Annotated in this window: 104 protein-coding genes and 5 tRNA genes (1 of these 109 running past the window's edge); 75 read left to right on the forward strand and 34 right to left on the reverse strand. The window is 66.7% G+C overall.

Annotated features, from left to right (window positions below; translation table 11 throughout):
- Window positions 1–27: transfer RNA gene (locus BWR19_03410), tRNA-Asp, on the forward strand; it begins 50 nt to the left of the window's first position.
- 54 nt (window positions 28–81) lie between these two features.
- Here BWR19_03410 and BWR19_03415 read toward each other — a convergent pair.
- Entirely contained in the window at window positions 82–990 is a 909-nt protein-coding gene (locus tag BWR19_03415) for a hypothetical protein (protein APX92064.1), read from the reverse strand.
- A 131-nt stretch (window positions 991–1121) separates the two neighbouring features.
- Between BWR19_03415 and fadH the strand changes: the two genes are divergently transcribed.
- Window positions 1122–3134, forward strand: coding sequence for an NADPH-dependent 2,4-dienoyl-CoA reductase (fadH, locus tag BWR19_03420; protein ID APX92065.1), 2013 nt, complete (start codon window positions 1122–1124; stop codon window positions 3132–3134).
- Here the strand turns inward: fadH and BWR19_03425 are convergent.
- The 3 genes from BWR19_03425 to BWR19_03435 are packed head-to-tail and all read right to left on the reverse strand — an operon-like array spanning window position 3131 to window position 6476.
- Entirely contained in the window at window positions 3131–4210 is a 1080-nt protein-coding gene (locus BWR19_03425; protein APX92066.1) for a two-component system response regulator, read from the reverse strand. The two genes, fadH and BWR19_03425, sit on opposite strands and share 4 nt — an antisense overlap.
- A complete protein-coding gene (locus tag BWR19_03430) occupies window positions 4207–5937 on the reverse strand; it encodes a two-component sensor histidine kinase (protein ID APX94882.1) in 1731 nt (576 codons plus the stop codon). Before BWR19_03430 ends, BWR19_03425 begins: the two co-directional genes overlap by 4 nt.
- 44 nt (window positions 5938–5981) lie before the next feature.
- The gene (locus BWR19_03435; protein ID APX94883.1) at window positions 5982–6476 is read right to left on the reverse strand and encodes a hypothetical protein; all 495 of its coding nucleotides are present in this window, start codon (window positions 6474–6476) and stop codon (window positions 5982–5984) included.
- A gap of 208 nt (window positions 6477–6684) precedes the next feature.
- Between BWR19_03435 and BWR19_03440 the strand changes: the two genes are divergently transcribed.
- The 9 genes from BWR19_03440 (at window position 6685) to BWR19_03480 (ending at window position 23864) form a co-directional block, all read left to right on the forward strand.
- Window positions 6685–12066, forward strand: coding sequence for a hypothetical protein (locus BWR19_03440; GenBank protein ID APX92067.1), 5382 nt, complete (start codon window positions 6685–6687; stop codon window positions 12064–12066).
- The gene (locus tag BWR19_03445; protein APX92068.1) at window positions 12059–14473 is read left to right on the forward strand and encodes a hypothetical protein; all 2415 of its coding nucleotides are present in this window, start codon (window positions 12059–12061) and stop codon (window positions 14471–14473) included. Before BWR19_03440 ends, BWR19_03445 begins: the two co-directional genes overlap by 8 nt.
- Before the next feature lie 10 nt (window positions 14474–14483).
- Window positions 14484–15902 (forward strand): hypothetical protein, encoded by a 1419-nt coding sequence (locus BWR19_03450; protein APX92069.1) that lies wholly within the window; start codon window positions 14484–14486, stop codon window positions 15900–15902.
- 129 nt (window positions 15903–16031) lie between these two features.
- Entirely contained in the window at window positions 16032–17021 is a 990-nt protein-coding gene (locus BWR19_03455) for a hypothetical protein (protein APX92070.1), read from the forward strand.
- 61 nt (window positions 17022–17082) lie between these two features.
- Window positions 17083–18072, forward strand: a complete 990-nt coding sequence (locus BWR19_03460; protein ID APX92071.1) for a hypothetical protein — start codon at window positions 17083–17085, stop codon at window positions 18070–18072.
- Window positions 18073–18127: 55 nt separating this feature from the next.
- The gene (locus BWR19_03465) at window positions 18128–18757 is read left to right on the forward strand and encodes a hypothetical protein (GenBank protein ID APX94884.1); all 630 of its coding nucleotides are present in this window, start codon (window positions 18128–18130) and stop codon (window positions 18755–18757) included.
- A 308-nt stretch (window positions 18758–19065) separates the two neighbouring features.
- Window positions 19066–20988, forward strand: coding sequence for a PrkA family serine protein kinase (locus BWR19_03470; GenBank protein APX92072.1), 1923 nt, complete (start codon window positions 19066–19068; stop codon window positions 20986–20988).
- A 15-nt stretch (window positions 20989–21003) separates the two neighbouring features.
- The gene (locus BWR19_03475) at window positions 21004–22284 is read left to right on the forward strand and encodes a hypothetical protein (protein APX92073.1); all 1281 of its coding nucleotides are present in this window, start codon (window positions 21004–21006) and stop codon (window positions 22282–22284) included.
- Window positions 22285–22307: 23 nt separating this feature from the next.
- Window positions 22308–23864 (forward strand): SpoVR family protein, encoded by a 1557-nt coding sequence (locus tag BWR19_03480; GenBank protein ID APX92074.1) that lies wholly within the window; start codon window positions 22308–22310, stop codon window positions 23862–23864.
- Between the two features lie 80 nt (window positions 23865–23944).
- Here BWR19_03480 and BWR19_03485 read toward each other — a convergent pair whose 3' ends face one another.
- On the reverse strand, window positions 23945–24259 hold the full coding sequence (locus tag BWR19_03485; protein ID APX92075.1) for a high potential iron-sulfur protein: 315 nt from the start codon (window positions 24257–24259) through the stop codon (window positions 23945–23947).
- Window positions 24260–24601: 342 nt separating this feature from the next.
- Between BWR19_03485 and BWR19_03490 the strand changes: the two genes are divergently transcribed.
- Complete coding sequence (locus BWR19_03490) at window positions 24602–25072, forward strand: hypothetical protein (GenBank protein ID APX92076.1); 471 nt, start codon at window positions 24602–24604, stop codon at window positions 25070–25072.
- An 85-nt stretch (window positions 25073–25157) separates the two neighbouring features.
- Window positions 25158–25577, forward strand: a complete 420-nt coding sequence (locus BWR19_03495; protein ID APX92077.1) for a hypothetical protein — start codon at window positions 25158–25160, stop codon at window positions 25575–25577.
- A gap of 55 nt (window positions 25578–25632) precedes the next feature.
- Here the strand turns inward: BWR19_03495 and BWR19_03500 are convergent, their stop codons facing one another.
- Window positions 25633–26109 carry a hypothetical protein gene (locus BWR19_03500; GenBank protein APX92078.1) on the reverse strand — a complete coding sequence of 159 codons (477 nt, stop codon included), beginning with the start codon at window positions 26107–26109 and terminating at the stop codon, window positions 25633–25635.
- A gap of 105 nt (window positions 26110–26214) precedes the next feature.
- Here BWR19_03500 and BWR19_03505 point away from each other — a divergent pair, with 105 nt between their 5' ends.
- The 5 genes from BWR19_03505 (at window position 26215) to BWR19_03525 (ending at window position 31503) form a co-directional block, all read left to right on the forward strand.
- Window positions 26215–27177, forward strand: a complete 963-nt coding sequence (locus BWR19_03505; GenBank protein APX94885.1) for a cytochrome c oxidase subunit II — start codon at window positions 26215–26217, stop codon at window positions 27175–27177.
- A complete protein-coding gene (locus BWR19_03510; protein ID APX92079.1) occupies window positions 27174–29705 on the forward strand; it encodes a cytochrome c oxidase subunit I in 2532 nt (843 codons plus the stop codon). Before BWR19_03505 ends, BWR19_03510 begins: the two co-directional genes overlap by 4 nt.
- On the forward strand, window positions 29702–30046 hold the full coding sequence (locus tag BWR19_03515; protein ID APX92080.1) for a hypothetical protein: 345 nt from the start codon (window positions 29702–29704) through the stop codon (window positions 30044–30046). Before BWR19_03510 ends, BWR19_03515 begins: the two co-directional genes overlap by 4 nt.
- Before the next feature lie 236 nt (window positions 30047–30282).
- On the forward strand, window positions 30283–30558 hold the full coding sequence (locus tag BWR19_03520; GenBank protein ID APX92081.1) for an AsnC family transcriptional regulator: 276 nt from the start codon (window positions 30283–30285) through the stop codon (window positions 30556–30558).
- Window positions 30559–30645: 87 nt separating this feature from the next.
- Window positions 30646–31503, forward strand: a complete 858-nt coding sequence (locus BWR19_03525; protein APX92082.1) for an endonuclease — start codon at window positions 30646–30648, stop codon at window positions 31501–31503.
- Between the two features lie 95 nt (window positions 31504–31598).
- Here the strand turns inward: BWR19_03525 and BWR19_03530 are convergent.
- The 4 genes from BWR19_03530 to BWR19_03545 all read right to left on the reverse strand — a co-directional run bounded on the left by BWR19_03530 (window position 31599) and on the right by BWR19_03545 (window position 32074).
- A tRNA-Leu gene (locus tag BWR19_03530) sits at window positions 31599–31685 on the reverse strand.
- Window positions 31686–31725: 40 nt separating this feature from the next.
- A tRNA-Leu gene (locus BWR19_03535) sits at window positions 31726–31812 on the reverse strand.
- A 22-nt stretch (window positions 31813–31834) separates the two neighbouring features.
- Window positions 31835–31921: transfer RNA gene (locus tag BWR19_03540), tRNA-Leu, on the reverse strand.
- A 66-nt stretch (window positions 31922–31987) separates the two neighbouring features.
- Window positions 31988–32074: transfer RNA gene (locus BWR19_03545), tRNA-Leu, on the reverse strand.
- Window positions 32075–32299: 225 nt separating this feature from the next.
- On the opposite strand from BWR19_03545, the gene BWR19_03550 reads away from it, so the two are divergent.
- From BWR19_03550 to BWR19_03610, 13 genes are all read left to right on the forward strand, one after another.
- Window positions 32300–34702 carry a ribonuclease R gene (locus BWR19_03550; GenBank protein APX92083.1) on the forward strand — a complete coding sequence of 801 codons (2403 nt, stop codon included), beginning with the start codon at window positions 32300–32302 and terminating at the stop codon, window positions 34700–34702.
- A complete protein-coding gene (locus BWR19_03555) occupies window positions 34702–35520 on the forward strand; it encodes a 23S rRNA (guanosine(2251)-2'-O)-methyltransferase RlmB (protein APX92084.1) in 819 nt (272 codons plus the stop codon). The genes BWR19_03550 and BWR19_03555 overlap by 1 nt, the downstream gene beginning before the upstream one ends.
- Window positions 35521–35949: 429 nt before the next feature.
- On the forward strand, window positions 35950–36345 hold the full coding sequence (locus tag BWR19_03560; protein APX92085.1) for a 30S ribosomal protein S6: 396 nt from the start codon (window positions 35950–35952) through the stop codon (window positions 36343–36345).
- Window positions 36346–36372: 27 nt separating this feature from the next.
- On the forward strand, window positions 36373–36600 hold the full coding sequence (locus BWR19_03565) for a 30S ribosomal protein S18 (GenBank protein ID APX92086.1): 228 nt from the start codon (window positions 36373–36375) through the stop codon (window positions 36598–36600).
- Between the two features lie 12 nt (window positions 36601–36612).
- Window positions 36613–37464, forward strand: coding sequence for a hypothetical protein (locus BWR19_03570; GenBank protein ID APX92087.1), 852 nt, complete (start codon window positions 36613–36615; stop codon window positions 37462–37464).
- 15 nt (window positions 37465–37479) lie between these two features.
- Entirely contained in the window at window positions 37480–37926 is a 447-nt protein-coding gene (locus BWR19_03575) for a 50S ribosomal protein L9 (protein APX92088.1), read from the forward strand.
- Between the two features lie 167 nt (window positions 37927–38093).
- Complete coding sequence (locus BWR19_03580) at window positions 38094–38825, forward strand: GntR family transcriptional regulator (GenBank protein APX92089.1); 732 nt, start codon at window positions 38094–38096, stop codon at window positions 38823–38825.
- Between the two features lie 20 nt (window positions 38826–38845).
- Entirely contained in the window at window positions 38846–39994 is a 1149-nt protein-coding gene (locus BWR19_03585) for a galactonate dehydratase (GenBank protein APX92090.1), read from the forward strand.
- 8 nt (window positions 39995–40002) lie between these two features.
- Complete coding sequence (locus tag BWR19_03590; GenBank protein APX94886.1) at window positions 40003–40956, forward strand: 2-keto-3-deoxy-galactonokinase; 954 nt, start codon at window positions 40003–40005, stop codon at window positions 40954–40956.
- A gap of 25 nt (window positions 40957–40981) precedes the next feature.
- On the forward strand, window positions 40982–41593 hold the full coding sequence (locus BWR19_03595) for a 2-dehydro-3-deoxy-6-phosphogalactonate aldolase (protein ID APX92091.1): 612 nt from the start codon (window positions 40982–40984) through the stop codon (window positions 41591–41593).
- 187 nt (window positions 41594–41780) lie between these two features.
- Window positions 41781–43169 carry a replicative DNA helicase gene (locus BWR19_03600; GenBank protein APX92092.1) on the forward strand — a complete coding sequence of 463 codons (1389 nt, stop codon included), beginning with the start codon at window positions 41781–41783 and terminating at the stop codon, window positions 43167–43169.
- Window positions 43170–43241: 72 nt separating this feature from the next.
- A complete protein-coding gene (locus BWR19_03605) occupies window positions 43242–43535 on the forward strand; it encodes a hypothetical protein (protein ID APX92093.1) in 294 nt (97 codons plus the stop codon).
- A gap of 138 nt (window positions 43536–43673) precedes the next feature.
- Window positions 43674–43976, forward strand: a complete 303-nt coding sequence (locus BWR19_03610; GenBank protein APX92094.1) for a hypothetical protein — start codon at window positions 43674–43676, stop codon at window positions 43974–43976.
- Window positions 43977–43989: 13 nt separating this feature from the next.
- Here the strand turns inward: BWR19_03610 and BWR19_03615 are convergent, their stop codons facing one another.
- Together BWR19_03615 and BWR19_03620 are read right to left on the reverse strand one after the other, a co-directional pair.
- The gene (locus BWR19_03615) at window positions 43990–44391 is read right to left on the reverse strand and encodes a thiol-disulfide oxidoreductase (protein APX92095.1); all 402 of its coding nucleotides are present in this window, start codon (window positions 44389–44391) and stop codon (window positions 43990–43992) included.
- Window positions 44391–45980, reverse strand: a complete 1590-nt coding sequence (locus BWR19_03620; protein ID APX92096.1) for a cryptochrome/photolyase family protein — start codon at window positions 45978–45980, stop codon at window positions 44391–44393. The genes BWR19_03615 and BWR19_03620 overlap by 1 nt, the downstream gene beginning before the upstream one ends.
- Window positions 45981–46160: 180 nt before the next feature.
- On the opposite strand from BWR19_03620, the gene BWR19_03625 reads away from it, so the two are divergent.
- On the forward strand, window positions 46161–47234 hold the full coding sequence (locus tag BWR19_03625) for a ferrochelatase (GenBank protein APX92097.1): 1074 nt from the start codon (window positions 46161–46163) through the stop codon (window positions 47232–47234).
- 7 nt (window positions 47235–47241) lie between these two features.
- On the opposite strand, the gene BWR19_03630 is transcribed toward BWR19_03625, so the two are convergent.
- The 6 genes from BWR19_03630 to BWR19_03655 are packed head-to-tail and all read right to left on the reverse strand — an operon-like array spanning window position 47242 to window position 53095.
- Entirely contained in the window at window positions 47242–47676 is a 435-nt protein-coding gene (locus tag BWR19_03630) for a Na+/H+ antiporter subunit G (GenBank protein APX92098.1), read from the reverse strand.
- A gap of 11 nt (window positions 47677–47687) precedes the next feature.
- Complete coding sequence (locus BWR19_03635) at window positions 47688–47957, reverse strand: K+/H+ antiporter subunit F (GenBank protein APX92099.1); 270 nt, start codon at window positions 47955–47957, stop codon at window positions 47688–47690.
- Window positions 47951–48448: a Na+/H+ antiporter subunit E gene (locus BWR19_03640; protein ID APX92100.1), complete on the reverse strand. Its 498-nt coding sequence runs from the start codon at window positions 48446–48448 to the stop codon at window positions 47951–47953. Before BWR19_03640 ends, BWR19_03635 begins: the two co-directional genes overlap by 7 nt.
- A complete protein-coding gene (locus BWR19_03645; protein ID APX94887.1) occupies window positions 48445–49962 on the reverse strand; it encodes a monovalent cation/H+ antiporter subunit D in 1518 nt (505 codons plus the stop codon). Before BWR19_03645 ends, BWR19_03640 begins: the two co-directional genes overlap by 4 nt.
- Window positions 49962–50303, reverse strand: coding sequence for a Na+/H+ antiporter subunit C (locus BWR19_03650; GenBank protein APX92101.1), 342 nt, complete (start codon window positions 50301–50303; stop codon window positions 49962–49964). The genes BWR19_03645 and BWR19_03650 overlap by 1 nt, the downstream gene beginning before the upstream one ends.
- Window positions 50303–53095: a monovalent cation/H+ antiporter subunit A gene (locus BWR19_03655; protein APX92102.1), complete on the reverse strand. Its 2793-nt coding sequence runs from the start codon at window positions 53093–53095 to the stop codon at window positions 50303–50305. The genes BWR19_03650 and BWR19_03655 overlap by 1 nt, the downstream gene beginning before the upstream one ends.
- A gap of 325 nt (window positions 53096–53420) precedes the next feature.
- Here BWR19_03655 and BWR19_03660 point away from each other — a divergent pair, with 325 nt between their 5' ends.
- The 11 genes from BWR19_03660 to BWR19_03710 all read left to right on the forward strand — a co-directional run bounded on the left by BWR19_03660 (window position 53421) and on the right by BWR19_03710 (window position 62934).
- The gene (locus BWR19_03660) at window positions 53421–55763 is read left to right on the forward strand and encodes a Na(+)/H(+) antiporter subunit A (protein ID APX92103.1); all 2343 of its coding nucleotides are present in this window, start codon (window positions 53421–53423) and stop codon (window positions 55761–55763) included.
- On the forward strand, window positions 55756–56187 hold the full coding sequence (locus BWR19_03665; GenBank protein ID APX92104.1) for a Na(+)/H(+) antiporter subunit B: 432 nt from the start codon (window positions 55756–55758) through the stop codon (window positions 56185–56187). The genes BWR19_03660 and BWR19_03665 overlap by 8 nt, the downstream gene beginning before the upstream one ends.
- Before the next feature lie 54 nt (window positions 56188–56241).
- On the forward strand, window positions 56242–56589 hold the full coding sequence (locus BWR19_03670) for a Na+/H+ antiporter subunit C (GenBank protein ID APX92105.1): 348 nt from the start codon (window positions 56242–56244) through the stop codon (window positions 56587–56589).
- The gene (locus BWR19_03675; protein ID APX92106.1) at window positions 56586–58148 is read left to right on the forward strand and encodes a Na+/H+ antiporter subunit D; all 1563 of its coding nucleotides are present in this window, start codon (window positions 56586–56588) and stop codon (window positions 58146–58148) included. Before BWR19_03670 ends, BWR19_03675 begins: the two co-directional genes overlap by 4 nt.
- Complete coding sequence (locus BWR19_03680) at window positions 58145–58618, forward strand: Na+/H+ antiporter subunit E (protein APX92107.1); 474 nt, start codon at window positions 58145–58147, stop codon at window positions 58616–58618. The genes BWR19_03675 and BWR19_03680 overlap by 4 nt, the downstream gene beginning before the upstream one ends.
- A gap of 27 nt (window positions 58619–58645) precedes the next feature.
- Entirely contained in the window at window positions 58646–58915 is a 270-nt protein-coding gene (locus BWR19_03685; GenBank protein APX92108.1) for a pH regulation protein F, read from the forward strand.
- Window positions 58908–59312, forward strand: coding sequence for a Na+/H+ antiporter subunit G (locus BWR19_03690; protein APX92109.1), 405 nt, complete (start codon window positions 58908–58910; stop codon window positions 59310–59312). The genes BWR19_03685 and BWR19_03690 overlap by 8 nt, the downstream gene beginning before the upstream one ends.
- Window positions 59313–59506: 194 nt before the next feature.
- Entirely contained in the window at window positions 59507–59659 is a 153-nt protein-coding gene (locus BWR19_03695) for a DUF2256 domain-containing protein (protein ID APX92110.1), read from the forward strand.
- Window positions 59656–61080, forward strand: a complete 1425-nt coding sequence (locus BWR19_03700; protein APX92111.1) for a deoxyribodipyrimidine photolyase — start codon at window positions 59656–59658, stop codon at window positions 61078–61080. Before BWR19_03695 ends, BWR19_03700 begins: the two co-directional genes overlap by 4 nt.
- Complete coding sequence (locus BWR19_03705; protein ID APX92112.1) at window positions 61073–61540, forward strand: hypothetical protein; 468 nt, start codon at window positions 61073–61075, stop codon at window positions 61538–61540. The genes BWR19_03700 and BWR19_03705 overlap by 8 nt, the downstream gene beginning before the upstream one ends.
- 92 nt (window positions 61541–61632) lie before the next feature.
- Window positions 61633–62934: a murein transglycosylase gene (locus BWR19_03710; GenBank protein APX92113.1), complete on the forward strand. Its 1302-nt coding sequence runs from the start codon at window positions 61633–61635 to the stop codon at window positions 62932–62934.
- A 28-nt stretch (window positions 62935–62962) separates the two neighbouring features.
- On the opposite strand, the gene BWR19_03715 is transcribed toward BWR19_03710, so the two are convergent.
- Window positions 62963–63676, reverse strand: coding sequence for a 16S rRNA (uracil(1498)-N(3))-methyltransferase (locus tag BWR19_03715; GenBank protein ID APX92114.1), 714 nt, complete (start codon window positions 63674–63676; stop codon window positions 62963–62965).
- Window positions 63677–63797: 121 nt separating this feature from the next.
- Between BWR19_03715 and BWR19_03720 the strand changes: the two genes are divergently transcribed.
- The 5 genes from BWR19_03720 (at window position 63798) to BWR19_03740 (ending at window position 67767) form a co-directional block, all read left to right on the forward strand.
- Window positions 63798–64247: a polyhydroxyalkanoate synthesis repressor PhaR gene (locus BWR19_03720; protein APX92115.1), complete on the forward strand. Its 450-nt coding sequence runs from the start codon at window positions 63798–63800 to the stop codon at window positions 64245–64247.
- A gap of 91 nt (window positions 64248–64338) precedes the next feature.
- On the forward strand, window positions 64339–65625 hold the full coding sequence (locus BWR19_03725; GenBank protein APX92116.1) for a phosphoribosylamine--glycine ligase: 1287 nt from the start codon (window positions 64339–64341) through the stop codon (window positions 65623–65625).
- Window positions 65626–65738: 113 nt separating this feature from the next.
- Window positions 65739–66611 (forward strand): phosphoribulokinase, encoded by an 873-nt coding sequence (locus tag BWR19_03730; GenBank protein ID APX92117.1) that lies wholly within the window; start codon window positions 65739–65741, stop codon window positions 66609–66611.
- Between the two features lie 24 nt (window positions 66612–66635).
- Complete coding sequence (locus BWR19_03735) at window positions 66636–66977, forward strand: histidine triad nucleotide-binding protein (protein APX92118.1); 342 nt, start codon at window positions 66636–66638, stop codon at window positions 66975–66977.
- A 148-nt stretch (window positions 66978–67125) separates the two neighbouring features.
- Window positions 67126–67767: a demethoxyubiquinone hydroxylase family protein gene (locus BWR19_03740; protein ID APX92119.1), complete on the forward strand. Its 642-nt coding sequence runs from the start codon at window positions 67126–67128 to the stop codon at window positions 67765–67767.
- Between the two features lie 9 nt (window positions 67768–67776).
- Here the strand turns inward: BWR19_03740 and BWR19_03745 are convergent, their stop codons facing one another.
- From BWR19_03745 to BWR19_03755, 3 genes are read right to left on the reverse strand one after another with little or no spacing between them, the layout of a single operon-like run.
- Entirely contained in the window at window positions 67777–68196 is a 420-nt protein-coding gene (locus BWR19_03745) for an osmotically inducible protein C (protein APX92120.1), read from the reverse strand.
- A gap of 17 nt (window positions 68197–68213) precedes the next feature.
- Window positions 68214–68891: a mannose-1-phosphate guanylyltransferase gene (locus tag BWR19_03750; GenBank protein APX92121.1), complete on the reverse strand. Its 678-nt coding sequence runs from the start codon at window positions 68889–68891 to the stop codon at window positions 68214–68216.
- Window positions 68888–69901 carry an aminoglycoside phosphotransferase gene (locus BWR19_03755; protein ID APX92122.1) on the reverse strand — a complete coding sequence of 338 codons (1014 nt, stop codon included), beginning with the start codon at window positions 69899–69901 and terminating at the stop codon, window positions 68888–68890. The genes BWR19_03750 and BWR19_03755 overlap by 4 nt, the downstream gene beginning before the upstream one ends.
- A 163-nt stretch (window positions 69902–70064) precedes the next feature.
- Here BWR19_03755 and BWR19_03760 point away from each other — a divergent pair, with 163 nt between their 5' ends.
- The 8 genes from BWR19_03760 (at window position 70065) to BWR19_03795 (ending at window position 78223) form a co-directional block, all read left to right on the forward strand.
- Window positions 70065–72494, forward strand: coding sequence for an LPS biosynthesis protein (locus tag BWR19_03760; GenBank protein ID APX92123.1), 2430 nt, complete (start codon window positions 70065–70067; stop codon window positions 72492–72494).
- 101 nt (window positions 72495–72595) lie between these two features.
- On the forward strand, window positions 72596–73585 hold the full coding sequence (locus tag BWR19_03765) for a peptidylprolyl isomerase (protein ID APX92124.1): 990 nt from the start codon (window positions 72596–72598) through the stop codon (window positions 73583–73585).
- Window positions 73586–73587: 2 nt separating this feature from the next.
- Window positions 73588–74631 carry a 4-hydroxythreonine-4-phosphate dehydrogenase PdxA gene (locus BWR19_03770; GenBank protein ID APX92125.1) on the forward strand — a complete coding sequence of 348 codons (1044 nt, stop codon included), beginning with the start codon at window positions 73588–73590 and terminating at the stop codon, window positions 74629–74631.
- Between the two features lie 33 nt (window positions 74632–74664).
- On the forward strand, window positions 74665–75471 hold the full coding sequence (locus BWR19_03775; protein APX92126.1) for a 16S rRNA (adenine(1518)-N(6)/adenine(1519)-N(6))-dimethyltransferase: 807 nt from the start codon (window positions 74665–74667) through the stop codon (window positions 75469–75471).
- Complete coding sequence (locus BWR19_03780; protein APX92127.1) at window positions 75468–75857, forward strand: Co2+/Mg2+ efflux protein ApaG; 390 nt, start codon at window positions 75468–75470, stop codon at window positions 75855–75857. The genes BWR19_03775 and BWR19_03780 overlap by 4 nt, the downstream gene beginning before the upstream one ends.
- Window positions 75858–75907: 50 nt before the next feature.
- A complete protein-coding gene (locus tag BWR19_03785; GenBank protein APX92128.1) occupies window positions 75908–76717 on the forward strand; it encodes a bis(5'-nucleosyl)-tetraphosphatase (symmetrical) in 810 nt (269 codons plus the stop codon).
- A gap of 31 nt (window positions 76718–76748) precedes the next feature.
- Window positions 76749–77078, forward strand: a complete 330-nt coding sequence (locus BWR19_03790; protein ID APX92129.1) for a thiosulfate sulfurtransferase — start codon at window positions 76749–76751, stop codon at window positions 77076–77078.
- A 2-nt stretch (window positions 77079–77080) separates the two neighbouring features.
- On the forward strand, window positions 77081–78223 hold the full coding sequence (locus BWR19_03795) for a polynucleotide adenylyltransferase (GenBank protein ID APX92130.1): 1143 nt from the start codon (window positions 77081–77083) through the stop codon (window positions 78221–78223).
- Between the two features lie 37 nt (window positions 78224–78260).
- Here BWR19_03795 and BWR19_03800 read toward each other — a convergent pair whose 3' ends face one another.
- Together BWR19_03800 and BWR19_03805 are read right to left on the reverse strand one after the other, a co-directional pair.
- On the reverse strand, window positions 78261–78791 hold the full coding sequence (locus BWR19_03800) for a 2-amino-4-hydroxy-6-hydroxymethyldihydropteridine diphosphokinase (GenBank protein APX92131.1): 531 nt from the start codon (window positions 78789–78791) through the stop codon (window positions 78261–78263).
- Complete coding sequence (locus BWR19_03805; GenBank protein APX92132.1) at window positions 78788–79150, reverse strand: dihydroneopterin aldolase; 363 nt, start codon at window positions 79148–79150, stop codon at window positions 78788–78790. The genes BWR19_03800 and BWR19_03805 overlap by 4 nt, the downstream gene beginning before the upstream one ends.
- A gap of 168 nt (window positions 79151–79318) precedes the next feature.
- On the opposite strand from BWR19_03805, the gene BWR19_03810 reads away from it, so the two are divergent.
- A complete protein-coding gene (locus BWR19_03810; GenBank protein APX94888.1) occupies window positions 79319–79912 on the forward strand; it encodes an acyl-phosphate glycerol 3-phosphate acyltransferase in 594 nt (197 codons plus the stop codon).
- A 93-nt stretch (window positions 79913–80005) separates the two neighbouring features.
- On the opposite strand, the gene BWR19_03815 is transcribed toward BWR19_03810, so the two are convergent.
- Entirely contained in the window at window positions 80006–81052 is a 1047-nt protein-coding gene (locus BWR19_03815) for a tRNA (adenosine(37)-N6)-threonylcarbamoyltransferase complex transferase subunit TsaD (GenBank protein APX92133.1), read from the reverse strand.
- 289 nt (window positions 81053–81341) lie between these two features.
- Between BWR19_03815 and BWR19_03820 the strand changes: the two genes are divergently transcribed.
- The 3 genes from BWR19_03820 (at window position 81342) to BWR19_03830 (ending at window position 85571) form a co-directional block, all read left to right on the forward strand.
- A complete protein-coding gene (locus BWR19_03820; GenBank protein ID APX92134.1) occupies window positions 81342–81557 on the forward strand; it encodes a 30S ribosomal protein S21 in 216 nt (71 codons plus the stop codon).
- Between the two features lie 140 nt (window positions 81558–81697).
- Window positions 81698–83503 (forward strand): DNA primase, encoded by a 1806-nt coding sequence (locus tag BWR19_03825; protein APX92135.1) that lies wholly within the window; start codon window positions 81698–81700, stop codon window positions 83501–83503.
- Between the two features lie 232 nt (window positions 83504–83735).
- Window positions 83736–85571, forward strand: a complete 1836-nt coding sequence (locus BWR19_03830) for an RNA polymerase sigma factor RpoD (GenBank protein ID APX92136.1) — start codon at window positions 83736–83738, stop codon at window positions 85569–85571.
- Window positions 85572–85644: 73 nt separating this feature from the next.
- On the opposite strand, the gene BWR19_03835 is transcribed toward BWR19_03830, so the two are convergent.
- A complete protein-coding gene (locus BWR19_03835) occupies window positions 85645–86574 on the reverse strand; it encodes a LysR family transcriptional regulator (GenBank protein APX92137.1) in 930 nt (309 codons plus the stop codon).
- A 168-nt stretch (window positions 86575–86742) separates the two neighbouring features.
- On the opposite strand from BWR19_03835, the gene BWR19_03840 reads away from it, so the two are divergent.
- Both BWR19_03840 and BWR19_03845 read left to right on the forward strand, forming a co-directional pair.
- Entirely contained in the window at window positions 86743–88122 is a 1380-nt protein-coding gene (locus BWR19_03840) for an L-serine ammonia-lyase (GenBank protein APX92138.1), read from the forward strand.
- Between the two features lie 253 nt (window positions 88123–88375).
- On the forward strand, window positions 88376–89119 hold the full coding sequence (locus BWR19_03845; GenBank protein APX94889.1) for a Crp/Fnr family transcriptional regulator: 744 nt from the start codon (window positions 88376–88378) through the stop codon (window positions 89117–89119).
- Here the strand turns inward: BWR19_03845 and BWR19_03850 are convergent.
- Window positions 89116–90045: a LysR family transcriptional regulator gene (locus tag BWR19_03850; GenBank protein APX92139.1), complete on the reverse strand. Its 930-nt coding sequence runs from the start codon at window positions 90043–90045 to the stop codon at window positions 89116–89118. The two genes, BWR19_03845 and BWR19_03850, sit on opposite strands and share 4 nt — an antisense overlap.
- Window positions 90046–90207: 162 nt before the next feature.
- Between BWR19_03850 and BWR19_03855 the strand changes: the two genes are divergently transcribed.
- The 10 genes from BWR19_03855 to BWR19_03900 all read left to right on the forward strand — a co-directional run bounded on the left by BWR19_03855 (window position 90208) and on the right by BWR19_03900 (window position 103012).
- Entirely contained in the window at window positions 90208–91317 is a 1110-nt protein-coding gene (locus tag BWR19_03855; protein APX92140.1) for an S-(hydroxymethyl)glutathione dehydrogenase/class III alcohol dehydrogenase, read from the forward strand.
- A 135-nt stretch (window positions 91318–91452) separates the two neighbouring features.
- Window positions 91453–92310 (forward strand): S-formylglutathione hydrolase, encoded by an 858-nt coding sequence (locus BWR19_03860; protein APX92141.1) that lies wholly within the window; start codon window positions 91453–91455, stop codon window positions 92308–92310.
- Window positions 92311–92592: 282 nt separating this feature from the next.
- Entirely contained in the window at window positions 92593–93708 is a 1116-nt protein-coding gene (locus tag BWR19_03865; protein APX92142.1) for an AraC family transcriptional regulator, read from the forward strand.
- Between the two features lie 129 nt (window positions 93709–93837).
- Entirely contained in the window at window positions 93838–94557 is a 720-nt protein-coding gene (locus tag BWR19_03870; protein ID APX92143.1) for a monofunctional biosynthetic peptidoglycan transglycosylase, read from the forward strand.
- Between the two features lie 126 nt (window positions 94558–94683).
- Window positions 94684–95661 carry a peptidase M19 gene (locus BWR19_03875; protein ID APX92144.1) on the forward strand — a complete coding sequence of 326 codons (978 nt, stop codon included), beginning with the start codon at window positions 94684–94686 and terminating at the stop codon, window positions 95659–95661.
- Between the two features lie 330 nt (window positions 95662–95991).
- Window positions 95992–96537, forward strand: a complete 546-nt coding sequence (locus BWR19_03880; protein APX92145.1) for a hydrocarbon binding protein — start codon at window positions 95992–95994, stop codon at window positions 96535–96537.
- Between the two features lie 24 nt (window positions 96538–96561).
- Window positions 96562–98637, forward strand: coding sequence for an N-methylproline demethylase (locus BWR19_03885; protein APX92146.1), 2076 nt, complete (start codon window positions 96562–96564; stop codon window positions 98635–98637).
- 289 nt (window positions 98638–98926) lie between these two features.
- Window positions 98927–100930: a (Fe-S)-binding protein gene (locus BWR19_03890; GenBank protein APX92147.1), complete on the forward strand. Its 2004-nt coding sequence runs from the start codon at window positions 98927–98929 to the stop codon at window positions 100928–100930.
- The gene (locus BWR19_03895; protein APX92148.1) at window positions 100930–102216 is read left to right on the forward strand and encodes an electron transfer flavoprotein subunit alpha; all 1287 of its coding nucleotides are present in this window, start codon (window positions 100930–100932) and stop codon (window positions 102214–102216) included. Before BWR19_03890 ends, BWR19_03895 begins: the two co-directional genes overlap by 1 nt.
- Window positions 102206–103012, forward strand: coding sequence for an electron transfer flavoprotein subunit beta (locus tag BWR19_03900; protein APX92149.1), 807 nt, complete (start codon window positions 102206–102208; stop codon window positions 103010–103012). Before BWR19_03895 ends, BWR19_03900 begins: the two co-directional genes overlap by 11 nt.
- Before the next feature lie 177 nt (window positions 103013–103189).
- Here the strand turns inward: BWR19_03900 and BWR19_03905 are convergent, their stop codons facing one another.
- From BWR19_03905 to BWR19_03920, 4 genes are all read right to left on the reverse strand, one after another.
- Window positions 103190–104764: a glycine/betaine ABC transporter gene (locus BWR19_03905; protein ID APX92150.1), complete on the reverse strand. Its 1575-nt coding sequence runs from the start codon at window positions 104762–104764 to the stop codon at window positions 103190–103192.
- A 261-nt stretch (window positions 104765–105025) separates the two neighbouring features.
- Window positions 105026–105979, reverse strand: a complete 954-nt coding sequence (locus BWR19_03910; GenBank protein APX92151.1) for a sensor domain-containing diguanylate cyclase — start codon at window positions 105977–105979, stop codon at window positions 105026–105028.
- Window positions 105972–106778, reverse strand: a complete 807-nt coding sequence (locus BWR19_03915; protein ID APX92152.1) for a diguanylate phosphodiesterase — start codon at window positions 106776–106778, stop codon at window positions 105972–105974. The genes BWR19_03910 and BWR19_03915 overlap by 8 nt, the downstream gene beginning before the upstream one ends.
- 64 nt (window positions 106779–106842) lie before the next feature.
- Window positions 106843–107778, reverse strand: a complete 936-nt coding sequence (locus BWR19_03920; protein ID APX92153.1) for an EamA family transporter — start codon at window positions 107776–107778, stop codon at window positions 106843–106845.
- A 331-nt stretch (window positions 107779–108109) separates the two neighbouring features.
- On the opposite strand from BWR19_03920, the gene BWR19_03925 reads away from it, so the two are divergent.
- The 3 genes from BWR19_03925 (at window position 108110) to BWR19_03935 (ending at window position 111319) form a co-directional block, all read left to right on the forward strand.
- Window positions 108110–108514 carry a hypothetical protein gene (locus BWR19_03925; protein APX92154.1) on the forward strand — a complete coding sequence of 135 codons (405 nt, stop codon included), beginning with the start codon at window positions 108110–108112 and terminating at the stop codon, window positions 108512–108514.
- A gap of 175 nt (window positions 108515–108689) precedes the next feature.
- A complete protein-coding gene (locus BWR19_03930) occupies window positions 108690–110591 on the forward strand; it encodes a cyclic nucleotide-binding protein (protein ID APX92155.1) in 1902 nt (633 codons plus the stop codon).
- A 5-nt stretch (window positions 110592–110596) separates the two neighbouring features.
- A complete protein-coding gene (locus BWR19_03935) occupies window positions 110597–111319 on the forward strand; it encodes a DNA polymerase III subunit epsilon (protein ID APX92156.1) in 723 nt (240 codons plus the stop codon).
- Between the two features lie 62 nt (window positions 111320–111381).
- On the opposite strand, the gene BWR19_03940 is transcribed toward BWR19_03935, so the two are convergent.
- From BWR19_03940 to BWR19_03950, 3 genes are all read right to left on the reverse strand, one after another.
- Window positions 111382–113034, reverse strand: coding sequence for a BCCT transporter (locus BWR19_03940; protein ID APX92157.1), 1653 nt, complete (start codon window positions 113032–113034; stop codon window positions 111382–111384).
- A 247-nt stretch (window positions 113035–113281) separates the two neighbouring features.
- Window positions 113282–113788, reverse strand: coding sequence for a hypothetical protein (locus BWR19_03945; GenBank protein APX92158.1), 507 nt, complete (start codon window positions 113786–113788; stop codon window positions 113282–113284).
- A gap of 49 nt (window positions 113789–113837) precedes the next feature.
- The gene (locus BWR19_03950) at window positions 113838–114035 is read right to left on the reverse strand and encodes a hypothetical protein (GenBank protein APX92159.1); all 198 of its coding nucleotides are present in this window, start codon (window positions 114033–114035) and stop codon (window positions 113838–113840) included.
- Window positions 114036–114155 lie beyond the last annotated feature (120 nt).

Consider the following 114155-nt stretch of genomic DNA (forward strand, 5'->3'; position numbering starts at 1 on the left):
CGGGTTCGAGTCCCGTCCGGTCCGCCATATCGACAATCCCGAATTCTGCAGACCCCGAGCCCCGGCTCGGGGTTTTTGCTGTCAGCCCTCCTCGAACCACTCGACCAGCTGCGGAAACACCTCCTGCATTGCGCTGGGGTGCGTCAGCATGTCGAGATGGCCGTAGTCGCGCTTGAGCCCCTGGTCGCGCCCCAGCGTCAGGTGGCGCTGGCGGTGCGGGCCGCACTCCGCGGCGAAGCGTGCCACGTCGTCCGGGTGGCCCAGGGCGCGATCCGCCGCTCCGGCGATATGCAGTGCCGGCGGCAGGCCGCCGTCGGCCAGCGCCGCGGCGTAGTCGAAGCCGTCGCGACGGTCGACCCATGGCCTGGGGCGCACCCAGTCGGCGCCCTGGCGATGGCTGCCGGCATATTCGTCGTCGCTGCCCCAGCGCAGCGCTCGCGCCGGCAGGTAGCCGCACACTCCACGAGCCAGCGGCGCGAGTCCCTTCCAGATCAGGTCGACGTAGAGCAGCCGCTGCGGGGTCCAGCTTCTCACGCTACGCTTGGTGCCGAAGTAGGCCTGGCGACCGATGCGCTCGCGCAGCGCCGGAAAGCGTGCCAGGCTCGAGGCGAGCAGCACCCCACCCCAGGAGTGAGCGACCAGATGCAGCCGCGCGGCGCCGGACAGCGCCAGGCAGGCCTCGATGGCGGCGGGGATCTCGTCGACGATGACGTCGGTCTGGTCCAGCGCGATGCCGCGTGCCGGCCGCGGCGGTGCCTCGCCGCGGCCGCGCTGGTCGGCGACGAATACCTCATAGCCGTGGCGCGCCAGCCACGGTGCCAGGCCCTTGCCCGAGCGGCTATGGAAGATGCGTCCCGACTCAATGGCGCCGTGCCAGCACAGCACGCAGCCGCGCGGCCTGCCCTCCGGGCGGAAGCGGGTGAGGTGCACGGCGCCCTGTGCGAGGGGCACGGCGTGGCGCTCGACGGGGCTGACGGCAAGGTCGGACATGTGGGCTCCTTGGCGATGATGAAATGCCGCTACGGCCTTGGTCGGGATTGAGTCCCTGGCCGGTTCGTCTACACTCTACCGCAGAACTGTCATACAGTTGTTTGAATTTTGCCGCAAACGAGGCAGCCGCCGTGACCGACTATCCGCATCTGTTCCGTCCCCTGACCCTGGGCAGCGTGACGCTGCCCAACCGCGTGCTGATGGGCTCCATGCACACCAACCTCGAGGAGGCGCCGGACGGCTACTCGCGCCTCGCCGCTTTCTACGCCGAGCGCGCTCGCGCCGGGGTTGGGCTGATCGTTACCGGTGGCATCGCGCCCAACCCCGAGGGCGCGGTGTTCCAGGGCGCCGCCCAGTTGACCTGCAGCGCAGAGGCCGAGCGTCATCGGCCGGTGGTCGAGGCGGTGCACGCCGAGGGCGGGCGACTCTGTCTGCAGATCCTCCACGCCGGGCGCTACGCCTACTCCCCCGAGCTGGTGGCGCCGTCGGCGCTGCAGGCGCCGATCAACCCCTTCATGCCGCGAGCGCTCTCCAGTGACGAGGTCGAGCAGCAGATCGACGACTATGTGCGCTGCGCCAGCCTGGCCCGCGACGCCGGCTATGACGGCGTCGAGGTGATGGGCTCGGAAGGCTACCTGATCAACCAGTTCCTGTGCCTGCGCACCAACCAGCGCGAGGACGCCTGGGGCGGGGCATTCGAGAACCGCATGCGCTTGCCGGTGGAGATCGTGCGGCGCATCCGCGCCGCCGTGGGCGACGACTTCCTGATCATCTTCCGGCTGTCGATGATCGATCTGGTCGAGGAGGGCAGCAGCTGGGACGAGATCGTCACCCTGGGGCGGGCCATCGAGGCCGCCGGCGCCAGCCTGATCAACACCGGCATCGGCTGGCACGAGGCGCGGGTGCCGACCATCGTCACCAGCGTGCCGCGGGCGGCCTTCAGCGAGGTCACGCGGCGCATGAAGGCCGAGCTGTCGATCCCGCTGATCGCTACCAACCGCATCAACATGCCCGAGGTGGCGGAGCAGGTACTGGCCGACGGCCATGCCGACATGGTCTCCATGGCGCGCCCGTTCCTCGCCGACCCCGAGTGGGTGGCCAAGGCCGCCGAGGGGCGCAGCGCCGAGATCAACACCTGCATCGCCTGCAACCAGGCCTGCCTCGATCACACCTTCCAGGGCAAGCTGACCTCCTGCCTGGTCAACCCGCGCGCCTGCCACGAGACCGAGCTTGCCATCGAGCCCGCCGCCGAGCCGCGCGATGTCGCGGTGGTCGGCGGCGGGCCGGCGGGGCTTGCCACGGCGGTGACCGCGGCCGGCCGCGGCCACCGGGTGACGCTGTTCGAGCGTGCCGGCGAGCTCGGCGGCCAGTTCAACTACGCGCGCAAGATTCCCGGCAAGGAGGAGTTCGACGAGACCCTGCGCTACTACAAGGTGATGCTCGACAAGCACCGCGTGCGGGTACGCCTCAACTGCGAGGCCGATGTGCATGCGCTGCGCGACTTCGATGCCGTGGTGCTGGCCAGCGGCGTGCGGCCGCGGCGCCTCGAGCTGCCCGGCAGCGACCATCCCAAGGTGATGAGCTATGCCACGGCGATCACCCACCCCGAGCGGGTCGGACGGCGGGTGGCGATCATCGGCGCCGGCGGCATCGGCTTCGACGTCGCCGAGCTGCTGAGCCATGTCGGCCACCCGGCGCTGGATACCCACGCCTGGTGCGACGAGTGGGGCGTCGATCTGGAAGTGACCGAGCGCGGCGGGCTCAAGCCGCGCCAGCGCCCCGAGGTGCCGCGCCAGGTGTTCCTGCTGCAGCGCAAGGCGTCCAAGCCGGGCAAGGGCCTGGGCAAGACCACCGGTTGGGTGCACCGCGCCGCGCTCAAGCAGCGCGGCGTGGAGACCCTAGCCGGCTGCGAGTACCTGGGCATCGACGATGACGGCCTGCATATTCGCCGCGACGGCGAGCCGCGCCTGCTCGAGGTCGACAGCGTGGTGGTGTGCGCCGGCCAGGAGTCGGTGCGTGAACTGCTGGCGCCGCTGCAGGCGGCGGGGATCGCGGTGGAGATCATCGGCGGCGCCGATGAGGCTGCCGAGCTGGATGCCAAGCGCGCCATCGACCAGGGCACGCGGCTGGCCGCGCGGCTCTAAGCAGTGGCGTAGCAGGTCATCGAGCCGGCCAGCAGCAGGGCGATCAGGTCGGCCTGGCGATGGGTGTCGGTCTTCTGGAACAGGTTGCGCAAATGGAATGCCACGGTGGTGGTGGCAATCGCCAGCCGCTCGGCGATCTCGTCGGTGCGCCAACCCTCGGCCAGGGCCACGGCGATGCGTGCCTCACCGGGCGTCAGGCCGAACAGGCTGGCCAGCATTTGCTGGGAGAGCTGACCGCGATGTTCGGGGTCGGCCAGCATCACCACCACCGAGGGGGCCGTGACCATCGCCGTGTCGGGGTGGGGGAGCGAGCAGGCCAGCAGCAACAGATCCCGCCGTTCGCCGGGGCGCGGCAGGCGTAGGCAGCTGGTAGTGTCTTGGCCGGCCTGACTGGCGGCGAGCGAGGCGTCGAGGATCTTCTTCAGGGCCCGTGAATCGCGCTTGCCGAGCGCTATCAAGGAGTCGTCCAGGCGTAGGCCGTTCTGTTCGCATGCCAGTTGCTGGGCCTGACGGTTGGCGAACAGGTGCTTGCCGTCATGGTCGAGCAGCACCATGCCCGGTGCCACCAGGTCCAGCGCTCGGGTGGCGGCACCGAACGCCTGCTGGGATATCTCATGGCGCAGTTGGGCCATGGCGTGACGCAGCTCGTCGAGCTCCTCATGGGCCTTGTGGCGCATGCGCCGCACCTGGCGGAGGCGGGCATTGACGGTGACCAGCAGCAGGTCGAAATCGACCGGCTTGACCAGATAGTCGTCGGCGCCGAGGCGCTTGCCGTCGACGATATCGCCGGGCTCCGAGAGGGCGGTGAGAAACACGAAAGGGGTGTCGGCGAGGTCGGGGCGACGCTGCCGAATATCCTCGAGTATCCGGTAGCCGTTGCGTCCCGGCATGTTGATATCGCACAGGATCAGGTCGGGAACGGCGCTTTCGAGCTGCTGCATGGCCTGGTCGCCGTCGGCGGCCTCGATCACGCCGTAACCGGCTTCCCTGAGCTCTTCGCAGATGTCGCGCCGCAGCTCGTGGTGATCCTCGGCGCAGAGGATCAGCGGGCGGTGTGGGTCCTGGGTCGATGTCATCGGGTCTCTCCCGTTGCAAGCGTGGCGTCGCTGGCATGCGGTAGGCGCAGGCGGAAGGTGGTGCCCGTGCCGGGGCGTGAATCAACGTCGATGTCTCCGCGCTGAATGCGTGCCAGATGGCGGGCGATATTCAGCCCCAGGCCGATGCCGGGCTGGTCGGTGGCATTGGAGGAGCGGAAGAAGCGTTCAAACAGCCGCGCTTGGTCCGCTGCGTCGATGCCGCGGCCGTGATCACGAACGGCACAGTAGACGCCCAGCTCGTCATGCCCCAGGCAGACCTCGATGGGGGTGTCATCGGGTGAGTATTTGAGGGCATTCGAGAGCAGGTTGGAAAGAATCTGCTCGACCAGTATGGGATCGCAATGCGCCAGCAGCGGGGCATCCTCCTGGTGCCTCAGTCGGATGCGTGATGAGCCGCTGGCGTCGGCTTGCAGATGGCAGCATCGCGCCGCCAGCGGCTGCAGGTCACAGCAGGTCGAGGCGGCCTCGATCTGGCCGCCATCCAGGCGAGCGGCGGTCAGCGAGCTGCCCACCAGGCGCGTCATGTGGGCGACCGAGTCGCGCAGGCGCCGATAGCGCTGTTGGCGCTGGGTGTCATCGAGTCGCTCGCCGAGCCGCTGCAGACGCTGCAGGCCGGAGTCGATCACCGCCAGCGGGGTGCGGAACTGGTGCGAGACCATGGCCGCAAAGCTGCGATAGAAGTCGCTGACGCCGCGCTCGCGCTGCAGTGCGCGTTCGAGTGCCTCCGAGGCCTGCTTGTAAGGCGTGATATCGGCCAGCCGTATGACATGGCCGCCATCGCGGCTGCTGGTCATGGTCAGCTGCAGCCAGCCCAGCTCGGCGATATGCAGATCGCAGCGCAGCGTGCCTTCGCGACGCTCCTTCGCGACGCCCTTCAGTTCGCCATTATCGTCGCAGTCGCCGAGTACCGTCAGGGCGTGCGCTAGGGAGCATCCCAGCGGCAGTCGTCGACTGGCGTCGGGCAGCATCTGCGTCAGCTTGGGATTGACCAGCGACAGTCGGCCGTCGGCATCGAAGGCGGCAAAGGCATCCGGTGCCGTATCGATGGCAGCCACCACCCGATGTCGCGCTGCTTCGAGATCGCGGGTGCGACGCTCCACTTCGACTTCCAACTGGTCACGATGCTCGGCTAGCGCTTGCTGTGCGGCGCGGCGCTGGCGCAGCGCGGCAATGAGCAAGGCGGCCAGGGCCAGCCCGCAGAGCATCAGGCCCACCACCGACGCGATCACCTGCAGGGTGCTGTTGCGGTGCCGGTCAAGGCGCTCGCCGGTGGCCTCCCACTCTTCGACCATGACGGCATTGGCAATGCGGTTGAGGTCCTGCATCAGCGGCTTGAGCTCGGCGTGGATGCTATCGGCCACCCTCGGTGCGTTGGGCGCGATGGCATCGAGCTGCGGTTCGATGGCCGCCAGGCGTGCAAAAGCCTCATCGACCTGCTCGGCGAACCCCAGCGCCTCCAGGTAGCGACGTTGGGGGCCTTCGTCGAGCAACACCAGGCGGCTGGTCAGCACGTCATAGCGCAGCGCCGGGCGAGCGGCCGGGTCACCGAGCGTGAGGCGGTGAACCTCTTCGTCGAGCCGATGGCTGGCCACCTGGGCCTGGGAAATCACCCATAGCATGTTCTCACTGACGTTGCTGCGCATGTCCTGCTCGACCTGGATCAGGCGCACCAGTGAGAACGTCAGCAATCCGGCGAAGGCGACCATCGCCAGGGCCGGCAGGGCATAGGCCGGGCGGCGACGCCAGACCATCAGCGGATCTCGAGTCGTTCGAGTTGCCACACCCAGCGATAGTCGTAGCGAATATCTTGCAGCTCGCTGTGATCGTCACGCGGATAGACGATCCACAGCGGCCCCTTGTCCTGAGCGGTGAGGGTTTCGCCGTCCATGGTGTCGGCCAGCAGGACATCGAACTGGTGAAAATCCTGCATGGGGATGTCGATGATGTAGTCGTTCAGCGCCGTGGCGACGGCCTTGTCGCCCTCGGCGCCGACGGCATCGAGCAGGTCGCGCATCAAGACCCCTTCGAAATGACTGACCCCGTCGGTGACCACGGTCGCCGTATCCAGCGTGTGGCGGGGCAGGTCGGCGAACAGGCTGCGGTCGATGTGGGCCTCTTCGCCGACATTGGGATGGGCGATATCGCCGCTGATGTACAAGACGGGGGTCGCCTCGGGGGCGGGAAGCGCGGCAGCGGGCAGTGCGATGCCTGCCAGGAGTCCAGCGGCAAGCCGGCGAAGGGCGATGGCGATTGGTGTGGAGTCGTTGCGCTCCAGCATGATGGGCTCCTTTGTCATGGGGGTATGGTCACCATAGCCAATATCAGGAATCTCATCTTCCGACGGCTGCTCGGCGCTGTCCCCGTTCGAATGAACGGGGGAAGACGCAAGTGCCTGCACTAGGCTGGGGGCATACAACAAGAGCAGGGGAATCAGGATGCGAGTCGCAGGCCGAGTGGGCGCGGCGCTGCTGGCGCTGGTAGTCGCGCAGGGTGTCGATGCCTATCCGCAAGTGACGTTCTCACAGGAACCCAATGACACGCCTGAGCAGGCCCAGTCGGTTAGCGCTGAGGCGCGGCTGGTCGGCGAGGTGTCTGGCGACGACACAGATCTGTTCTGGTGGGCGCTGGATGACAATCAGACCGACCGGCTATGGCAGGTCGAGCTGCAGGGCGATACCGAGGCGGCCATCGAGGTGCACTTCACCTGGCCTGCGGAGGAGCAAGCCCCGGCATCCAGCGGCGTCGCCGAGTTCGGAGAGGCGCAGCCCGAGGAGACGGCGGCCGAGGAGACGCGCCTGATGACCATGGACGTCAGCGCCGACCAGCCGCGGCAGCGTCGCCAGCAGCTGATCGTACCTCCCGGAGAGCACCTGATCGGCTTCCTGGCCCAGGGCATGGGCGGTGAGTACCAGCTGACCCTGACCGAAGCGGGACGCTTGAGGGTGCGTGGCCAGGTCGGGCCCGACGCGGCGGATGAGCTGGAGGTGACGCCTGGTCGAGTGTGGTTCTTCCATCTCGACGTGGCCGAGCACCAGATCCCGCTGGTCCCGGAGGAGGACGCCGAGGAGTTGCTGTGGCGGCTCGAGCTGCTGGGTGAACTGGGGGTTTCCCTGGAAGCCTGGATCGAGAACGGCGCCGGTGAGCGCATCGCCGAGGTGCACGCTGATTCACCCGTTCAACACCACTGGACACGCCTGGATCTCACCCAGGGCAGTCGCCTGCACCTGCGCCATCCCCAGGGCGAGGCCATCGGCCGAGTCGGGCTGGAACTGATCGAGGATGGTCAGCGCCCCGTGCCGGACGCGGAGAAGCAGGACGTCGTCGAGGTCGAAGCCTCGTCGCAAGAGGAGGCGCTGTGGTTCGGGCTCGATGAGACGGCTGCGCTGGATCTGGTGCCCAATCAGCGCCAGTACCTGGCTTTCTCGGTGGATGAGTCGGCGGCGGGACAGCGGCTGGATGTGGTCGGCGACACCGACCGTGATATCGATGTGTGTCTGAACCGGCGCGGCGACGACGCCCGCGACCCGGTGTGCCGTGATGGCCCAGCCGAGGCGCTGTTCGATCGGATGCAGCTCGTGGCGGGCGACTACCTGCTGCAGTTGCGGCTGTCGCGCCGCGCCGATGATCCCGTGCCCACCGAGGTGCGGCTGATGAAGGCGGACTTGCCTGAGCGGCGCGGCTGGGTGGGCGCGCCTAACGACAACCGTGACTGGGCCGCGGTGCTGAGAGCCGATGATGCCCGTCAGGGGCGCTTGCAAGGCGGCGACAGCGCCTGGTTCGAGCTGCAGGTCAGCGGCGAGACCCAGGTCTGGGAGCTGCATGCCGAAGGCGATCCTATCGAGCGCCTGGCACTCTTCCATGATGGCGACCGTCGGCCTTTTCTCGACAGCGCGCAGTCACGGCGCGGCGAGCCTCTGCAGCAGCGGCGGCTGAGCCCGGTGCGCCTGCTGCCGGGGCGCTATCAAGTCCTCGTCGAAGGGCAGGACACCGACTACCGTCTCGAGGCCCTGCCGCTTGGCCAACCCCAGCCGGGCCGCGAGATGGAGCCCAACGACGAGCCGGAGGATGCCAACCCGCTGTGGTTGGGCGAGGCCGTCGAGGGGCATTTCCACAGTGAGGATGACGTGGACCACTTCCACTTTCATCTGCCCGGCGAGAACCGGCTGGTGATGGACCTGGCGCCGCCGGAGGCGGGGAGTCTCGAGGCTCGATTGATCTGGCAGGGCAGCGAAGTGCTGCGCACGCTCGATCTGGAGCGCGATACGCGCATCAGCAGGATGCTGCCCCCCGGGGACTATGTCCTGCGGCTCGAGGGGGAGTCGCCTGCGCAAGCCCCCTACCGCGTCGCGTTGGCGGTCGGCGATCCCTGGCACCATCAGGGCGTGGCGGGGCTTGCCAAGCACATCGACCAGGCCGCCCTGGTCCCCGACGACGGCGTCATCAACCCTGAAGCGAGGGGCCTGGATGACGCCGAGGGCTATCAACGGCTCCCGCTGAGTGAGCAGACTCGCACGCTGCATTTCGAGGCGCGGCGCATCGGCGATCAACTGCGCTTCGTCGATGCGGATGGCAATGAGCTCGAGATAGAAGAGACCGACGAGCGGCGTCGCTATGCCGTAACGGTGCCCGGCGGGGAGCAGTGGTATGTCTGGGCCAGCATCGGTCGAGGCACCAGGAACCTGACCCTGGAGGATCCGGCGCAACCGTATACGCCTGAAACGGCGCCCATCGCCGTCGAGCTGGACAGCGATAGCCGGCGCTTGCCGCCTTTTCAGCCCCACGCCCAGCGCCTCGAGACCCGTCTGACGGTCAGCAATCAAGATGAGTCGCCCCTGGAACTACCCATGCAAGCCCATGCCAGCCAGGCCGGATGGTCGCTGTCGGGGCTGCCCGAGTCACTCGCCCTGGAGGGCGGAGAGCAACGCCAGCTGACCCTGACCTGGACGCTGCCGCCCGAGATGCTGAGGAGTGACCCGCCCTCGCTGTTCGTCGCGGCGGGAGATCATACGGCACGCCATGACCTGCAGATGGACCCCACTGCAGGGGCCCTGGATCCACAGCTGGTGCCTGCCGTGCCAGCGCCGCTCGATGGCAAAGTGGACATGGCCTGGAGACACCTCGGTGCGCACTTCGTCGATGCCGATGGCAATGAACTGGACAGTGACCTCGGCGGCCTTGCCCGCGGCGGGCACTTCCTGATCGACACGATGGCCAGTGCCGGGAGTTCCATCGAAGTCGATGTCGACCCGGGCGAGCCTCTGCCGCCGATCCGTCTGGCCGGCGAGGGAGGACGTGTGCATGGCCTGGCCCTCAATCAACGCTCTCGGCATGCGCACAGCTATCGCTGGCAAACGGTCGAGGTCGCGCTGGGCGAATCCCTCGACGATCTGGAGGTGGTAACGACCCTGGCGCTGGACAGCCGCGACGGCGAGCAGTTTTTCCCCTTCGATGAGCCGCAGGAGGCACGCTATGTGCAACTGCGGCCGTTGTCGATCTTTCTTGCCGAAGGCGAACGGCGGCGCTCTCGCCACGGCAGTGGAGCGCTGCGGGTGCTCGGTGAGCCGAGCGGTGAGCTGGCCGAACGGCGCCATGACCTGCTCGATCATGAGCTGGGCGGACACTGGGTCTACACCCTGCCGGATCTCAGCAGCCTGTATGGCTTTCAGGGGCAGCGCTACAACCATCGAGGGGTGATGAGTGAGCGCCGCGTGCGGCGCGGCCAGCGTATCAGCGGCGAGCGCGTCGAGATGGTTTTCGCCTTCCTGCAGCAGCGCGCGGCGCGGATCGATGAGTTGCGCTGGGTCGAGAACCTCGACTGGGATGGTCTGCCGGTGGACGAGGTGGCGGTGTATTCCACGCTGGAATCGCCGGTAGGGCCCTGGGAGCATCAGGCCGACTGGAGCCTGTCGCGTGACGATGAGGGGGTGGCGACCCTGGGGCTATCCGACGCACCGCGGATGCGCTACCTGCGTCTGGTGTTCGACGAGCCCGACATGCCTGACGGTGAGCGTCGGGCCAGCTGGCGTATCCCCGAAGCGCTGCAGGCGATCGAGGCCGATGCCCTCGACAGCGGCCGCTCGATCCTCGGCCACTGGGGGCTTGACGGTCCTCGCGGCCCGCTGGAGGCGGAGCAGGATGCCGGCCGCCAGCAGGCGCGTGAGATCGAGGATTCCGATAGTCATGCCGAGGCGCCTTACGCCCTGACGGATCGTGTCGTGGGGCGGGTCGAGGAGCCGGGAGATACACGCCACTATGCGCTGAGCCTCGATGCGCCGGATAACACCCTGGCGTTTGAGCTCGATGAGCCGGCTCGGGGGCGGCTGCGCGCGACGCTGCATGACGCGCAGGGCGACGCGGTGGCGCTCGAGTGGTCATCGGCCGGCAGTGGTCGCCGCCAGGCCGAGGCGCTGGATGTCCCGGCAGGCGAGTACCGCCTCACGGTCAGCGAGCCGCCGCGCTCGATTGTCTTCCTGTGGGATGGCAGCGGCAGTTTGTCCAATCACCAGCCGGCGATCTATCAGGCGCTGAACCGCTTTGCCGAGGGACTGGAACCCGACAAAGAGGTCTTCAACATGCTGCCGCTGGGGGGCCCCCTGCTGATCGATGGCTGGGCCACGCAGCCCGCTCAGGTGGCCCAGACACTCGCCGCCTACGACGGCAGGTTCAGCAGTTCCAACTCGGAACCTGCATTGGCCCTGGCCAGCCGCGCCCTGGCGCAGCGCGAGGGGCAGCGTGCGATCTTCCTGATCACCGACGCCGAGCAGACCGGCCGCGACCTGGGCGCCTGGGAGCCTCTGTCTGAGGTTCGGCCACGAATCTTCAGCCTGGAGGCCTCGCATGGCTCTCGCAAGGACACCGACGAGAACCGCTGGTACCAGAATCAAATGCTCAGCTGGGCCCAGGTGGCCGATGGCCGCTACCGCTACACCGCCGACCGCACCGACCTGATTCGCGGCTTCGAGGCCGGCATGCGCGAGCTACGCCAGCCCAGCGAGTTCATGCTGACGCTGGAGACACGCTATCAGGAACCGCCGGAGCCCGGCCGGCTGGCCGTCGTCAACGCCGACCCCGAGCAGCCGGCGGTGGCTGGCGGCGTCGTGCACCTGATCTTCGACGCATCGGGCTCCATGCTGCGCCAGATGGAGGGTGGACGGCGCATCGAAGTGGCTCGGCGCATCGTGCAGCAGACCCTCGACGAGCGTATTCCCGATGAGGTGCCGGTGGCGCTGCGCGCCTATGGCCACACCGAGCCACATAGCTGTGAGACAGAGCTGCTGGTGGAGCCCGATAGCGGCAATCACGTCGAGGTGCGTGAGGTGGTGGATGGCCTCCAGGCCATCAACCTGGCGCGTACGCCGCTGGCCGCCTCCCTGGATGCAGTGCTAGACGACCTGGCCGGCTACGAAGACCAGCCGCGGCTGGTGGTGATGCTCACCGACGGCGAAGAGACCTGCGACGGCGACGTGGCGGCTTCGGTCGATGAGCTGATCGCGGAAGGCGTCGACGTGCGCCTCAATATCGTCGGCTTCCATATCGACGAGATCGGCCTGCAGGCCGAGTTCGAGCGCTTCGCTGCCCGTGGCGGCGGCGAGTACTTCGACAGCCACGACGGCGACGAGTTGATGGCCGGGCTGGCCCAGTCGCTGGCCGCCACCTGGCGCGTGCTCGACGTTGACGGCGATGAGGTTGCCCGGGGCCGGGTGGATGACGACCCCGTTGAGCTGGACGTGGGCGAGTATGAGCTGCTGGTTGAGACCCAGGCGGGCGAGCAGCGCCGGGCCTTCACGCTGGGAGCGAATCAGCACAAGACACTGGAGGTGGGGCGTGATGACTAGGCTGGCCCTGTTGGGTATCTCGTTGACGCTGGCGCCGATCGCCTCGGCAGCGCTGATGTGTCCGGGGGCGCCCGGCATGAGCGAGAGCGACCAGCGCTATCTCGAGCAGCGCGTGCTGACCCTCGACCGCAACGTGCGCGATGCCTATCACGACTTGCCGTGGGAGACCCTGCGGGTCGCGGAGGCTCAGCAGGCGGTGGGCAGTCGCCCCGAGGCGCTCTTCGAATGGGTGCGAGACGAGACCCGCTGGCTGCCCTATGCGGGAGAGCTGCGCGGGGCGGCCGGGGTAATGCAGGATCGCATGGGCTCCAGCCTGGACCGTGCCCTGCTGCTGGCGGCGCTGATGGAGGACGCCGGCCACACCGTGCGCCTGGCCCGCACCGAACTCTCCGAAGAGGCGCTTGAGCGGCTCGACTCGGCCTGGGCCGACGACGCGGTGGCCAGGCGGCCAGATGGCCCCGTCGAGATGGACCTCTCCGAGGCGTCGATCGCGGCCCTGTCCGAGCGGCTCCAGAGCGACCCCGAGGCCATGGCCGAGGCGCTGTTGGAGCAGCGCGAGGCCGCCGACACACGGCGGGCGAGGCTGCTGGCCGATAGTCAGCGGCTGGCCGAGGGGTTGACCGCGCTGCTGGGCGCGGTCCCAGACGACGCCGATCTCAGCGATGACCGCCCGACCGATCACTGGTGGGTGCAGCAGCGCACCGCCGATGGCTGGTCGGACTTCGATCCGGCGCTGCCGGAGCATGCCCCAGGCGAACGGCTGATCGAGGCAGGCGACCTCGAGAGCCACTATCCCGAGGCGCTCCCCGAATCGGCTCGCCACTGGTTGCGCATTGAAGTGGTTGCCGAGCAGCTCGAAGGCGGTCGACTGAAGGAGGCGGTGGCCTTCTCGCATCGACTGCCGACCGCCGAACTGCTGGGTCAGCAACTGCACCTTGAGCTCTATCCCATGGCGCTACCGTCGCCCCAGTCGCTGCTCGATGGGAGCCTTGCGCTAGATAGCCTGCCGGACGAGCTGTTTACCCAGGAGCAGTGGGTGCCCTACCTGCGCCTGGGTGACAGCCTCGAGCGCCAGTACGGCATCATGGCCGACGGTAGCGTTGTCGATCTCGGCTCTCAGGCCTCCATTGCCGGCGCCTTCGGCGAAGCCGGCAGTGCGCTGGGCGAGGTGGGCGTAGGCGGTCTGGGCGCCGACGAGCCGGAGACGCCGCCGGAGTTGAGCGCAGTGATCACGCGCTTCCACGTCGAGGCGCCGGGGCGTGAGACGCACACCGTCGAGCGTCCGCTGATGGACCTGATTGGTCCCGACAGACGCAGCGCTGGCGTCGAGAGTTTCGAGGTCGATGAGAGCCTGCGCGAGCAGCGCGCCGTCGAGCTGTTGAGCACTATGACGGTGCTTGGCCAGACGACCTGGGTGCCGCCGGCGCAGCTGGCCGCCTGGGACTATGAAGGGCTGATGAACAACCGTCAGGCGGCCCTGGCTGGCGCCTACCTCGGCGCCCAGGGGGACGACAGCTTCATCGGCGAGGCCCTCGAGTCGCGCAATATCCGCCGATCGGCGCTGGATCAGCTTGCCGCCATGCGGCTGGCCTACAGTCCTGATCCTGAAAGCGTCGCGCTGACGCGCCTCAACCTGCTGGGGTACGTGACGCTGATGGAGTTCGAGGCGGGCGAGCACCGGCGGCGCGAGGGGTTCGACATCCTCGATAATCGGGTCACGGTGCCCAGCGGCGAGCGGGTGGCCGCGACCCGGCTGGCCCAGGGGGCGCTGGACACCCTGCTGGAGGCCGAGCTTGCGGCCGACGAACACGCGGCCCTGGGCAACACGGCTCAGGCTTTCCTGCACGACTTGCGTGAGGAGCGGCAGTGGCACCAGGTGACCAGCCTGGAAGGTCTCGAGGCGCTTGGCTGGCGGCCACAAGCCGACCTCGAGGCGCACTTCGCTGCGCGACTCGAGGAGGGGCAGACACTGCTTCTGCCCGACACCCCGGCACGCGACGCTGCGCCGACCTGGTGGCAGCTCGACCCCAGCAGCGGTGATCTGCTCGGCTACGGTCGTGATCGTCGCGGTCAGTACGTCGAGGGGATCCTGACCCTGATGAGTGCCGGCGACAGCGCCATGGGCGCGGTCGGCATGGTGCAGAGCATCTGGAGTTGCCTGTTTACCGCCAGCGACCCGCTGTGCTGCACCCAGGATGCCGCGGCCCAGGAGATGATCGGCAGCGCCGTCAGCGCTGGACTGGGAGGGCTCGCCGAGGCCCATGACATCAATATCGTCATCGGGCGTGAGCTGGTCTCCGGAGGCGCCTTCGACCGGCTCAATTCGGCGGGTATCGGCAAGGTGGCCGGCGACGTGGCCGGGGAGGGTGCCGGGTACATCGTGGATTCCTGGGGCCGCTGCAACTGAGGAGATGCCAATGAACCCGTCACGCACGCGCCAGGCCTTGCTCGGCATGGGGGGGCTGCTGGCCTTGCTAGGCCTGTGGACAGCGACACCGCTGGCGGCCCAGACGCCCTGCGCCGAGGCGGTGCGGGAGGGCCTCCCGGCCGTGGGGTGCAACCGTGCCGTCACCCTGCACGTCAAGGACATGGCGTTCAGCGATGAGCTGAACGGCCAGGCGCCACCGCCGGGGAAGCGCTGGGTCACGCTGGCGCTGCGCTTCGACAGCTGGATGCCCAGCGACCTGGTGTTCGGCCAGGGCTATCCCGAGCCATTGCTGGTGGCATCGCTGGAGCGTCAGCTCTACCTGCTGGTGGACGACCGTCAGGTGACGCGGCCGATCCTGCCCAATGATTCGCAGCTGGAGGACGAGTTCGTGCTGCCTCGAGCCGGCGCCAGGCGCCACGGGGAAGTGGCGTTCGCCGTGCCCGACGAGGCGCTGTCGCAGCTATCGCTGCACTACTACCACGACCAGTATGCGCCCATCGTGGTGCCGCTGCTGGGTGAGCGGGCCGAGCCCGATGAGGGCGCGGAGCAGGCAAATCGCCGGCAGGGCCACGACCTGTTGTCGCTGGGCGTTCACGACGTGGATCGTCATGACCGCTGGCAGGGCGAGGCGGCTCCCGAGGCGATGCAGTGGCTGGTGGTGGACCTGCGCGGCCAGGGGGAGTGGCGAACTCCAGTGGATGCCCGGGCGCTGGATGCCTCGGCCGAGCGTGAGGCGCAGGCATCGCTGCGCCGCGTGATGGAGTACATCGAGGCGCCGGGGCTGCTGCAAGCGGTGGTGGACGGGCGTCATGCCTATGTGCGCAACCTCGAGCTCAGCACCCTGGGCGATGACCCGGCGCTGCTCCCCGATGCCTGGGCCGGCGGCAAGGCGGTGTTCCCGATACCCGAGGACGCCGAACATATCGAGCTGGTGGCCTATATGCCGCAGTTTGGCGGTACCGATATCTCCTCGGAGATTCGCCCGGCCCTGCGCTTCGCGCTCGAGGAGGGCGAGCGTGAGCCGCACGCCGAGCCGAGAGCGTCGATAGAGGATGGCCCGATTGGCTTTCGGATCCATGACCTGACGCTAGGCGACAGCTTCGCCGGCCATACCGCCGCGGCGGGTGAGACGCTGGTCTGGATCGAGGCGGCGATGGCCAACCGCAGCGAGGTCGGCGGCATGATGGAGGTCGGCAGTCGGCTGCGACCGCGCGAGCCGGAAGGCGAGCTGCTGGGCGTCTATCAGGCCGGGCCGATGGCGCAACAGGAGCCCTTCTGGCTACCGGCGGACGATGAGCCGCGCCACTTCCAACTGCTCTATCGCTACTCCACGGACATCGAAACCCTCGAATTCGAGTATGGCGGTGTCGCCGTGATAGAGCAGGTGAGTCTCTCCGTTGCGGAGTGACGGTTCCAGCGCCGGCCTTTCCCCTGTGAACGAACGGGGCCAAGTGGCAAAAGGCTGATTAGTCTCATGGGGTGAGCGCAACGCTCACGCTCAGACAACTAACGATACGCTTTCTGTGCAGGGGGCATCATGTGGGATTTCAACATCGGCAGGGCGCTTGGCCTAATGGTCAAGACGCTGCCCTTCGTGCTCTTTCGGCTGGCTGTCTATTTCGGCGTCGCCCTGGCGTATGTGCTGATGACCGGCGTCGGCGCTGGGGTCGGCTGGGGAATCGGCGGCCTGGGCGACGAGGGCTTTCGTGCCGCCAGCACCTTCTGGGGCGGCGTCGCCGGCTTCGGCATCGTCGGCGTCGTGATGTATGTGCTGCGCGAGTACCTGCTGTATATGGTCAAGGCCGGGCATATCGCGGTGCTGGTGGAACTGCTCGACGGCCAGTCGTTGCCCCATGGGCGCAGTCAGATTCAGCACGCCAGTGCCTCGGTCAAGGAGCGCTTTGGTCAGGCGAGTGCCCTGTTCGCAGTGGACCAGCTGATCAAGGGCGTGCTGCGTGTCCTCACCGGCCTGGTGCGAGGCATTTTCGGGCTGCTGCCGATTCCCGGCGCGCGGCAGTTCCTGCGGCTGCTGCAGATGTTCTTGCGCATCGCCGTGGGGTTTATCGACGAGGTAATCCTGGCCTACAGCTTTCGCACCCGGGCCGAGAATCCCTGGGGCGCCTCCCGGGATGGGCTAGTGCTGTATGGCCAGAACCTCAAGCCAATGTTCAAGAATGCCGCCTGGCTGGCGTTGATCGTCTACGGACTCTCCTTCGTCATCTTCCTGATCATGTTGGCACCGGCGGCGCTGGTGGCCTATCTGATTCCCGGCGGTTGGTCGGCCACCGGCGTCATCGTGGCGCTACTGTTCGCCTGGAGCGTCAAGGTGGCGGTGCTGGAGCCCTTCGCCGTCACCTGCATGATGCAGGCCTACTTCAAGACCATCGAGGGGCAGACCCCCGACCCGGAGTGGGAGGCCAAACTGGATGGCCTGTCCGCCAAGTTCCGCACGCTCAAGGGCAAGGCCAGCGAGGCGGGCGCGGCAGGCCACGGCAGCGAAACGCAAGGCGCGCAGCCCTCACGTTGAGCGCTGCCGAGTAGGCTGTCGGCAGGCTAATAACAAGTCGGTAATAGGGAGTGAAACGGACATGACCCATGGGAGCAATAGCGCATGGCGGGTAGGCGTGCTTGTAGCCAGTCTGGGCTTATTGGCAGGGTGTGATGACGCTGCCAATGACCAGCAGGCGGAGGATGCAGCCGGCACCTCGGGTGCTGACAGCGGCGAGCTGGCAGACTTGCTGGAGAGCGTTGAGAGCGGTGAGTCGACGCTGTCTATCAGCGGTGCCGTCACCTCCACGGGCGAATATACCACGGCGGATGACCCGCGCTACGGCGGGGTGAGCAACGATACCTTTCGGCCCGCCCGGGGGAGCGGTTCTTCCCGCAGTGGCAGCAATGCCGACGGGCCCTACGCCATTTCAATCTATACCGATGCCACTCACGAGGATGACCCCGACGATGTCGTACGCGCCTGGGTCACGCTGGTGTTGCCGCAAGGCGCCGAGGCGGGTAACCGCTATCAGGTGGCCGGCTTTTCCGATGCCGATGACGACCAGGTCCAGGCCCATGTCCGCGGTGACGGCATGGCCTGGACCTTTGCGCGTCAGGTCTCGGGCAGCGTCTATCTGGACGAATACTCTGACCGGGTCAATGCCGCCTGGCAGCTGGAGGCCGCCGACGGGCGTGGCGAGGACGCAAGCCGGGTGGCGAGCGAGGGGGCGGTCAAGGATCTGCCGCTGACGCTGCAGTCCGAGGTGGAGTATGAGCTGACCGTCAACGGGGAAGCCGAGTCCAGGCTGGCCCGTGTCACCAGCCGCGACAACATGCTGAACATTGGCCACGGGGTCTACCTCTACCTGCCGTCGGGGGCAGCAGCGGGAAGTTATCCGGTCCAGGCAGGTCGCGATGATGACAGCGTGCGGGCTCAGTTCACTCGGCATGACGTCGATGAAGTCGACGGTGAGTTGACGCTGGCGGCCAACGGCGAGCGTTTCGATGCCGAGTTCAGCATCGATGCCAGCGGTGAGGATGACGTGCGCCTCGAGGGGAGTCTGCACTGGCTCGCGCTGGACGAGTAAGCCGCTGCACTGAGCGGCGGCCGGGAACGCATTTTGACGAGGAAGGGTGATGATAATGCCAAGACAACGCACGCTGAGCGCTGCCCTGCTGGGGGTTGGACTTTCGCTAACGGTCGCTGCTTCGGCGTCGGCCGATGACGTGGTCGAACAGATCGAGCTGGGCCTGGCACTCTACGAGGAAGAGGACTACGGCGGTGCGATCGCCGAGCTGGAGTTCGCCATCAACGACATCCGCAGTCGGGAAGCCGGGCGAATCGCCGAGACCTTTCCCGAGCCCCCGGCGGGCTGGAGCGCCGGGGAAGCCCATTCCGCCGGGGACGGTGGGGCCGCCGCCATGCTGGGCGGCGGCGGCGCGATGCTGGAACGTCAGTATCGCGAGGAGGATGGCAACGGCCAGATGGAAGCCACCTTGATGGTCGACCATCCCATGGTCCAGGGCATGGCGGCGATGTTCAACAATCCGGCACTGATCGCGGCCCAGCCCGAGCTGGAGCGGGAGCGCATGGGGCGGGAGATGGCCATTGTCAAATGGGAGCCCGAACGCTCTCAGGCTGAGGTGTCTCTGCTGCTCGATAGTCGAATTCTGATGCAGGTTAGCGGCCAGAACCTCGAGACTGAGGACGCGGCAGTGGAGCTGCTGCGTGACTGGGATCTCGACGCCGTGCGTGAGCAGGCGGCTCGCTGAAGCTCGTCAGGCGCATGTCACGAGTATGCACCGGAGCATGCGCACCATGGATGCCGGCGGATCCCGCCGGCTCCCCCCCCTTGCGGTAGAGTGACGCCTCACGCACCGCATATGATCAACGGTATTCAACGAACTTGCTCGCCCAAACGCGCTCTGAGGGGTAACGGTCCCGTCGAGACGACTAGCGTTGAATCTGCGGCGTCCGGTGTCCAACCAGCGCCGCCTAATTCTGTCTACGCTGATAGAGTCACCTCGCCCGGCAAGAGGTTCGACGCTGCCGCCGAGGGTCCGCGCTTAAGGAGGCTTCGATGAGCATCTTCGATCATGTGCAGAACCGCTACGAACGCGTTCAGCAGGAAGAGATCAGCCTGCAGGAATACCTGGAACTGTGTCGCAGCGAGCCCACCGCTTACGCCACCGCCGCCGAGCGGATGCTGGTGGCCATCGGCGAGCCCGAGGTGATCGATACTGCCAAGGACTCCCGGCTATCGCGGATCTTCTCCAACAAGGTGATCCGCCGCTACCCGGCATTCTCCGAGTTCTACGGCATGGAGGAGGCGATCGAACAGATCGTCGCCTACTTCCGCCACGCCGCCCAGGGCCTCGAGGAGCGCAAGCAGATCCTCTACCTGCTGGGCCCGGTGGGGGGCGGCAAGTCGTCGCTGGCCGAGCGCCTCAAGTTGCTGATGGAGAAGGTCCCGTTCTATGCCATCAAGGGCTCGCCGGTGTTCGAATCGCCGCTGGGGCTGTTCTCACCCGAGGAGGATGGCGAGCTGCTCGAGAAGGAGTACGGCATCCCGCAGCGCTACCTGAAGAGCGTGATGTCGCCCTGGGCGGCCAAGCGGCTCAAGGAGTACGGCGGCGATATCTCGCAGTTCAAGGTGGTCAGGCTCTACCCGTCGCGGCTCAACCAGATCGCCATCTCCAAGACCGAGCCCGGCGACGAGAACAACCAGGACATCTCCTCGCTGGTGGGCAAGGTGGATATCCGCCAGCTCGAGCTCTACTCCCAGGACGACCCGGACGCCTACAGTTTCTCCGGTGGGCTGTGCAAGTCCAACCAGGGGCTGATGGAGTTCATCGAGATGTTCAAGGCGCCGATCAAGGTGCTGCATCCGCTGCTGACCGCCACCCAGGAGGGCAACTACAACCCCACCGAAGGCATGGGCGCGATCCCCTTCGATGGCGTGGTGCTGGCGCACTCCAACGAGAGCGAGTGGCAGGCGTTCCGCAACAACCGCAACAACGAGGCCTTCCTCGACCGCGTGTATATCGTCAAGGTGCCCTACTGCCTGCGCGTCACCGAAGAGATCAACATCTACAAGAAGCTGCTCGAGCACTCGTCGCTCAACCAGGCGCCCTGCGCGCCGGACACCCTGCGCATGCTGGCGCAGTTCTCGGTGCTGTCGCGGCTCAAGGAACCGGAGAACTCCAGCGTCTACTCCAAGATGCGGGTCTATGACGGGGAGAACCTCAAGGACACCGACCCCAAGGCCAAGTCGATCCAGGAGTATCGCGACTCTGCAGGCGTCGACGAGGGCATGGACGGGCTCTCCACCCGTTTCGCCTTCAAGATCCTCTCCAAGGTGTTCAACTTCGACAACCACGAGATTGCCGCCAACCCGGTGCACCTGCTCTACGTGCTCGAGCAGCGCCTCGAGCAGGAACAGCTGCCCAAGGAGGCCCACGAGCGCTACCTGCGCTATATCAAGGAGTACCTGGCGCCGCGCTACGTCGACTTCATCGGCAAGGAGATCCAGACGGCGTATCTGGAGTCCTATTCCGAGTACGGCCAGAACATCTTCGACCGCTACGTGACCTACGCCGACTTCTGGATCCAGGACCAGGAGTACCGCGATCCCGAGACCGGCGAGCTGTTCAATCGCCAGTCGCTCAACGAGGAGCTGGAGAAGATCGAGAAACCGGCGGGCATCTCCAACCCCAAGGATTTCCGCCACGAGGTGGTCAACTTCGTGCTGCGCGCGCGAGCCCAGAACAACGGCATGAATCCCAGCTGGCAGTCCTACGAGAAGCTGCGCGGGGTGATCGAGCACAAGATGTTCGCCAACACCGAGGAGCTGCTGCCGGTGATCTCCTTCAATGCCAAGGCATCCACGGCAGACCAGAAGAAACACGAGGACTTCGTCGCGCGCATGGTCGATCGCGGTTATACCGAGAAACAGGTGCGGCTGCTCTCCGAGTGGTACCTGCGGGTTCGCAAATCGCAGTAGGCCGAGGAGGTCGCCATGACCTATTTCATCGATCGGCGAGCCAACGCCAAGCACAAGAGCGCGGTCAACCGCCAGCGCTTCCTCGACCGCTACCGCACGCATATCAAGCGCTCGGTGGAGGAGGCGGTCAACCGTCGCTCGATTACCGACATGGAGCGCGGCGAGAAGGTCTCGATTCCCGCGCGTGACATCTCGGAGCCTGTGTTCCAGCACGGCCAGGGTGGCGAGCGCACCATCGTCGCGCCGGGCAACAAGGAGTTCGTCGAGGGCGATCGCCTGCGCCGGCCGGGTGGCGGCGGAGGGGGCGGCGCCGGCGAGGGGGGCGCCTCCAACCAGGGCGAAGGCATGGACGAATTCGCCTTCAGCCTAACCCGCGAGGAGTTTCTCGACTTCGTGTTCGACGGCCTGGCGCTGCCGCATCTGGAGCGCAAGCAGTTGAAGGACCTCGAGGAGGTGCGCCCGGTGCGCGCGGGTATTTCTCGCGACGGGGTCCCGGCGCGGATCAATATCGTGCGCTCGATGCGCGAGGCTCACGCCCGGCGCATCGCCATGCGCGCGCCGATCCGCCGCGCCCTGCGCGAGGTCCAGGAGGCCCTCGACGCTGAGGAGCGCAAGGATGCGGTGCTGCGCAATCCGGCGCGCATCGCGGAACTCAAGGCCGAAATCGAGCGGCTCGAGAAGCGCCTCGAGGCGGTGCCGTTCATCGACACCTACGACCTGCGCTACAACAACCTCACCAACCAGCCGCAGCCCTCCAACAAGGCGGTGATGTTCTGCATCATGGATGTCTCGGGGTCGATGACCCAGGGGCACAAGGACATCGCCAAGCGCTTCTTCCTGCTGCTCTACCTTTTTCTCGAGCGCAACTACGAGAAGGTCGAGCTGGTCTTCGTGCGCCATCACACCGCGGCCAAGGAGGTCGACGAGGAGGAGTTCTTCTACTCGCGCGAGACCGGCGGCACCATCGTCTCCAGCGCGCTGACGCTGGTCGACGAGATCATCACCGACCGCTATCCACCGGGGCAGTGGAACCTCTACGTGGCCCAGGCCTCGGACGGCGACAACTGGGACGATGACTCCACTACCTGCCGCGACCTGCTGCTCAAGTCACTGATGCCGCGGCTGCAGTACTTCACCTACGTCGAGATCACCCCCCACGCCCACCAGGCGCTATGGGAGGAGTACGAGACGGTGGCGGCGCGCTTCCCGTCGCGCTTCGCCATGCGTCAGATCGTCGAAGGCAACGATATCTATCCGGTATTCCGCGAGCTGTTCAGACGTCGCGAAGAGGCCTGACGGCACGCCGGGGAGGGCAGTACATGACGTTACGCAAGCCGATTGCCAGCGGGTCCGACTGGAACTTCGAGGTGCTCGATACCTTCGAGCGCGAGATCGCCCGGCTGGCCGACGAATATCGCCTCGACACCTACCCCAACCAGATCGAGGTGATTACCTCCGAGCAGATGATGGACGCCTATGCCAGCGTGGGCATGCCGGTGGGCTACCATCACTGGTCGTTCGGCAAGCAGTTCCTGGCCGTGGAGCAGGCCTATCGGCGTGGCCAGATGGGCCTGGCTTATGAGCTGGTGATCAACTCCGACCCCTGCATCGCCTACCTGATGGAGGAGAACACCCTGATGATGCAGGTGCTGGTGATGGCCCACGCCTGCTACGGCCACAACTCCTTCTTCAAGGGCAACTACCTGTTCCGCACCTGGACCGACGCCTCCTCGATCATCGACTACCTGGTGTTCGCGCGGAAGTACGTCGCCGAGTGCGAGGAGCGCCACGGCGTGGCGGCGGTGGAGCAGCTGCTCGATGCCTGCCATGCGCTGCAGAACTACGGGGTCGACCGCTACAAGCGCCCCTCGCCGATCTCCGCCGCCGAGGAGGTCCAGCGCCAGAAGGAGCGCGAGGCCTACCTGCAGGCCCAGGTCAACACCCTGTGGCGGACCATTCCCAACCTCGCCGGCAGCGATTCCGAGGAGGCGCTGCCGAATGACGACGACCCGCTCGGCCTGCATCAGCATCAGCGCTATCCGCCGGAGCCCCAGGAGAACCTGCTCTACTTCATCGAGAAGAACGCACCGCTGCTGGCGCCCTGGCAGCGTGAGATCGTGCGCATCGTGCGCAAGCTGGCGCAGTATTTCTATCCCCAGCGCCAGACCCAGGTGATGAACGAGGGCTGGGCGACCTTCTGGCACTACACCCTGATGCACCGCATGTTCGACGATGGCCTGGTCGACGAGGGGTTGATCCTCGAGTTCCTGCAGTCGCATACCGCGGTGGTCAACCAGCCCGACTTCGACAGTCCGCACTACAGCGGTATCAACCCCTATGCGCTGGGGTTCGCCATGTTCAGCGACATCAAGCGGATCTGCGAGTCACCCACCGACGAGGATCGCGAGTGGTTCCCCGATATCGCCGGCAGCGACTGGCTGGAAACGCTGCACTTCGCGATGCGCAATTTCAAGGACGAGTCCTTCATTCAGCAGTTCCTGTCGCCCAAGGTGATTCGCGATCTCAAGCTGTTCAGCGTGGTCGACGATGACCAGGAGGAGATGCTCGAGGTCAGCGCCATACACGATGAGCGGGGCTATCGGCGGGTGCGTGAGGCGCTGTCGGTGCAGTATGCGCTGTCGGTGCGCGAGCCCAATATTCAGATCTACGCTGCCGACATCCGTGGCGATCGCTCACTGGCGCTGCGTCACGTTCAGGATCGTCGTCGGCCGCTGGCCAAGAGCGTCTATCCGGTGATGCGCCACCTGCATCAGCTATGGGGCTTCAAGGTACGGCTGGAATCGGTGGAGGAGGGCGAGGTGGTGCGCCGCTATCAGTGGCCGCTGCCCGAGGAGGGGCGACGGGACTCGACCTGACACGGCCCGCCGTGGCGGTGGAGGAGACAAAAAAACGCCGCACGAAGCGGCGTTTTTTGTGGCGCTGAAACGACGCTGTATCAGCTCATTTCAACCCACGACTGGCACCAGCCCGCCGGCTCGACGCTGTTTTCCGGGAACAGCGAGCAACCTTCGTTGGCCTCGGTATAGAACATGCAGTTGTCGCAGCGCTCGCCCTCTTCATAGGCGGGGTGATCGCTGGCATCGCTGGCTTCTTCCACGTAGTTGAGGGCCTCGGCCTCGGGGGAGTCCGGGTCCAGACGCGGCAGGCTGTCGGCGAAGGCGCTCTTGGACAGAATGCCCGCACCCAGCGGCAGGGCGGCCATGCCCAGCAGACTGTTACGCATGAAGTCACGACGACTCTGGTTAGCCATGGTATCTCCTTATCATCCTTCAGGGGTTCGTCGCGCCCTGCCAGGGGCGGCGAAGACTCCCTTCACGGTCTTCACGGTTGATGATGGCGACCTCGGGGTCGGCCATGCTCGGGCGGTGATCCGCCTCTGGGGTGGGGCAAGCGTTGGCTGGCCCCGCTGTGCGCGCCTCGAATCATGCGCGAGACTGACGCTATCCTGCAGACACGGGTCAGTCATCAGCCTGCTTATGACACCACCCACGGCGTGCAGTTCGTTCTATGCTAGTGCATCTGTGCGGCGATTCGCGAATCTGCGTCGAGATGTCGCGCTGCTCACCGCGGCACCACACAATAAGGAGACGTCATGCGTTATACCCAGTTTGCCTCGCCGTTCGGCGAGATCCTGCTGGCCGGCGACGAGCGTGGCCTGGCGCATCTGGTAATGCTCGAGGGCGAAGCGAGCCTCGAGATCGGCGACGACTGGCAGCGTGACGATGCTGCCCTGGCGGCCGCCCGCGACCAGGTGCTGGCCTATCTCGACGGGCGGCGGCGCAGTTTCAGTCTCGATCTGGCGCCCCAGGGCAGCGACTTCCAACGCCAGGTATGGGCGGCCCTGCTGCGCATTCCCTATGGCGAGACGCGCACCTACGGCGAGCTGGCCAAGCGGCTGGGGCGTGATGGCGCGGCGCGAGCCATCGGTGCGGCCAACGGTGCCAACCCGCTGCCGCTGCTGATCCCCTGCCACCGGGTGGTGGCCGCCGACGGCATGGGCGGCTATAGCGGCGGCGAGGCGCTCAAGGCACGGCTGCTGTCACTCGAGTCGTCGTCGCGGTGAGCGGCGGCGCTTGGCGCCCGGGCCGTGGCTGGGGTAGGGTGTTGGCATAACGTTCTGATTCGAATCGCTACGCAAGGATGCCGCCATGCCGTGGATCAAGTTCGTGCATATTGCCGCACTGGTCTGCTGGTGCGGTGCACTGCTCTATCTTCCCGCTCTGCTGATGGCCAGCGTGCGTCAGCGCGCCGACGGCGGCTTCGACCACGATGCCCCGCCAATTCCCCGCTACCTGTTCAACAGTGCCGCGACGCCGGCTGCGCTGCTGGCCATCGCCTCCGGCACGCTGCTGTTTCTGGTGCATGGCCTGACCGGCGGCTGGCTGGTACTCAAGCTGGCCGCGGTGGTCGGCATGGTCGTGTGCCATGCCTTGTGCGGCTGGCTGATCCTGCGCGTCGAGCAGCAGCACTGGCGGGGGGTATGGACGCTGAGCGCCCTGATTGCCACGCTCGCCTCTGTGTTGATGCTGGCGGTCATCGCACTGGTACTGGCCAAGCCGTTCGCCTGACCCACTCATGAGGAGACGCCGAATGCAGCACTCGCCAGGGACACGGCCGCCGCGCTCAGTCGTCGACGTCGACCCCCACCGCATGCTCGTAGACCAGCTGGCCGCCGAGCCAACCGGCCAGGGCGATCATCGCCGCGGTCATCAGCGACAGGGCCAGCCCCCAGGGCAGCATGTCGCTGGGGTCGTCGAGCCGGAACAGCCAGTTGAGCGAGGCCAGCGAGAGCATCATCACGGCGATGATGGCGTGGCACCAGCCGGTGATCAGGCGGCGTATGCGCTTGACCGTGACCAGGTCGATGATGCCCGCGACGCTGGCGATCCAGCCGCCGAAGGCACCGACGCCGGCCAGCCACAGGCTGGCACGCGCCCAGAACGGATCGCCGGTCAACAGGTAGGCCAGGTCGCTGGCCACCAGTGCCATCAGCGCGGCCACCGGGAAGTGGATCATCACCGGGTGCAGCGGGTGCCCGCCGAAGGAGGCGCGACTCTTGATCGAACGCTGTGGAATCTTGGGGGGAGAGGTCTTGGCCATGGTCGCGTCCTTTGCGCCAGCGGTGCAGTAGGGGTACCTGGCATTCAACGCGTCCCGCGGCGGTGGGTCAACCGTGGCGCGCGCTATCTGGCGCCGTGGCTGGGGCTGATGCTGGCCGGCTGCAGCGGCGACCGCTCGATTCTCGACCCGGCCGGCCAGGCCGCCCGCGAGGTGGCCTGGCTGTGGTGGGGCATGCTGGCCTTCTCTACCGTGGTGCTGGTGGTGATCACCGCGCTGTGGCTCTACGCCTTTCGCGGTGGCCGGCCCACGCAGCGCTCGAGTCGCGACGAGCAGCGTATCGCACGGCGCTGGATCATCGGCGGCGGGCTGCTGCTGCCGGGGCTGTCGATCGTGGTACTGCTGGCCTTCGGCGTGCCCGTCGGGCAGCGCATGCTGCCCCTGCCGCTGCCCGACGGTCAGCAGGCCGAGCGCATCGAGGTGATCGGCCATCAGTGGTGGTGGGAGGTGCGCTACCCGGAGGCCGACGGCGGCGAGGTGGTGACCTCGAACCAGCTGATGATGCCGGTGGGCGAGCCGGTGGATTTTCATGTCACCGGCGCCGACGTGATCCACGCCTTCTGGATTCCGCGCCTGGGCGGCAAGATAGACATGATCCCCGGGCGTACCAACGTGATCCGCCTCGAGGCGGATGTCGCCGGGGTGTTCGGCGCCCAGTGCGCCGAGTTCTGCGGCGCCCAGCACACCAATATGCAGCTCCACGTCGAGGCCATGCCGCGCGACGACTTCGACGCCTGGCTGGCCGAGCGCCAGGCGCCGCCCGAGCACTCCGACGATCATCAGGCGGCACGCGATACCTTCGTCGAGCACTGCGCCAGCTGCCACCGCGTGGCGGGGGTCAGCGATGGCCAGCAGGGCCCCGACCTCAGCGATATCGGCGACCGCGTCAGCCTCGGCGCCGGCCGCCTGGCGATGGAGGAGGGCGCCATCGGCCACTGGCTGCGTCACCACCAGCAGCTCAAGCCCGGTAACCGCATGCCGTCCCACGACCACCTCGACGCCGAGACGCTGGATGCCCTCGGCGCCTGGCTGGAGACCCTGAGCCCATGAGCGACACCGCCCAGACGGCAACGCCGCAAGATCCCCAGCGCCTGCATGAGGACATGCATGAGGTGTGGGGCAATCCGCGCGGCCTCAAGGCGCTGACCATCGTCAACCATACCACCCTGGGCCTGCGCTTCATGGTCACCGGGATGGTGTTCTTCCTGATCGGCGGGATCCTGGCGATGCTGGTGCGTACCCAGCTGGCCTTCCCCGACCAGGAGTTCATGTCGCCGGAGATCTATAACCAGGTCTTCACCATGCACGGCACGGTGATGATGTTCCTGTTCGCCATCCCCATGCTCGAGGGGCTGGCGATCTACATGATCCCCAAGATGATCGGTGCCCGCGACCTGGTCTGCCCGCGCCTCACCTCGCTGGGCTACTGGTGCTACCTGTTCGGCGGCATCATCCTGACCTCGAGCCTGTTCCTGGAGATGGCGCCGGACAGCGGCTGGTTCATGTATACCCCGCTGAGCAGCGGCGAGTTCGCGCCGGGACCGGGCTCCGACTTCTGGCTGCTGGGCATCACCTTCGTCGAGATCTCGGCGCTCTCCGCCGGGGTCGAGCTGGTGGTGTCGATCCTGCGCACCCGCACCCGCGGCATGTCGCTGGACAAGATGCCGCTGTTCGCCTGGTACATCCTGGCCATGGCACTGATGATCGTGGTCGGCTTTCCGCCGCTGATCCTGGCCAGCATCATGCTCGAACTCGAGCGCGCGGTGGGCATGCCGTTCTTCGAGGTCGCCGCCGGCGGCGACCCGATCCTCTGGCAGCATCTGTTCTGGCTGTTCGGCCACCCCGAGGTGTACATCATCTTCCTGCCCGCCGCAGGCATCGTCTCGACGCTGATTCCGGTGTTCGCCGGGCGCCCCATCGTCGGCTATCGCTGGGTGGTGGTGGCGATCATCGTCACCGGCTTCATCAGCTTCGGGCTGTGGGTGCACCACATGTTCACGGTGGGCATACCGCAGCTGGCCCAGGCGTTCTTTTCCGCCGCCAGCATGCTGGTGGCGGTGCCCACTGCGATCCAGGTGTTCGTGTGGCTGGCCACGCTGTGGCTGGGGCGGCCGGTGATGAAGCTGCCGATGCTGTGGGTCCTCGGCTTCCTGGTCATCTTCGTGTGCGGCGGCCTGACCGGGGTGATGCTGGCGCTGGTGCCGTTCAACTGGCAGGTGCATGACACCCACTTCGTGGTCGCCCATATGCACTACGTGCTGGTCGGCGGCATGCTGTTCCCGCTGATGGCCGGGCTCTACTACTGGCTGCCGCTGTTCTCGGGGCGCATGCCCTCGGAGCGACTGGGTCGCTGGGGCTTCTGGCTGACCTTCCTCGGCTTCAACGCGACCTTCCTGATCATGCACTGGACCGGCCTGCTGGGCATGCCGCGGCGCATCTATACCTACGAGACGGTGATGGGCTGGGATATCTTCAACCTGCTGTCGTCAATCGGCGGGTTCGTGATGTCGGCGGGGATTGCCATGGTGCTGCTGGATATCGCCCTGCACTTCCGCTTCGGTCGGCCGGCGCCGCAGAACCCCTGGAACGCCGATACCCTGGAGTGGACCACCTCGATGCCGCCCAGCGCCTATAACTTCGCCAGCCTGCCGCGGGTCGACAGCCGCCATCCGCTTTGGGACGACCCCGAACTGCCGCGCACCATCGCCGAGGGTCGTCACGACCTGGCGGTGATCGACCACGGCCGCCGTGAGCTGTGGGGCAGCGACCCGCTCACCGGCAAGGTGCGCGAGATCATTCACCTGCCGGGCAACTCCTGGTGGCCGCTGTTCGCCTCGCTGGCGCTGGCGGTGGTCTGCGTGTGCCTGCTGGTGCGGCTCTATCCGCTGGCCGGCCTTGCCACCCTGGCGGCGGTGGGCTTCCTGCTGCGCTGGTCGTGGGAGAACGGTGCCCATCCCAAGGCCGCACCCGACGCCCAGGTACAGCCCGGCGACCCGCCGCTTCACTCGCGAACCATGGATGGCCCGGGGCTATGGGCGATGTCGATTGCGCTGCTAGCCAACGGCTCCTTCTTCCTGTCGTACCTGTTCGGCTGGTTCTACCTGTGGACGGTCTCGCCGCAATGGAGCATGCCCGACACCTCGCCGCTGTCGCTGCCGCTGATGGTGCTGGCGGGGGTGGCGCTGACGGCCGGTACGCTGTGGCTGGAAAGACTGGTACGCGGCCTGCGCCGCCATGACGACCGCGGCCTGGCTCCGGGGCTGTTCGCGGTCACCGCACTGGGTGGCGCCCAGGTGGCACTGCTGGTCTGGGTGATCTGGCAGGCGGGTCTCGCCGCCACCGAGACGGCCCACGACGCGGTGCTGCTGCTCGGCCTGATCTACGTGCTGCTGCACGGCGCACTGGGCGCCATCTTGACCCTGCTGCAGGGGCTGCGGGTCGGTTACGGCTACGTCAGCGCCGCGGCGCCCTTCGAACCCGCCGTGGTGGCTCGTCTGTGGCGCTACAATCTGGTGGTCTTCTGGATCGTGGTATTCGCCCTGGTGGCGATGCCGATGTGGCTGGGAGGTGGGGCATGAGCCGTCTGGCGCTGACCCATCCGCTGCATCTGGTCATCGGGCTGACGCTGTGGAGCCTATGGTTCGTGGCGATCTACGGTGGGCTGTCGGTGGCCTGTGCGGTGGCGCCGCCGGCAGCGGAGCAGGGCGCGCTGACCGCCATCAATGTCGCGCTGGGCCTGCTCACCGTGGCGACTACGGCGCTGCTCGGCTGGCTGGCCTGGGCCTGCCTGGAGGCGGCCCGCGACGAGCTGGGCAGGCCGCGTTTCGTCGCCGCGGTATCCGCCGGCCTGTATCTGTTCTCGGCGGTGGCGACGCTGTTCGTGGGGATTCCAGTGATCGGCGTGCCGCCGTGTCTCTAACGGTGACTATTGCTAGGTGCTGGCAGTGATCGACGCGAGGAACGCCGGGGGCAGGTCGAAGAGGAGGTTTGCGCCATGGATGGCGCAAGGTAGCGCCCAGGGATGGGTTCACAGCGCCTCCTCGTAGGCCTGCCGACGGATCAGTTCCGAGCTGCTACCTACCTGCGCAAAGGACGCCGAGCGCGCCACGCTGCTATAATCCCGCCACCGCTTTACCCCCATCCAAGGAGCGACCCATGCAGAACGCCGTGATTCTGATCAACGCCGAGAAGGGCAAGATCAAGGCCGTGGCCGAGCGCCTGGCCGACGTCGAGGGCATCAGCGAAGTGTTCTCCACCTGCGGTCGCTACGACCTGGTGGCGATCGCCCGCACCCGCGACTTCGAGGGCTTGGCCCAGCTGGTCACCGAGCGCCTCGATCAGGTCGAGGGGATCCGTGAGACCGAGACCCTCAATGCCATGCAGGTACACTCGCGCCACGACCTGGAGACGATGTTCTCGGTCGGTTGGTAAGTACTTACCGGGGCGCGAGGTGAGCGGCGTCATTTGCCAGCCCGGCCCCGGGGCGAAAGAACATGAGGGTTAGCAAGTGTTTACTGCATGAAGCGACGCATATCTCGCTGGCGCCGACGGGCGCGCGGCTTGGGTATCAGCCTGGTGTTCGTGCTGGTCGGCACCGGGCTGTGGTACAGCCAGGAGCAGGCGTATCGCGACCAGCTGGTGTGGATGGGCGTGCCGACCTGGGAGTCGCCGACGCCGACCAGCCTGCATCGGGTGCTGCGCAACGACGGCTTCCTGGTGGGCTGGTCGGATCTGCGCGTCAACCCGCTGTGGGTCAGCTATACCCTGCATGAGGTCGAGGATCCGCGTGCCGGCCCGCGGCCCAATTTCCAGCGCGACTGGCGCACCCTGTGGCCGATCGCGCCGGATAGCTACTTCGGTAGCGGCTACGACCGCGGCCACCTGGCGCCCAACTACGCCATCGCCGCGGTGCACGGCGCCGAGGCCCAGGCGCAGAGCTTCCTGATGAGCAATATCTCGCCGCAGCGTCCCGATCTCAACCGACGCCTCTGGCAGCGCCTCGAGGAGGTGGTGATCGACCACTTCGTGCCGCGCTTCGGGGTGGTGCAGGTGGTGACCGGGCCGGTGTTCCCCGAGCGCTTCATGGACAACGTCTTCAATCGCGTGGGGCTGGTCGAGATTCCCGAGGCCTTCTACAAGATCCTGGTGGTGCCCACCGAGCCGCCGCGGGCGCTGGCCTTCATCATGCCCCAGGAGGTCGCCGGCGATGAGCCCCTGGGCGACTACCTGGTCAGCATCGACGAGGTCGAGGCGCAGACCGGGCTGGATTTCTTTCCCAACCTGCCCGTCGCCGAGGCGCAGCGACTGGAGAGTCGCGTGGTCACCGACGGCTGGGCGCTGGATGAGGTCGCCAGGTTGCCGGGCCGCTTCGACTAGCCCGGCCAGAGAGCAGGCACGAGAATGCGCCACCCGGATCGTTTCGGGGTGGTGGTGCGAGTCGTGGAATTGAATAGTCGAGGGGGTATTGCCGGTGGTGCCCAGAAGAGGACTTGAACCTCCACGTCCGTAAGGACACTAGCACCTGAAGCTAGCGCGTCTACCAATTCCGCCATCTGGGCAGCGGTTACATCTGGAGGGGCTCTTGCTGCACGATACGCGTGGTGCCCAGGAGAGGACTTGAACCTCCACGTCCATAAGGACACTAGCACCTGAAGCTAGCGCGTCTACCAATTCCGCCACCTGGGCGTATCGTGTGGTCATGTTCGCGTGGTGCCCAGGAGAGGACTTGAACCTCCACGTCCGTAAGGACACTAGCACCTGAAGCTAGCGCGTCTACCAATTCCGCCACCTGGGCGAACATGAACCGTCGAGCTGATAAAGAGCGTGGGATCTAGATCCCGTGACATCCGGAGATGTCGATTGGTGCCCAGAAGAGGACTTGAACCTCCACGTCCGTAAGGACACTAGCACCTGAAGCTAGCGCGTCTACCAATTCCGCCATCTGGGCAAGTGGCGTGCATCATACCGATTTTGCCTTTTATTGCAAGCCCCGAACGCCGCCTTGGCGCGCTTTCGGGGTGCCCGGGCTCGACCCAGCAAGTACCCCGCAGCGGCAATGGGTTGGGTGTAGCGGGCGGCGGCGCTATACTGCCGCCATGACATTGACAACTCGACCGAATATTGCCTCCCGCCCGCAGTGCCTCGCGCGCAATTCTTCAAGGACGCCCCTCGCATGACTCATTGGACGCTCAGCGACGACCCACACGCGGAACGTGAAGCCCACAAGTACGACAATCCCGTTCCCAGCCGCGAATATCTGCTGGCCCGCCTGGAAGAGTACGGTAAGCCGATTACCCACGAGAACATGAGCCGCATGCTGGGACTCGAGGACGAGAACCAGCTCGAAGCGGTGCGCCGCCGCCTGGCCGCCATGGAGCGTGACGGCCAGATCCTGCGCGACCGCCGCGGCGCCTATGCGCTGATCGACAAGCTCGACCTGATCAAGGGCAAGGTGCTCGGCCACCGCGACGGCTTCGGCTTCCTGATTCGCGATGACGGCAAGAAGCCCGACCTGGTGATGCCGCCGCGCCAGATGCGCCGCGTGTTCCACGGCGACCACGTGCTGGTGAGGGTCAGTGGCCGCGACCGCCGCGGCCGCGACGAGGCGACCATCGCCGAGATCATCGCCCGCAATACCCAGACCATCGTCGGCGTCTACCGCCAGAACAGCGATGAGTTCGGGGTGCTGATCCCCGAGAATTCGCGGATCTCCCAGGAAGTGATCATCCCCCACAGCGCCTGCGGCGGCGCCCAGGACGGCCAGGTGGTCTCGGCCAAGATCGTCAAGCAGCCCGAGACCCGGGTGCAGCCGGTGGGCGAGGTGGTCGAGGTGCTCGGTGAGCGCATGGATCCGGGGATGGAGATCGACATCGCCATCCGCAGTCACGACATTCCCGCCGACTTCCCGCCCGACGTGCTCGACCAGATCGCCAGCATGTCGGCGGAAGTGGCCGAGGAGGACAAGGCCCACCGCATCGACCTGCGTGACGTGCCGCTGGTGACCATCGATGACGAGAGCGCCAAGGACTTCGACGACGCGGTGTGCGCCTGGAAGACCAAGTCCGGGAGTTGGAAATTGCTGGTGGCGATCGCCGACGTGTCGCACTACGTGCGCCCCGGCAGTGCACTGGACCAGGAGGCTCACACCCGCGGTAACTCGGTGTACTTCCCGGGGCAGGTGGTGCCGATGCTGCCGGAACTGCTCTCCAATGGCCTGTGTTCGCTGAACCCGGACGTCGACCGCCTGGCGATGGTCTGCGAGATGAATATCTCCCAGAGCGGGGTGATCAGCCGCTACCGCTTCTACGAGGCGGTGTTCCGCTCCCATGCCCGCCTCACCTATAACAAGGTTGGCAAGATCCTCGAGAGCGAGGAGAGCCCCGAGCGCACCGCGCTGCACGAGGAGTACCGCGAGCTGGTGCCGTCGCTGGAGAATCTCCACGCACTTTACCACCTGCTGCGCGAGTCACGCAGCGAGCGCGGCGCCATCGAGTTCGAGACCACCGAGACGGCGATCCTGTTCAACGAGGAGCGCAAGATCGAGAATATCGTGCCGCGTTCACGCAACGATGCCCACAAGATCATCGAGGAGTGCATGCTGGCCGCCAACGTGGCCACCGCGCGCTTCCTCGACAAGCACGACCTGCCGGCGCTGTACCGCATCCACCAGCCGCCGACGCCGGAGCGTCTCGACAAGCTGCGGCTGTTCCTCAACGAGCTGGGCCTGTCACTGGGCGGCGGCGATAACCCCACGCCTCAGGACTATCGCGCGCTGGCCGCGGTGATCAAGGATCGCCCCGATGCCGATATCATCCAGACCGTGATGCTGCGCTCGATGAACCGCGCGGTCTACTCGCCGCACAACGAGGGCCACTTCGGCCTGGCCTATCCGGCCTATGCCCACTTCACCTCGCCGATCCGCCGCTATCCGGACCTGCTGGTGCACCGCGCGATTCGCTCGGTGGTGCGCGGCCCGCGCCAGACCGCCACGGTACTGCGCGCCGAGGGCGCGCCGGTGGATCCGCCAAGCAGCTGGTGCCCATACACCTTCGAGCAGATGATCGAGCTCGGCGAGCACTGCTCGATGACCGAGCGGCGCGCCGACGACGCCACCCGCGACGTCGAGGACTGGCTCAAGTGCGAGTTCATGTCCGACAAGCTCGGCGAGGTCTACGACGGCACCATCGCCTCGGTCACCCAGTTCGGGATCTTCGTGCGTCTCGACGATATCTACGTCGAGGGCCTGGTCCACGTCACCTCGCTGCCCTCCGACTACTACCACTACGAGGCCGAGAAGCACCGCCTCAAGGGTGAGCGCTCCGGCGTCTCCTATCGCCTGGGCGACGGCGTCACCGTGCAGGTGGCGCGGGTCGACCTCGATGAGCGCAAGCTCGACTTCGACCTGGTCGACGACAAACCGCGGCCGAAGCGCACCCCCAAGCGTGGCAAGCCGAGCGCTGCCAACTCGGACGGCGCCAAGTCGGACGCTGCCAAGAGTGACAAGGCCGAGGCGCCGGGCGGCAAGTCGCGCCGCCGCCGCGGCCCCCGCAAGCCCAAGGGCGGCGGCAAGCGCTGATGGCGATACACAAGCGCCGCAAGCCGTCGTCGAGAGGCAATAAAGCCCAGCCCCCCGGCGGCCTGGATGCGGTCTACGGGGTACACGCGGTGCGTGCACTGCTCGAGCGCGGCGAGCGCCCCCGTGAGCTGTGGGTGCAGGAGGGCGGCGCCGCGGCACGCCTCGCCGAGCTGGTCGACAGCGCCCAGCAGAGCGGCGCGCGGCTGGTCAGCCAGCCCCGCGAGCTGCTCGATGAGCTGGCCCAGGGGGCGGCCCACCAAGGCATCGTTGCGTTCTGTACGCCGCTGGCCGCCGAGGGCGAGGCCTCTCTGTGGCTGCGCCTCGAGGCGTGGCCGGATGGCGCGCCGCCGCCGCTGCTGCTGATTCTCGACGGCGTCACCGATGTGCACAACTTCGGCGCCTGTCTGCGCAGCGCCGATGCCGCCGGCGTGGACGGCGTGATCGTACCCAAGGACAAGGCCGCGCCGCTCAACGCCACGGTGCGCAAGGTGGCCTGCGGCGCGGCGGAGAGCGTGCCGGTCTATCAGGTCACCAACCTGGCGCGGGCCATGGCCAAGCTCAAGGCGCTGGGGGTGTGGATCACCGGCACCGCCGGCGAGGCCGACGCCAGCCTGTTCGAGGCCGACTTTCGCGGCGCCACGGCGCTGGTGATGGGCGCCGAGGGCAAGGGCATGCGGCGCCTGACCCGCGAGGCCTGCGATGGGCTGGTCAAGCTGCCGATGGCCGGCAGCGTCTCCAGCCTCAACGTCTCGGTGGCCACTGGCGTCTGCCTGTTCGAGGCGGTGCGCCAGCGTCATCAGAGTGCCGTCTTGTTATAGCCACGTTCATTGCAGTTGCCAGAATGGCGCACTGCCTGCTAGCGAGGGACGCCGGCGGTAGGTCGAAGAGGAGGTTTGCGCCATGGGTGAGGAGCATTGCTCCGAACGGGCTGGCCATGGATGGCCAGCACTGGTCCTGCAAGCGAAGCAGGATGCGAGAGCGCAGCAGGGCGCAATGTAGCGCCCAGGGATGGGTTTACAGCGCCTCCTCGTAGGCCTACCGGCGGATCAGTCCCGAGGGTGCTGCTAGCTATATGCCATAGCCCAACACTTCTCTCCCTCCAGCTTGCGGAATTTGCCTTTAGTCCTTAGAATATTGGCGCCCGTGCGTCCTTCGTGCGGGCATTAGTGTTTCCACTATCACCTCCTTGCTTCCCCTGGTCGTGCCACGTCAGGCCTCAGGAAGCTGTCAAACCGAAAGGAGCTAGCATGCGCCATTACGAAATCGTGTTCATGGTCCACCCGGACCAGAGCGAACAGGTTCAGGCGATGGTCGAGCGCTACACCTCTCTCGTCACCGAGAGCGGCGGTACCGTGCACCGTCTGGAAGATTGGGGCCGCCGTCATCTGGCCTACCCGATCAACAAGATTCACAAGGCTCACTACGTGATGATGAACGTCGAGTGCCGCGGCGAGACCCTCGAGGAAATCGAGAACATCTTCCGCTTCAACGACGCGATCATCCGTAGCCTGGTCGTGCGTTGCAAGGAAGCCATCACCGAAGCGTCACCGATGATGAAGCCGGCGGAAGAGAAGCGTCCGCGCCGCGAGGACAAGCCCCGCGAGCGTAACGAGAACGAAGAAGAAACCGCCGAAGCTAACTGATTTCCGCACGTCCATAGGAGACTTTACATGGCACGCTTTTTCCGTCGCCGCAAGTTCTGCCGTTTCACCGCCGAAGGCGTGAAGCAGATCGATTACAAAGACATCGATACGCTCAAGGCCTACGTCACCGAGACTGGCAAGATCGTCCCGAGCCGTATCACCGGTACCAAGGCCCGCTACCAGCGTCAGCTGTCTACCGCGATCAAGCGGGCACGCTACCTGGCGCTGCTGCCGTACACCGATAGCCACCAGTAAGCCATAGGCGTGATGCTGCCTATCGCCCGCTGGCTGATGCGCGGCACCCCCTACGCGGTGGGCGCCGCGGCACTGGCCTCCGTAGTCCCCTGGCTGTTCTGGTTCGGTGCGGCCATTGCTGCGCTGGTGACGCTGCGCCGCGGTTTGGCGCCGGCCACGCCGGTGATCCTCGCCGCCGCGCTCCCCGCCGGCTGGTGGTGGACCCAGGGGGATGCCATCCCGCTGGCCACGGTGCTGCTGGTCACGCTGATGGCCAGCGTGCTGCGCGCGAGGATGCGCTGGAGCGAGGCGCTGATCGTCGGCGCCCTGGCCGGCGCGGGGATGGTCCAGTTGGGGCTGTTCGTACCGCCCGGCGGCGCGGGGCCACTGCTCGAGCAGGTGCGGCAGAACTCGGCGGAAGTCGATCGCATGCTCACCGAGTTCGCCAATCAGGGGCTCGATACCGAGCGTCTGGCGGTGCTGCTGATCGGCGGGGTGACCGGGCTGATCGTGCTGGTCGCCGCGGTGGCCTGTTTGGCGCTGGCGCGCAGCTGGCAGGCCGGGCTCTACAACCCCGGCGGCTTTCGCCAGGAGTTCCACGGGCTACGCATGGCGCCCAAGGAGCTGGCGGTGCTGGTGGTGCTCGGGGTGATCGGCATGCTGCTGGGGATCCCGGCGCTGGCGATGCTCAGCTGGGTGCCGCTGCTGGTGGCAGGGGTTGCGCTGGTACATGGTTTTATTGGTCTAAAGGGGATGAACGGGCTGTGGTTGGTGGCCTTCTACGTATTGCTGATTACCACCTGGCCCATGATTCTGATTGTACTGCTTCTGGCCTTCATCGATTCGCTCGCGGACTTCCGTGGGCGCCTGGCCCGAAGCGACTGACAAGAGGTTAACGAGATGGAAGTCATTCTGCTCGACAAGATTGGCAAGCTGGGTGGCCTGGGTGACAAGGTCACCGTCAAGCCCGGTTATGGTCGTAACTATCTGGTGCCCTACGGCCTCGCCGTGCCGGCCACCAAGGACAACGTTGCCGCCTTCGAAGCGCAGCGTGCCGAGCTCGAAGCTCAAGCCGCCGACCGCAAGGCCGAGGCCGAAGCCCGCGCCGCTCAGCTCAGCGAGATCGAGCTGTCGCTGGTCTCCAAGGCCGGTGACGAAGGCAAGCTGTTCGGTTCCATCGGTCCGCGCGACCTGGCCGAAGCGATCGCTTCTGCCGGCATCGACATCGCCAAGAGCGAAGTGCGCATGCCGGAAGGCCCGATCCGTGCCACCGGTGAGTACGACATCGACCTGCAGCTGCATGCCGAAGTCGCTACCAGCGTGCGCGTTGTGGTCGTCGCCGAGTAAGCGATACGCCATGCGACGGCGCATGCCGTCGCAGGACGCCAGTCCCCAAGCCCCCGTAGCCCTGCTGCGGGGGCTTGCTCGTGTCTGGCTGGTGGAAACGGGCCTGTAGGCTTGCCAAAATGTCAGACATTTTATAGGCTGGCTTCTCGTTCGTCAGGAGGCCTGCCATGTCGCTCGATCAACTGCCGCGTCACCGGGGGGGCGCCGACGCCCTGGCGCGGCTGCTGGGCCAGGCACTATTGGCCGGCAGCTGGCAGCCGGGCGAGGTCTTTCCCCGCGAGCTGGACCTGTGCCAGCACTTCGATGTCAGCCGTAACCAGGTGCGCAATGCGCTGGCAAGCCTTACCGCCACTGGCCTGATCGAGCGTACTGCGGGCCGCGGCACCCGGGTTTGTCCGGTCAGCGACTGGCATCTGCTCGACCCGCTGATGAGCGGCTGGCTGGCCGGTCTGGATAGCCCTGACCCACAGCTGGTGCGCGAGATCTTTGCCTTCCGTTTTTCCGCCGAGCCGGTCGTCGCCGGGCTCGCTGCCGGCGCCGCCGCCGCGCCTGATATCGCGGCGATCGAGCAGGCGTTCGAGGGCATGCGCGTCACCGCCAGTGCCGGGCAGGGCGAGCAGCACGTCGAACACGACCTGGCCTTCCACGAAGCGATCTACCGTGCCAGCCACAACCTAGTGTGGCGGCAGATGGGCCATCTGCTGCGGCCCTCCATCATGGCACTGATCCAGCACTCGCAGCACAGCGTTGCGACCCTCGACGACAGCCTGGTGCGCCATGGCCAGGTGCTGGCGGCGATCCGCGAAGGCCAGCCCGAGGCCGCCGAGCGGGCGGCACGCGAGGTGCTCAAGCGCACTGCCATCGACCTGGGTATCGTCGCCGAGACGATCGACGCCTGATCCACTCCAAGGAGTCCCGTATGAAGATCACCCGACTCAAGACCTGGCAGGTGCCGCCGCGCTGGCTGTTCCTCAAGATTGAGACCGACGCGGGCTGCTACGGCTGGGGCGAGCCGGTCATCGAGGGCCGCGCCGCCACCGTCGAGGCCGCCGTGCACGAGCTGTCCGACTACCTGGTCGGCCAGGATCCGCACCGCATCGAGCATCTGTGGAACATGATGTATCGCGCCGGCTTCTATCGCGGCGGCCCGATCCTGATGAGTGCTATCGCCGGTATCGACCAGGCGCTGTGGGACCTCAAGGGCCGTGATCTCGGCGTGCCGGTGCACCAGTTGCTGGGCGGCGCGGTGCGCGACAAGATGCGCATGTACGCCTGGACCGGCGGCGACCGGCCCAGCGACGTGGGGGCCGGGGCCCGCGCGCTGGTCGAACAGGGCTTCACGGCGTTCAAGATGAACGGCACGCCGGAGCTGGCCATCGTCGACTCCCACCACAAGATCGACGAGGCGGTGGCGCGGGTCGCCGAGGCGCGCCAGGCGGTGGGGCCCGAGGTGGGTATCGGCATCGATTTCCACGGCCGCGTGCACCGCCCGATGGCCAAGGCGCTGCTGCGCGAGCTGGAACCCTTCCACCCGATGTTCGTCGAGGAGCCGGTGGCCCCCGAGCACCTGCCGTGCCTCAAGCAGATCGCCGGCGGTCTCGGCTATCCGCTGGCCACCGGCGAGCGGCTGCATACGCGCTTCCAGTTCCGTGACCTGCTGGCCGACGGCATGATCGATATCATCCAGCCCGACCTCTCCCACTGCGGCGGCATCAGCGAGGGGCTCAAGATCGCCGCCCTGGCCTCGGCTCACGATGTGGCGCTGGCACCGCATTGCCCGCTGGGCCCGCTGACCCTGGCCACCTCGCTGCAGCTGGATGCGGTGTGCCACAACGCCTTCATCCAGGAGCAGAGCATGGGCATCCACTACAACCAGGGCAACGACGTCCTCGACTATCTGGTCGACAAGTCGGCGCTGGCCATCGAGGACGGCTTCTGCGCCATTCCCCAAGGGCCTGGGCTGGGCGTGGAGATCGATGAGGCGTTCGTCGAGGAGCGCGCCAAGGTCGGCCATCGCTGGCGCAATCCGGTGTGGACCCACGCCGACGGCTCGATCGCCGAATGGTGAACGAGGCCATGCCGATCAGCCAGCGGCTCAGTTGGATCGCCGTCGACTGGGGCTCCAGCAACCTGCGCGCCTGGGCCATCGGCGATGACGGCCGGGGGCTGGCGCGAGGCGGCAGCCAGCGAGGCATGCTGTCGCTGGCGCCCGGCGACTATGAGACAGCGCTGCTCGAGGTGGTGGGCGACTGGCTGCCTGTCGGCAGGCGCACGCCGGTGCTGGTCTGCGGCATGGCCGGTGCCCGACAGGGCTGGTGCGAGGCCGCCTACCTGCCGCTGCCGGCGCGCCTCGACGACCTGGCCCGCGGCGCGGTGAGTCCGACGGTCGCTGATCCGCGCCTGGCCGTGCAACTGCTGCCGGGACTCTGCCAGACCCGCGAGGGTGCCTTCGATGTGATGCGCGGCGAGGAGACCCAGCTGGCCGGGCTGGTGGCCGACGACGGGGCCTTCTCGGGGCTGGTCGGCCTGCCGGGTACCCACGCCAAGTGGGCGCGCCTCGAGCAAGGCGCGGTGTCCCGCTTCACCACCTGCCTCAGCGGTGAGCTGTACGGCCTGCTGGCTCGCCAGTCGCTGCTCAAGCACTCGATCGGCGAGGACGACCTCGCCGCGCCCGGCGACCGCGAGGCCTTCGTGTCCGCGGTGCGTGACCTCCACGCCAACCCCGGACGCTACAGCGCGGCGCTGTTCGGCCTGCGTGCCGCCGATCTGCTGGATGGCGAGCTGCCCAGCGGCGCTGTGCGTGGCGCCCGTCTGGCCGCGCGACTTTCAGGGCTCACCATCGGCTTGGAGCTGGCCGGCCTGGGCAGTGAGCTGACGGCCAGCGACCCCATCACCCTGATCGGTAACACGGCGCTCTGTACGCGCTATGCGTTGGCGTTGGAGTCCCTGGGCTACGCCAGTCGCTGCCTGGACGGCGACACGGCGGTGCTGGCCGGCCTGGGCCTGGCGTACCAGGCGCTGCCAAGCTGATCCTTTTTTTGCTGGAGACTGCGTGATGACGCTACCCCTGATCGGTATCCTGCGCGGCGTTACCCCCGACGCCGCGGTGGCAGTGGGCGAGGCGGTGCTCGCCGCCGGTATCACCACCCTCGAGGTGCCGCTCAACTCCCCGCAGCCCCTCGACAGCATCGCGCGGCTGCGCGAGGCGCTGGGCGAACGGGCGCTGGTTGGGGCGGGCACCGTGCTGAGCCCCGCCCAGGTGCGCGAGGTGCACGCCGCCGGCGGCCAGCTGGTGGTCTCGCCCAACTGCCGACCGGCGGTGATCGAGGCGACGCGACGGCTCGACATGCACAGCTGGCCGGGGGTGGTCACGCCCAGCGAGGCCTTCGAGGCCCTCGACGCCGGCGCCAGCGGGCTCAAGCTATTCCCCGCGGTGCAGGTGGGGATCGCCGGCATGCAGGCGCTGCGCGCGGTGCTGCCCGCCGGCACCCGGCTCTACGCGGTGGGCGGCATCGGCGTCGACAACTTCGCCGACTGGTGCGCCGCCGGCGTCGACGGGGCGGGGCTCGGCAGCGCCCTTTACCGGACGGGGCAGGACCCAGGCCAGGTGGCTGAGCAGGCCCGCCGCCTGGTGGCGGCTTGGCGAGCGGCTGCGCAAGCCCCATGAGCGGCGTCGCCGGAGGGCCGCAGGCCAGGCTCGCTGAGGTCAGGCGTTGGGCCCCGCTTACCTCGATCCTGCCGCAGGATTTTCATGATCGACTCGGAGTGGCTGCATCGCTTGGGGTAGAATGCGCTTGCTTGGCGTGTTCGCCTAGCGTGCAAGCCACTCCGTTTTCCCCAGGCCGTGAAGCGTCATGAACGACATCGTAGAGACCGATAAGGAAACCGCCGCGCTCAAGGTGCCCCCGCACTCGTTGGAAGCCGAACAGTCGGTGCTGGGCGGCTTGATGCTCGACAACCAGGCCTGGGACACCGTCTCCGAGCGGCTGGTGGGCGGCGACTTCTACCGCTACGAGCATCGCCTGGTGTTCAACGCCATGCAGGGTCTGGCCGAGGGCGGCCATCCGCTGGACGTGGTGACGCTGTCCGAGGCGCTGGAGAATCGCGACCAGCTGGATACCGTGGGTGGCCTGGCCTATCTCGCCGAGCTGGCGCGCAATACGCCGTCGGCGAGCAACATCCGGGCCTACGCCGACATCGTCCGCGAGCGGGCCACGCTCAGGAAGCTGATCCAGGCCGCCAGTCAGGTCGCCGAGAGCGCCTTCGCGCCCCAGGGGCGGCCCGCCGACGAGCTGGTCAACGAGGCCGAGCGGCTGGTGTTCCAGATCAGCGAGGAGCGGCCCAAGTCGGGCGGCCCGATCGGCATGAGCGAACTGCTGGCCAAGGCGGTGGACCGCATCGACGAGCTGTTCAACATGCAGGGCGAGATGAGCGGGCTGTCGACCGGCTTTCGCGATCTCGACGATATGACCTCGGGCCTGCAGCCTTCCGACCTGGTGATCATTGCCGGACGCCCCTCGATGGGCAAGACCACCTTCGCCATGAACCTGGTCGAGCACGCGGTGATCTCCAGCGACAAGCCGGTGGTGGTGTTCTCCATGGAGATGCCCGCCGAATCGCTGATGCTGCGCATGCTGTCGTCGCTGGGGCGCATCGACCAGACCCGCGTGCGTACCGGCCAGCTCGAGGACGAGGACTGGCCGCGGCTGACCTCGGCGGTCAACCTGCTCAAGGACAAGCAGCTGTTCATCGACGACACCGCGGCGCTGTCACCCAACGAGATGCGCTCGCGGGTGCGGCGCATCGTTCGCGAGCACGGTAATATCGGCCTGATCATGATCGACTACCTGCAGCTGATGCAGATCCCCGGCTTCTCCGAGAACCGCACCGGTGAGATCTCCGAGATCTCGCGCTCGCTCAAGGGGCTGGCCAAGGAGTTCGGCTGCCCGGTGGTGGCGCTGTCGCAGCTCAACCGCTCGCTGGAGCAGCGTCCCAACAAACGCCCGGTGATGTCGGACCTGCGCGAGTCGGGGGCCATCGAGCAGGACGCCGACGTGATCGCCTTCGTCTATCGCGATGAGGTCTATAATCCGGACAACCCCGATAATCAGGGGCTCGCCGAGCTGATCATCGGCAAGCAGCGTAACGGACCCATCGGCACGGTGCACATGGCGTTCATCGGCAAGTACACGCGCTTCGAGGATCTGGCCCCGGACAGCTACGGCCAGCACTTTGGGGAATAGGACCGCGGCCTTGAGCCGCGGCGCCCAGTCCGTATAATGCCGAGCCCCACGCAACCCGCAACAGGAGGCCTCATGGCAGGCGGATTTCGACGCGGCAACCGCAAGCGCATTCCCAAGCTGGAAGGGCGTGGAGAGCTCCAGGAGCTCGAACGCGAGGGGCCGTTCAAGGAGTGGCTGGGCATGCCCGACCTCTACCGCTACCGGCTGGTGGTCGACGGCGTGACCTACAGCTACCAGACCGAGGATGCCGAGGTGCCCGTGGCCGTTGGCGATCGGGTGGTGTTCCGCTACAAGGAGACCAAGGCCGGCAACTGGGTCGACCGCAACTCGCTGGGCAAGGCCATCGACCCCTCGGAATACCAGTAGGCGAGCTTGCACCTGGAACTTGACGACTTGGACAGGGTCACAGATCTGTCGTCGTAAGGACACGACGCTGTCATCGGGGGACGCCATGCTGACCCCTATTTATCTACCCATCGTCGTCATTTTTCGGGAGCTGGATCCATGGAGTTCGACAATCTCAAGGCCTTCGTGGCCGACCACGATAATTTCGAGATTCGCGTCATCAGCCACGCCGGCAGCCGCTACTATCAGCTCGAGCTGGAAGACTTGGAAGGGCAGCGCCATATGCTGTGCCGGCGCGGCAAGCCGGTGATGTTCCGCGCCCTCGACGACATCTACCTCGAGCTCAAGCGCGCCGGCATTCATCGCGCCTATCTGGTGCAGTACGTGGCCCACGACGAGATGATCGGGCGCGACGCCCACTACAACGATCCGCTGTCGTCACGTATGCCCCTGGTGTTCTAGCGCCACGCCACCCTCACTCGGTGCGCCTGCGGCGTGCCAGCCACCAGCGCCCCAGCCGCACCCGGCGACGCGCAAACCAGCGATACCCCGCGTCCAACGCGCCTGCCAGCCCCGGTAGGCCGCTTATCCACACCAGTCGTCGGTAGCCGAGCACCGCATACAGCGCACGGCTGGCGTCCATGCCCACGAACCACTGGCCCGCCGCATCGCGCAGGTGCAGCCGCCCCATCATCGCCTCGAAGCTGCTGCCCAGCGCCTCGGCGTCGAAGCCGTCGGCCTGGATATCCACCAGCGCCACCCGGTCGCGACGCGGATGGCGCGCCAGCCACGCCACTTCGCGCTGGCATAGCGGGCAGTGCCCGTCGTGGAACAGCGTCACCGGTGAGCGGGCGGCGAGGGGGCGATGGCGTGACATCACGGGGTCTCCTGGTGGTAGCCGGCGCGATGCGCCTGGTGCTGTGTGCCGCCGCCATAGCTCTCCTCGCCATCGAGGCGGGCAAGAAAGGCCTCGGCCTGCTGGCGGATGGCATCGCGCTTGGCGTCGGTCATGCGTCGCAGCGAGCCGTAGATCAGCGCCATGCGCGGGTTGTCGGCGAGCCGCTCGGCGTGGCGCTCGAGAAACTGCCAGTAGAGGCTGTTGAGCGGACAGGCGTGGGTGCCGGTGATCTGCTTGGGATCGTAGCGGCACTGGCGGCAGTGGTCGGACATGCGATCGATGTACTTGCCCGAGGCGCAGTAGGGCTTGGAGCCCATCAGGCCGCCGTCGGCGTGCAGCACCATACCCAGGGTATTGGGCAGTTCGACCCACTCGCAGGCGTCGGCGTAGACCGCTAGGTACCAGTCGCACAGCGCCTCGGGTGCGACGTCGCAGAGCAGCGCAAAATTGCCGGTGACCATCAGCCGCTGGATATGGTGGGCGTAGGCGTTGTCGCGGGTCATCTCGATGGCGCGCCTGAGGCAGCGCAGCTCGGTATCGCCGCTCCAATAGAAATCTGGCAGCTGGCGCCGGGCGCCGAGGTGGTTGCCAGTCTTGTAGGCGGGCATCCGGGTCCAGTAGAGGCCGCGCACGTACTCCCGCCAGCCGAGGATCTGGCGAATGAAGCCCTCCACGGCGTTGAGCGGAGCGCGGCCCTCATGGTAGGCGCGCTCGGCCGCCTCGCACACCTCGCGGGGCGACAGCAGGCCGAGGTTGAGCGCCGGGGCGAGCCGCGAGTGGAATAGCCAGGGCTCGGCGTCGCTGATGGCGTCCTGGAAGCGGCCGAAGTCGGGCAGCGCATGGGTCAAAAAGTGGCGCAGGTCGGCCAGCGCCTGGCGGCGCGTCACCGCCCAGTTGAAGCCCGCCAGGTCGCCAAAGTGGTCGGCGAAGTGCTCGGCCACCAGCGCCAGCACGTCGCGGGTGATGGCGTCGCGGCGGTGCCGCGGCGGGGCGGGAGGCGCCGCATCGTCGGCGAGCGGCTGGCGGTTGTCGTGGTCGAAGTTCCACTGGCCGCCGGCCGGCTCGCTGCCCTCCATCAGCAGGCCGCTGCGGCGCCGCTGTTCACGATAGAAGTACTCCATGCGCAGCGACTTGCGGCCCTCTGCCCAGGCGGCGAAGTCGTCTGGAGTAGTGAAAAAGCGCGTATCCTCGTGCAGCTGCCAGGGCAGGGCGGCGTCGCGGCGCGCCTGCATCGCCTGCCATAGCCGCCACTCCCCCGGGCGTACCGCCCGTATGCTGTCGCAGCCGTAGCGCTCGGCGAGGCGCTCGGCTTCGGCGATCAGGCTGTGGGCATTGTCGTCGTCATCGAGCCGGCTGTAGTGCACGTTAACGCCGCGCCGGCGCAGCTCCTCGGCGAAGTGGCGCATCGCCGCCAGCATCATGGCGACCTTCTGCGGATGGTGCGGTACGTAGCGGCCTTCGTCCTCGACCTCGCATAGCGCCACTACGGCATTGGCCGGGGCGTCGCGCAGGATGGCGAGGTCGTGGCTGAGCTGATCGCCGAGCACCAGCAGCAGTGGCTTGGACATGAATTGACCTGAAGTTATACAAATAATGCTGATAGTATAACCTGATTCTTCTCGGCGGCGAGCCGGATGCTAGAATCGTTCGACGACTTCGATACCACTTAGGGCGACTGCGGCTGCTTGGTGAAGGGCAAACACGTCCCTGCCCACGGTTGCGCGGCGACCCAACAAGGATGCCAATGCATGTCAGCAAGTGATGTGAAACTCGACCAGCCGGGCCAGGGCCGGCTGGCCCATGCCGGACCCGACCACCCGCCGGTGGCCCGCGCCAAGATCGGCGTGGTGATCGCCAACCTGGGCACCCCCGACGCCACCGACTACTGGTCGATGCGCCGCTACCTCAATGAATTTCTCTCCGACAAGCGGGTCGTCGACTACGCCTCCTGGAAGTGGCAGCCGCTGCTGCAGGGCATCATCCTGACCAAGCGGCCGTTCAGTTCCGGCAAGGCTTACCGCAGCATCTGGAACGAGGAAAGAAACGAGAGCCCGCTGCTGACCATCACCCGCGACCAGACCGCCAAGCTGGCTGCGCGGCTCAACGCCGAGCTGGGTGACAAGGTGGTGGTGGACTTCTGCATGCGCTACGGCAACCCCTCCACCGATAGCGTGCTGCGCCGGCTGCAGGCCCAGGGCTGCGAGAAGATCCTGTTTTTCCCGCTCTACCCCCAGTACGCCTCGCCGACCACCGCCACTGCCAACGACCAGGCCTTCCGCACCCTGATGAAACTCAAGTGGCAGCCGGCGATCCGCACCGTGCCGGCCTACTTCGAGCACCCGGCCTATCTCGATGCCCTGGCGGCCTCGGTCAACGAAACCTATGCCGCCGCCGAGTCGCAGCCGGACATCCTGGTCGCGTCCTATCACGGCGTGCCCAAGCGCTATCTAATGGAGGGTGACCCCTACCACTGCCAGTGCCAGAAGACCACGCGCCTGCTCAAGGAGCGGCTGGGTTGGGACGACAGCCAGATCGTCACCGCCTTCCAGTCGCAGTTCGGGCCCGAAGAGTGGGTTGGCCCGCCCACCGTCGACCACGTCGCCGAGCTGGCGCGCCAGGGGAAAAAGCACATCGCGGTGGTCTCGCCGGCCTTCGCCTCCGACTGCGTTGAGACCCTCGAGGAGATCAACGAGGAGATTCGCGACAGCTTCCTCGAGGCCGGTGGCGAACAATTCACCTACGTGCCCTGCCTCAACGACCGCGACGACCATATCGAGGCGCTGGCGCAGGTGGCGCTTAACGAGCTCGGCGGTTGGATCTAAGTTTCCTCTAACGGCGCAGTCGCCAGCGGCGCTTCTGCCCCTCACTGGCCGGGCGCCGCGGCCTGGGCGGGCGCGCCACTCGGCCCTGGCCGACGTCCTCGTCGCGTAGCTCGGGGCGCGAGCCACGGGTGTCGCGGGTGTAGCGCAGGTGCATGTGCAGGCCGGTCTTGGCCAGCATGTGCCCGGTCACCGGGGCGGTGATGAACAGAAACAGGGTGATCAGCAGCTCCTGCACGTGGATGCCCGGCTGAACCACGCTGAAGTAGATCATCGAGGCGACCAGGATGCAGCCGATGCCCAGGGTGGTGCCCTTGGTCGGCCCGTGCAGACGCATGAAGAAGTCCTTGAACTGCAGCATGCCCAGCGAGCCGACGAAGGCGAACACTCCGCCGGCGACCAGCAGCAGGCTGATCAGCCATTCGAGAAAGACATACCACGCCATGTCAGGGTCTCCTATTCGATGATATCGCCGCGCAGCAGGTAGCGGCAGATCGCCATGGTGCTGACGAAACCGAGCATGGCGATCAGGATCGCCGCCTCGAAGTAGACCTTGGTGTTGAGCCACAGCCCCAGCAGCACGATCAAGGCGATGGAGTTGACGTACATGGTGTCGAGGGCCAGCAGCCGGTCGGGAATGTCGGGCCCGCGGGCCAGGCGCACCACGTTCATGGCCAGGGCGGCGACGATCAGCGCCAGGCTGATCCACAGTGCCTTGTCTAGCATTCGAAGATCTCCTTGAGCGGCTGCTCGTAGCGGGTGCGAATCGCCTCGATGAGGGCTTGCTCGTCCTCCAGGTCGAGGACGTGGATCAGCAGCGACGAGCGGTCGAGGCGGATATTGGTCGATACCGTGCCCGGGGTCAGGGTGATGGTGTTGGCCAGCAGGGTAACGGCCAGCGGTTCGCTCACCAGCAGCGGGTATTCGACGAAGCCCGGTCGCGGCGCGCGGCCGGGCTTGAGTATCAGGTAGCTGACCTCGAGGTTGGCCTTGAGGATGTCCCACAGCACCCGGCCAACGAAGCGGCACAGCGTCCAGGGTCGGCGTACCCGCGGCAGCGGATCCCACAGGCGTCGAGTCAGCAGCGGGATGCCCATCGCCAGCAGCAGGCCCAGCAGCAGTTGGCCGGGTGCCAGGCTACCTACCAGCAGCAGCCACACCACCAGCAGTACCAGCGACAGAGTAGGGGTGGGCAGCAGCATGCCTAGCGATCTCATGGTCGTGCTCCCGGTGCGGTGGCCAGCGGCAGGGTGTCAGGCGCCTCAAACCGGGTCTCGCTGCGCGCCAGCTGAGCGGCGGTGGCGTCGGCGTAGTCGCTTACCGGCCCGGCGAACAGCGTCAGCAGCGGCAGTGCGGCGAGCAGCCACAGCACCCCGGCGAGCTGCGCGGGGCGCACCCGCTGGGTGCCTGGCTTGCCCTGGTGGCTGGCCCAGAACAGTACCGACCCGGCCCGCGACAGGGCGATCAATGCCGCCAGCGTGGCCAGCAGCAGCAGTGGCCATAGCCAGGGTTGATGGCTGGCGTCGGCGGCCTGCAGCAGCCACAGCTTGGCGAGCGCCCCGGACAGCGGGGGCAGTCCCACCACGCCGATAGCGGCGACCATGAACAGCCCGGCGAGCAGGCGCTGCTGATTCAGGCGTCGCCCACATACCAGACGGGTGCCGGCCTGGCCGCGCTGGCGGTCGATCAGCTCGGCGATCAGGAACAGCGCCGCGGTCACCAGCGTCGAGTGCAGCAGGTAGTAGAGCAGTGCGGCGTCGCCGGCGCGATGGCCCATGCCCAGCGCGACCAGCAGCGCACCGACCGAGATCAGTACCAGATAGGCCACCAGCATACGCAGGTCGCGGGCGCCGAGCGCGCCGATCATGGCCAGGGTCAGGGTCGCCAGGCCGGCGCTCCACAGCCAGGCCTGAATCGGCGCGCTGGCACTGGTGTCGGCGAATACCAGCGACTCGACGCGCAGCAGGGCATAGACGCCGACCTTGGTCATGATGGTGAACAGCGCGGCCACCGGCGCGGGAGCCGCAGCGTAGGTGCGCGGCAGCCAGAAGTATAGCGGCAGCGCCGCGGCCTTGAGGCTGAACACCACGACCAGCAGCAGCGCGCCGGTGGTGGCCAGCGCCGCCTGATCGCCGTCCAGCGCCGCCATGCGCTCGCCCATGTCGCGCATATTGAGGGTGCCGGTGGCGCCGTAGAGCACGCCGAGCGCAATCAGGAACAGCGCCGAGCCGATCAGGTTGAGTACCACGTAGTGCAGCCCGGCGGCGACGCGAGCCTTGCCGCCGCCGTGCATCAGCAGCGCGTAGGAGGCCAGCAGCAGGATCTCGAAGAACACGAACAGGTTGAACAGGTCGCCGGTGAGGAAGGCGCCGTTGAGTCCCATCAGCTGCAGCTGAAAGAGGCCGTGGAAGTGGCTGCCCTGGGCGTCCTCGCCGGCGCAGGCGAATGTCACGCAGCCCAGTGCCAGTACCGCGGTAAGCAGCAGCATCAGCGCGGCCAGGCGATCGAGGGTCAGCACGATGCCGAACGGCGCCTGCCAGTTGCCCAGCGCATAGTGATAGACCTCGTCGCTGCCGGCCTGGTGCAGCAGCAGCGCGGCGAGCCCGGCGAGCAGGGCGGTGGCGGCGACGCTGATCTGGCGCTGGCGGCGTTCGTCGAGTCCCAGCCCGAGCAGCGCCAGGGCCGCCAGCATCGGCAGCAGGATCGGCACGATTGGCAGGTGCTGGCTGATCATCGCGGTGGCTCCTCGTCGCCCTGCTTGCCGTCGACGTGGTCGTTGCCCAGCTCGCTGCGCGCGCGAATCGCCAGGATCACCACGAAGGCGGTCATGGCGAAGCCGATCACGATAGCGGTGAGCACCAGGGCCTGGGGCAGCGGGTCGGTGGGCGACAGCGACTCGCCGATCACCGGGGCGGCGTGGGTGTTCAAGCCGCCCATCGAGAACAGGAACAGGTTGACGGCATAGGAGAGCAGCGTCAGGCCGACGATCACCGGGAAGGTGCGGCCACGCAGCATCAGGAACAGTCCGCAGGCGGTCAGGGTGCCGACCACCCCGGCGAATAGCGCTTCCATCAGGCGTCCTCCTCGATACTGGGGCGATGCACGGTGGTCACGCGGCCCAGGTTGACCAGGATCATCAGGGTGGCGCCGACCACCGCCAGGTAGACGCCGAGATCGAACAGCAGCGCCGAGGCCAGCTCGATCTCGCCGATCAGCGGCAGGTTGACGTGGCCGAACGCCGAGGTCAGGAAGGGGTAGCCGAACAGCCAGCTGGCGAGCCCGGTGGCGGTGGCGATGGCCAGCCCCGAGACGGCCAGCAGCGGGTAGGAGAGCGGTAGCCGCTGGCGGGTCCAGTCGTAGCCACGCGCCAGGTACTGCAGCAGCAGCGCCACGGCGGTGATCAGGCCGGCGATGAAGCCGCCACCGGGCTGGTTGTGACCGCGCAGGAAGATATATGCCGAGACCAGTAGCGCCAGGGGCAGCAGGATCTGGGCGATCACCGCCAGGATCATCGGGTGGCGATGTCGTGACCAGTGAATGCCCTCGACGTTGCCCGCCGGCATGAACAGCTTCATGCGGTTGAGCAGTTTGTAGGTGGCAAGCCCTGCGAGGGTCAGCACGGTGATTTCGCCGAAGGTGTCGAAGCCGCGGAAGTCGACCAGAATCACGTTGACCACGTTGCTGCCGCCGCCGCCCGGCACGCTCTCGCGCAGGAAGAAGTCGGCGATGCTCTGGCTCTCGCGGGTCAGCAGCGCATAGTTGAGGCTGGCCACCACCAGGCCGCACAGCCCGGCCACCAGCAGGTCGCGCAGGATGCGCCGGGTCGAGACCCAGGGGGGCGGGCGCTGGGGCAGGAAGAACAGCGCCAGCATCAGCAGGATCATCGACACCACCTCCACCGACAGCTGGGTCATGGCCAGGTCGGGGGCCGAGAAGCGCACGAAGGTCAGTGCCACCGAGAGCCCCACCACCGACAGCATCAGCAGCGATACCAGCCGCCAGCGGTGACTCAGGGCGCTGCCGACGGCGCCGAATACCATCAGTGCCGCGCCCAACACCAGCATGCCGTCAAGCGGCTGCACGCCGCGCTCGCCGGTGAGCCGCTCGACCTGGGCGAGGCCAAGGCCGGTCATGGCCACGGCGGTCAGCAGCAGTAGCGCCAGGTAGCGCTGCAGCGAGCCGTTCTCGAGCTTGAGGGTCAGCCACAGGCTGACCTTGGTCAGGCGGATGACACCGGCCTCGAACAGCCAGCGCGCATCGCGGCGCGGGAACAGCGCCACCAGGCGTGCCAGCCGGGGCTGGCGCAGCGCGACCAGCAGCCCGCCGAGCACCGCAAACACGCTGATCGCCAGCGGCAGGCTGGGGCCGTGCCACAGGGCCAGATCGAGCGTCGGCGTGGCGCTGCCCTGTACGGCCTGACTGGCCAGGACGATCAGCGGCGCGGCAAGGGTCATCGGCAGCAGGCCGATCAGCAGGCACAGGCCGGCCAGCAGCAGCCCCGGGGCGAGCATGCCGCGCGGCGGGTCGCGGGGCGGCGGGGCATCGCTGCGGCGGCCGCCGCCGAATACGCCATATGCCAGCCGCAGCGAGTAGCCCACCGAGAGCAGTGCGGCCAGCCCCACCAGCAGCGTGACCGCCGCGCCCAGGCCGCCGAACAGCCGGCTGTCGAGGGTCGCGGCGAGTAGCAGCTCCTTGGACAGGAAGCCGTTGAACGGTGGCAGACCGGCCATGGCGGCGGCGGCCATCAGCGTCAGCGTGGCGGTCAGCGGCATGGCTCGGGCCAGCCCGCCGAGGCGCTGCAGGTCGCGGGTGCCGGTCTGGTGATCGACGATGCCGGCGCTCATGAACAGCGCCGCCTTGAATAGCGCATGGTTGAGGATATGCAGCAGCGCGGCGGCGATCGCCAGCGGGCTACCCAGCCCCAGCAGCAGGGTGATCAGCCCCAGGTGGCTGATGGTCGAGAAGGCCAGGATGCCCTTGAGGTCGCGCTCGAACAGTGCGAACCAGGCGCCGTAGAGCAGGGTGGCGAGACCGATCAATGACAGCGACAGCGCCCACAGTGAGGTGTCGCCGAGCGCCGGGGTCAGTCGCGCCACCAGAAATACCCCGGCCTTGACCATGGTCGCCGAGTGCAGGAAGGCCGAGACCGGCGTTGGCGCGGCCATGGCGTGGGGCAGCCAGAAATGCAGGGGGAACTGTGCCGACTTGGCGAAGGCACCGAGCAGCACCAGCGCCACGATCAGCGGATAGCGGGGCGAGGCGCGCAGCGTATCACCGGCAGCCAGCACCTCGCCCAGCGCCAGGCTGCCGACCTCCTGACCGATCAACAGGATGCCGGCGAGCAGCGCCAGGCCGCCGGCGCTGGTCACCACCAGCGACATGCGGGCACCGCGGCGGGCATCGCTGAGCTTCGACCAGAAGCCGATCAGCAGGAAGGAGGCGAGCCCGGTGAGCTCCCAGAATAGCCACAGCAGCAGCAGATTGTCGGAGAGCACGATGCCGAGCATGGCGCCCATGAACAGCAGCAGGTAGGCGAAAAAGCGCGCATCGGCTTCGTCGCGGTGCAGGTAGTGGCCGGCATAGATGATGATCAGGCTGCCCAGGCCGAGAATCAGCAGCGCGAACAGCAGGCCCAGGCCGTCCAGGCGCAGCGCCAGGTCGAGACCCAGGGCCGGCATCCAACTGAGCTGCACGCGCGGCAGGTCGCCGGCCACGAGGGGGGGTATCAGCAAGCCGACCAGCAGCAGCGCCAGCAGGGGAGGCAGCAGGGCCGAAAGGGTCAGCGAGCGTCGGCCGTGGCGGGCCGCGGCCAGCGGCAGCAGGCTTCCGGCCAGGGGGGCGAGGAGAATCCACAGCAGTGACATCGAAGATCGATCCCGTCGCAGCGGGGCACGCCTGAGGCGTTGCCGTTGGGGTTATTGTCGTGGCATGGCGACACTGGAGGGCAGTGCGTCAGGCGATAATATCTAGCAAAAACAGGCAGTAAGCGCGGAAGGGAGAGAAAACTTCTGACGCGACGGGCCGCTATTTCTTGCCAACTATCACATTGATTCTATAGGCTTTACCCCCATCATTGTAGGCTTGCATGTCGCCCCGCGGTTAATCATTAGGCGTAGTAAATTTATAAAATTGCGCCATCCACCGCCCTGTGTGCGCGGGTGACGACGACGACAAGGAGAGACCCGCGTTATGCAACTTGCCGTGCTTTCAGGCTTCGTGCTGGCCGCCTTCGCCCCGCTACTGCAGCGCTGGTGCGGCGCGCGAACCAGCCTGGTACTGGCGCTCTACCCCGCCGCGCTGGCGCTGTGGCTGCTGACCCAGCTGCCGGCCGTCATGGGCGGTGACACCCTGGTCTTCAGCCTGGAGTGGGTACCGGCGCTGGGCATGAGTCTGACCTTCGTGCTCGACGGCCTGTCGATGCTGTTTGCGCTGCTGATCACGGTGATCGGCACCTTCGTGCTGATCTATGCCGGCGGCTACCTCAAGGGCCATCCCGATCTGGTGCGCTTCCACGTGGTGATCGTCGCCTTCATGGTGTCGATGCTGGGGCTGGTACTGGCCGACGGTCTGATGACGCTGTTCGTGTTCTGGGAGCTGACCAGTATCACCTCCTACCTGCTGATCGGCTTCAATCATACCGATCTCGAAGCCCGCAAGTCGGCGCGACAGGGGCTGTTCGTGACCGTCGGCGGCGGGCTGGCCCTGATGGCGGGGCTGGTGATGCTGGCGATTGCCGGCGACAGCTGGTCGCTGCAGGAGCTGCTGACCGACGGCGACGTGCTGCGCGAACACGCGCTCTACCTGCCGATGCTGCTGTGCCTGCTGGGCGGTGCCTTCACCAAGTCGGCGCAGTTTCCGTTCCACTTCTGGCTGCCCAATGCCATGGCCGCGCCGACCCCGGTGTCGGCCTACCTGCACTCGGCGACCATGGTCAAGGCCGGTATCTATCTGCTGGCCCGTCTGCACCCGGGGCTTGGCGGCACCGAGGTGTGGATCGGCATTCTCTCGGTGGTCGGTGCCCTGACCATGTTCACCGGCGCCTTCTTGGCGCTGCGTCACACCAATATCAAGAAGCTCCTGGCCTACTCGACGATCATGGCGCTGGGCACCTTGACCATGCTGCTCGGCATCGGTACCGAGGGCGCGCTGATCGCCTTCGTCACCTTCCTGCTGGCCCACTCGCTGTACAAGGGGGCGCTGTTCATGGTGGCCGGTATTCTCGACCACGAGACCGGCACCAAGGATGTCACCGCCATGGGCGGGCTGCGCCGCCTGATGCCGGTCACCGCGCTGGTGGCATGCATTGCCGCGCTGTCGCTGGCCGGGGTGCCGCCGCTGTTCGGCTTCATCGGCAAGGAGCTGATGTTCGAGTCGGTACTCGAGGCCGGCAGCTTCCGCGCCGTTATCTTCCTGCTCAGCTTCGCGGCGGCCATCTTCACCATTGCCGTCGCCGCCATCGTGGTGCTGCGACCGTTCTTCGGCGAGCGGCGCGAAACGCCCAAGGCGGCCCACGAAGCGCCCAGCTCGATGCTCGCCGGGCCGGTGGGGCTGGCCATCCTGACGCTGGCGTTTGGCCTGCTGCCGGTGCTCGCCGGTACCGGCCTGCTCACCGCGGCCGCCTCGGCGGTGGCCGGGGAGCCGGTCGCGGTGTCGCTGTCGCTGTGGCACGGCATCAACCTGCCGCTGATCATGTCGCTGGTCAGCCTGGGGCTCGGCTACCTGCTGTTCCGCCACTGGGACCGGGTGCGTGGCAACCTGTCGCGGCTCGACCCGCTGTTCGCCCACGGCCCCGAGGCCGGCTACGAGAACCTGATGGACGGCATCGTGCGGGTCTCCGAGTGGCAGACCCGGGTGCTGCAGAACGGCTACATGCGCAACTACATCATGGTGATGGTGGTAGTGCTGATCGCCCTGGTGGGCAACTCGCTGCTGCTGCGCCATGCCCCCGAGTTTGCCATCAGCTTCAACGTGCAGTTCCACGAAGCGGTGGTGGCCGGGTTGATGGTGGCCGGGGCGCTGTTCGCCTGTATCTCGCGCTCGCGGCTCGCGGCGGTGGCCTCGGTGGGCATCATGGGGTTCTGTATCGCGCTGATCTTCATTCTGTTCAGCGCTCCTGATCTGGGTATCACCCAGCTGCTGGTCGAGACGCTGACGGTGATCCTGCTGATCCTGGTGCTGTTCCGCTTGCCGCGCTTCGCCAGCCTGTCGACGCCGCTGGAGCGGGTTCGCGACCTGGTGGTGGCGGGCTCGATGGGGGTGCTGATCATGCTGCTGATCCTCACCGTAGTGGCCAGCAATCAGTTCTTGCCGGTGTCCGGCTACATGATCGAGAACAGCGTACCGCTGGCCCACGGTCGCAACATCGTCAACGTGATCCTGGTCGACTATCGCGCGCTGGATACGCTGGGCGAGATCTTCGTGCTGGCGCTGGCGGCGATCGGCGTGATCGCGATGCTCAAGCTACGTGCCCCCAAGCCGGAGGCCAAGAGCGCCGGCAAGGGCCAGGGAGCCAAGGAGTCTGCCGATGGTTAAGTCGGGTACCATCATTCTGAATACCGCCGCACGGCTGTTGATGCCGCTGCAGCTGCTGTTCTCGGTGTTCCTGCTGCTGCGCGGTCACGATGAGCCGGGCGGCGGGTTCATCGCCGGCCTGGTCGCGGCAGGGGCCTTCATCCTCTATCTGTTCGCCTTCGGGGTCTCGGCGACCAAGGAAGTGCTGCGCATGGTCGATCCCCGCGACCTGATCGGCATGGGGCTGCTGCTGGGCACGCTGTCGATCCTGCCGGCCTGGTTCGTCGGCGAGCCGTTCTTCACCGCCCAGTGGTGGGAGATTCCCGGCATCGACTTCAAGGCCTCGACGCCGTTGATCTTCGATATCGGCGTCTACCTGGCGGTACTGGGCACCCTGCTGGCGGCGATCATGACGCTGATGGAGGTGGACAAGGATGAGCCCTGACCGCGTATCCACAACGTATGCCGTGTTTCTCACGCCCATGATTCAGGAGGTGCCATGGAACCGCTGATGGCGCTCGCCATAGGCCTGCTCTACGCCACCGCGATCTACATGATGCTGCGGCGTTCCATCGTCAAGTTGGTGATCGGCCTGATGCTGCTCTCCAACGCCGCCAACCTGCTGATCTTCACCTCGGCGGGGATGACCCGCGGCGCGCCGCCGCTGATCCCCGAGGGCGCCCTGGCGCCGGCCGGCCAGGTGGCCGATCCCTTGCCCCAGGCGCTGGTGCTGACGGCGATCGTGATCGCCTTCGGCGTGCTGGCCTTTGCCGTGGTACTGATTCGCCGCGCCTATGAAATCGTCAAGGCCGATGATCTGGACAAGATGAAGGATACCGACACGTGAGGCCCGAAGTCGCACTCCCCGTTATCATTCCGCTGCTGTCCGGCGCGATCTCGCTGCTGTTCTGGCGCTCGCGGCCCATGCAACGCTTTATCGCCGTGGCGGGCACCCTGGCGCTGCTGGTGGTGGGCCTGTGGTTGATCACCAGCGTGTCCCGCGAGGGCTATGTGGTGATCCACATGGGCAGCTGGCAGGCGCCCTACGGGATCAGCCTGGTGGCCGATATGCTCAGCGCGATCATGATCCTGCTGACCGGCATCATCGGCCTGGGGCTGGCGATCTATTCGCTGGCCTCGACCGGCCCCAACCATGAGAAGTTCGGCTTCTATCCGCTGATGCACCTGCTGCTGGCGGGGGTGGCCGGGGCCTTCCTGACCGGCGACATCTTCAACCTCTACGTGTGGTTCGAGGTGATGCTGGTGGCCTCCTTTGCGCTACTGATTCTCGGCGGCGAGAAGGCGCAGATGGAGGGGGCGATCAAGTACGTGACCCTCAACCTGCTGGCCTCGGTGATCTTCCTCACCGCCATCGGCCTTACCTACGGCATGGTCGGCACCCTCAACATGGCCGATATCGGCCAGCGCCTGGCCGAAGCCGAGAATCAGGGCATGGTCGAGGTGCTGGCGATCATGTTCATGATCGCCTTCGGCATCAAGGCCGCGGCCTTCCCGCTGTTCTTCTGGCTGCCGGCTTCGTATCACACGCCGCCGGTGGCGGTGTCGGCGCTGTTCGCCGGGCTGCTGACCAAGGTCGGGGTCTACTCGCTGTTCCGCGTGTTCACGCTGATGTTCGACCAGACCATGGACTATGTTCAGGACATCCTGCTGTGGGGCGCGGCCTTGACCATGGTCACCGGGGTGCTCGGCGCGGCGGCCCAGTACGAGTTCCGCCGCATCCTGTCGTTCCATATCGTCAGCCAGATCGGCTACATGATCCTGGGGCTGGCGCTGTTTACGCCGCTGGCCCTGGCCGGTGGGATCTTCGCGGTGATGCACAACATCATCGTCAAGACCAATCTGTTCCTGATCAGCGGCATCACCCACCGACTGCAGGGCACCTACCAGCTCAAGAAGATGGGTGGGCTGTTCAAGGAGCGTCCGTGGCTGTCGGTGGCGTTCTTCCTGTCGGCCTTCTCGCTGGCCGGGGTGCCGCCGCTGTCGGGCTTCTTCGCCAAGTTCGTGATCGTGCGCGCCGGCATTGAAGCCGAAGCCTATGTGGTCACCGCGGTGGCGCTGGCGGTGGGCTTGATGACCCTCTACTCGATGGTCAAGATCTGGAACGAAGTGTTCTGGAAAAAGCTGCCAGAGGATAATCTGGTGCCGGAGAACACCACGCCCAGTGGTGATGAGGGGCGTCTGGTCAAGAGTTCGCTGGGGTTGATGTACCTGCCGGTGGCGATCCTGGCGCTGTTCGCGGTGCTCATCGGCGTCTTCGCCCAGCCGCTGATGGAGATGATGCTGATGGCCGGTGAACAGCTGATGAACCCTCAAGGCTACATGGATGCGGTGCTGGGCGAGGATCGCACCGTGCTGCTGCGTGACGCCCTGGAGGTGAGCCCATGACCGGTGCGATCTGGAATCTGCTGCTGGCGCTGGCCTGGGTGATCCTGGGCGGCGAGTTCACCGGCATCAATCTGGTGGTGGGGTTGATCTTCGGCTATGCCACCCTGGTGCTGATCGAGCCCCAAGTGCCGGCGCTCAAGGGCTATCCCGGGCGCGTGCCCATGATCATCATGTTCATCGGCTTCTTCATCAAGGAGCTGATCATGGCCAATATGCGCGTGGCGTTCGATATCCTGACCCCGCCCTGGCATATGCAGCCAGGGGTTATCGCGATGCCGCTCAAGGCCGAGACCGAGCTCGAGATCACCATGGTGGCCAACCTGATTTCGCTGACCCCGGGCACCCTGAGCCTGGATGTCTCAGACGACAAGCGGGTGCTCTATATTCACGCCATGTTCCTCGACAACGAAGAGGAGCTGCGCAAAAGCCTGCAAGAGATGGAGAGTCGTGCGCTGGCACTGTTCCGCTGACCGCTCGATGCCCTGTGAGGAGTGACCTTGGATACCGTGATCCTGATAAGCCAGGTGTTGATGGGCCTGGCGATGATTCTCGCCTTCGTGCGCCTGGTGCGCGGCCCCAGCCTCCCCGACCGGGTGGTGGCACTGGAGCTGTTTGCCAGCATCATCGTCGGCCTGGTCGGCGTGCATGCGATCAGCTCCGACCTGTCGAGTTTTCTCGATGCGGCGATCGTGATCGCCTTGATGGCGTTCCTGTCTGCCATCGGCTTTGCTCGTTTCCTGGAACGTGGAGGACCCCGCGATGATTGAAGTGATCAAGGGCACGCTGATCATCGTCGGTGCGCTGTTCATGCTGCTGGCATCGCTGGGCATCCTGCGCTTGCCGGATCTGCTGACGCGCATGCACGCCACCACCAAGGCGGCGGCACTGGGCGTGATCCTGGTGATGCTGGCGGTCGCCATGCATTTCGCCGAGGTGGGCGTGGTGGCGCGGGCTTTCGCCATCATCACCTTCATCCTGATGACCGCGCCGGTGGCCGCCCACGTGATTGGCCGTGCGGGCTACTTCGTCGGCTCCAAGCTGTGGAGCGGCACGGTCAAGGATGAGCTCAAGCCCAACTACGACCCACTGACCCATGAGCTCAAGAGCGGACTGGAAACCGAGGCCAACGCCGCGCGCCAGCCCAAGCATACCGACAAGCCCTGACCGCAAGGCGGGCATGCATCGATGACAGGGCCACCCCAGCGGGGTGGCCCTGTTGCGTTGGTGGCCGCGTCATGACGAGGCTGTCTTTTGATGTACAATGAGTGTAGATTGATATCACTATTGTATAGGTATTAGGGTCCGCCTTATCCGGGCGGCCACTTCATGGGCACCCCTGGGTGCAAGCGAGTGTGAGCATGCGTCGAACCGCCGATCTGCCCAGCAAGCAGTGCGAGCAGTGTCAGCGTCCCTACCGCTGGCGACGCAAGTGGTCGCGCTGCTGGGACGAGGTGCGCTACTGCAGTGAACGCTGTCGCCGAGAGGCGCGCCTCGCCAGGAGGCGGGCATGAGCACCGCCATCGTGTGGCTGCGCCACGACCTGCGGGTGGCGGACAATCCGCTCTTCAGCGCCCTGGAGGGTGCCACGTCGTTGGCCTGCGTGTATGTGCTGGATGCCCGAGAGCTGCGTGATTGGGCGCCGGGCCAGGCCGCCAGTCGCTGCGGCCCGGCGCGGCTGCGCTTCCTGTGGCAGAGCCTGATGGCCCTGCGCGGTGAGCTGCTCAAGCGCGGCAGCGATCTGCTGGTACGCATCGGCGACCCGCCCGAGGTGCTTGCCGAGCTGGCCCTGCGGCTGGACGCCAAGCGGCTGCTGGTGCGCGATGAGCCCGGCAGTGAAGAGCGTGCCCAACTCGATCGGCTAACGGAGCTGCTCGACGGCACCTGTCGGCTCGAGCGTTGCGAGTCGGGTATGCTGTTCACGCGCGCGCAGCTGCCCTTCGCTGACGATGCCCTGCCGGCCTCTTTCTCGGCCTTTCGCCGGCAGATGGAGCGTGACTGGCAGGTGGCGGCCCCCCTGCCGGCACCGGTGACGCTGCCGCTGTGGCCGGATGGCGCGCCGCGCGGACTGCCGCCCCTCGACCAGGTCTGCGAGCGGGCCTCGGCGTGGCGCCCGAGTGATGCCGCCGGCCTGGTAGTGGAGGGGGGCGAGGCCGCCGCCCACGCCAGGCTCGATCACTACCTCTGGGACAGCAATGCGGTAGCCACCTACAAGGCGACTCGCAACGGGCTGCTGGGGGCGGATTTCTCGACGCGCTTTTCGCCGTGGCTGGCCCACGGTTGCCTGTCGGCACGCCAAGTACATGCCGAGGTGCGCGCCTGGGAGGCCGAGCATGGCGCCAACGAGTCGAGCTACTGGGTGATTTTCGAACTGCTGTGGCGCGACTACTTCCACTGGGCCGCCTGGCAGGATGGCGCAACGCTGTTCGGTACGGCACAGCTGCCGTCGCCCGATGCCAGCGTGCTGGCCTGGTGTGAGGGCCGCACCGAGGTACCCTTCATCGATGCCGCCATGCGCGAGCTGGCCAGCAGCGGCTGGATCTCCAACCGCGCTCGCCAGAACGTGGCCAGCTTCCTGGTCAAGGATGTCGGCGGCGACTGGCGGCTGGGGGCGGCCTGGTTCGAGCACTGCCTGATCGACTACGACGCCAGCAGCAACTGGGGCAACTGGCGCCACGTAGCCGGGATCGGCCGTGATCCGCGCCAGGATCGCTATTTCAACGTGCTCAAGCAGGCGCGCCAATACGATCCTCAGGGGCACTATGTGGCGCACTGGTTGCCGGCACTGGCCGCGCTGCCGCCGGGGCCGGCCCGCCATCAGCCCTGGCAGGCAGCTCCCGAGCGCTTTGCGGCGCCGCGGGTCGAGCCGGCGGCCTGGCGCGAGTGGCGCATCCCGGCGTTGGGTGGTGCCGAGCCGGTGCAGCCGGATGAGTAAGGAGCATGCTGGGCTGCTGCAGGCCCGATTGACCACGCGGCTGGGTAGTGCAGGCCTTTTGCCCTTTGCCCTGACGCTGCTGATGGCCTGGACGGCGCCGACGGGCTGGCAAGCGTGGGCGGTCAGCGCATTTCTCTTCTACAGCGCGGTGATCCTGTCGTTTCTCGGCGGCGTCCAGTGGGGCGTGGCGATGAGCCTGGACGCGCCCGAGGATGCGGCGTTTGCCTCGCGGATGCTGCGCAGCATGCTGCCCAGCCTGATCGCCTGGCCGGCGCTGCTGCTGCCGGACCTGGCCGCTACCCTGACCCTGCTGGCGGGCTTCCTGCTGGTGCATGTCTATGAAGGCCAGCCCGCCAGCCGGGCGCGGCTGCCTGGTTGGTACCAGTCGCTGAGGCGCTCCCTGACGTTGTGCGTCGCCGGCGGACATGTGCTGATGACGCTGCGTCTGGTGATCGGCTGAAGGCGGGCAAACGGGACTGGTTCCGCGGGCACTTCTGGGCGATGATCCCGGTCACAGACTGACTCATTTCGGAACTGCTGACAGGGATGGCCATGCGTAAGCTTTTCTTCACTTCACTGGTGTTCACCATGCTTGCCGGCTGCCAGTCCGGCGCCCAGATGGCGCCGCCGGCCGCCGCCGACGACGCCGAGCCTCAGGCCAGCGAGACCGCCTCCGACAGCGGCGCGGCATCGGCCAGCAGCGCATCCAACGGCGCTGACAACGGCGCCGAGCGTCCGGCCAGTTTCACGGCCTGGGTCGACGCATTTCGCCGCCATGCGCGCAGCGAAGGGATCTCCCAGGCGACCCTCGACGAGGCCTTCGCCGAGGTGCGCTACCAGCCGCGCATCATCGAGCTCGACAGGTCGCAGCCGGAGTTCGTGAGGCCGATCTGGGAATACCTCGACACCGCGGTCTCCTCGACGCGCATCAACCAGGGTCGCGACAAGCTCGCCGAGCACCGCGACACCGCCCGCGAGATGGAGCAGCGCTACGGCGTGCCGGCCGAGATCGTGGTGGCGATCTGGGGCATCGAGAGCAACTACGGCGGTAATTTCGGCAGCTTCTCGACCATCGATGCGCTGGCCACCCTGGGCTACGACGGCCGCCGCCAGAGCTTCGCCCGCGGCGAGCTGATGGCGGCGCTGCGCATCATCGAGCAGGGTGATATCGCCGCCGAGCAGATGGTCGGCTCTTGGGCCGGCGCCATGGGCCACACTCAGTTCATCCCCTCGAGCTTCGAAGCCTACGCCGAGGACGGCGACGGCGACGGGCGCCGCGATATCTGGGGCAGTATTCCCGACGTCATGGCCTCCACCGCCAACTACCTGGCGCGGGCCGGCTGGCAGCGCGGCCAGCCGTGGGGCGTCGAGGTCGAGCTGGGCAGCGACTTCGACTACTCCCAGGCCGACGATACCCGCTTGAGCAGCCGTGAGTGGGCCGAGCGCGGGGTGCGCCCGGTGAACGGCGGCAGCCTGCCCGACTTCCGCGAGGCGGCGGTGGTGGTGCCGGCGGGGGCCAGCGGCCCGGCGTTCCTGGTCGGCCCTAACTATCGGGCGATCCTGCGCTACAACAACGCTACCAGCTATGCGCTGGCGGTGGGCACCCTGGCCGATCAGATCGCCGGGCGCAGCGGCGTGGTGCAGGGCTGGCCGCGCAGCGAACAGCCGCTGACCCGCAGCCAGGTGCGCGAGCTGCAGGAGCGTCTCAATGCTGCCGGCTTCGACACCGGCACCCCGGATGGCGTGTTCGGCCCCAATACTCGCAGCGGGCTGCGCAGCTACCAGCGCGCCGAAGGGCTGGTGCCCGACGGCTTTGCCACCGTCAGCCTGCTGGAGCGCCTGCAGCGGCGCTAGGCCGCATCGACGTCCTGCGCATCGGCGCTCAGCCGAGCCGCGCCAGCAGTGCCACCACCGCGGTCTCGACGCGCAGGATACGCGGGCCGAGATGAATGCCCTCGCAGCCGGCGGCCAGCAGCTGCTCGACCTCGTAGGGGATGAAACCGCCCTCGGGGCCGACCAGCAGGGTGGCCGGCGCGTCAATGCCTCGCGGGCAGGCCGCTGGCATGCCGGGATGCGCCAGCAGCGCCCGGCGCCCGGCGATCTCATCGGCCAGGTTATCCTCGACGAAGGGCTTGAAGCGGGTCGCCAGGCGCACCTCGGGCAGCACCGTATCGCGGGCCTGCTCAAGGCCCAGCAGCAGGTGCTGATGGATCTTGTCGGCGGCCAGCTCCGGCGACTGCCAGTAGCTCTTCTCGACGCGCCGGGTATGCAGCAGGGTGATGCGCTTGACGCCCAGCGCGGTGACGTGCTCCAGGCTGCGCGCCAGCATGCGTGGGCGCGGCAGGGCCAGGATCAATTCGATGTCCAGCGCCGGGGGCGGCGGCTGGTCGAGGGCATTGCACTCGAACCAGGCGCCCTCGGCGTCGAGCCGGGTCAAGCGGCCGCGGCCAATGCCGCCGCCCAGCCGGCCCAGGGTCAGCTCGTCGCCGGGGGCGGCGCGGTGCACCTCGCGCAGGTGGCGCAGGCGCCGCGGGTCGGCGATGTGCGCCCGGCCATCGGCCTGCCATTCGTCTTCTGCGAGCAGTATCAGGTTCATCGCGTCTCATCGTTACGGCGGGCTGGCAGCCGATAGTCTACCTCAGCACGAGCGAGTTTCGTTTGCATGGTCGGCCAGCCGGTGCACAATACGGGCAACCATGGATTAAAGGAGCAGCGCCGTGCGCGTGATTCGCAAGTATGCCAACCGTCGTCTCTACGATACCGAGCAGAGCCGCTATGTGACCCTCGAGGACCTGCGCGGGCTGATTCTCGACGAGGTACCGTTCCGCGTCGAGGATGCCAAGAGCGGCGAGGATCTGACGCGGACCATCCTGCTCTCGATCATCATCGAGCAGGAGCAGGCCGACGGCGAGTCGGAGGTGTTCTCCAACGATCTGCTGGAGCAGTTGATTCGGGTCTACGCCATGTCCCAGCCGCTCCCCCTGGCGCGCTACCTGGAACAGGGCACCCGGCTGATGATGGAGCAGCAGCAGCGCATGCAGGATCAGTGGCAGCAGGCCATGCGTCACTCACCGATGGAACTGATGCGCGAGCTGGCCGAGGAGAACATGCGCTTCTGGCAGCAGACCATCAACCAGGGCCAGCAGCGCAAGGACGACGAGGAGTGAGGGGGTAGCCGACAGCCTGCCGGGCTTCTGGCATACTGTCGGCCCGAAACGGGTCCATCCTGCGTATCAATCTGTCGAGCAAGGTCTGTAGATGAAGGTTCTGATCATCGGCGGCGGTGGCCGCGAACACGCCCTGGCCTGGAAGGTCGCCCAGTCTCCCGCGGTGGAGCGGGTCTTCGTAGCGCCGGGCAATGCCGGTACCGCCGGCGAGCCCAAGCTCGAGAACGTGCCCGTGGCGGCCGACGACCTGGCCGGGCTCGAGGCCTTTGCCCGCCAGCAGGATATCGCGCTGACCATCGTTGGCCCCGAGGCGCCGCTGGTCGAGGGCGTGGTCGACCGCTTCCAGGCTGCCGGTCTGACCATCTTCGGCCCCAGCCAGGCCGCCGCCCAGCTCGAGGGCTCGAAGTCCTTCACCAAGGATTTCCTGGCCCGTCATGCGATCCCCACCGCCGACTACGCGACCTTCACCGAGATCACTCCCGCCTTGGCCTACCTGGCCGAGAAGGGCGCGCCGATCGTGATCAAGGCCGACGGCCTGGCGGCAGGCAAGGGCGTGATCGTGGCCATGAGCGAGGCCGAGGCCGAAGCGGCGATCCGCGACATGCTCGAGGCCAACGCCTTCGGCGATGCCGGGGCACGGGTGGTGATCGAGGAGTTCCTCGATGGCGAAGAGGCCAGCTTCATCGTCATGGTCGACGGCAAGCACGTGCTGCCGATGGCCACTAGCCAGGACCACAAGCGCGCCCACGATGGCGACACGGGCCCCAACACCGGTGGCATGGGCGCCTACTCGCCGGCCCCGGTGGTCACGCCGGCGGTCTACGAGCGCATCATGGCGCAGGTCATCATCCCCACCGTCGAGGGTATGGCCGCCGAAGGCCACCCCTACGTGGGTTTCCTGTATGCCGGCCTGATGATCGACGCCGAGGGCAATCCCAAGGTGATCGAGTACAACTGTCGCTTCGGCGACCCCGAGACCCAGCCGATCGTGCTGCGCCTGCAGTCCGACCTGGCGGCGCTGTGCCTGGCCGCCACCCGCGGCGAGCTGGACACGGCGCGCTGCGAGTGGGACCCGCGCGCGGCGGTGGGCGTGGTGCTGGCCGCCGGCGGCTACCCGGGCGAGTATCGCAAGGGTGACGTGATCGACGGCCTCGAGGCCGCCGCGGATAGCGGCTGCAAGGTCTTTCACGCCGGCACCGCCAGCGATGCCGAGGGGCGCGTGGTAACCAGCGGTGGCCGTGTGCTGTGCGTCACCGCGCTGGGCGACAGCGTCTCCCAGGCGCGCGACCTGGCCTACCGCGGCGCGGCGGCCATCGACTGGCCCGGGGTGCTGCTGCGTCGCGATATCGCCTATCGTGCCATTGCCCGCGAGGCCTAAGGCGCGCCATTCTGCCCCTGGTAGCCGTTGCGCCACCTACAACAACGGGAGAGTTCCATGCGCTTCACCATCACCCGGCGCCGCTGCCCTCAAGTCATAGCGGAGCGCGACTGATGTCCCGCGAGTATCCGGTCATCGCGGTGACCGGCTCGTCAGGCGCCGGCACCACCACGGTGCGGCGCACCTTCGAGCGCATGTTCGCCCGCGAGGACGTGCATGCCGCCTTCGTCGACGGTGACGCCTTCCATCGCTATACCCGCGACGAACTGGCGCGCATGTTCCGCGAGGAGCCGGAGCGCACCGATGAGCTGTCGCACTTCGCCGTGGAGGCCAATCTCCTCGACCGCCTCGAGACGCTGCTGCAGGAGTACGGCGAGCAGGGCACCGGCACCTATCGGCACTATATTCACGCCGAGGACAAGCGCATGATCGAAGGCGGGCACCAGGTCGGCACCTTCACCGACTGGCAGCCGCTGCCCTGCGGTACCGACCTGCTGTTCTACGAAGGGCTGCACGGCGGCCTGGTGACCGCCGACCTGGATATCGCCCGCCACGTCGACCTGCTGGTGGGGGTGGCGCCGACCATGAACCTGGAGTGGATCCAGAAGATCGATCGTGACACCAAGCTGCGCGGCTACTCCCAGGAAGCGGTGATCGACACCATCCTGGGGCGCATGCACGACTATGTGCGCTACATTCAGCCGCAGTTCTCGCGTACCCATATCAATTTCCAGCGCGTTCCCACCGTGGACACCTCCAACCCTTTCGAGGTGCAGGATATTCCCACCGACGCCGAGTCGTTCGTGGTGATCCGCTTCCGCGACCCCTCGGCGGTGGATTTCCCCTACCTGCTGGCAATGATCCAGGACGCCTTCATGAGCCGGCCGCACACCCTGGTCGTCCCCGGTTCGCGGATGCCGCTGGCCATGGAGTTGATCCTGGCTCCCCTGGTACGCCACCTGCTCGCCCAGCGGCGCTTTCGTTGACCGCATCACCCGTGAGGAGTCGCCATGTCTACCCTGTTCAGCAAGATCATCGATCGTGAGGTTCCCGCCGATATCGTCTACGAAGACGACCAGGTGCTGGCCTTTCACGACATCAATCCCCAGGCCCCGACCCATATCCTGATCATCCCCAAGAAGCCGATCGCTACCCTCAATGATCTCACCGAGGAGGATCAGGCCCTGGTAGGGCGCCTGCCGCTGGTCGCGGCCAAGCTGGCCAAGCAGCTGGGGTTTGCCGACGAGGGCTATCGGGTAGTGATGAACTGCAATGAAAATGGCGGCCAGACGGTCTACCATATACACATGCACCTGATGGGCGGTCGCCGCTTCACTTGGCCGGCTGGCTAGCCGGCGCTCCGCGGACTCCGCGCCACCATCAAGCGCCGCGACGCATCGGTGCATACCCTTTTGTACCATCTGCAGCAACAGACGGCCGCCCTTGGGCGGCCGTCTGTCGCGTGGCCAAGGCCATCATTCCTGCCAGGAGGCATCCACCATGTCACGCCAACTCTCTTCCCGCGACCAGTGGATCGGCCAGTTCGACAGCGTGCTGCGTACGCTGGTGCCGCATGCCGCCCAGGCCGCGCGGCCGTCGCCTGCGGCTGATCTGCCCGAGGCGTCGCTCAGCGAGGCCGAGCGCGAGCATGTGGTGGGACTGATGCGTATCAATCATACCGGTGAGGTCTGCGCCCAGGCGCTCTATCAGGGCCAGGGCCTGACCGCCAAGCTGCCCGACACCCGCGAGCAGATGGAGCGCGCCGCCCAGGAGGAGATCGACCATCTGGCCTGGTGCGATGCGCGCCTGCAGGAGCTCGAGGGTCGCACCAGCCTGCTCAATCCGCTGTTCTACGCCGCTTCGTTCGGCCTGGGAGCCGTGGCCGGCGCAGTGGGTGACCGGGTCAGCCTGGGCTTCGTGGCCGCCACCGAGGAGCAGGTCGGCAAGCACCTCGACGCGCATCTGCATGAGCTGCCCGCGGTGGATCACCGTTCGCGGGCGGTCCTCGAGCAGATGCGCGAAGACGAGGCGCACCACGAGCGCTGGGCGCTGGAGGCCGGCGGCGCACGCTTTCCGCTGCCGGTCAAGCTCGGCATGCGGCTGGTCTCCAAGGCCATGACCCAGAGCGTTTACCGCCTGTAGCGCGCGGCGCTACTCCTCGACGATGGTGTAGGCGTGGCTGATCTCGACGCCACCCTGGGCGAGCATGATCGAAGCGCTGCAGTACTTCTCCGCCGACAGCGACACCGCGCGCTCGACCTGTTTTTCCTTGAGGCCGCGGCCGGTAACGGTGAAGTGCACGTGGATTCTGGTGAAGACGCTGGGCACGCTGTCGGCGCGCTCTGCCTCGATGCTGGCCACGCAGTCGCTGACCGGGGCGCGGGACTTCTCGAGGATCTCCAGCACGTCGAAGGAGGTGCAGGCGCCGAGGCCCATCAGCAGCATCTCCATCGGTCGCGGGCCGGTATTGCGGCCGCCGTGGTCCGGCGGGCCGTCGATTACCACGCTGTGGCCGCTGCCTGACTCGGCAACGAACTGGCGACCATCGGTCCATTTGACACTGGCTTTCATATCGCGGTCCTTCTGTTTCAGTGAGCGGAGGGCGTGCCACGCAACTGGGCGTCGAGGGCATACAGGCGCTCTGGTGTCCCGACATCGATCCAGGCGCCGCGGTGGTGATGCCCGCGTACCTGGTGGGCATCCATGGCGCGCTTGAGCAGCGGTGCCAGGGCAAAGGCGCCCGGCGGCTGGCCGGCGACCAGCGCCGGGTCGAGCAGGCTGAGGCCGGCAAAGGTCAGCCGCGGTGTGCCCTCGACGTGAACGGTGCCGGTGGTATCGAGATGGAAGTCGCCGGCCGGGTGGTGATCGGGATTGTCGACCAGCCACAGATGCGCCAGGGCGCCCTCCAAGGCCGGCTTGGCGTCGAGCGCGGCATCGCACCAGATATCACCGTTGACCAGCAGGAACGGCGCCTCGCCGAGCAGCGGCAGCGCCTGGCGAATGCCGCCGCCCGTCTCCAGCGGCGTCTCCTCGCGGCTCCAGGCGATGCGCACGCCGTAGTCGCTACCGTCGCCCAGCGCCTGGATGATCTGCTCAGCGCGGTAGCTGACGTTGATCACGATATCATCGATGCCGGCGGCCGCCAGTCGCTCCAGATGGTGAACGAGCAGCGGCTTGCCGGCCACCGGCAGCAGCGGTTTGGGGCAGTGGTCGGTGAGGGGGCGCATGCGGGTGCCGAACCCGGCGGCCAGGATCATCGCCCTCATGACTCGCCGACCTCGACGTCGCGGGCCTCGAGCACGCGCGACAGCGCCGGGGTGAAGGCTCCATGCAGCCACTCGCTGAGGGCGTCGAACTCGGCGTGGGGCGCCAGGCTATCCTCGAGATGGGCGAGAAAGTGGGGCAGGCGTGCCAGGTAGCCGGCCTTGCCGTCGCGCAGGCTCAGGCGGCAGAAGATGCCCAGCACCTTGAGGCTGCGCTGGGCGGCCATGGCATCGACCTGGCGGCGAAACGCCTCGCCCCCGGTGTCCGCTGGCAGGCGCCCATCGGCCAGGGCGCGCTGGCGAAACGCCTCGCAGCGCTGCCCGAAGTCGTCCAGATCGAAACGCCGGTAGCGGCCGCGCAGCAGCGAGATCAGGTCGTAGCTGAGCGGCCCGACCACGGCGTCTTGAAAATCGATCAGATAGAGGTCGTCGCCGTGAAGCATCAGGTTCATGGCGTCGAAGTCGCGATGCACCGCGACCCGCGGCTGGGCCAGCGCCATCTCGATCAGCCGCTGACGCCAGGCCGGCCACTGGGGCGGCGGCGCGAGGTCGACCAGCTGCGCCAGGCACCAGTCGGGAAACAGGTCGAGCTCGCGGCCGAGCAGGGCGCCATCGTAGGCCGGCAGGCCCGCCTGTGGCGCGGCGGCCTGGAGGCGATCGAGCAGCGCCTCGGCGCGATCATAGGCCGTATCGCTGAGGCGTGCGCTGAGCGGGGTGTCGCCGAGGTCCTCGAGCTCCACAAAGCCCCGCTCGAGGTCGGTAGCGTAAACGCCGGGCACCGGCAGGCCGGCGTCGCGCCACTGCTCGGCGATGCGCACGAAGGGCGCGCTGTCTTCCTGTGCGGGTGGGGCATCCATCAGCATCCGCGTGGTGCCGTCGGGCAGTCTCAGGCGGTAGTAGCGGCGAAAGCTGGCGTCGCCGGCGGCCAGCTGTAGATCGACGCTGCCCGCTGCCAGGCCGTGGCGTTCGGCGCTCCAGTGGGCCAGGGCGTTGAGGCGAGGCGTGTGGGGCATGAAAACTCCTGGTCGAGGGGCCGTACCGGTGCCAGCGGTTGACGGGCCGCGGGCGCCGCCGCATGCTGAGCCAGACGCCACCGGCGATCAGGGCCAGTCGCGGGCGACAGCCGTAACGCGCTCTGTATAATACCGATTTCACTCGCCAAGGACATCGAGAAACATGGGCAAGCGACTCTCCTGGACTGCCCTGGCCGGGCTCGCCAGCGGCTCAGGCCTGTGGGTCATGACGGCCCACGCCGCGCCGCCGCCGCTTCCGGCGGAACAGCTCGATTGGCAGCCATGGGGAGAGCAGGCGCCGGCCGAGGCGCTGTGCCGGGGCCGCTACGTGATGCCGGGGTACCGTATCGAGGCCGCGCCGAGCCCTGAGCAGGCGCGTTCGGAGTCCGACGACGCCAGCTACGGCGAGGATGGCGAGACGATCCTCGGCGGTGAGGTGGTGCTGCGCCGTGGCGAGAGCCAGCTCGAATCGCCCCGCGTGCGGGTCAACGCCGAGCGCGATCGCGCCTTCGCCGCGGGGCCGGTGACGCTGCGCGACCGGGGCCTGCTGCTGCGTGGCGATGCCGCCGAGCTGTCGTTGGTCGACGACCAGGCCGCGGTCGAAACCGCCCACTACGTGCTGCACGACCAGCGCCTGCGCGGTGGGGCGCAGCGCCTCGAGCGCCTCGAGGATGGCCGCTACCGCATGACCGAGGCCAGCTTCACCACCTGCGACCCCGGCGACAACCTCTGGCAGCTGGTCGGCAACGACGTGGTCCTCGACGAGGAGAGCGGCTTCGGCACGGCGCGGCATGCGCGGCTCGAGGTGGCCGATGTACCGGTGTTCTACTGGCCCTGGGTGCGCTTCCCCATCGATGACCGTCGCCAGAGCGGCTTTCTCTGGCCGACCCTGGGGATCTCCAGCAGCGGCTTGGACTACTCGCAGCCTTACTACTTCAATCTGGCGCCCAACTACGATGCGACGCTAACGCCGCGCGTCATTACCGACCGCGGCCTGCTGCTGGGCGGGGAGTTCCGCTACCTGTTCGACAGCGACGAGGGCCAGATCGAGGGCGCCTACCTGGCCGACGACCAAGGGGGCTCGGCGCGCGATCCCAACAGCCCCAGCCGGCGCTTCGAGGGGGAGGATCGCTGGTATGTCGATTACCAGCATCAGGGGCGCTTCTCTCCCGAGCTGCGCTACCAGCTACGCTATGGCGGCGCCAGTGACGGCCGCTACTTCGAAGATTTCGGCGGCGACTTCGGTGAGCAGGAGACCGAGAACATGCCGCGGCTGGCGCAGCTCGACTACCGCGGCAGCCTGTGGCGGCTCGAGGCGCGTGCCCAGGGCTTCCAGAAGCTGGAAGACCCGCTACGCGACCGCGACAAGCCCTTCTATCGGCTCCCTAGCCTGACCGCCAATGCCACCTGGCGCCAGGATAACGGGCTCTATCAGCAGTGGCGCTCCAATGCCACCTACTTCTGGCGCGACGTCGACGAAACCCGCGTACCGCTGCGCGAGTCGGCGACCGGTGGGCGCGTGCATCTCTCGCCGGCACTCGGCTGGCGGGGCGAGCCGAGCTGGGGGTTTCTCGAGCCGCGGGTGGAGATGCTGCACACTGCCTACGAGGTCGACTATGGCGATCGCCAGACCGACCGCGATACCAGCCTGACGCGAACCGTGCCGGTGACCTCGGTGGACGCCGGGCTGGTCTTCGAGCGTGAGCTCGACGTGCGCGGTAACGGCTACCGCCAGACCCTGGAGCCGCGTCTCAACTACGCCTATGTGCCGGCTCGGGACCAGAGTGAGTTCCCCGAGTTCGATACCAACGAGCGAGCGTTCTCCTGGAACCAGCTGTGGTCGCCGCATCGCTTCTCCGGGGCCGATCGGGTCGGCGATCTCAATCGACTCTCCTATGGTCTGAGTACGCGTTTCTTGGCCGATGAGAGTGGTCGCGAGCGTTTCTCGCTGGGGGTAGGCCAGGCCACCTATTTCGATGATCGCACCATCGACATGAACGGTGACCCCGACACCCTGCCTCCCGAGTCCAACTTCGAGCGTCGCTACAATGCGGTTCGCGACCGTTCGCCGGTGGTCACCCGGCTCGACTGGCAAATGACCGACCGCTGGAGTGCCGGCTATGAACTGCTTTACGATGAGCAGCGGCGTCTCACCGAGCGCAACTCGGTAGACCTGCGCTATCGCGATCCGCGCGGCCATGTGTTGAACCTTGGCTACCGCTGGGAACTCGAAGGGTTCGATCCGTCGCTGGATGAAGAGGACAGGCTCGATTACAACCGCGAGGAGTACGATGTCTCCGGGGCCTATCGCATCAGCCCACGTGTCGATGTGATCGGACGTTTCACCTACGACCACACCAATAGCCGAGCCCTGGAACAGCTGGCCGGGGTGCAGTGGAACGACTGCTGCTATGGCTTGCAGCTGGTGTGGCGCGAATGGATCGACGACAACGATACGGCGAATATCGATGATGATTTCACCGATCGCGGTATCTTCCTGCGCTTCGTGTTCAAGGGGCTGGGTGGTGTTGGGCGCGACGCGGACAGCTATTTCGAAGAGGCGATCCCCGGCTATCGTGCCACTCAGTTCTAATCATGCAGCCATTGCCAGTGCAACGGCGCTACACCTAGGGTGTCTGGCCGCAGGGCCAGACGCCGATCAGAGAGTCAATGATGAGAGTAGATGAGGTAGCTATGCGCAGTCGACACCCCTCCCTACGGTTCGCGGTGGCGAGCAGGCTGTTGCTGGCCATCGCCCTGCTGTTGCTGGCGCCGGCCGCCTGGGCGCAGTCGATTCAACCGCTCGATCGTATCGTGGCGGTGGTCAACCAGGGCGCGATCATGGCCAGCGAGCTCGATCAGCGGGTAGAGCAGGCGCGCAGCCAGCTCACCGGGCGCGGCATCGATTCGCCTCCCGATCAGACGCTGCGACGCCAGGTGCTGGAGCAGATGATCAATGAGGAAATCCAGATGCAGCTGGCGCGCAGCGCCAACCTCAGCGTCGACGACACCGAGCTCAATCGCGCGGTACGTTCGATCGCCGAGAGCAATAACATGACCCTCGATCAGTTTGCCGACGCCGTGGAAGCGGACGGCTTGACGCTGGCGTCGGTACGCGAGGAGGTGCGGCGCGAGCTGATCATGCGTGAAGTGCAGCAGCGCCAGGTGGGTAGCCGGGTCAACGTCAGCGAGCGCGAGGTGGATCGCTACCTCGACCAGCAGGGGGCGTCTCAGGGCGTGCGCTATCGCCTGGCGCATATCCTGGTGGCACTGCCGCAGTCGCCGACCAGCGATCAGGTCAACGAGGCGCAGCAGACCATCCAACGGCTGCGCGGTGAGCTGGAAGACGGCGCCGACTTCGCTCAGTTGGCTGCCGCCGAGTCCGACGGCGGCCAGGCCCTCGACGGTGGCGAAATCGGCTGGCGCGAGGCCGGTGAGGTACCCAGCGTGTTCGCCGAGGCGGTGCCGCAGCTCGAGGTGGGGGAGTTCAGCCAGCCGCTGCGCAGCCCCAGTGGCTTCCATATCGTCAAGCTGCTCGATCGTGAGCAGAGCGGCCAGTCGGCCAGCGGCCAGGATCAGCGCGACCAGGCTCGCCAGGCGCTGTTCCAGCGCAAGGCAAATGACGAGCTGGATATCTGGCTGCAGGAGATTCGCGCCGACGCCTTCGTCGAGGTACGGCTGTAACCATGCCTCCGCTGGTGATCACCGCCGGCGAGCCCGCCGGCATCGGCCCCGACCTGATCCTTGGGCTGGCCGCCGAGGGTGCCCGAGTGGGGCGGTCGTGGCTGGCGATCGGCGATCCCGAGCTGTTTCGCCAGCGTGCCGCGCAGCTCGACCTGGCGGTCGAAGTGGTGGCCCTGGCCGACGGCGAGACGCCACATATGGCGTCCGGGCGGCTTTCGGTGTGGCCGGTTGCCTTGAGGACGGCCTGCCAGCCGGGGGTGTTGGCGACGGGCAATGCCGGCTATGTACTCGAGTGCCTCGATGTGGCGATTGCTGCCTGCCGCGAAGGGCGCGCGTCCGCGATGGTCACCGCGCCGCTGCACAAGGGCGTGATCATCGAGGCGGGCTGGACGCAGTTCACGGGCCATACCGAGTACCTGCGTGACGCCTGCGGTGTCGACGAGGTGGTGATGATGCTGGCCACCGACGACGCGCTGCACGCCCGGCAGCCTGGCTGGCAGGGCAGCCCGGGGCTGCACGTGGCGCTGGCCACCACCCACCTGCCGCTGCGCGAGGTGGCCGATGCCATTACCCCGGCGTCACTGGGCCGGGTGCTGCGGATTCTCGACCACGACCTGCGCTGCGATTTCGGCATCGCCCGACCGCGCATTGCGGTGTGCGGGCTCAATCCCCACGCCGGTGAAGATGGCCACCTGGGGCGCGAGGAGCTCGAGGTGATCACCCCGACCCTGCAGGCGCTGCGTGGCGAGGGGCTGACCCTGGACGGTCCGCTACCCGCCGACACCCTGTTCACTCCGCGCCATCTGGCCGGCGTCGATGCGGTGCTGGCGATGTATCATGACCAGGGCCTGGCGGTGCTCAAATACGCCGGCTTCGGTCGCGGCGCCAATATCACCCTGGGCCTGCCGATCGTGCGCACCTCGGTGGACCACGGCACCGCCCTCGATCTCGCTGCCAGCGGAGGCGCCGATGCCGGCAGCCTTGCGGTGGCACTCAATCTGGCTGCCGAGATGGCCGCCGCGCGGGCCGCTAGCGCCTGTCCATGATTTTCGCCTGACCCATAGAGGACGCCAACCCGCATGTCATCTCGCCCTCCCGTACACCGGGCCCGCAAGCGCTTCGGCCAGAACTTTCTGCGCGACCCCGGCATCATCTCGCGCATCGTGCGTGCCATCGCCCCCCGCGACGGCGAGCGCCTGGTCGAGATCGGCCCCGGTCAGGGCGCGCTCACCGAGCCACTGCTTGACGCCGCCGGTGGGCGCCTCGAGGTCATCGAGCTCGACCGCGACCTGATCCCCGGGCTGCGGGTGCAGTTCTTCAACTACCCGGATTTCACGATCCACGAGGGCGATGCGCTGAAATTCGACTTCGCCGCGCTCAAGGGTGACGGCCAGCCGCTGCGGGTGGTGGGCAACCTGCCCTATAACATCTCCACGCCGCTGATCGTGCATCTGCTCGAGCAGCGCGAGGCGATTGCCGACATGCACTTCATGCTGCAGAAGGAGGTGGTCGAGCGGCTGGCGGCAACGCCCGGCGGTCCCGACTGGGGACGACTCTCGGTCATGGCCCAGTATCGCTGCCGGGTCGATTCGCTGTTCGTGGTGCCGCCGGAGGCCTTCGTGCCGCGGCCCAAGGTCGATTCGGCCATCGTGCGCCTGACCCCGCATGCCGAACTGCCGCACCCGGCCGTCGATGAGCGCGTGCTGTTCGAGGTGGTGCGCGAGGCCTTCGGTCAGCGCCGCAAGACGCTGCGCAACAACCTCAAGGGGCGCATCACTGCCGAGACCCTGACGAGTCTGGAGATCGACCCGGCGCGGCGGCCGCAGACCCTGCGCATCGAAGAGTTCGTGCGTATCGCCAACCATCTGGCGGAGGTGGTCTCATGAGCCGTCAGCCGCTACCCGACGGCGTTCACGTCGACGTCGAGCCGCACTTTCGCGAGGATGAATCTTCTCCCGACGAGCGGCGCTTCGTGTTCAGCTACACGATTACCGTGCACAACCACTCGGCGACCAGCGTGCAGCTGCTGGCACGCTACTGGAAGATCACCCAGGGCAGCGGCAAGGTGCAGGAGGTGCGTGGCAAGGGCGTGGTCGGCAAGCAGCCGCTGATCGGCCCGGGCCAGACCTTCCGCTATACCAGCCGAGCGATTCTCGATGGCCCGGTGGGAGTCATGGAGGGCGCCTATACCTGCGTCGACACCCATGCCCAGCGGGCCTTCGACGTCACCATTGCGCCCTTCCGTCTGGCCGGGCCCAATCAGGTACACTGAGTCCCGGCTGTCACCGCCGCCGACACCCATAGCAGAGCAAGGAGAGCACCATGGCGCGCTACGCCGTTGGCGACCTGCAGGGCTGCCACCGTGAATTCGTCGCACTGCTCGAGCGACTGGCGTTCGACCCGCAGCGCGATCAGCTGTGGCTGGCCGGCGACCTGGTCAACCGCGGTCCGGGCTCCCTCGACTGCCTGCGCGAAGTGCAGGCGCTGGGTGAGGCGGCGCGGGTGATACTCGGCAACCATGACCTGCATCTGCTGGCGGTGGCGCGGGGCGGCGCGACGCTCAAGCGCAGCGATACCCTGGGCGCCATCCTCGTCGCCACCGACCGTGACACCCTGCTCGACTGGCTGATGCAGCAGCCGCTGGCGGTGGCCGAGGGTGAGCGGCTGATGGTGCACGCCGGCATTCTGCCGCAGTGGTCGCTGCCCCAGGCGCTGGGGCTGGCCGACGAGGTTCGTGAGCGGCTGGGCAGTGAGCGCGGCGGGGCCTTCCTCGAGCAGATGTACGGCAACCAGCCGGCCTGCTGGCGTGACGACCTAGACGGCATCGAGCGGCTGCGGGTGATCGTCAACGCCTTTACCCGCATGCGCTTCATCGACGCCGAGGGCTGCCTCGACTTTGCCGCCAAGGAGGGCCTCGACTCGGCGCCGCCGGGCTTTGCTCCCTGGTTCAGCTACCCGCGCGCCGACGACCCGCAGATCATCTTCGGCCACTGGGCGGCCCTCGAGGGGCATACGCCGGGCGCTCGGGTGCGCGCCGATGCCCTGGATACCGGCTGCGTCTGGGGCGGCAGCCTGACGGCGCTCGACCTCGACAGCGGCGAACGTATCAGCGTACCCAGCCAGCAGCGCTGAGACTGCAGCAGCCATGCCACAGGAGACACCCATGAGCGACACCCCCTTCGAGCACCTCGACCCCATCACGCTAGCCGACTGGCTCGACGCCGAGGCCTCGCTGACGCTGGTCGACATTCGCGACCCGATGAGCTTTGCCCAGGGGCACATCCCGGGCAGTCGCCACCTCGACAACGCCAGCGCCGGTGCGCTGCTCGATCAGACGCCCCACGACCGGCCGCTGGTGGTGGTCTGCTACCACGGCCACTCCAGCCAGCAGGCCGCTGCCTGGCTGGCCGGGCAGGGCTATCGGCAGGTGTATAGCCTCGACGGCGGCTTCAGCGACTGGGCGCAGCGCCACCCGACCCGGGTGGCGCACTGACAATGGGCGCCGCCGGCGACCGCTACACCGCTGGGCTCGAGGTCTATCGGGTCGGCGGTGCGGTGCGCGACGCGCGCCTCGGCTGGCCGGTGTATGACAACGACTGGGTGGTGGTGGGCGCCACCCCGGAGGAGATGCAGCGGCGCGGCTTCAAGCCGGTGGGCCGCGACTTCCCGGTGTTCCTGCATCCCCGGAGCCACGAGGAGTACGCCCTGGCGCGCACCGAGCGCAAGGCCGGGCACGGCTATACCGGCTTCGTGGTGCACGCCAGCCCCGAGGTGACCCTCGACGAGGATCTGGCGCGCCGCGACCTGACCATTAACGCCATGGCCGAGGATGCCGACGGTGGCCTGGTCGACCCCTTTCACGGCAGCGACGACCTCGAGGCGCGGGTGCTGCGCCATGTGTCGCCGGCCTTCGCCGAGGATCCGCTGCGGGTGCTACGCACGGCGCGCTTTCTCGCTCGCTATCAGGGGCTGGGGTTTATCATCGCCGAAGAGACGCTGACGCTGATGCGCGAGCTGGCGGCCAGCGGCGAGATGAGCCATCTGGTCGCCGAGCGCGTCTGGGCAGAGACCGAAAAGGCCCTCGGCGAGCCTCACCCTGCGGCCTACTTCACGATTCTCGATGCCTGTGGTGCCCTGGCACAGCTGATGCCAGAGCTCGACGGCGACTCGGATGAGCTCGCCGCTGCCCTGGCGCGTCTTGTGCGGGTCCCGGAAGAGCCCCTCGACGATCTTGCCGGGGCGCTGCCGCGCTGGCGCTGGGCGCGGCTGGTCGAGCACCTCGCCGGCGACCAGCGTGACGCCTTGGCCAAGCGCCTGCGGCTGCCCAATGCCTACGTCGACCTGGCGCGGCAGGTGGCGCTGAGCCGCGGGCTATGGCGCCAGGAAAATCCCGATGCAGCGGCGATCCTGGGTTGGTTGGATGCGATTGACGCCTGGCGCCGCAGCGCGCGGGTGGTACCGCTGATCTCGCTGGTCAGCCTCGAGCGCCCGGCGCTGGCCGAAGACCTGGCGCTGGCCTGGCGGCTGGCCCAGCAGGTGGTGCCGCGGCTGCTGCTCGAGGAGGGCTATCGCGGCAAGGCGCTGGGCGAGGAGGTGCGGCGGCGGCGCTGGCAGGTGATCGCCGACGCCCTGGTGTGAACGGTCGCCGCGCAGATGTTTACAGCTTATCTGTCGGCTAGCGGGCGCTGGAGAGGGTCCTGCCCTGCCACACGAAATCCACCGGCCACAGCGGCTGCTGGCGGGCCTGTTCGCTCTCGGCGAAGTGCGCCCAGAGGGTTGCGTAGCGCTGGCCGTTGAGCGGGTGGCGGTGGTCGGGCAGCAGCTCGGCCAGCGGTCGCAGCACGAAGGCGTGCTTGTCGACCTCGTCGCGGGGCAGCGCCACGCCGTCCACCAGGCCACAGGCATCGCCCACCGTGAGCAGGTCGATGTCGAGGGTGCGCGGGCTGTACTTGGGGCTGTCCTGGCGCCGGCCGTTAGCGTATTCGAGGGTCTTGCACCAGCGCTGTAGCTCGCCCACGCCGAGCTGGGTCTCGAAGGCCGCCACCAGGTTGTAGAAGTTGCGCCCGTCCTCGAAGCCCACCGGCTCGCTCTCGAAGACCCGTGAGATCTGCAGGGCGTCAAAGCGCTCGGCGAGAGCGTCGAGGCATACCCGTACGTGGTGGTCGCGCTGGATATTGCTGCCGATGCTGACCGTTACCAGTGTCATGACGACCACTCCCGCTCGATGCTCACACCTACCGCGGCCGCCTCGGCCACGGCGCCGGGCTTGCGCACCGTGAGCGTCAGCCCGGCGATGGCGAACTCGTCATGCAGCAGGCTGGCGAGGCGCTCGGCGAAGGTTTCGACCAGGGCAAACGCCTGCTCATCGGCGAACCGCGCGATGCGCTGGCTGATGGCGGCATAGTCCAGCGTCAGGGCGATGTCGTCGTTGGCGGCGGCGGCGCGGATGTCGGTGGCCAGCTCGAGGTCGAGCACCAGCCGCTGGCGGATCTCACGCTCCCAGTCGTAGACGCCGATCACGGTCTCCACCGCCAGTGCCTCGATGATCACTCGATCGCTGCGCATCCCTGTCTCCCATCCTGCTGTCTGACGAACGAGCGGCGATTGTACTGTAGCCATGTCGCCAACGATAGGAAGGCACGGCTACCGCTCGCTCGGCAAGGCTGGCAGAATCGAGGCATCCTTTGCTATGGCGCGCTGGCCATGTCGTCTGTCGAACTGCTGCTGGTTACCCTGATGCTGATGGCGCTGGCCTATGCCTGCGGCGGCTGGTTGGGGGCGATCAGCGTATGTCGCTGGGCGAGAGTGCGCGACCCGCGACTGGCCGGCTCGCGTAACCCGGGGTTCTCCAACGTGCTACGCCTGTACGGCGCGCGCCTGGCGCTGGCCACGCTGGCGCTGGATGCCGCCAAGGGCATGCCGGCGCTGTGGCTGGCCAAGGGGGCGGGGCTGCCGGCCTGGGCGCAAGGGGTGGTCGGCCTGGGGGTGCTGCTCGGCCACAGCTATCCGCTGTGGTACCGCTTTCGCGGCGGCAAGGCGGTGGCCAGCGCCTTCGGCGTGCTGCTGGTGCTGACACCCTGGGTGGCCCTGCTGTGTGCGCTGCTGTGGGCGCTGCTGGCATGGCGGGTGCGCACCGCGGCGGTGGCCTCGTTGGCCACCGCCTGCCTGGCGCCGCTGGCCAGCTGGTGGCTGGCGCCGGACTATGTATGGGTGGTCAGCGCCTTCGCGCTGCTGGTGGTCATTCGCCACGTGTGGAACATTCGTCGACTGGGCAGCGGGGGCGAGCTGCGCTTCCGGCGGCGCGGCGTCAAGCCGCCGGAGGAGTGAGCTCCGCCAGCGGCCAGCGCGGCACGGCGAGCATGGTGGCGCTGTCGCGCTCCCCGGCCAATAGGCGCTGGGTTCTGAACATAAATAGCGCGATCATTGCGGGCTTGGCGTACTGGCAGGCGGGGTTAGATCCGCCAGTGGCCAGCGCGGCACGGCGAGCATGGTGGCGCTGTCGCGTTCGCCGGCCAATAGACGCTGGGTTCCCGCATAGGCAATCATGGCGCCGTTGTCGGTGCAGAAGCGTCCGCGCGGGTAGTAGGCCCGGGCGCCGCGCTTGGCGCACTCGCGGTCGAGGCGCTCGCGTAGGCGGCGGTTGGCGCTGACGCCGCCGGCCACCACCAGGCGCGTCTGGCCGCTGGCGTCCAGCGCGCGGCGGCACTTGATCACCAGGGTATCCACCACCGCCTCCTCGAAGGCGCGGGCCACGTCGGCGCGGGCCTGATCATCGAGTTCGCCGGCGGCATCGAGCTGGCGGATCGCGGTCAGGGTATGGGTCTTGAGCCCCGAGAAGCTGAAGTCGAGTCCCGGGCGGTCGGTCATCGGCCGCGGAAAGCGCAGACGCTGGGGATCGCCGCTCTCTGCCAGGCGGGCGATCTGCGGCCCGCCGGGGTAGTCGAGGCCGAGCATCTTGGCCGCCTTGTCGAAGGCTTCGCCGGCGGCGTCGTCCACCGACTCGCCGAGCAGGCGATAGCGGCCCAGGGCGAGCACCTCGACCAGCTGGGTGTGGCCCCCCGAGACCAGTAGCGCGACGAAGGGGAAGTCAGGCGCGTCGTCTTCGAGCATGGGCGCCAGCAGATGGCCTTCCATATGGTGGACGCCGAGCACCGGGATATCCAGGGCGCGCGCCATGCCGTGAGCGGTGGCGGCGCCGACCATCAGCGCGCCGACCAGGCCGGGGCCGGCGGTATAGGCGATGCCGTCGAGGTCGTGGCGACTCAGGTTGGCCGTGCCCAGCACCTCGTCGATCAGCGGCAGCAGGCGCCGGGTATGGTCGCGGGAAGCCAGCTCGGGCACCACACCGCCGAAGTCGGCATGCATTGCCACCTGGCTGTAGAGGGCATCGGCCAGCAGGCCGCGCTGGCTGTCGAACAGGGCGACGCCGGTCTCGTCGCAGGAGGTCTCGATCCCCAGTACGCGCATCGTGGCGGGCTTCCGTGGTCGCTGTGGGGCGCTCATTCTACGTCCTTTGCGGCGTCGAGGGCAGGGGCCGCGCCGGGAAATTTGCAAACCCGGGAGACGACGACTAGACTACTGTGCGCTGTAAGACTGGGTCGTGCGCCCGGGATGCACTTTTTCTTTCGCTTCTCCCTTTTGCTGCCCTTGCCTGTTCTCATGGTGAAGTCAGCCAGTGACGAAACGCGTGAGGGACGGGGTTCCCCAGGGCGTGCGTTCAAACCGAACTCATGATTCCAAGGTAGGTGAGTGCTTAATGCCTTCTGTCAAAGTACGTGATAACGAGCCGTTCGACGTCGCTCTGCGTCGCTTCAAGCGTTCCTGTGAAAAAGCCGGTGTTCTCTCCGAAGTGCGTCGTCGCGAGCACTATGAGAAGCCGACTGCCGAGCGCAAGCGCAAGGCCGCAGCCGCCGTCAAGCGTCACGCCAAGAAGCTGCAGCGTGAGCGCAAGCGTTTCGAACGGTTGTATTGATCCGTACTGGGAGCGGTCGCCGTCGCGTTGACTGACCGTTCCAAGAGGGACGCCAAGCGGCCGCCGATTCGGTGGCCGCTTGTTTTTCACGCGCTGCTATTGCTCACGCTGGCGAGTGCGTTTCAGGATCGCTGAGGTTCATGGCCGGACAAATTCCGCAACGCTTCATCGATGATCTACTGGCCCGCGTCGACGTGGTCGAGGTGGTGGGTGAGCGCGTACAGCTCAAGAAGAGCGGCCGCAACCACTCGGGCCTGTGTCCGTTTCATCAGGAAAAGTCGCCGTCCTTCACCGTGAGCCAGGACAAGCAGTTTTATCACTGCTTCGGCTGTGGCGCCCACGGCAACGCGCTGCGTTTCCTGATGGAGTATGACAATCTGCGCTTCCCCGACGCGGTCGAGCAGCTAGCGGCGCGCCAGGGGATGGAAGTGCCGCGGGAGGGCGCCGACGACCCGCGTGCCCAGGCCCGCGAGAAGAAGCGCAAGCAGGGCGTCAACCTGCTGGAGCTGGCGGCACGCTTCTTCCGCGAGCGCATGAAGATGGCCGAAGGGCAGGCGGCGCGCGGTTATCTCGACAAGCGTGGCCTGTCGCCCCAGGTGGTCGAGGAGTACGGCATCGGCTTTGCCCCCAACGACTGGGAGGCGCTCAAGCGCCATCTGGGTGAGCAGGGGATCAGCGAGGCGGTGCAGATCGAGTACGGCCTGCTGGTGCATCGCGAGGAGAGCGGGCGTACCTATGATCGCTTCCGCGATCGGGTGATGTTTCCGATTCGCGACGTCAAGGGCAATACCATCGCCTTCGGTGGGCGGGTGCTGGGGGATGCCAAGCCCAAGTACCTCAACTCCCCGGAAACCCCGGTGTTTCACAAGGGGCGCGAGCTCTACGGGCTGTATGAGGCGCGACAGGCCCATCGCCAACTGGAGCGGGTGCTGATCGTCGAGGGCTACATGGACGTGGTGGCGCTGGCCCAGTTCGGCATCCGTAACGCGGTGGCGACTCTGGGCACCTCGACCAGCGAGGACCATCTGACGCGGCTGTTTCGCATGGTCGACGAGGTGGTGTTCTGCTTCGACGGCGATCGCGCTGGTCGTCAGGCCGCTACCCGGGCGCTGGAAACGGTGCTGCCGCTGATGATCGACGGCCGCCAGGCGCGTTTCCTGTTCCTGCCCGAGGGCGAGGATCCGGATACCCTGGTGCGCAATGAGGGCAGCGAGGCCTTTCATGATCGCGTGACCTGTGCCAGCCCGCTGTCGGAGTTCCTGTTCGATCAGGCGGCGGCGGGTCGTGATCTGGCGCGCGTCGAGGAGCGCGAGCGTTTCGCCAGCCAGGTGCTCAAGGCACTGGCGCGGCTGCCGGAAGGGGTGCTCAAGTCGCTGATGCTCAGCGAGCTGGCCAAGCGTACCGGCGTCGATCAGGCGCGCTTCGAGTCGCTGTTGAGCGCGCCGGATCCCGTGGCAGCGCCCGCGCCGCTGGCCGAGGCGTCTGCCGAGGTGCCGCGCAGCGAGCGCCCCGCCGCATCGCGGGGCGCCCTGAGCCTGGCGGCGCGGGCGCTGCAGCTGCTGGTGCATGAGCCCGGGCTGGTGGAGAGATTGCCGGCGCAGGATGACTGGTGCCCCGAGGCTGATCCGGATGGAGCGCTGTGTCGCGAGGTGATCGCACTGATTCGCGCCGGCGGCTATCGCAGCGCCCAGGTGCTGTTGGCGCACTTCCACGGCAGCCAGGAGGGCGAGCGGCTGGCGGCCCTGGCGCGCCGGGAGCTGCTGATACCCCGCGCCAATCGCGGCGCCGAGCTGGATGGCTTGGTGGCCTACTTTCAGCGCAATCGGCAGCAGCCGACTCGCCAGCAGGAAATCGACAGCCTGCTGGGTAGAAAGCGTCAGGGAGAGACGTTGACGGCCGAGGAGCGGCGACGCCTCATGACCTTGTTGGCTGAGGCAGAGAAATGAGCGGCTAGGGCCTTTATTGGGCATCAGGGTTGAATTGTTACCCGGCAGCACCATCTAAGGGGGCAAGGCGACCGCTGTCGAGAGCCTAACCGAACAAACTAACACACCTGAACGTCGGCGCAAACGCATCACTGGCGGACCCCTATGGCTAGCAGCTATACTGGTCGGCTTTACGATTTTCTTCGCCTACCCGTTTGGGTGCTTCATTCTTCTTCGTCGAGATAGGGTTTCTATGGCTGGAAATGCGCAGCAGCAGTCACGTCTGAAGGAGTTGATCGCGCGCGGCAAGGAGCAGGGCTTCCTGACTTATGCCGAGGTCAACGACCACCTTCCCGAGGATATCGCCGACCCGGATCAAGTGGAAGACATCATCGGCATGATCAACGACATGGGTATCAGCGTCGTTGAAGAAGCGCCCGATGAAGACACCTTGATGATGTCCGATCACTCCACCGACGAGCAGGCCGCCGAAGAGGCGGTGGCGGCACTCGCCGCGGTGGAGAGTGACGTGGGCCGCACCACCGACCCGGTGCGCATGTACATGCGCGAGATGGGGACCGTCGAGCTGCTGACCCGCGAGGGCGAGATCGAGATCGCCAAGCGCATCGAAGAAGGCACCCGCGAGGTGATGTCGGCGCTGGCCTACCTGCCCGGTGCGGTGGAGTCGATTCTCGAGATCTACGACGGCACCCAGGACGAAGAGGCCCCGGGGCGCTTGTCCGACCTGTTCTCCGGCTTCATCGATCCCGACGAGGGTATCCCCGGCGTGGCCGAGGCCGAGGTGCCGGAGCCGGAGCCCGAGTCCGAGCTCGACGAAGATGACGACGAGGAGGATGACGAAAGCAGCAACGAAGGCGGTCCCGACCCCGAAGAGGCGCGTGCGCGCTTCGAGCAGATCCGCGAGCAAAATGCGCTGGTCCAGGATGCCATCGCCAAGCACGGCCGCACCTCCAAGCAGGCGCTGGAAGAGCAGGCGCGTCTGGCCGAGCTGTTCTCGCCGATCAAGCTGGTGCCCAAGCATTTCGAACGCCTGGTGGGCCAGGTGCGCATCAGCGTCGAGCAGGTGCGCGAGCAGGAAAAGGTCATCATGCAGGTGTTCGTCAAGCGCGGTAAGGTGCCGCGCAAGACCTTCATCAAGTCGTTCCCCGGCAACGAGTCGCGCAGCGACTGGATGGACGACTTCCTGGCCGCCAACGCCAAGTACAGCGATCGCCTGGCGCCGTTCCGCAGCGATATCGCCCGCGCTCAGCGCAAGATCTCCTTCGAGGAGGAGATGGTGCAGCTGCCGGTGACCGAGCTCAAGGAGGTCAATCGTCGGCTGTCGATCGGCGAGGCCAAGGCGCGCCGGGCCAAGAAAGAGATGGTCGAGGCCAACCTGCGCCTGGTGATCTCGATTGCCAAGAAGTACACCAACCGCGGCCTGCAGTTCCTGGACCTGATCCAGGAGGGCAACATCGGCCTGATGAAGGCCGTCGACAAGTTCGAATATCGCCGCGGCTACAAGTTCTCGACCTACGCCACCTGGTGGATTCGTCAGGCGATTACCCGCTCCATTGCCGACCAGGCGCGCACCATCCGTATCCCGGTGCACATGATCGAGACCATCAACAAGCTCAACCGCGTGTCGCGGCAGATGCTGCAGGAGATGGGCCGCGAGCCGACCCCGGAAGAGCTCGGCGAGCGCCTCGAGATGCCCGAGGACAAGGTGCGCAAGGTGCTCAAGATCGCCAAGGAGCCGATCTCCATGGAGACGCCCATCGGCGACGATGACGACTCGCACCTGGGCGACTTCATCGAGGACGGCACCATGCTGCTGCCGATCGACTCGGCCACCGGCGAGGGGTTGATCGAAGCCACCCGCAACGTGCTCGGCGGCCTTACCGCCCGCGAGGCCAAGGTGCTGCGCATGCGTTTCGGCATCGACATGAACACCGACCACACCCTCGAGGAGGTCGGCAAGCAGTTCGACGTGACCCGTGAGCGGATCCGTCAGATCGAGGCCAAGGCGCTGCGCAAGCTGCGCCACCCGTCGCGTTCCGAGCCGCTGCGTTCGTTCCTCGACGAGTAGTTTCCCGGGTCGCCCCGTTCAAGACGCCCGCCTCCGCAAAGAGGCGGGCATCTTGCGTTGTGCCGCGGGTCGATTACGCCTGCGCTGGCGCGCCGCGCCGGGCTTCTTCCACCAGCCAGTCGTGAACGGCCAATACGCGGCGGTCGTCCAGTGCGCCCTGGGCGTAGACGATGCCGTAGCGCTTGCCGGTGGCCACGCGCTGGGGGAAGGGGGCGATCAGGGCGCCGCTCTTGAGTTCGCTGGTGATCAGCGTCTGGCGGGCGATCGCCACGCCCATGCCGGCGATGGCGGCCTCCATGGTCAGCTGGTTACGGTTGAAGGTGTAGCCGCGGCGTACGTTGACGTGGGGCGCTTCGATGGCGTGCAGATAGTGTTCCCACTCGGCGTAGTCGTGGCTGCCGCGCCAGGCGGTGACGTCGTGCAGCAGCGGGTACCAGGCCAGGTCCTCGGGCGCCGACAGCGAGGGCTTGCCGCGCAGCAGGGCAGGGGCGCAGACCGGGAAGATCACCTCGTCCATCAGCGGGGTGATGGCGAGCCCCGGGTAGTGGCCATCGTTGAGGTCCAGGGCCAGGTCGTAGTCGCCGTCGCGCAGTGAGATGTTGCTGTCCTCGGCGACCACCTGCAGCTCGATGTCGGGGAAGCGTGCCTGCAGCCGAGGCAGGCGCGGCATCAGCCACTTGGCCAGGAACGACGGCACGCTGCGCAGCCGCAGGATGCCGCTCATGACACCGCTGCGCAGGCGCCTGACCTCGAGGCCCACGGATTGATAGGCATCGTCGACCACCGTCGCCAGGCGACGCCCCTCATCGGTCAGCTCGAGTCGCCGCGGTCGGCGTCGGAACAGCTTGAAGCCGAGGCGCTCCTCGAGCTGCTTGATCTGTTGGCTGACCGCGCCGGTGGTGACGTGCAGCTCCTCGGCGGCGCGGGTGAAGGAGAGGTGGCGGGCGCTGACCGCGAAGACCTTCAGCCAGGCGTGGGTCTGGGCGTTGAGTGAACGGCTCATGGTTTAGTTTAAGTATATCCAGGACAAAATATTCTCGATTGTCGCCTATCGCATCCTGATTGAACATGGCTTCCATGCGTAGGCTATCCTTGATAGGCAAGATGCGTTGCTACCGAGGTTTAGTCAAACTGATCCAATGGCCTATGAGGCCAAGCTGGGAGCCGAGCGATGTCCATCAGCGTGTTTGACCTGTTCAAGATCGGCGTCGGGCCGTCGAGTTCGCATACCGTGGGGCCGATGCGCGCCGCCTGCGACTTCTTGGCCGAGCTCCGCGAACGGGAGCTGCTCGAGCGAGTGGCGCGTATCGAGGTGCATCTCTACGGCTCGCTGTCGGCCACCGGCGTGGGCCACGGCACCGACCGTGCGGTGATCATGGGGCTGATGGGCGAGCAGCCGGATCGCATCGACCCGGCCATCATCAGCCCCTGCATCGAGGAGCTGCTCGAGTCCCACAGCCTGCTGCTCGACAACCGCCTGGCCGTGCCTTTCCTGTGGAGCCGCGACCTGCAGTGGCACGACGAGTGCCTGCCGCATCACCCCAATGCCATGCGCCTGGTCGCCCATGGCCATAGCGAGCCGCTGCATCAAAACACCTACTACTCGGTGGGCGGCGGCTTCGTGATTGACGAGCGTCAGGCCCAGGCCGGCGAACTGGATAGCGACACCACCGCGCTGCCCTATGACTTCAACTCCGCGGCCGAGCTGATGGCCCTGTGTCGCCTGCATGACCTGCGCATCAGCGAGCTGATGCTCGAGAACGAGAAGGCCTGGCGCAGCGAGGCGGAGATTCGCGACGGCCTGTGGCGGATCTGGCAGGCCATGCGCGCCTGCGTGGATACCGGCCTGGCCGCCGAGGGCGTGCTGCCGGGTGGGCTCAACGTCAAGCGCCGGGCAGCGGCCCTGCATCGCCGCCTGCTGGCGGTGGGCGAGAGCCCCAGCCTGATTGCCACGACCTTCTCGGCAATGGACTGGGTCAACGTCTTTGCCCTGGCGGTCAACGAGGAGAACGCCGCCGGCGGGCGCATGGTTACCGCGCCCACCAACGGCGCGGCGGGCATCATCCCTGCCGTGCTGCACTACTACATGAAGTTCCAGCCCGACGCCTGCGAGCGTGACGTGGTCGACTTCCTGCTCGCCGCCGGGGCGGTGGGGATCCTGTGCAAGAAGAACGCCTCGATCTCGGGGGCCGAGGTGGGCTGCCAGGGCGAGGTGGGCTCGGCCTGCGCCATGGCCGCCGCCGGCTTGGCCGAGCTGATGGGCGGCAGCGTCGGCCAGGTGGAGAACGCCGCCGAGATCGGCCTGGAGCACAACCTGGGGCTGACCTGCGACCCGGTGGGTGGCCTGGTGCAGGTGCCGTGCATCGAGCGCAACGCCATCGCCTCGGTCAAGGCGATCAACGCCGCCCAGATGGCGATGCGCGGCGACGGCGAGCACTTCATCTCGCTGGACAAGGTGATCCGCACCATGCGCGACACCGGCGCCGACATGCAGGAGAAGTACAAGGAAACCTCCCGCGGTGGCCTGGCCGTCAACGCCATCGAGTGCTGATCAAAGGCGCTGGATGGCCTGCCTCCCGGGCAGGCCATCCCCGCTGTCATGCCTCTCGACCTGCCCCTGCCATAGCCCACGCTGATGTTCTGTAAGTCCGCCTAGTCTTTGATTCGTAAGGCCATTTTGCGCTGTCCTGTGGCGGCGGGTGGGATAGCGGTCGGCTGCATGTGAGCGTTAGGGTATAGTGGCAAAAATGCTGCTGCCAGCGCCGACAGCAGTGCTCGATATCGTCATCAGGGGAGAGGCGGTCGTGGACTACACAGACAGTTGCATCATTCGGCACTTCAATCACTACTGTTCGCTATCGGAAGCCGACAAGCGCTTGCTCAACGATCTGGAGCAGAGCCCAACCGAGGTCAAGGCCGGCGCCCAGCTCTGGGAAGAGGGCGATCGTGCCACCGAGTTCTGCACTCTACGCACCGGCTGGGCCTACTCCTACCGGCATCTCGAGAATGGCAACCGCCAGATCCTCGAGGTCTATCTGCCCGGGGATATCATCGGCCTGCGCGAGTTCGCATTTTGCCAGCGCCTGGCCGGCGTGCAGATGATCGAAGACGGGGTGGTGTGCCACTTCCCCCATGCCCGCATGCTCGAACTGTTCCGCCAGTCCACCACCCTGACCTCGGTGCTATTCGCGATCTCCAGCCGCCAGCAGGCGCTATTGACGGAGCGTCTCGTCAATCTGGCGCGGCGCAGCGCGCGCCAGAAGATGGCGCACTTTCTGCTCGAGATGTACGTGCGGCTGCGCCAGACCGAACCCGACGGTGGCGCGGCTTTCCGCCTGCCGCTCTCCCAGGAGCAGTTGGCCGATATCCTCGGCCTGAGCCCGGTCCACGTCAGTCGCACCTTTACCGCGTTGGGCGAGGACGACCTGGTCCACCGCGATCGCCACCAGCTGCTGATTCCCGATATGCAGGCGCTGGCGCTCGAGGGTGAATTCGACGAGTGCTACTTGACCGATAGCCTGCGACCGCTGCTCGATGAGGTAGGCTAGCTGCGCGCCGGGGGCTGGAAGCCCACCCCCGGGTGGTCGTGGCAGTGCTGGATGCGCTCACCGATATTGGCGACCAGGTGGTCGACCAGCAGCCTGACCTTGGGCGAGAGATGGCGGTGGCGCGGGTAGACCGCCCACACCGCGGTATCGGTATGCTGGAAGGCGTCGAGCACCGAGACCAGCTCGCCGGACTGCAGGTAGGGCTCCACGTAGTAGTCGGGCAGCTGCGCCAGCCCCAGCCCCTTGAGCGCGGCATCGAGCAGCGCCGGCCCCGAGTTGGCCTGCCAGCGCCCCTGGACCCTCACCTCGCGGCGTGAGCCGCGCACATCGAACAGCCAGAAATCCCGCGATCCCAGCAGGCAGCGATGGCTGGCCAGCTCGGCCAGCGAGTGGGGGCGGGCGTGCTGCTCGAAATAGCCGCGTGACGCCACGATGTATTCGCGGCGTTCGCACAGGCGTCGTGCGATCAGCGTCGAATCCTTGAGCACGCCCATGCGGATGGCGATATCGTAGCCTTCGTCGATCAGCTCCACCTGGCGATTGGTGAAGTGCATGTAGACCTCGAGCTGCGGGTGCAGGCACTGAAAGTCGTTGACCAGCGGGGCCACGAAGCGCTCGCCGAAGGTGGTCGCCGAGGTCAGCTTGAGGATGCCCTTGGGGCGCCGCTGCAGGTCGTCGATGGCCGCCTCGGCCTCGCGGAAGCCGTCGAACAGATGGTGGCAGTGCTCGTAGTAGAGCGCGCCGGCATCGGTGAGGCGGATCTGTCGGGTGGTGCGGTAGAGCAGCTGGGTGCCGAGATGGTTCTCCAACTGCCCGACCAGACGGCTGACGTGGGAGTTGGATACCTTGAGGTGGCGCGCGGCGGCCGAGAAGGTGCCCAGCCGAACGACTTCGATAAACGCCTCGATGCGATCCCAGCGTTGCATGATGGTGGTTTCCTCGTTGGATTATTGCTTGATGACAATAATCTTATGAGCCTAGCCCAGTTTATCCAGTGGCGATGCCTGACCTAGACTGACAAGACACTGGTGTGGCGCTCGGCAGTCGTCGACGCCCGCCCCGACGCACGGGTCTACAGGAGTCTACCAATGAAGTCACGCGCCGCAGTCGCACTTGAAGCCGGCAAGCCGCTGGAGGTCACCGAGGTCGACGTCGAAGGGCCCAAGGCCGGCGAAGTGCTGGTGCGCATCAAGGCCACCAGCGTCTGCCACACCGACGCCTACACCCTGTCCGGCGCCGACCCCGAGGGCAACTTCCCGGCGGTGCTCGGCCACGAGGGTGCCGGCGTCGTCGAGGAGGTCGGCGAAGGCGTCACCTCGCTGGCCGTCGGCGACCACGTCATTCCGCTCTATACCGCCGAGTGCGGCAAGTGCAAGTTCTGCCTCTCGGGCAAGACCAACCTGTGCGGCAGCGTGCGCGCCACCCAGGGCAAGGGGCTGATGCCCGACGGCACCAGCCGCTTCTCGCTGGACGGCAAGATGCTGCACCACTACATGGGCTGCTCGACCTTCTCGGAGTACACCGTGCTGCCCGAGGTGTCGCTGGCCAAGGTCTCCAAGCAGGCGCCGCTGGACAAGATCTGCCTGCTCGGCTGCGGCGTGACCACCGGCATCGGCGCGGTGCTCAACACCGCCAAGGTCGAGCCGGGCGCCACCGTCGCGGTGTTCGGCCTGGGCGCCATCGGCCTGGCGGTGATCCAGGGCGCGCAGATGGCCAAGGCCAGCCGCATCATCGCCATCGACGTCAATCCCGACAAGTTCACGCTGGCCGAGCAGTTCGGCGCCACCGAGTTCGTCAATCCCAAGGACTACTCGGACCCGATTCAGCAGGTGATCGTCGATCTGACCGACGGCGGCGTCGACTACTCCTTCGAGTGCATCGGCAACGTCAACGTGATGCGCTCGGCGCTGGAGTGCTGCCACAAGGGCTGGGGCGAATCGATCATCATCGGCGTGGCGGGGGCCGGCGAGGAGATCGCCACGCGGCCGTTCCAGCTGGTTACCGGGCGGGTCTGGAAGGGCTCGGCGTTCGGCGGGGTCAAGGGTCGCACGGAGCTGCCGGGCTACGTGGATCGCTACATGAACGGCGAGCTGAAGATCGACGAGTTCGTCACCCACGACATGCCGTTCGAGCAGATCAACGAGGCCTTCGAGCTGCTGCATGCCGGCAAGAGCATACGCACCGTGTTGCACTTTTGATCGTGCCCGCCGCCGCGTGACGCGCGAAGCGCGCGATATGCGCCACGGCTGTTGCTGAATCAGAGTGCGGGGAATCGCACCACGCCCCGGCTACCCATGGTGGCCGGGGCTTATCGGCTTAGAGGAGAACGAGCCATGACCATGAGTGAACAGTTGGAGCTGGTGTCGGCCAACAAGTCCTTCGGCGGTTGGCTGAAGCGCTACAAGCACCACTCCCGGGCGCTGGATTGCGAGATGATCTTTGCCATCTATCTGCCGCCCCAGGCCGAAAACGAACGGGTACCGCTGCTCTGGTGGCTGTCGGGACTGACCTGTAACGACGAGAACTTCATGCACAAGGCCGGTGCCCAGCGTCTGGCCGCCGAGCTGGGCATCGCCATCGTCTGCCCCGATACCAGCCCGCGCGGCACCGACCTGCCGGGCGAACATGACAGCTACGACTTCGGCAGTGGCGCGGGTTTCTATGTCAACGCCACCCAGGAGCCGTGGTCGAAGCACTATCGCATGTACGACTACGTCTCCGAGGAGCTGCCCTCGGTGGTGCGCCAGCATTTTCCGGTCAACGGCCGCGAGTCGATCAGCGGCCACTCCATGGGCGGTCACGGGGCGCTGGTACTGTCGCTACGCCGCCCGGGCCACTATGCCTCGGTATCGGCCTTCGCGCCGGTCGTCAATCCCAGCACCTGCCCGTGGGGCAAGAAGGCCTTCGGTAACTACCTGGGCGACGATCCGGGCAGCTGGACCCAGTATGACGCCTGCGAGCTGGTGGCCAAGGGCGCCTCGCGCCAGCCGCTGTTCATCGACCAGGGCGAGGCCGACAACTTTCTCGAGGAGCAGTTGCGGCCCGAGCGGCTGGAAGCAGTGTGCGCCGAGCACGACCACCCACTCACGCTGCGCCGCCAGCCCGGCTACGACCACAGCTACTTCTTCATCGCTACCTTTATCGAGGATCACTTGCGCTACCACGCCGAGCACCTGTTCAAGAAACGTTGAACGCTCAGCGATTATCCCTTCGCGACGCCGCTGCCCCGCAGCGGCGTCCTTGGTTGGTGCACGGCAGCCGGGGCGACCTCTGCATATCTCTCCGCGACACGATTGTCGCAGATTACTGCATCCCGTCGATGCGATAGGCAAATTTGAGCTGTGTTGACGGCGCGATGCGATTAGATTGCCGGGAAACGTGCCTATTCGCGACAGGCAAGCGACACCTAATAACGACAACAGCGGTCGCCGGTGATACCGGCGTCCACTAAGCCAACCGTGCTGGAGTGACCCATGACATTTTCCCCCCAGGCCGCACGACCCACTGCCGCACCCCAGACCCTGGGCTTTCTGCTGCTGGACAACTTCACCCTGATCTCACTGGCCTCGGCCATCGAGCCGCTGCGCATGGCTAACCAGTTGGCCGGTCGTGAGCTCTACCGCTGGTATACGCTGAGCCTCGACGGTGGACCGGTGCGTGCCAGTGACGGTCTGCAGGTGACCCCGGATGCCGCCACCGCTACGCCGCTGGCGCTCGACATGGTGATCGTCTGCGGCGGGGTCGGGCCCAGCCGCAGCGTGCAGCGCGAGCACGTTCACTGGCTGCAGTCCCAGGGCCGCCAGTCGCGGCGCCTCGGCTCGGTGTGTACCGGCAGCTGGGCGCTGGCTCGCGCGGGGCTACTCGACGGCTACGAGACCAGTATCCACTGGGAGTGTCTGGCGGCCATGCAGGAAGCCTTCCCGCGGGTGGCGCTGACTACCCGGCTGTTCTCCATCGACCGCGATCGCGCCACCGCCTCCGGCGGCACCGCGCCGCTCGACATGATGCTCAACCTGATCGGTCGTGATCACGGCCGCGAGCTCTCGGCGGGCATTTCCGAGATGTTCATCTATGACCGAGTGCGCAACGAGCAGGACCAGCAGCGCGTGCCGCTGAAGCACGTGCTGGGCACCACCCAGCCCAAGCTGCTGGAGATCGTCGCCCTGATGGAGGCCAATCTGGAGGAGCCGATCGGCCTCGACGAGCTGGCCCACTATGTCGATGTGTCGCGGCGACAGCTGGAGCGGCTGTTCCAGAAGTACCTGCACTGCTCGCCGTCGCGCTACTATCTCAAGCTGCGCCTGACCCGGGCGCGGCAGCTGCTCAAGCAGACGCCGATGTCGATCATCGAAGTCGCCTCGGCGTGTGGTTTCGTCTCTACCCCGCACTTCTCCAAGTGCTACCGCGAGTACTTCGGCATGCCGCCGCGGGACGAGCGGCTGGGTATCTCGCGGCCGGGGCAGTACGCAGGGGTGGCCGTGGTCCATCCCGTCGCTCAGGCCGATGCCTCCCCGGAGCTGGTATCGAGCGCCGTGCTGGCGCTGGCCCAGGCTCGCGGCGAGCCGACCTATGCCAGCGTGCCGCTCTAGACGCGTCCTCTCCTCAAGCAGTGCCTGGCGCTGCGTTGAGAGCGTGCCCCGCTAAGCGGGGCACGCTTGTTATACTGCGGCCGTAGGCAATCCCGGGCGCATGGCGCCATCGATCCAAGGAGTTCTGCTATGGCCCTGGCCTGGCGACACCGAGTCTCGCTACGCGGCGTACTGCGTGGCCTGCTGTATGCGGTGATCGGCTTCGTCGCCGTGTCGGTACTGGCGGTGCTGCTGTTTCGCGTCGTGCCGGTGTTCGGCTCGATGGTGATGGTGGAGCGCAAGGTCGAGTCCTGGGTGGCTCGTGAGCCGATCCGCATCGAGCACCAGTGGCGCGCCTGGGGCGATCTCTCCGACCACGCCAAGCTGGCGGTGATCGCCGCCGAAGACCAGCGCTTTCCCCATCACCGTGGCTTCGACGTCGACGAGATGCGCCGCGCGCTGGAAGCCAGCCGCCAGGGCGGGCGGCTGCGCGGTGCCAGCACCATCAGCCAGCAGACCGCCAAGAACCTGTTCCTGTGGACCGGGCGCAGCTGGCTGCGCAAGGGGCTCGAGGCGTGGTTCACGCTGCTGATCGAGGCGCTGTGGCCCAAGGAGCGCATTCTCGAGGTCTATCTCAATATCGCCGAGTGGGACAGCGGCGTTTTCGGCCTGGAGGCCGCCGCCCAGCACTACTTCGGCGTCTCCGCGGCGCAGCTCAACGCCCACCAGGCGAGCCGCCTGGCGGCGATATTGCCCAGCCCGCGCAACTGGAGCGCCTCGCAGCCCAGCGCCCACGTCGAGCGCCGCAGCGCCTGGATCCGCCAGCAGATGAACAACCTCGGTGGAGCCAGTTACCTGGAGCAGCTCTGAGGTCGCCTATCGAGATTACGACAGCCGTGACGCTTTTGGGATTTCCCCCGTCGTTTCCAAGCGTCGCCTGCGCCTAGGGCGGCGCTATGCTGCCGGCAAGTCCACGTCACTGCCGGAGCAATCCCCATGTCCCCGCTCGACCTGCATAACGATTCCGTCGTCATCGACGGCCTGATCATCGCCAAATGGAACCGCGAGCTGCTCGAGGATATGCGCCGCGGCGGCCTCACCGCCGCCAACTGCACCGTCTCGGTGTGGGAGGGCTTCCAGGCCACCGTCGACAATATCGTCAAGTCCAACCAGCTGATGGCCGAGTGCAGCGACCTGGTGCGTCCGGTGCGCACCACCGCCGATATCAGTCGGGCCAAGGAGGAGGGCAAGACCGGCATCATCTACGGCTTCCAGAACGCCCACGCCTTCGAGGACCAGATCGGCTACGTCGAGATCTTCAAGCAGCTCGGCGTGGGCATCGTGCAGCTGTGCTACAACACCCAGAACCTGGTGGGCACCGGCTGCTACGAGCGCGACGGCGGCCTGTCCGGCTTCGGTCGCGAGATCGTCGCCGAGATGAACCGCGTCGGCATCATGTGCGACCTCTCCCACGTGGGCGGCAAGACCTCCGAGGAGGTCATCCTCGAATCCCAGAAGCCGGTCTGCTACTCCCACTGCCTGCCCTCGGGCCTCAAGGAGCATCCGCGCAACAAGTCCGACGAGGAGCTCAAGTTCATCGCCGACCACGGCGGCTTCGTCGGCGTGACCATGTTCACCCCCTTCCTGCGCGCCGGCATCGACGCCAACGTCGACGACTATGTCGAGGCCATCGAGTACGTGATGAATATCGTCGGCGAGGACGCCATCGGCATCGGTACCGACTTCACCCAGGGCCACGGCCAGGACTTCTTCGAGTGGCTGACCCACGACAAGGGCTACGCCCGCCGCCTGACCAGTTTCGGCAAGATCATCAACCCCGAGGGCATCCGTACCATCGGCGAGTTCCCCAATCTCACCGAGGCGCTGCTGCGCCGCGGCTTCAGCGAGCCCCAGGTGCGCAAGATCATGGGCGAGAACTGGGTGCGGGTACTCAAGGATGTTTGGGGCGAGTGACGATAGCGGCTGGGGCGACTCCTCAGCGAGGAGCGCCGGGGCCTATCGGCCAAGCAGCTCCGGCACCATAGCGAGGGGCGCCGGGGGTAGGTAGAAGAGGAGGTTTGCGCCATGGGTTCGGAGCACTGCTCCGAACGAGCTGGCCAAGGATGGCCAGCTCCGGTCCTGCAAGCGAAGCAGGATGCGTGAGCGCAGCAGGGCGCAAGGTAGCGCCCAGGGATGGGTTCACAGCGCCTCCTCGCAGACCTACCGCCGGATCAGGCCCGAGTGATGCCGCCAACGAAAACGACTTCGCCACATAACAACCAGCAAGATCCGAGGAATTCAACCGTGACCAAGATGGCCCCCGAACTGCCCATCGAGGTGGATAGCGAGACCGGCGTGTGGACCACCGACGCCCTGCCGATGCTCTACGTTCCGCGCCACTTCTTTATCAACAACCACACCGCCGTCGCCGATGCGCTGGGCGTGGACAAGTACGCCGAGATCCTCTACCACGCCGGCTACAAGAGCGCCTGGCACTGGTGCGAGAAGGAAGCCGAGTGCCACGGCCTGGAGGGTGTGGACGTCTTCGAGCACTACATGCAGCGGCTCTCCCAGCGCGGCTGGGGCAAGTTCGTCACCGAGGCCATCGACCTCGACGCCGGCACCGCCCGGGTGCGCCTCGAGCACAGCGCCTTCGTCTATCAACTGGGCAAGACGGGGCACAAGGAGGAGTACATGTTCACCGGCTGGTTCGCCGGCGCCATGGACCAGATCCTCGCCGTGCGTGGCAGCGCGCTGCGCACCGTCGCCGAGCAGACCCAGAGTGGCGCCGAGCCGGGCTGCGAGGTGGGCATTTTCGAGGTCAAGCCGCTGGCAGGCGACGCCCGCTAACCCCGGGCGCGAGGAGTAATAACCATGGCATTCGACGCAATCTTCGAGCCGATCCAGATCGGCAAGCTGACCATCCGCAATCGCGTGGTCAGCACCGCCCATGCCGAGGTGCACGCCACCGACGGCGGCATGACCACCGACCGCTACGTCAGGTACTACGAGGAGAAGGCCAAGGGCGGCTGCGGCCTGTGCATCTGCGGCGGCTCCTCGGTGGTCTCCATCGACAGCCCTCAGGGCTGGTGGAGCTCGGTGAACCTCTCCACCGACCGCATCATCCCGCACTTCCAGAATCTCGCCGATGCGGTGCATCAGCACGGCGGCAAGATCATGATCCAGATCACCCATATGGGGCGCCGTTCGCGCTGGGACGGCTTCGACTGGCCGACCCTGGTATCGCCCTCGGGGATCCGTGAGCCGGTGCACCGCTCGACCTGCAAGACCATCGAGGAGGAGGAGATCTGGCGCATCGTCGGTGACTTCGCCCAGGCTGCGCGCCGGGCCAAGGAAGGGGGGCTCGACGGGGTCGAACTCTCCGCCGTGCATCAGCACCTGATCGATCAGTTCTGGAGCCCGCGAGTCAACAAGCGCGAGGACCAGTGGGGCGGCAGCTTCGAGAACCGCATGCGCTTCGGCATGGAGGTGCTCAAGGCGGTGCGCGCCGAGGTCGGCGACGACTTTGCGGTGGGCATGCGCATTTGTGGCGACGAGTTCCACCCGGACGGTCTCTCCCACGACGACATGAAGCAGATCGCCGCCTACTACGACGCCACCGGGCAGGTCGACTTCTTCGGTGTGATCGGCTCAGGCTGCGACACCCACAACACCCTGGCCAACGTCATTCCCAACATGTCCTACCCGCCGGAGCCCTTCCTGCACCTGGCGGCGGGCATCAAGGAAGTGGTCAGCGTGCCGGTGATCCACGCCCAGAACATCAAGGACCCCAACCAGGCCCAGCGGATCCTCGAGGGTGGCTACGTCGACCTGGTGGGCATGACCCGCGCGCATATCGCCGACCCGCACCTGATCGCCAAGATCAAGATGGGCCAGGTCGACCAGATCAAGCAGTGCGTCGGCGCCAACTACTGCATCGATCGCCAGTACCAGGGCCTCGACGTGCTGTGCATCCAGAATGCCGCCACGTCCCGGGAGTACATGGGCCTGCCGCATATCATCCAGAAGAGCGAGGGTCCCAAGCGCAAGGTCGTCGTGGTCGGCGGTGGCCCCGGTGGCATGGAGGCGGCGCGGGTCGCTGCCGAGCGCGGCCACGACGTCACCCTGTTCGAGGCCGAGGAGGCCTTGGGCGGGCAGATCACTATCGCCGCCCAGGCCCCGCAGCGCGATCAGATCGCCGGCATCACCCGCTGGTATCAGCTGGAGCTGGCGCGCCTCGACGTCGACCTGCGCCTGGGTACCCGCGCCGATGAGGCGACCCTGCTCGACCTGCGCCCGGATATCGTGGTGCTGGCCACCGGCGGCCAGCCCTTCCTCAGCCAGTACCCTGAGTGGGGCTACGCGGAAAGTGCCGAGGAGAGCCTGGTGGTCAGTACCTGGGACGTGCTGTCCGGCAAGGTGGCGCCGGGCAAGAACGTGCTGATCTTTGACGCCATCTGCGAGTTCTCCGGCGTCTCGGCGGCGGACTACCTGGCCGACAAGGGCGCCAAGGTGGAGATCGTCACCGACGACATCAAGCCCGGCGCGGCGGTGGGTGGCACCACCTTCCCGACCTACTACCGCAGCCTTTACGAGAAGGAGGTGATCATGACCTCCGACCTGATGCTGCATAAGGTCTATCGCGAGGGCGATTCCCTGGTGGCGGTGCTCGAGAACGAGTACACCGGCGTCCAGGAGGAGCGGGTGGTCGATCAGGTGGTGGTGGAGAACGGCGTGCGGCCCGACGAGGCGCTCTACTTCGCCCTCAAGGAGCAGTCTCGCAATCGTGGCCAGGTGGACCTGGAGGCGCTGTACGCCGCCCAGGCGCAGCCTTGCCTGAGCGAAGAGGGGGCAGACGGCTTCCTGCTGTTCCGGCTGGGCGACTGCACGGCGCCGCGCAATACCCACGCGGCCATCTACGACGCGCTGCGGATCTGCAAGGACTTCTGACGGCGTATATGTGGTCGGGTGCAGCCCGAGGGTATGCACAAGCCGCGCCTTCAGCGATTCGCCCGAGGCGAGACGCCGCAACGCGGTTCTGCCGAAGGGATTCGGCAGAGGCGTGGGGGCCAGGGATGGCCCTTCCACGCCGTGACCGCAGGTTGCCAGTCGAGAGTCGGAATAGCGAACGCGCGGCGCGCTTGTGGATGGCCCTCGGCTGACAGCGCCGACAAGCGATGGCTGACCCCGTCAGGCCGCTAACGTCAAACCACCACTTCTAGCCTGCGAGGTGAGCGAGATGCTCGAGACCCTACTGCCGATACTCATCTTCGCCGCCCTGGGCCTGGCGGCGATCGGCGCCATTCGGCGCATACGCCTGTGGCGCCAGGGGCGGCCCTCCGCCGTGCCGCTGTTCAAGGGCTTGGCGGCCCTGCCGCGCCGCTACCTGGTGGACCTGCACCATGTCGTAGCGCGCGACAAGATGATCTCCAATACCCACGTGGCCACCGCCGGTGGCTTCGTGGCTGCCGCCGTGCTGATGATCCTGGTGCATGGTCTGGGGCTCGGCGCTTCAGAAAGAATGGGGCCCGTGCTTGGCGGGCTGCTGCTGGCGGCCAGCGCCACCATGTTCGTGGGCAGCCTGTTCGTGGCCAAGCGGCGCCGCCATCCACCGGCGCGCCTCTCCAGGGGCCCCTGGATGCGCTTGCCGAAGAGCCTGATGGCGTTCTCGCTGAGCGTGTTCCTGATCACCCTGCCGACGGTCGGCGTGCTTCCGCAAGACGCTGGTAGCTGGCTGCTGGCCCTGATGCTGAGCGCGTTGCTGGTCTGGGGCCTGGGAGAAATGGTCTTCGGCATGACCTGGGGCGGGCCCATGAAGCACGCCTTCGCCGGCGCTCTGCACCTGGCCTTTCATCGCCGGGCCGAGCGCTTCGGTGGCGGCCGTTCCACCGGCCTCAAGGCGCTGAACCTGGACGATCCCGGCGCCAAGCTGGGGGTCGAGACGCCCAGCGACTTCACTTGGAACCAGCTGCTCGGCTTCGACGCCTGCGTGCAGTGCGGCCGCTGCGAAGCCGTTTGCCCGGCCTTCGCCGCCGGCCAGCCGCTCAACCCCAAGAAGCTGATCCAGGACATGGTCGTCGGCATGGCCGGCGGCAGCGACGCGGCCTACGCCGGCAGCCCCTATCCTGGCAAACCGGTGGGAGAGCACCGCGGCGATCCGCAAGGTCCCATCGTCGCTTTCGAAGGCAAGGCCCTGGTGGATGCCGAGACCCTGTGGTCCTGCACCACCTGCCGCGCCTGCGTGGAGGAGTGCCCGATGATGATCGAGCACGTCGATGCCATCGTCGATATGCGCCGCCACCTGACTCTGGAGCACGGCAATACGCCCAACAAGGGTGCCGAGGTGCTCGACAACCTGATCGCCACCGACAACCCCGGCGGCTTCGATCCCGGCTCGCGGCTGCACTGGGCGGCGGATCTCAACCTGCCGCTGATGGCCGACGTCAAGCAGGCCGAGGTGCTGCTGTGGCTGGGCGACGGCGCCTTCGATATGCGCAACCAGCGCACCCTGCGCGCCCTGGTCAAGGTGCTGCGCGCCGCCGAGGTGGAGTTCGCGGTGCTCGGCGTTGAAGAGCGCGACAGCGGCGACGTGGCGCGGCGCCTGGGCGACGAGGCGACCTTCCAGTCACTGGCCAGGCGCAATATCGCGACCCTCGCGAAATACCGCTTCCAGCGCATCGTCACCTGCGACCCGCACAGCTTCCACGTGCTCGGCAACGAGTACGGCGAGCTGGGTGGAAACTATGAAGTGCGTCATCACAGCACCTATATCGCCGAGCTGTTCGAGGCGGGGCGGCTGCACTTCGCACCCTGGAAGGGCGGCAGCGTCACCTATCACGACCCCTGCTATCTGGGCCGCTACAACGGCGAGTTCGAGGCACCGCGCAACGTGCTCAAGGCGCTGGGCATTGAGGTCAAGGAGATGCAGCGCTCCGGCTTCCGCTCACGCTGCTGCGGCGGCGGCGGCGGGGCGCCGATCACCGATATTCCCGGCGAGCGGCGGATTCCCGATATGCGCATGAACGACGTGCGCGAGACCGGCGCCGAGCTGGTGGCGGTGGGCTGTCCCCAGTGCACCGCCATGCTAGAGGGGGTGGTGGACGGCCCCGCCGAGGTGCGCGATATCGCCGAGCTGGTGGCCGATGCCCTGGTGGCGAATCCTCAAAGGGAAGATCCAGCCGCCGGGTCAGCCGATTCTCCCCGCCGCGCCGCCGACAAGACGACCGCCGAGGAGGTGTCCTGATGAGCGAGATTCGTCGTCGCGATCCACGCCAAGAGTGGATCGCCCGCAACCGCCTGCATCCCGAGCACGCCAGCGTGCTGGCCGAACTGGGACAGGCGCTGGCTGCGATAGAGTGGATGGGGCCCAACGGGGTGATGCGCAAGAACCCTCGCGCCATCGGCTTTATCGGCCCCAATGGCGTTAAGCGCATCGACCGCAGCGGCGCCCAGCAGGGCGGTCATGCGGCGGGTGCAACCCGCCAGGCGGCCCAGGATAGCCGCCGCGAGGTCACCATCGAGGATCCCGCCTTCCTGGTGGCGGTGGTGCCGGACATGACCGGCGGGCGTCTCTCGGGTCACGACAAGGATCTGCTGGGCCTGGCCCGGCGCCTGGCCGATGCCGACCCCGAGCGCCCCGGCGCGGTGCTGGCGGTGGTCTTCGGCGAGCACAAGGAAGATGCCTTTGGCGAGGCAGGCATCGATCGACTGCTGCACATCAACGCTGACGCCTACACCGGCTTCGCCCCCGAGGCGCGGCTGGCGGCGCTGACCGCGTTGGAGCGCGAGTTGGCACCGCGCCACTGGCTGCTGCCCGACTCGCCCCTGGGCGGGGCCGATCTGGGGCGGCGCTTGGCGATGCGCCTGGGCAAGGGGAGGGACGAGCGCCCCGCCACCGGCGTCTGGCAGCTCGAGGCCGATGGCGAGGCCCCCTTGGGCTGGCGCTGCACCGCCCGCGGCGCGGCGGGGAGCCTGGATATCCAGCGCCCGCTGCCGAGGGTCGCGCTGGCGCTGGCCGAGTGTGCCGAGCCGGTGGACGAGACCCGACACGCCGCCGAGCCCTTGCGCCTCTCGGAGACGATCCCCAGCGCCTTCTCGCGGATCGAGGACCTGGGTCAGGTCGCCGTCGACCCGGCCGGGGTGGCGCTGGCCGAGGCGGAATTCATCCTCTCCGGCGGCAACGGCGTCCAGGATTGGGACGGCTTCCACCACGCCGCCAAGGTGCTCGGCGCCACGGAGGGCGCCTCCCGGGTGGCGGTGGACGATGGCTTCATGGCGCGCGATCGCCAGGTGGGGGCCACCGGTACCTGGGTCACCGCCCGCGTCTACCTGGCGGTGGGCATCTCGGGGGCCATCCAGCACCTACAGGGCATTCAGCGCTGCGACAAGGTGGTGACCGTCAATCTCGATCCCGGATGCGACATGATCAAGCGCGCCGACCTGGCGGTGATCGGCGATAGCGCCGAGATCCTCGCCGCCCTGGTGGCCAAGGTGGAACAGCAGCGAGGAGGACAGCGCGATGCGGCCTGAACAGCAGGGAGTCGAGGTGGCGGTACTGGTCTCGGTGGGGCGTCATCCGATTACCGGGCGGGCGCGCCGCGCCGATCAGGATGCCCGGGGGTTGGAGCTGGCCCTGGGCCTGGAACGCCAGCTGCCCGGTAGCCGGGTGAGACTGCTGCACGCCGGCCCGCGCGACGAGGAGAGCGAACTGGCGCTGCGCGGTTACCTGGGCATGGGGCTGGACACCCTGACCCTGCTCGAGCAGGCTGAGGGCTGCGATGCCATTCCTGCCCTGGCCGAGCACCTGGCCGCGGCGCCGCCGCAGCTGGTGATCACCGGGGCCCGGGCCGAGCGCGGCGAGGGCTCAGGGCTGCTGCCCTATGCCCTGGCCGAGCGCCTGGGCTGGCCGCTGGTCAATGGGCTAGCCGCGGTGGAGAAGGTGGAGAATGGCGTGGCAACGCTGCTGCAGGCCCTCCCGCGGGGGCAGCGGCGTCGCCTTGAAGTGCGGCTGCCGGCCATCATCAGCGTGGATGAAGCGGCGCCGGCGGCGCGCCAGAGCGCCTTCGGCCCGGCTCGCCGGGGCGAGCTGGCGGCCACTGCGGTGGCCGCTGAACCGGATCATGAGCTGGCCGAGTGGCAGCTGGCCCCGGCGCGCAAGCGGCCCAAGCGCCTGAAGATCGTCAAGGCGGCCTCGGCCCGGGACCGCTTCAAGGCCGCCGCCGCCAAGGCGGAGGGCGGCAGCGGCCAGGTGCTGGAGGGCGTCTCGGCTGAGCAGGGCGCCGAGGCGATCTTCAAGTTGCTGAAAGAAGAGGGCGTGCTGCGCTAGCCTTGTCCGAAGTACCCACCAAGCAATGACCCCGGCCAAGGCCGGGGTCATTGCGTTTAACCCGCTTTCGCTATGCAGGCGACAACGCCGTCAGCTCAGCATTGGCCACATGCGCCAATAAGCCACAACCCCGGCCGAGGCCGGGGTTGTGGCGTTACAGCAAGGGACGCTTGCGTATCAGGCCGGCTTGGCTGCCGCCAGCCCGCGCTGCTCCTCCAGCAGTCCCTTCACCAGGCAGAAGGCCATGCCCAGCAGCACCAGGGTGAAGGGCAGCCCGGTGGCCACGGCCCCTGCCTGCAACGCCCCCAGTGCCGTGCTACCGCCGCCGTAGAGCAGGATGCCCGCGATCACGCCTTCCAGCACCGCCCAGAACACACGCTGGCCACGAGGGGCGTCGGTCTTGCCGCCGGCAGTAATGTTGTCGATCACCAGCGACCCAGAGTCCGACGAGGTGATGAAGAAGATCAGCACCAGCAGGATCGCCAGGCTGGAGGTCAGGGTGGTTAGCGGCAACTGCTCGAGCATCTGGAACATCGCCAGCGAGACATCGCTGATACCGTCGGCCAGGGCGCCGACACCGGCGGCCGACTGGTCCAGGGCGGTGCCGCCGAAGGCGCTTATCCACACCAGGGTGACCAGGGTCGGCACCAGCAGTACGGCAATCAGGAACTCACGCACCGTGCGCCCGCGGGAGACCCGTGCGATGAACATGCCGACGAAGGGCGACCATGAGATCCACCAGGCCCAGTAGAAGACCGTCCAGCCGTGGTACCAGGTGGTGTCATCGCGTCCGATCCAGTTGGAGAGTGGCGCGATATGGCTAACGTAGGCCGCGGCGGTGCTCCACAGGTTGTTGACGAACAGCAGCACGCCGCCTGTGGCAATCACGAACACCAGCAGCGCCAGGGCGATCATCATGTTGATGTTGGAGAACAGCTTCACGCCGCCGTCGATGCCGCGCCACACCGAGAATAGCGCCACGGCAGTGACCAACACGATGATGGCCAGCTGGGTGCCGATGGTATTGGGCACGCCGAACAGGTAGTTGAGACCGCCCGCTGCCTGGGACGCACCGAAGCCTAGCGAGGTGGCCAGGCCGAAGATGGTGGCCAGCACCGCGACGATGTCGATGATGTGGCCAAACCAGCCGCGTACCCGTTCGCCGAGGATTGGCGTGAAAGCCGAGCGCAGGGTAAGCGGCAGGCCGCGATTGTAGGCAAAGAAGGCCAGTGACAGACCCACTACGCCATAGATCGCCCAGGGGTGCAGGCCCCAGTGGAACATGGTGGCGCCGATCGCCGCGCTGGCCCCGGCCGGGGTGTGCGCTTCGGCATTGAGCGGGGTGCCATACCAGTCGGTGTAGTAGGCCACTGGCTCTGCCACGCTCCAGAACATAAGGCCGATGCCCATGCCGGCGGCAAACAGCATGGCGAACCAGGAGGTGGTCGAGTACTCCGGCCGGGCCTTGCTGCCGCCCAGGCGAATACGCCCTACCGGCATCGCAATCAGTGCCAGACATAGCAGCACGAAGAAATTGCCGGCGATCATGAACAGCCAGTCGAAATACTCGATCGACCAGCCACGGGCCGCGGTGAGGTGGCTGTTGGCAGCATCGGGATAGATCAGTGCGAAGAGAATGAAGGCCAGGATGGCGAGAGCCGAGAGGGGGAAAACGGGATGATGGAAGTCCATCCCCAGCACCTGGGTATTGTCTTGCCCAGGCGACAGGATAGGCGCCTCGTCATGGTTCATGGGGTTACCTCGGGGGTTGTTATTGGTGTCTCTTGCTTGGTGCCGGTTGTGACGAAATACCGGGCTAGGCATTGTTGTGCCTACGGGACGGCGGCAGTGTCGTGAAAGCGACCTGTGGTTATCTTGATAGGTGTTGAATATGGCGCTATCACGCATGGCAGGGGCGCGTTTGCGCATAGCGGGTCTGCCAGGCGTGGCCTAGGCCGGTTCGCTGGTGTTTCGTCATGTCTGGCGATCAGGTGCCAGAGGGGGGAACGTGCTTCAGGATGGTGTGGCGGCGGTCTCGATGCGGTCCCGGCCGGCATGCTTGGCACGGTACAGGGCCTTGTCGGCCTGTTCGAGCAACTGGGTAGCGGTCTGGCCGTGATAACCCACCACGCCAGCCGATAGCGTAATGCTCAGCTGTCGCTGGGTGAGCGGCGAAGCGGCCAGCGCACGGCGCACTCGCTGCATGGCCTGCTCGGCGCCGCCGAGGTCGACGTTGGGCATGATGGCCAGAAATTCCTCGCCGCCCAGCCGAATCACCAGGTCGCTTTCACGCAGCTGGTGGCTGACCAGAGTCGACAGCTGCTGCAATACGTCGTCGCCCACGGCATGGCCATGCTGATCATTGACCTGCTTGAAGTGATCCAGGTCGAACAGGGCGATACACAAGTCGAGCCCATAGCGATTGCTGCGATGCATCTCTTCGCTGAGCCGGTCGAGGCCGGCACGGCGATTGAGCAGGCCGGTCAACTCATCGTGGGTGGCGAGATAGGTCAGGCGCTGATTCATCGCCTCCAGGTCGCGTTCGAGCTGCTTGCGGGCGGTGATGTCGACCACGAAGGTCACCTTGCGCGGCTTCCCGTCATCGCCATGGATCCTCACCGCGTCGGCAAGAATGGTGCGTGCCTCGCCGTCCTTGCGCTGTACCTCCCACTCGCCGCGCAACTCACGGGTCTCATCGCCGCTGATGAAGCGCCGATGAAGCTCATCCATGTAGTCGCGGTTGGCCGCAGGTACCACCACGGTGAACGACTCACCGAGCAGTTCCTCCGGACGGTACCCGTAAAATTCGCAGTAGGTGGGGTTGACCATCTCGAAACGACCGCCGGGGTCGGTGATGCAGATGCCCACCGGGGCGGCTTCGATGACCCGCTGGGTATTACGCTGGCTGCGGGCCAGCCGCTCCAGCCAGTCCTGCTCGAGCTGCCGCTCCAGCGGCGGATCAGCCATGCGGCATGCCTCCGTGCTGCTGCGCCTCGCTGCGCAGGTCGAGCAGCATCTCGCCCAAGGGGTGCTGACAGAGTGACTCCAAGGCCGGGCGTGCGAAGTAGAAGCCCTGCTGGCGATGGATGCCCTGACGGGCCAGCCACAGGGCCTCTTCGCGGGTCTCGACGCCCTCGGCGATCAGCCCGATATCGAGCTCCTTGGCCAGGCCGTGCACGGCGCGCAGGATCGCCTGCCGACGCAGGTCCTGGTCGCAGCCCATGACCAGCTCGCGATCGATCTTGAGCTTGTCGGGGCGCAGGTCGGTAAGCAGGTCGAGGTTGGCGTAGCCGTTACCGAAATCGTCGATGGCGGTGGTGAAGCCCATGTTGCGGTAGGCGTCGATGATGCCGCGCAGGTGGTGGCGGTCCTTGACCAGCTCGGTCTCGGTGATCTCGAAGACGATCCGATCGGTTGGCCAGCCGACCCGCTCCGAGACCTCCAGGGTGGCCTGGATGCAGGCGCTGGGCTCGTAGACCGCATTGGGCAGAAAGTTGATCGACAGGCGCTCCTGCATGCCCAGGCGGCTGGCCAGTTCGATGGCCTTGACCCGGCACGCCTGATCGAAGCGATACATCAGGTCCTCGGTGACCTTGGAAATAATGCTGTAGGCCGATTCGCCGCCGGGGCCGCGTACCAAGGCTTCATAGGTGACAATGCTGGCAGACTCGATATCGACGATGGGCTGGAAGGCCATCGTGAAATCGAAGGGAAGGGGAATGTCGCAGCGCCCGCACTGGCTGTCGACCCTGGCACAATGACCCATAAGCGTTTCCTGTTCTCTTGCCGATCTGATAATAAGGTTAGACGACTATTACCCTATTATCGGCTCATCTCGCCGGGACTTTAGCCGCACCCTTGGCGCTACTCTGCTTGCCCTTGACCGTCATCACCACGCCGCTAAGGGCGACGGCCATGCCAATCAGGGCAATGGGCGGCAGGCGTTCGCCGAACAGCCACCAGGCCTGCAGCGCGGTAACCGGCGGCACCAGATAGAACAGGCTCGCGACTCGCGATGCCTCGCCGCGCTCGATCAGCGCCATCAGCAGCAGGATGGCGGCAATCGACAGGATGCAGACCAGCCAGGCCAAGGTTAGCGCGAAGGTCGGCGTCCAGTCGATCTCGCGTGATTCGAACAGCAGCGCGCCCACGCCGAGTAGAGCGCCGGCCGCCAGGTACTGCACCACGGTGCCCGAGAGCAACGGCATGCCGCCGCAGAAGCGCTTTTGATAGAGCGTGCCGCAGGCAATCCCCAGCAGCGCCACCAGCACGGCCAGCAGCGCGGGCACGCCGAAGCCCTGGAACAGCGCCGCACCCGGATCGAGCTTGCTGCCCAGCACCATGGCGATGCCGACCAGGCCGAGGAACAGCCCCAGCCACTGCCAGCGCGACAAGCGTTCATCGAGCAGCGGTCCGGCCAATGCCGCGGTGAGCAGCGGCTGCAAGCCCACCAGCAGCGAGGCTAGGCCGGCCGGCATGCCCAGGTAGATGCCGTAGAAGACGCCGCCCAGGTAGGCGCCGTGAACCAGCAGGCCGCTGACGGCGATATGCCCCCACAGCGTGCCGCCGCTTGGCCAGCTGCCCTTCAGCACCACCACCAGCGGGGCCAGCAGCGCCAGGGTCAGAACGAAGCGCACGAACAGGAAGGTGAAGGGTTCGGCGTAGGGCAGGCCATACTTGGCACCAATGAAGCCGGTGCTCCACAGCAGCACGAAGAGGATCGGCATTGCGGCGAGGGCCAGGCGTGCAGAGCGTTGGACGGGCATCGGCGGGTTCCTTGTTACCCAGATGGGGAATCAAACGAGCCCAGAGATTACGCGCTGGTGGCGGTGGCGGAAAGTCACCGTGGTTCGAGACAGCGTATTGCGCCTGTCTTTTGTTGATAATGATTATCAAATGGTGCGGGGAGGATTGGCGAGGATGGGGTGAGCGCAGGCTTAGCAGGTTGGCGTCGCCTAACGCGTATCCTGTTTGCGACATGTGTAACATTAATAGATGTATTTCGTTTCCTTCTGTTACTCAAAAAATATGAACCCTCCCGGTGCGCTGTCGTCACAGTGGGGCACATACTCAAGCAACACCCTGGAGGTATTGATTATGCAACGGATGACTGCCCTGTTTTCTGCCGCTCTGCTGAGCGCCGGCCTGATGTCTGCCCAGGCAGCCTTCGCTCAGGATCCCGCCCAAGATCCGGCACAGGATCCCGCCGCGGCGCCGGAGCAGCAGGCGGCACCCGCTCAGGACTTCTCCGATCAAGAGCTTCAGCAGTTTGCTGATGCGTCTCAGGAAATCGCCATGATTTCCCAGGAGTACACCGAGCGTCTGCAGGGGGCTGAGGACGAAGCGACTCAGCAGGAAGTCCGCATGGAAGCCAACGACCGCATGGTTGAAGTCGTGGAAGACAGCGGTCTGGACGTCGATACCTTCAATGCGATCGGCCACACCATCCAGCAGGACCCGGAAATGATGCAGCGCGTTCAGGAAATGGCTGAACAGTCGTAAGCTGCCACCACGTCGACTCCCATCGACAGTGTGAGCGTCAAGGGCCGCCTCGAGCGGCCCTTGTCGTGTCTGGGCGACGCCTGGATGACTCACGGCGACGCTAATCCGCTGGCGGCTTTACAGCAGGTGCGGGGAGCAGCAGACTTCAGGTATCAGTGTCGGGCCGGGAGTGGACATGGACATCGAACTGCTGGAGATTCGCGAGCAACTGGCCCGCTTTGCGCCCTTCGACGGACTCAGCGATGCGCATCTCGATAGCGTGGCCGGGCGTATCGAAGTCGGCTATTTCAAGGCCGGCAGCGATATCCTGCAGCTCGGCGATAGCATCGAGGACCTGCACTACATCCGCAGCGGTGCGGTGGAGATCTTCTGGCGCAACGGCGAACTCTACAATCGTCTCAGCGAAGGCGATATCTTTGGCCACTACAGCCTGCTGCGTAGCCGCAAGGTGCACTTTCCTGCCAAGGCCCTCGAAGACACCCTGATCTATTTCATCCCCGGTGATGTTTTCCGCGAGCTGTGCGACCAAGACGAGCACTTTGCCGACTTCGTCGAGTTTGGCCGCACGCGGCTCAAGGCGGCGGTCGAGGAGCAGCACAAGAGCAACGACATGATGATGACACGGGTGCGCAAGCTGGTATCGCGCCGCCCGCTGATGATCGAGGAGAGCGCCAGCGTGCAGGAGCTGGCTCAGCGCATGAACGAGGAGAACGTCTCCTCGGCGCTGGTGTTGTCGATGGCGGAGGGCGATCCGCGCTATCAGTTCAGCGACCCGGATGGGCAGAGCTGGACCCTGAAGGGGATCGTCACCGACCAGGACTTGCGCAACCGGGTGTTGGCCGAAGGGCGCAGCGTATCGACCCGGGTCAGCGAGATCGTCAGCTCACGACTGATCAGCGTGCAGTCCGACGAGTCGGTGCACGAGGCGATGCTGTCGATGCTGCGCAACAATGTGCACCATCTGCCGGTGCTCTATCGGCGCCGACCGATGGGCGTGCTGCACCTCTCGGATATCATCCGCTACGAGACGCATAGCAGCCTCTACCTGGTCAGCAACATCTTCCATCAGCCCGATGCCTTGGGCCTGGCGCGTCTCAAGCCGGACGTGCGCGAAGCCTTCGTGAGGATGGTCGAGGAGGGTGCCAACTCGCACATGGTGGGCTCGGCGCTATCGACCATCGGCCGCAGTTTCACCCGCCGTCTGCTCGAGCTCGCCGAAGAGGAGCTGGGACCACCGCCGGTGCCGTACTGCTTCATGGCGCTGGGCTCGATGGCGCGCAACGAGCAGAGCATCGTCACCGACCAGGACAATGCGCTGATCCTCGACGACCGCTTCGACCCGGCCCAGCACGATGAGTACTTCGCGACCCTGGCCAAGCGCGTCAGCGATGGCCTCGATGCCTGCGGCTACAGCTACTGCAAGGGCGACGTCATGGCCACCAACCGCCAGTGGCGTCAGCCGCTGGCGGTGTGGAAAGACTACTTCAGCGAGTGGATCGACCAGCCGCGCCCCGAGCATCTGCTGCACAGCTCGATCTTCTTCGACCTCGACAGCGTGCACGGCGAGGAGGCCTTCGTCGAACAGCTGCAAGACCTGGTGGCCCGCAAGGCCTCCCAGAGCCCGCTGTTCCTGGCCGCCATGGCGCGCAATGCCCTGGGCCGTACGCCGCCGCTGGGCTTCTTCCGCACCTTCGTGATGGAGAAGGACGGCAAGCAGAACAACACCATCAACATCAAGCGCCGCGGCACCGCACCGATGGTCGACCTGATACGGGCCCACGCCCTGGCCTGCGGCTCGCGGGCACAGAACAGCTTCGAGCGCCTCGACGACATTGCCAAGACCCAGCTGCTGCCGGCGGGCACCGGCGACAAGATCCGCTACGCCTTCGAGTTCCTATCGATAGTGCGCATTCGTCATCAGGCCATCGACCTGCAGGAGGATCGCGAGCCCGACAACAACATTGCCCCGGGCAACGTCTCCGACAGCGAACGTCACCACCTCAAGGATGCGTTCCAGCTGCTCAGCAACGCCCAGAAGTTTCTCAAGTTCCGCTACCCCATGCCGTCGCGGCGCTGATCGCCATGCCGTCGCTTCCGTTGTTCAAGCGCTCCGCACCGCAGTGGCCCGACTATCTGGCGCGACGTGCCGACGAAGCGCGCGATCCACGCGTGGCGGAATTTTTCGCCACCAGCCAGCTGGCGCCGGAAACGCCGATCGCCGAGGCGCCGCTGGTGGCCATGGACATGGAGACCACCGGCCTCGACGAGCGGCGGCATGCGATTCTCAGTATCGGCCTGGTGCCCTTTAGTCTGAGCCGCATCCGGCTGGCCGAGCGGCGCTACTGGCTGGTGCGCCCGCCGCGGCCGCTGGTGCGCCAGTCGGTGGCCTTTCACCGCATCACCGACTCGGAGATCGAGCACGCGCCGGATCTCGACGAGATCCTCGACGAGCTGCTGGCCGCCCTGGCCGGTCGCCTGGTGGTGGTGCACTACCGGCACATCGAGCGACCGTTCCTCGACGCCGCGGTCAAGTCGCGGCGCGATGAAAGCCTGCGCTTTCCTGTGATCGACACCATGTCGCTGGAGGCGCGCATTCATCGCCAGTCGCTGTGGGCGCGTTTTCGGCGCTGGATGGGTCGCCCGCCGGTGTCGATCCGCCTGCACAACAGCCGCGAGCGCTACGGTCTGCCGCCATATCAGGGGCATCATGCGCTGATCGACGCGCTGGCCACCGCCGAGCTGCTGCAGGCGCAGATCGCCGCTCGCCACCAGCCAGGCACGCCGATCGGGCAGCTCTGGAGCTGAATGTCAGGCATCAAAAAAGGCGGCCCGCAGGCCGCCTTTTTTATGCTCTGGCTGATATGCGCTCAGCCACGTGGTTCGCTCATCAGCCCCTTGACGATGGCATAGCAGCCCACCAGCAGCACCAGGGTGAAGGGCAGGCCGGTGGAGATCACCGCGGCCTGCAGCGCCGCCAGGCCCCCGCCGAGCAGCAGCGCGATGGCGATGGCGCCCTCGATGATCGCCCAGAAAAGGCGCTGGGGCTTGGGCGCGTCGACCTTGCCCCCGGCGGTGATGGAGTCGATCACCAGCGAGCCTGAGTCTGACGAGGTGATGAAGAACACGATCACCAGCACGATAGCGATGAAGGAAGTGATCTCGGTCAGCGGCAGGCCGGCCAGCATCACGAACAGCGCATCCGCTTCACCTTCGAAGGTCCCGGCGAGCAGTTGCTCGATACCGGCACTGCCGAAAGAGGTCATCCAAAGCACGGACACCGTAGACGGTATCAGCAGCACGGCGATCAGGAATTCGCGCACGGTGCGCCCGCGGGAGACCCGTGCGATGAACATGCCGACGAACGGTGACCAGGAGATCCACCACGCCCAGTAGAAGGCGGTCCAGCCCTGGCTGAAGTTGGCGTCCTCGCGTCCGAAGGGATTGGAGAGCGCCGGCAGGTGGACCAGGTAGCCCAGCAGGTTCTGGAAGAAACCGGTGGCGATCATCAGCGTTGGCCCGACGATGATCACGAAGGCCAGCAGTAGGAAGGCCAACCCCATGTTGAGCTGCGAGAGGCGCTGCACGCCCTTGTCGACACCCAGGAAAATCGAGCCCATGGCGACGATGGTGATGGCCACGATCAGCAGCACCATGGTGGTGTTGGTATCGGGAATACCGAACAGATCGTTGAGGCCGCTGGTGGCCTGCTCGGCGCCCAAGCCCAGTGAGGTGGCCAGGCCGAACAGCGTGGCAAATACCGCCAGAATATCGATCACATGCCCCGGCCAGCCCCATACGCGCTCACCCAGGATCGGGTAGAAGATCGAGCGCATGGTCAGCGGCAGCCCTTTGTTAAACGAAAAAATCGCCAACGCCAGCGCCACGATGGCGTAGATCCCCCAGGGGTGCAGGCCCCAGTGGAAGATGGTGGCGGCCATGCCCAGCGCAACGGCGCCGGCCTCGTCGCCTTCGGCGCCGCCCAGTGGCGACCAATCCGTCCGTGCCCCGTTCTCGGTCGCGACGCCTCCCATGGCGGCCTGGAAATGATCCATGGGTTCGGAAACACCGAAGTACATCAGGCCGATGCCCATGCCGGCGGCGAACAGCATCGCAAACCAGCCTGCGTAGCTGAAGTCCGGCGTCGCATCTCGCCCGCCGATGCGCACCTTCGCTAGCGGGGTGAAGATCAGTATGATCGAGAGCAGGACGAAGATATTGGCGGCCAGCAGGAAGAACCAGGCCATGTTGCTGGTCAGGAAACCGAAGGTGGCGTTGAAGAGCGGCGCCACTTGCTCCTGCAGGGCGAGGGTGATGATCACGAAGAACATCACCACAATCGACGAGAATATGAAGACCTTGCCATGCAGGTCCAAATTAAAGCCCATTGGTGAGGCGGTGATGTTGTCCTGACCGATCACATAGTCGGTATCAATTAGATTGGCGGGGCCTTCTGGCGCGGGAATGCCTTCGGAGCTCTCCTGCCGTTCTCCGGCCGAGGGGTCCTGAGAATTCTTATCCACTGCGAAATCTCCCTTGTGCTTACATTGTGATGGCTCACGGTTATTGTGACGCGTTACCAGTGAATTGCCAGGCAAGCGGCCGATAAGATTCAGATGGGCGCTAGGCCAGGGTGATTATTGAGCGGATCGCGCAGCGCCGATATCGCCAATGCGACCTCGCCATGTCTGACCTCTATCATACACAGACAGGCCCGCCAAATTGGCGGGCCTGTTGAGCGACGCCGAACAGCGGCGTCGGCCGGGGGGATCAGTTATTGACGGTTTCGTCGAGCGTATCGCCAATGCTCTCGGCGCCTTCTCGGGTACGCTGCCAGGCGCTTTGCGCCCCTTCACGGGTGGCTTCCCACGCCTCGGCGGCGTTCTCGCGGGCCTGGTCCCACCAGTCTCTGTCGAACTCGGGTAGCTCCTCGAGTTCTTCCGCAGTGGCGTCGACGTAGACGCGGTGCACGGTGTCACCGTCCTCGTCGGTCTCGGTTTCCAGGCGGTAGTGGTCGTTGTCGAGGACGATATCGCGCCCGCCGAGACCTAGGGTGGCGCCGGTCTCAATGACGATGGCCTGAACGCTCATATCGTCGTCGAGCAGGATGTCTTCGACGTCACCGACGCGCTCTTCCGGGGCGCTGTCGAGGTAGACGTTGGCATCCATGATTGCATCGGCCGAGTAGAGGCCTTCGATCTCGGCCTGGGCGGTGCCGGCCAGGGCCATGCCGCCGGCGGCGAGAGAAATGCTGAGTGCGAGAGTCGTCTTGCGCATGCTGTGATCTCCTCGATGGTCCTTTCGTGGTGTCACTGAGCGGGTGCCGTTACAGCTTGGCGGCCCAATCGTTGGCGCGTTTTTCCGCTTCTTCCTTGGTGATGCCGTACTTGGTCTGCAGCTTGCCGATCATCTGATCCTTCTTGCCGGCGATCTGGTCGAGTTCGTCGTCGGTCAGCTCGCCCCAGCTTTCGCGGGCCTTGCCTCTTAGGTCTTTCCAACGTCCTTCGATCTGGTCCCAGTTCATGGTGGCTCCTCCCTGTGGTTGCCACGACTTGCGTCACGCCGTGCCGCATCCGCGCTCCTGACGTCGTTTTCAGGGTCGCATTCGCCGTGTGTGGCGAAACATAGCGGCTATGCTATGTGA

It is taken from the genome of Halomonas sp. 1513 (genome assembly GCA_001971685.1).
Lineage (GTDB): Bacteria > Pseudomonadota > Gammaproteobacteria > Pseudomonadales > Halomonadaceae > Franzmannia.

Excerpts from the sequence above, each read along its gene's own strand:
- BWR19_03415 (APX92064.1), bottom strand. The coding sequence starts at position 990 with ATGTCCGACCTTGCCGTCAGCCCCGTCGAGCGCCACGCCGTGCCCCTC.
- BWR19_03425 (APX92066.1), bottom strand. The coding sequence starts at position 4,210 with ATGACATCGACCCAGGACCCACACCGCCCGCTGATCCTCTGCGCCGAG.
- BWR19_03430 (APX94882.1), bottom strand. The coding sequence starts at position 5,937 with ATGGTCGCCTTCGCCGGATTGCTGACGTTCTCACTGGTGCGCCTGATC.
- BWR19_03445 (APX92068.1), top strand. The coding sequence starts at position 12,059 with ATGACTAGGCTGGCCCTGTTGGGTATCTCGTTGACGCTGGCGCCGATC.
- BWR19_03450 (APX92069.1), top strand. The coding sequence starts at position 14,484 with ATGAACCCGTCACGCACGCGCCAGGCCTTGCTCGGCATGGGGGGGCTG.
- BWR19_03455 (APX92070.1), top strand. The coding sequence starts at position 16,032 with ATGTGGGATTTCAACATCGGCAGGGCGCTTGGCCTAATGGTCAAGACG.
- BWR19_03460 (APX92071.1), top strand. The coding sequence starts at position 17,083 with ATGACCCATGGGAGCAATAGCGCATGGCGGGTAGGCGTGCTTGTAGCC.
- BWR19_03465 (APX94884.1), top strand. The coding sequence starts at position 18,128 with ATGCCAAGACAACGCACGCTGAGCGCTGCCCTGCTGGGGGTTGGACTT.
- BWR19_03470 (APX92072.1), top strand. The coding sequence starts at position 19,066 with ATGAGCATCTTCGATCATGTGCAGAACCGCTACGAACGCGTTCAGCAG.
- BWR19_03475 (APX92073.1), top strand. The coding sequence starts at position 21,004 with ATGACCTATTTCATCGATCGGCGAGCCAACGCCAAGCACAAGAGCGCG.
- BWR19_03480 (APX92074.1), top strand. The coding sequence starts at position 22,308 with ATGACGTTACGCAAGCCGATTGCCAGCGGGTCCGACTGGAACTTCGAG.
- BWR19_03485 (APX92075.1), bottom strand. The coding sequence starts at position 24,259 with ATGGCTAACCAGAGTCGTCGTGACTTCATGCGTAACAGTCTGCTGGGC.
- BWR19_03490 (APX92076.1), top strand. The coding sequence starts at position 24,602 with ATGCGTTATACCCAGTTTGCCTCGCCGTTCGGCGAGATCCTGCTGGCC.
- BWR19_03495 (APX92077.1), top strand. The coding sequence starts at position 25,158 with ATGCCGTGGATCAAGTTCGTGCATATTGCCGCACTGGTCTGCTGGTGC.
- BWR19_03500 (APX92078.1), bottom strand. The coding sequence starts at position 26,109 with ATGGCCAAGACCTCTCCCCCCAAGATTCCACAGCGTTCGATCAAGAGT.
- BWR19_03510 (APX92079.1), top strand. The coding sequence starts at position 27,174 with ATGAGCGACACCGCCCAGACGGCAACGCCGCAAGATCCCCAGCGCCTG.
- BWR19_03515 (APX92080.1), top strand. The coding sequence starts at position 29,702 with ATGAGCCGTCTGGCGCTGACCCATCCGCTGCATCTGGTCATCGGGCTG.
- BWR19_03520 (APX92081.1), top strand. The coding sequence starts at position 30,283 with ATGCAGAACGCCGTGATTCTGATCAACGCCGAGAAGGGCAAGATCAAG.
- BWR19_03525 (APX92082.1), top strand. The coding sequence starts at position 30,646 with ATGAAGCGACGCATATCTCGCTGGCGCCGACGGGCGCGCGGCTTGGGT.
- BWR19_03550 (APX92083.1), top strand. The coding sequence starts at position 32,300 with ATGACTCATTGGACGCTCAGCGACGACCCACACGCGGAACGTGAAGCC.
- BWR19_03555 (APX92084.1), top strand. The coding sequence starts at position 34,702 with ATGGCGATACACAAGCGCCGCAAGCCGTCGTCGAGAGGCAATAAAGCC.
- BWR19_03560 (APX92085.1), top strand. The coding sequence starts at position 35,950 with ATGCGCCATTACGAAATCGTGTTCATGGTCCACCCGGACCAGAGCGAA.
- BWR19_03565 (APX92086.1), top strand. The coding sequence starts at position 36,373 with ATGGCACGCTTTTTCCGTCGCCGCAAGTTCTGCCGTTTCACCGCCGAA.
- BWR19_03570 (APX92087.1), top strand. The coding sequence starts at position 36,613 with ATGCTGCCTATCGCCCGCTGGCTGATGCGCGGCACCCCCTACGCGGTG.
- BWR19_03575 (APX92088.1), top strand. The coding sequence starts at position 37,480 with ATGGAAGTCATTCTGCTCGACAAGATTGGCAAGCTGGGTGGCCTGGGT.
- BWR19_03580 (APX92089.1), top strand. The coding sequence starts at position 38,094 with ATGTCGCTCGATCAACTGCCGCGTCACCGGGGGGGCGCCGACGCCCTG.
- BWR19_03585 (APX92090.1), top strand. The coding sequence starts at position 38,846 with ATGAAGATCACCCGACTCAAGACCTGGCAGGTGCCGCCGCGCTGGCTG.
- BWR19_03590 (APX94886.1), top strand. The coding sequence starts at position 40,003 with ATGCCGATCAGCCAGCGGCTCAGTTGGATCGCCGTCGACTGGGGCTCC.
- BWR19_03595 (APX92091.1), top strand. The coding sequence starts at position 40,982 with ATGACGCTACCCCTGATCGGTATCCTGCGCGGCGTTACCCCCGACGCC.
- BWR19_03600 (APX92092.1), top strand. The coding sequence starts at position 41,781 with ATGAACGACATCGTAGAGACCGATAAGGAAACCGCCGCGCTCAAGGTG.
- BWR19_03605 (APX92093.1), top strand. The coding sequence starts at position 43,242 with ATGGCAGGCGGATTTCGACGCGGCAACCGCAAGCGCATTCCCAAGCTG.
- BWR19_03610 (APX92094.1), top strand. The coding sequence starts at position 43,674 with ATGGAGTTCGACAATCTCAAGGCCTTCGTGGCCGACCACGATAATTTC.
- BWR19_03615 (APX92095.1), bottom strand. The coding sequence starts at position 44,391 with ATGTCACGCCATCGCCCCCTCGCCGCCCGCTCACCGGTGACGCTGTTC.
- BWR19_03620 (APX92096.1), bottom strand. The coding sequence starts at position 45,980 with ATGTCCAAGCCACTGCTGCTGGTGCTCGGCGATCAGCTCAGCCACGAC.
- BWR19_03625 (APX92097.1), top strand. The coding sequence starts at position 46,161 with ATGTCAGCAAGTGATGTGAAACTCGACCAGCCGGGCCAGGGCCGGCTG.
- BWR19_03630 (APX92098.1), bottom strand. The coding sequence starts at position 47,676 with ATGGCGTGGTATGTCTTTCTCGAATGGCTGATCAGCCTGCTGCTGGTC.
- BWR19_03635 (APX92099.1), bottom strand. The coding sequence starts at position 47,957 with ATGCTAGACAAGGCACTGTGGATCAGCCTGGCGCTGATCGTCGCCGCC.
- BWR19_03640 (APX92100.1), bottom strand. The coding sequence starts at position 48,448 with ATGAGATCGCTAGGCATGCTGCTGCCCACCCCTACTCTGTCGCTGGTA.
- BWR19_03650 (APX92101.1), bottom strand. The coding sequence starts at position 50,303 with ATGGAAGCGCTATTCGCCGGGGTGGTCGGCACCCTGACCGCCTGCGGA.
- BWR19_03655 (APX92102.1), bottom strand. The coding sequence starts at position 53,095 with ATGTCACTGCTGTGGATTCTCCTCGCCCCCCTGGCCGGAAGCCTGCTG.
- BWR19_03660 (APX92103.1), top strand. The coding sequence starts at position 53,421 with ATGCAACTTGCCGTGCTTTCAGGCTTCGTGCTGGCCGCCTTCGCCCCG.
- BWR19_03665 (APX92104.1), top strand. The coding sequence starts at position 55,756 with ATGGTTAAGTCGGGTACCATCATTCTGAATACCGCCGCACGGCTGTTG.
- BWR19_03670 (APX92105.1), top strand. The coding sequence starts at position 56,242 with ATGGAACCGCTGATGGCGCTCGCCATAGGCCTGCTCTACGCCACCGCG.
- BWR19_03680 (APX92107.1), top strand. The coding sequence starts at position 58,145 with ATGACCGGTGCGATCTGGAATCTGCTGCTGGCGCTGGCCTGGGTGATC.
- BWR19_03690 (APX92109.1), top strand. The coding sequence starts at position 58,908 with ATGATTGAAGTGATCAAGGGCACGCTGATCATCGTCGGTGCGCTGTTC.
- BWR19_03695 (APX92110.1), top strand. The coding sequence starts at position 59,507 with ATGCGTCGAACCGCCGATCTGCCCAGCAAGCAGTGCGAGCAGTGTCAG.
- BWR19_03700 (APX92111.1), top strand. The coding sequence starts at position 59,656 with ATGAGCACCGCCATCGTGTGGCTGCGCCACGACCTGCGGGTGGCGGAC.
- BWR19_03705 (APX92112.1), top strand. The coding sequence starts at position 61,073 with ATGAGTAAGGAGCATGCTGGGCTGCTGCAGGCCCGATTGACCACGCGG.
- BWR19_03710 (APX92113.1), top strand. The coding sequence starts at position 61,633 with ATGCGTAAGCTTTTCTTCACTTCACTGGTGTTCACCATGCTTGCCGGC.
- BWR19_03715 (APX92114.1), bottom strand. The coding sequence starts at position 63,676 with ATGAACCTGATACTGCTCGCAGAAGACGAATGGCAGGCCGATGGCCGG.
- BWR19_03725 (APX92116.1), top strand. The coding sequence starts at position 64,339 with ATGAAGGTTCTGATCATCGGCGGCGGTGGCCGCGAACACGCCCTGGCC.
- BWR19_03730 (APX92117.1), top strand. The coding sequence starts at position 65,739 with ATGTCCCGCGAGTATCCGGTCATCGCGGTGACCGGCTCGTCAGGCGCC.
- BWR19_03735 (APX92118.1), top strand. The coding sequence starts at position 66,636 with ATGTCTACCCTGTTCAGCAAGATCATCGATCGTGAGGTTCCCGCCGAT.
- BWR19_03740 (APX92119.1), top strand. The coding sequence starts at position 67,126 with ATGTCACGCCAACTCTCTTCCCGCGACCAGTGGATCGGCCAGTTCGAC.
- BWR19_03745 (APX92120.1), bottom strand. The coding sequence starts at position 68,196 with ATGAAAGCCAGTGTCAAATGGACCGATGGTCGCCAGTTCGTTGCCGAG.
- BWR19_03750 (APX92121.1), bottom strand. The coding sequence starts at position 68,891 with ATGAGGGCGATGATCCTGGCCGCCGGGTTCGGCACCCGCATGCGCCCC.
- BWR19_03755 (APX92122.1), bottom strand. The coding sequence starts at position 69,901 with ATGCCCCACACGCCTCGCCTCAACGCCCTGGCCCACTGGAGCGCCGAA.
- BWR19_03760 (APX92123.1), top strand. The coding sequence starts at position 70,065 with ATGGGCAAGCGACTCTCCTGGACTGCCCTGGCCGGGCTCGCCAGCGGC.
- BWR19_03765 (APX92124.1), top strand. The coding sequence starts at position 72,596 with ATGCGCAGTCGACACCCCTCCCTACGGTTCGCGGTGGCGAGCAGGCTG.
- BWR19_03770 (APX92125.1), top strand. The coding sequence starts at position 73,588 with ATGCCTCCGCTGGTGATCACCGCCGGCGAGCCCGCCGGCATCGGCCCC.
- BWR19_03775 (APX92126.1), top strand. The coding sequence starts at position 74,665 with ATGTCATCTCGCCCTCCCGTACACCGGGCCCGCAAGCGCTTCGGCCAG.
- BWR19_03780 (APX92127.1), top strand. The coding sequence starts at position 75,468 with ATGAGCCGTCAGCCGCTACCCGACGGCGTTCACGTCGACGTCGAGCCG.
- BWR19_03785 (APX92128.1), top strand. The coding sequence starts at position 75,908 with ATGGCGCGCTACGCCGTTGGCGACCTGCAGGGCTGCCACCGTGAATTC.
- BWR19_03790 (APX92129.1), top strand. The coding sequence starts at position 76,749 with ATGAGCGACACCCCCTTCGAGCACCTCGACCCCATCACGCTAGCCGAC.
- BWR19_03795 (APX92130.1), top strand. The coding sequence starts at position 77,081 with ATGGGCGCCGCCGGCGACCGCTACACCGCTGGGCTCGAGGTCTATCGG.
- BWR19_03800 (APX92131.1), bottom strand. The coding sequence starts at position 78,791 with ATGACACTGGTAACGGTCAGCATCGGCAGCAATATCCAGCGCGACCAC.
- BWR19_03805 (APX92132.1), bottom strand. The coding sequence starts at position 79,150 with ATGCGCAGCGATCGAGTGATCATCGAGGCACTGGCGGTGGAGACCGTG.
- BWR19_03815 (APX92133.1), bottom strand. The coding sequence starts at position 81,052 with ATGCGCGTACTGGGGATCGAGACCTCCTGCGACGAGACCGGCGTCGCC.
- BWR19_03820 (APX92134.1), top strand. The coding sequence starts at position 81,342 with ATGCCTTCTGTCAAAGTACGTGATAACGAGCCGTTCGACGTCGCTCTG.
- BWR19_03825 (APX92135.1), top strand. The coding sequence starts at position 81,698 with ATGGCCGGACAAATTCCGCAACGCTTCATCGATGATCTACTGGCCCGC.
- BWR19_03830 (APX92136.1), top strand. The coding sequence starts at position 83,736 with ATGGCTGGAAATGCGCAGCAGCAGTCACGTCTGAAGGAGTTGATCGCG.
- BWR19_03835 (APX92137.1), bottom strand. The coding sequence starts at position 86,574 with ATGAGCCGTTCACTCAACGCCCAGACCCACGCCTGGCTGAAGGTCTTC.
- BWR19_03840 (APX92138.1), top strand. The coding sequence starts at position 86,743 with ATGTCCATCAGCGTGTTTGACCTGTTCAAGATCGGCGTCGGGCCGTCG.
- BWR19_03850 (APX92139.1), bottom strand. The coding sequence starts at position 90,045 with ATGCAACGCTGGGATCGCATCGAGGCGTTTATCGAAGTCGTTCGGCTG.
- BWR19_03855 (APX92140.1), top strand. The coding sequence starts at position 90,208 with ATGAAGTCACGCGCCGCAGTCGCACTTGAAGCCGGCAAGCCGCTGGAG.
- BWR19_03860 (APX92141.1), top strand. The coding sequence starts at position 91,453 with ATGACCATGAGTGAACAGTTGGAGCTGGTGTCGGCCAACAAGTCCTTC.
- BWR19_03865 (APX92142.1), top strand. The coding sequence starts at position 92,593 with ATGACATTTTCCCCCCAGGCCGCACGACCCACTGCCGCACCCCAGACC.
- BWR19_03870 (APX92143.1), top strand. The coding sequence starts at position 93,838 with ATGGCCCTGGCCTGGCGACACCGAGTCTCGCTACGCGGCGTACTGCGT.
- BWR19_03875 (APX92144.1), top strand. The coding sequence starts at position 94,684 with ATGTCCCCGCTCGACCTGCATAACGATTCCGTCGTCATCGACGGCCTG.
- BWR19_03885 (APX92146.1), top strand. The coding sequence starts at position 96,562 with ATGGCATTCGACGCAATCTTCGAGCCGATCCAGATCGGCAAGCTGACC.
- BWR19_03890 (APX92147.1), top strand. The coding sequence starts at position 98,927 with ATGCTCGAGACCCTACTGCCGATACTCATCTTCGCCGCCCTGGGCCTG.
- BWR19_03895 (APX92148.1), top strand. The coding sequence starts at position 100,930 with ATGAGCGAGATTCGTCGTCGCGATCCACGCCAAGAGTGGATCGCCCGC.
- BWR19_03900 (APX92149.1), top strand. The coding sequence starts at position 102,206 with ATGCGGCCTGAACAGCAGGGAGTCGAGGTGGCGGTACTGGTCTCGGTG.
- BWR19_03905 (APX92150.1), bottom strand. The coding sequence starts at position 104,764 with ATGAACCATGACGAGGCGCCTATCCTGTCGCCTGGGCAAGACAATACC.
- BWR19_03910 (APX92151.1), bottom strand. The coding sequence starts at position 105,979 with ATGGCTGATCCGCCGCTGGAGCGGCAGCTCGAGCAGGACTGGCTGGAG.
- BWR19_03915 (APX92152.1), bottom strand. The coding sequence starts at position 106,778 with ATGGGTCATTGTGCCAGGGTCGACAGCCAGTGCGGGCGCTGCGACATT.
- BWR19_03920 (APX92153.1), bottom strand. The coding sequence starts at position 107,778 with ATGCCCGTCCAACGCTCTGCACGCCTGGCCCTCGCCGCAATGCCGATC.
- BWR19_03925 (APX92154.1), top strand. The coding sequence starts at position 108,110 with ATGCAACGGATGACTGCCCTGTTTTCTGCCGCTCTGCTGAGCGCCGGC.
- BWR19_03930 (APX92155.1), top strand. The coding sequence starts at position 108,690 with ATGGACATCGAACTGCTGGAGATTCGCGAGCAACTGGCCCGCTTTGCG.
- BWR19_03935 (APX92156.1), top strand. The coding sequence starts at position 110,597 with ATGCCGTCGCTTCCGTTGTTCAAGCGCTCCGCACCGCAGTGGCCCGAC.
- BWR19_03945 (APX92158.1), bottom strand. The coding sequence starts at position 113,788 with ATGCGCAAGACGACTCTCGCACTCAGCATTTCTCTCGCCGCCGGCGGC.
- BWR19_03950 (APX92159.1), bottom strand. The coding sequence starts at position 114,035 with ATGAACTGGGACCAGATCGAAGGACGTTGGAAAGACCTAAGAGGCAAG.